This window comes from Sporosarcina sp. OR05 (assembly GCF_041414805.1).
Lineage (GTDB): Bacteria > Bacillota > Bacilli > Bacillales_A > Planococcaceae > Sporosarcina > Sporosarcina saromensis.
Genome location: NZ_JANKJL010000005.1, coordinates 57,672 through 173,014, shown reverse-complemented (window position 1 = coordinate 173,014; position 115,343 = coordinate 57,672). Strand labels below are relative to the sequence as shown.

At 40.6% G+C, this 115,343-nt stretch carries 113 protein-coding genes, 1 pseudogene and 3 riboswitches (2 of these 117 cut by a window edge); of the genes and pseudogenes, 47 read left to right on the top strand and 67 right to left on the bottom strand.

The window, feature by feature from the left end:
* The 5 genes from NRI27_RS10445 to opp4C form a co-directional block, all read left to right on the top strand.
* On the top strand, window positions 1-184 hold the 3' end of the coding sequence (locus tag NRI27_RS10445) for an ABC transporter ATP-binding protein (protein WP_371390632.1). It extends 806 nt beyond the left edge of the window; 184 of the gene's 990 nt are visible here — the last part of the coding sequence; its start codon lies off the left edge, out of view; its stop codon occupies window positions 182-184.
* 2 nt (window positions 185-186) lie between these two features.
* Window positions 187-1,218: an ABC transporter ATP-binding protein gene (locus tag NRI27_RS10440; protein ID WP_317946256.1), complete on the top strand. Its 1,032-nt coding sequence runs from the start codon at window positions 187-189 to the stop codon at window positions 1,216-1,218.
* A 137-nt stretch (window positions 1,219-1,355) separates the two neighbouring features.
* Window positions 1,356-3,185, top strand: a complete 1,830-nt coding sequence (locus NRI27_RS10435; RefSeq protein WP_371390631.1) for a peptide-binding protein — start codon at window positions 1,356-1,358, stop codon at window positions 3,183-3,185.
* Between the two features lie 63 nt (window positions 3,186-3,248).
* The gene (locus tag NRI27_RS10430; RefSeq protein ID WP_371390630.1) at window positions 3,249-4,214 is read left to right on the top strand and encodes an ABC transporter permease; all 966 of its coding nucleotides are present in this window, start codon (window positions 3,249-3,251) and stop codon (window positions 4,212-4,214) included.
* Window positions 4,215-4,228: 14 nt separating this feature from the next.
* Window positions 4,229-5,131, top strand: coding sequence for an oligopeptide ABC transporter permease (gene opp4C, locus NRI27_RS10425; protein WP_371390629.1), 903 nt, complete (start codon window positions 4,229-4,231; stop codon window positions 5,129-5,131).
* Window positions 5,132-5,530: 399 nt separating this feature from the next.
* Here opp4C and NRI27_RS10420 read toward each other — a convergent pair whose 3' ends face one another.
* Window positions 5,531-6,718 (bottom strand): M20 metallopeptidase family protein, encoded by a 1,188-nt coding sequence (locus tag NRI27_RS10420; RefSeq protein ID WP_371390628.1) that lies wholly within the window; start codon window positions 6,716-6,718, stop codon window positions 5,531-5,533.
* A 178-nt stretch (window positions 6,719-6,896) separates the two neighbouring features.
* On the opposite strand from NRI27_RS10420, the gene NRI27_RS10415 reads away from it, so the two are divergent.
* Window positions 6,897-7,247 carry a winged helix-turn-helix transcriptional regulator gene (locus NRI27_RS10415; protein ID WP_317946206.1) on the top strand — a complete coding sequence of 117 codons (351 nt, stop codon included), beginning with the start codon at window positions 6,897-6,899 and terminating at the stop codon, window positions 7,245-7,247.
* A 34-nt stretch (window positions 7,248-7,281) separates the two neighbouring features.
* On the opposite strand, the gene NRI27_RS10410 is transcribed toward NRI27_RS10415, so the two are convergent.
* From NRI27_RS10410 to NRI27_RS10400, 3 genes are all read right to left on the bottom strand, one after another.
* A complete protein-coding gene (locus NRI27_RS10410; protein ID WP_371390627.1) occupies window positions 7,282-7,839 on the bottom strand; it encodes an NADPH-dependent FMN reductase in 558 nt (185 codons plus the stop codon).
* 139 nt (window positions 7,840-7,978) lie between these two features.
* On the bottom strand, window positions 7,979-8,500 hold the full coding sequence (locus NRI27_RS10405; protein ID WP_371390626.1) for a methylated-DNA--[protein]-cysteine S-methyltransferase: 522 nt from the start codon (window positions 8,498-8,500) through the stop codon (window positions 7,979-7,981).
* Window positions 8,501-8,712: 212 nt separating this feature from the next.
* Window positions 8,713-8,868 (bottom strand): hypothetical protein, encoded by a 156-nt coding sequence (locus tag NRI27_RS10400; protein WP_371390625.1) that lies wholly within the window; start codon window positions 8,866-8,868, stop codon window positions 8,713-8,715.
* A gap of 866 nt (window positions 8,869-9,734) precedes the next feature.
* Here NRI27_RS10400 and NRI27_RS10395 point away from each other — a divergent pair.
* Window positions 9,735-10,553 (top strand): squalene/phytoene synthase family protein, encoded by an 819-nt coding sequence (locus NRI27_RS10395; protein ID WP_317946214.1) that lies wholly within the window; start codon window positions 9,735-9,737, stop codon window positions 10,551-10,553.
* A gap of 663 nt (window positions 10,554-11,216) precedes the next feature.
* Here NRI27_RS10395 and NRI27_RS10390 read toward each other — a convergent pair.
* The 8 genes from NRI27_RS10390 to NRI27_RS10355 all read right to left on the bottom strand — a co-directional run bounded on the left by NRI27_RS10390 (window position 11,217) and on the right by NRI27_RS10355 (window position 19,157).
* Window positions 11,217-12,521: an MFS transporter gene (locus NRI27_RS10390; protein ID WP_371390624.1), complete on the bottom strand. Its 1,305-nt coding sequence runs from the start codon at window positions 12,519-12,521 to the stop codon at window positions 11,217-11,219.
* 35 nt (window positions 12,522-12,556) lie between these two features.
* A complete protein-coding gene (locus NRI27_RS10385; protein WP_371390622.1) occupies window positions 12,557-12,991 on the bottom strand; it encodes a DUF6526 family protein in 435 nt (144 codons plus the stop codon).
* Window positions 12,992-13,319: 328 nt separating this feature from the next.
* Window positions 13,320-14,876, bottom strand: a complete 1,557-nt coding sequence (locus tag NRI27_RS10380) for an ABC-F family ATP-binding cassette domain-containing protein (protein ID WP_371390621.1) — start codon at window positions 14,874-14,876, stop codon at window positions 13,320-13,322.
* Window positions 14,877-14,968: 92 nt separating this feature from the next.
* Window positions 14,969-15,484 (bottom strand): hypothetical protein, encoded by a 516-nt coding sequence (locus NRI27_RS10375; RefSeq protein ID WP_371390619.1) that lies wholly within the window; start codon window positions 15,482-15,484, stop codon window positions 14,969-14,971.
* Window positions 15,485-15,583: 99 nt separating this feature from the next.
* The gene (locus NRI27_RS10370; protein ID WP_371390618.1) at window positions 15,584-16,405 is read right to left on the bottom strand and encodes a DUF2935 domain-containing protein; all 822 of its coding nucleotides are present in this window, start codon (window positions 16,403-16,405) and stop codon (window positions 15,584-15,586) included.
* Between the two features lie 233 nt (window positions 16,406-16,638).
* Window positions 16,639-18,351, bottom strand: a complete 1,713-nt coding sequence (locus tag NRI27_RS10365) for a sulfate adenylyltransferase (RefSeq protein ID WP_371390617.1) — start codon at window positions 18,349-18,351, stop codon at window positions 16,639-16,641.
* 123 nt (window positions 18,352-18,474) lie between these two features.
* Window positions 18,475-18,840, bottom strand: a complete 366-nt coding sequence (locus NRI27_RS10360) for a hypothetical protein (RefSeq protein ID WP_371390616.1) — start codon at window positions 18,838-18,840, stop codon at window positions 18,475-18,477.
* A gap of 197 nt (window positions 18,841-19,037) precedes the next feature.
* Entirely contained in the window at window positions 19,038-19,157 is a 120-nt protein-coding gene (locus NRI27_RS10355) for a YjcZ family sporulation protein (RefSeq protein ID WP_317946233.1), read from the bottom strand.
* A 309-nt stretch (window positions 19,158-19,466) separates the two neighbouring features.
* Between NRI27_RS10355 and brnQ the strand changes: the two genes are divergently transcribed.
* Window positions 19,467-20,780 carry a branched-chain amino acid transport system II carrier protein gene (gene brnQ / locus NRI27_RS10350; protein WP_371390615.1) on the top strand — a complete coding sequence of 438 codons (1,314 nt, stop codon included), beginning with the start codon at window positions 19,467-19,469 and terminating at the stop codon, window positions 20,778-20,780.
* 27 nt (window positions 20,781-20,807) lie between these two features.
* Here brnQ and yfmH read toward each other — a convergent pair whose 3' ends face one another.
* The 4 genes from yfmH to NRI27_RS10330 all read right to left on the bottom strand — a co-directional run bounded on the left by yfmH (window position 20,808) and on the right by NRI27_RS10330 (window position 25,878).
* Window positions 20,808-22,097: an EF-P 5-aminopentanol modification-associated protein YfmH gene (gene yfmH / locus NRI27_RS10345; RefSeq protein WP_371390614.1), complete on the bottom strand. Its 1,290-nt coding sequence runs from the start codon at window positions 22,095-22,097 to the stop codon at window positions 20,808-20,810.
* Window positions 22,097-23,392 (bottom strand): EF-P 5-aminopentanol modification-associated protein YfmF, encoded by a 1,296-nt coding sequence (gene yfmF / locus NRI27_RS10340; protein WP_371390613.1) that lies wholly within the window; start codon window positions 23,390-23,392, stop codon window positions 22,097-22,099. Before yfmF ends, yfmH begins: the two co-directional genes overlap by 1 nt.
* A 247-nt stretch (window positions 23,393-23,639) precedes the next feature.
* Window positions 23,640-25,043, bottom strand: coding sequence for a serine hydrolase domain-containing protein (locus NRI27_RS10335; RefSeq protein ID WP_371390612.1), 1,404 nt, complete (start codon window positions 25,041-25,043; stop codon window positions 23,640-23,642).
* A gap of 160 nt (window positions 25,044-25,203) precedes the next feature.
* Window positions 25,204-25,878 carry a DNA alkylation repair protein gene (locus tag NRI27_RS10330; protein WP_371390611.1) on the bottom strand — a complete coding sequence of 225 codons (675 nt, stop codon included), beginning with the start codon at window positions 25,876-25,878 and terminating at the stop codon, window positions 25,204-25,206.
* A 163-nt stretch (window positions 25,879-26,041) separates the two neighbouring features.
* On the opposite strand from NRI27_RS10330, the gene guaD reads away from it, so the two are divergent.
* Both guaD and NRI27_RS10320 read left to right on the top strand, forming a co-directional pair.
* The gene (gene guaD, locus NRI27_RS10325) at window positions 26,042-27,409 is read left to right on the top strand and encodes a guanine deaminase (RefSeq protein ID WP_371390610.1); all 1,368 of its coding nucleotides are present in this window, start codon (window positions 26,042-26,044) and stop codon (window positions 27,407-27,409) included.
* Window positions 27,410-27,453: 44 nt separating this feature from the next.
* Window positions 27,454-28,008, top strand: a complete 555-nt coding sequence (locus tag NRI27_RS10320; RefSeq protein ID WP_371390609.1) for an MEDS domain-containing protein — start codon at window positions 27,454-27,456, stop codon at window positions 28,006-28,008.
* A 13-nt stretch (window positions 28,009-28,021) separates the two neighbouring features.
* Here the strand turns inward: NRI27_RS10320 and NRI27_RS10315 are convergent, their stop codons facing one another.
* The 7 genes from NRI27_RS10315 to NRI27_RS10285 all read right to left on the bottom strand — a co-directional run bounded on the left by NRI27_RS10315 (window position 28,022) and on the right by NRI27_RS10285 (window position 34,611).
* Window positions 28,022-28,420, bottom strand: a complete 399-nt coding sequence (locus tag NRI27_RS10315; RefSeq protein WP_371390608.1) for a YbgA family protein — start codon at window positions 28,418-28,420, stop codon at window positions 28,022-28,024.
* 51 nt (window positions 28,421-28,471) lie between these two features.
* The gene (locus tag NRI27_RS10310) at window positions 28,472-28,831 is read right to left on the bottom strand and encodes a glyoxalase superfamily protein (protein ID WP_371390607.1); all 360 of its coding nucleotides are present in this window, start codon (window positions 28,829-28,831) and stop codon (window positions 28,472-28,474) included.
* A 183-nt stretch (window positions 28,832-29,014) separates the two neighbouring features.
* The gene (locus NRI27_RS10305; RefSeq protein ID WP_371390606.1) at window positions 29,015-30,160 is read right to left on the bottom strand and encodes a Ger(x)C family spore germination protein; all 1,146 of its coding nucleotides are present in this window, start codon (window positions 30,158-30,160) and stop codon (window positions 29,015-29,017) included.
* 53 nt (window positions 30,161-30,213) lie between these two features.
* Entirely contained in the window at window positions 30,214-31,377 is a 1,164-nt protein-coding gene (locus NRI27_RS10300) for a Ger(x)C family spore germination protein (RefSeq protein ID WP_371390605.1), read from the bottom strand.
* On the bottom strand, window positions 31,355-32,818 hold the full coding sequence (locus NRI27_RS10295) for a spore germination protein (RefSeq protein WP_371390604.1): 1,464 nt from the start codon (window positions 32,816-32,818) through the stop codon (window positions 31,355-31,357). The genes NRI27_RS10300 and NRI27_RS10295 overlap by 23 nt, the downstream gene beginning before the upstream one ends.
* Before the next feature lie 16 nt (window positions 32,819-32,834).
* Window positions 32,835-33,938, bottom strand: a complete 1,104-nt coding sequence (locus tag NRI27_RS10290; RefSeq protein WP_371390603.1) for an endospore germination permease — start codon at window positions 33,936-33,938, stop codon at window positions 32,835-32,837.
* A 337-nt stretch (window positions 33,939-34,275) separates the two neighbouring features.
* On the bottom strand, window positions 34,276-34,611 hold the full coding sequence (locus NRI27_RS10285) for a winged helix-turn-helix transcriptional regulator (protein WP_371390602.1): 336 nt from the start codon (window positions 34,609-34,611) through the stop codon (window positions 34,276-34,278).
* 128 nt (window positions 34,612-34,739) lie between these two features.
* Between NRI27_RS10285 and NRI27_RS10280 the strand changes: the two genes are divergently transcribed.
* Window positions 34,740-35,366, top strand: coding sequence for a nitroreductase family protein (locus NRI27_RS10280; protein ID WP_371390600.1), 627 nt, complete (start codon window positions 34,740-34,742; stop codon window positions 35,364-35,366).
* A gap of 270 nt (window positions 35,367-35,636) precedes the next feature.
* Here the strand turns inward: NRI27_RS10280 and NRI27_RS10275 are convergent, their stop codons facing one another.
* Window positions 35,637-36,092 (bottom strand): DIP1984 family protein, encoded by a 456-nt coding sequence (locus tag NRI27_RS10275; RefSeq protein ID WP_371390599.1) that lies wholly within the window; start codon window positions 36,090-36,092, stop codon window positions 35,637-35,639.
* 195 nt (window positions 36,093-36,287) lie between these two features.
* Window positions 36,288-36,387, top strand: a riboswitch (purine riboswitch).
* Between the two features lie 150 nt (window positions 36,388-36,537).
* Between NRI27_RS10275 and NRI27_RS10270 the strand changes: the two genes are divergently transcribed.
* From NRI27_RS10270 to NRI27_RS10240, 7 genes are all read left to right on the top strand, one after another.
* Window positions 36,538-37,737 carry a NupC/NupG family nucleoside CNT transporter gene (locus NRI27_RS10270; protein WP_317945511.1) on the top strand — a complete coding sequence of 400 codons (1,200 nt, stop codon included), beginning with the start codon at window positions 36,538-36,540 and terminating at the stop codon, window positions 37,735-37,737.
* 19 nt (window positions 37,738-37,756) lie between these two features.
* Complete coding sequence (locus tag NRI27_RS10265; protein WP_371390598.1) at window positions 37,757-38,278, top strand: cupin domain-containing protein; 522 nt, start codon at window positions 37,757-37,759, stop codon at window positions 38,276-38,278.
* 821 nt (window positions 38,279-39,099) lie between these two features.
* Window positions 39,100-40,044, top strand: a complete 945-nt coding sequence (locus tag NRI27_RS10260) for an ABC transporter ATP-binding protein (RefSeq protein WP_371390597.1) — start codon at window positions 39,100-39,102, stop codon at window positions 40,042-40,044.
* A complete protein-coding gene (gene opuFB / locus NRI27_RS10255) occupies window positions 40,044-41,561 on the top strand; it encodes an osmoprotectant update ABC transporter permease/substrate-binding subunit OpuFB (RefSeq protein ID WP_371390596.1) in 1,518 nt (505 codons plus the stop codon). The genes NRI27_RS10260 and opuFB overlap by 1 nt, the downstream gene beginning before the upstream one ends.
* A gap of 353 nt (window positions 41,562-41,914) precedes the next feature.
* Window positions 41,915-43,204, top strand: coding sequence for a diguanylate cyclase domain-containing protein (locus NRI27_RS10250; RefSeq protein WP_371390595.1), 1,290 nt, complete (start codon window positions 41,915-41,917; stop codon window positions 43,202-43,204).
* A complete protein-coding gene (locus NRI27_RS10245) occupies window positions 43,173-44,471 on the top strand; it encodes an EAL domain-containing protein (RefSeq protein WP_371390654.1) in 1,299 nt (432 codons plus the stop codon). Before NRI27_RS10250 ends, NRI27_RS10245 begins: the two co-directional genes overlap by 32 nt.
* Before the next feature lie 167 nt (window positions 44,472-44,638).
* Window positions 44,639-46,462, top strand: coding sequence for a sulfatase family protein (locus tag NRI27_RS10240; RefSeq protein WP_371390593.1), 1,824 nt, complete (start codon window positions 44,639-44,641; stop codon window positions 46,460-46,462).
* Between the two features lie 69 nt (window positions 46,463-46,531).
* Here the strand turns inward: NRI27_RS10240 and NRI27_RS10235 are convergent, their stop codons facing one another.
* The 8 genes from NRI27_RS10235 to NRI27_RS10200 all read right to left on the bottom strand — a co-directional run bounded on the left by NRI27_RS10235 (window position 46,532) and on the right by NRI27_RS10200 (window position 55,904).
* On the bottom strand, window positions 46,532-47,299 hold the full coding sequence (locus tag NRI27_RS10235) for a 3-hydroxybutyrate dehydrogenase (protein ID WP_371390592.1): 768 nt from the start codon (window positions 47,297-47,299) through the stop codon (window positions 46,532-46,534).
* 44 nt (window positions 47,300-47,343) lie between these two features.
* On the bottom strand, window positions 47,344-48,672 hold the full coding sequence (locus NRI27_RS10230) for a GntP family permease (RefSeq protein ID WP_317945521.1): 1,329 nt from the start codon (window positions 48,670-48,672) through the stop codon (window positions 47,344-47,346).
* Between the two features lie 25 nt (window positions 48,673-48,697).
* Window positions 48,698-49,363 (bottom strand): 3-oxoacid CoA-transferase subunit B, encoded by a 666-nt coding sequence (locus NRI27_RS10225; protein WP_371390591.1) that lies wholly within the window; start codon window positions 49,361-49,363, stop codon window positions 48,698-48,700.
* 17 nt (window positions 49,364-49,380) lie between these two features.
* Window positions 49,381-50,073, bottom strand: coding sequence for a CoA transferase subunit A (locus tag NRI27_RS10220; protein WP_371390590.1), 693 nt, complete (start codon window positions 50,071-50,073; stop codon window positions 49,381-49,383).
* A 222-nt stretch (window positions 50,074-50,295) separates the two neighbouring features.
* A complete protein-coding gene (locus tag NRI27_RS10215) occupies window positions 50,296-51,639 on the bottom strand; it encodes a sigma-54 interaction domain-containing protein (RefSeq protein ID WP_371390589.1) in 1,344 nt (447 codons plus the stop codon).
* Between the two features lie 240 nt (window positions 51,640-51,879).
* Window positions 51,880-53,625 (bottom strand): ABC transporter ATP-binding protein, encoded by a 1,746-nt coding sequence (locus NRI27_RS10210; protein WP_371390588.1) that lies wholly within the window; start codon window positions 53,623-53,625, stop codon window positions 51,880-51,882.
* Between the two features lie 27 nt (window positions 53,626-53,652).
* Window positions 53,653-55,422, bottom strand: a complete 1,770-nt coding sequence (locus NRI27_RS10205) for an ABC transporter ATP-binding protein (RefSeq protein WP_371390587.1) — start codon at window positions 55,420-55,422, stop codon at window positions 53,653-53,655.
* A gap of 137 nt (window positions 55,423-55,559) precedes the next feature.
* On the bottom strand, window positions 55,560-55,904 hold the full coding sequence (locus tag NRI27_RS10200; RefSeq protein ID WP_371390586.1) for a thioredoxin family protein: 345 nt from the start codon (window positions 55,902-55,904) through the stop codon (window positions 55,560-55,562).
* Between the two features lie 516 nt (window positions 55,905-56,420).
* Between NRI27_RS10200 and NRI27_RS10195 the strand changes: the two genes are divergently transcribed.
* Complete coding sequence (locus NRI27_RS10195) at window positions 56,421-57,341, top strand: S-layer homology domain-containing protein (protein WP_371390585.1); 921 nt, start codon at window positions 56,421-56,423, stop codon at window positions 57,339-57,341.
* 135 nt (window positions 57,342-57,476) lie between these two features.
* On the opposite strand, the gene NRI27_RS10190 is transcribed toward NRI27_RS10195, so the two are convergent.
* Both NRI27_RS10190 and NRI27_RS10185 read right to left on the bottom strand, forming a co-directional pair.
* Window positions 57,477-58,274, bottom strand: coding sequence for a YqhG family protein (locus NRI27_RS10190; protein ID WP_371390584.1), 798 nt, complete (start codon window positions 58,272-58,274; stop codon window positions 57,477-57,479).
* 14 nt (window positions 58,275-58,288) lie between these two features.
* Entirely contained in the window at window positions 58,289-59,827 is a 1,539-nt protein-coding gene (locus NRI27_RS10185; protein WP_371390653.1) for a DEAD/DEAH box helicase, read from the bottom strand.
* Window positions 59,828-60,009: 182 nt separating this feature from the next.
* Between NRI27_RS10185 and NRI27_RS10180 the strand changes: the two genes are divergently transcribed.
* The 5 genes and pseudogenes from NRI27_RS10180 (at window position 60,010) to NRI27_RS10160 (ending at window position 63,467) form a co-directional block, all read left to right on the top strand.
* The gene (locus NRI27_RS10180; protein WP_317945540.1) at window positions 60,010-60,192 is read left to right on the top strand and encodes a small, acid-soluble spore protein tlp; all 183 of its coding nucleotides are present in this window, start codon (window positions 60,010-60,012) and stop codon (window positions 60,190-60,192) included.
* Between the two features lie 276 nt (window positions 60,193-60,468).
* On the top strand, window positions 60,469-60,786 hold the full coding sequence (locus NRI27_RS10175) for a general stress protein (protein WP_371390583.1): 318 nt from the start codon (window positions 60,469-60,471) through the stop codon (window positions 60,784-60,786).
* A gap of 219 nt (window positions 60,787-61,005) precedes the next feature.
* The gene (locus NRI27_RS10170) at window positions 61,006-61,563 is read left to right on the top strand and encodes a TetR/AcrR family transcriptional regulator (protein ID WP_371390582.1); all 558 of its coding nucleotides are present in this window, start codon (window positions 61,006-61,008) and stop codon (window positions 61,561-61,563) included.
* Between the two features lie 103 nt (window positions 61,564-61,666).
* Window positions 61,667-62,133, top strand: a pseudogene (locus NRI27_RS10165) (GNAT family N-acetyltransferase).
* Window positions 62,130-63,467, top strand: coding sequence for an MATE family efflux transporter (locus tag NRI27_RS10160; RefSeq protein WP_371390581.1), 1,338 nt, complete (start codon window positions 62,130-62,132; stop codon window positions 63,465-63,467). Before NRI27_RS10165 ends, NRI27_RS10160 begins: the two are co-directional and overlap by 4 nt.
* Window positions 63,468-63,498: 31 nt before the next feature.
* Here NRI27_RS10160 and nagB read toward each other — a convergent pair whose 3' ends face one another.
* From nagB to NRI27_RS10115, 9 genes are all read right to left on the bottom strand, one after another.
* A complete protein-coding gene (gene nagB, locus NRI27_RS10155; protein ID WP_371390580.1) occupies window positions 63,499-64,221 on the bottom strand; it encodes a glucosamine-6-phosphate deaminase in 723 nt (240 codons plus the stop codon).
* Window positions 64,208-65,416, bottom strand: a complete 1,209-nt coding sequence (nagA, locus tag NRI27_RS10150; protein WP_371390579.1) for an N-acetylglucosamine-6-phosphate deacetylase — start codon at window positions 65,414-65,416, stop codon at window positions 64,208-64,210. Before nagA ends, nagB begins: the two co-directional genes overlap by 14 nt.
* Window positions 65,417-65,551: 135 nt before the next feature.
* On the bottom strand, window positions 65,552-66,418 hold the full coding sequence (locus tag NRI27_RS10145) for an N-acetylneuraminate lyase (RefSeq protein ID WP_371390578.1): 867 nt from the start codon (window positions 66,416-66,418) through the stop codon (window positions 65,552-65,554).
* Window positions 66,419-66,431: 13 nt separating this feature from the next.
* The gene (locus NRI27_RS10140) at window positions 66,432-67,136 is read right to left on the bottom strand and encodes an N-acetylmannosamine-6-phosphate 2-epimerase (protein WP_371390577.1); all 705 of its coding nucleotides are present in this window, start codon (window positions 67,134-67,136) and stop codon (window positions 66,432-66,434) included.
* A gap of 38 nt (window positions 67,137-67,174) precedes the next feature.
* Window positions 67,175-68,023: a MurR/RpiR family transcriptional regulator gene (locus tag NRI27_RS10135; RefSeq protein ID WP_371390576.1), complete on the bottom strand. Its 849-nt coding sequence runs from the start codon at window positions 68,021-68,023 to the stop codon at window positions 67,175-67,177.
* A 15-nt stretch (window positions 68,024-68,038) separates the two neighbouring features.
* The gene (locus tag NRI27_RS10130) at window positions 68,039-68,941 is read right to left on the bottom strand and encodes an ROK family protein (RefSeq protein ID WP_371390575.1); all 903 of its coding nucleotides are present in this window, start codon (window positions 68,939-68,941) and stop codon (window positions 68,039-68,041) included.
* Between the two features lie 25 nt (window positions 68,942-68,966).
* Window positions 68,967-70,247 carry a TRAP transporter large permease gene (locus NRI27_RS10125; protein WP_317945559.1) on the bottom strand — a complete coding sequence of 427 codons (1,281 nt, stop codon included), beginning with the start codon at window positions 70,245-70,247 and terminating at the stop codon, window positions 68,967-68,969.
* Window positions 70,248-70,715 carry a TRAP transporter small permease gene (locus tag NRI27_RS10120; RefSeq protein WP_371390574.1) on the bottom strand — a complete coding sequence of 156 codons (468 nt, stop codon included), beginning with the start codon at window positions 70,713-70,715 and terminating at the stop codon, window positions 70,248-70,250.
* Window positions 70,716-70,732: 17 nt separating this feature from the next.
* Window positions 70,733-71,761 carry a sialic acid TRAP transporter substrate-binding protein SiaP gene (locus tag NRI27_RS10115; RefSeq protein ID WP_371390573.1) on the bottom strand — a complete coding sequence of 343 codons (1,029 nt, stop codon included), beginning with the start codon at window positions 71,759-71,761 and terminating at the stop codon, window positions 70,733-70,735.
* A 329-nt stretch (window positions 71,762-72,090) separates the two neighbouring features.
* On the opposite strand from NRI27_RS10115, the gene NRI27_RS10110 reads away from it, so the two are divergent.
* Window positions 72,091-73,122: an ABC transporter permease gene (locus tag NRI27_RS10110; RefSeq protein WP_371390572.1), complete on the top strand. Its 1,032-nt coding sequence runs from the start codon at window positions 72,091-72,093 to the stop codon at window positions 73,120-73,122.
* Window position 73,123: 1 nt separating this feature from the next.
* Window positions 73,124-73,798 (top strand): ABC transporter ATP-binding protein, encoded by a 675-nt coding sequence (locus NRI27_RS10105; RefSeq protein WP_371390571.1) that lies wholly within the window; start codon window positions 73,124-73,126, stop codon window positions 73,796-73,798.
* A gap of 68 nt (window positions 73,799-73,866) precedes the next feature.
* Here the strand turns inward: NRI27_RS10105 and NRI27_RS10100 are convergent, their stop codons facing one another.
* Together NRI27_RS10100 and NRI27_RS10095 are read right to left on the bottom strand one after the other, a co-directional pair.
* Window positions 73,867-74,262, bottom strand: coding sequence for a VOC family protein (locus NRI27_RS10100; protein ID WP_317945567.1), 396 nt, complete (start codon window positions 74,260-74,262; stop codon window positions 73,867-73,869).
* Window positions 74,263-74,333: 71 nt separating this feature from the next.
* On the bottom strand, window positions 74,334-75,158 hold the full coding sequence (locus NRI27_RS10095; RefSeq protein WP_371390570.1) for a hypothetical protein: 825 nt from the start codon (window positions 75,156-75,158) through the stop codon (window positions 74,334-74,336).
* 166 nt (window positions 75,159-75,324) lie between these two features.
* Here NRI27_RS10095 and NRI27_RS10090 point away from each other — a divergent pair, with 166 nt between their 5' ends.
* From NRI27_RS10090 to NRI27_RS10055, 8 genes are all read left to right on the top strand, one after another.
* Window positions 75,325-75,696 carry a VOC family protein gene (locus NRI27_RS10090; RefSeq protein WP_371390569.1) on the top strand — a complete coding sequence of 124 codons (372 nt, stop codon included), beginning with the start codon at window positions 75,325-75,327 and terminating at the stop codon, window positions 75,694-75,696.
* 107 nt (window positions 75,697-75,803) lie between these two features.
* On the top strand, window positions 75,804-76,451 hold the full coding sequence (locus NRI27_RS10085; RefSeq protein WP_371390568.1) for a GntR family transcriptional regulator: 648 nt from the start codon (window positions 75,804-75,806) through the stop codon (window positions 76,449-76,451).
* 144 nt (window positions 76,452-76,595) lie between these two features.
* Window positions 76,596-77,714 (top strand): M20 metallopeptidase family protein, encoded by a 1,119-nt coding sequence (locus tag NRI27_RS10080; RefSeq protein ID WP_371390567.1) that lies wholly within the window; start codon window positions 76,596-76,598, stop codon window positions 77,712-77,714.
* A 40-nt stretch (window positions 77,715-77,754) separates the two neighbouring features.
* Window positions 77,755-79,167, top strand: coding sequence for a YfcC family protein (locus NRI27_RS10075; RefSeq protein ID WP_371390566.1), 1,413 nt, complete (start codon window positions 77,755-77,757; stop codon window positions 79,165-79,167).
* 126 nt (window positions 79,168-79,293) lie between these two features.
* A complete protein-coding gene (locus NRI27_RS10070; protein WP_371390565.1) occupies window positions 79,294-80,520 on the top strand; it encodes a M20 metallopeptidase family protein in 1,227 nt (408 codons plus the stop codon).
* A gap of 685 nt (window positions 80,521-81,205) precedes the next feature.
* The gene (locus NRI27_RS10065) at window positions 81,206-82,216 is read left to right on the top strand and encodes an LLM class flavin-dependent oxidoreductase (protein WP_371390652.1); all 1,011 of its coding nucleotides are present in this window, start codon (window positions 81,206-81,208) and stop codon (window positions 82,214-82,216) included.
* Window positions 82,217-82,340: 124 nt separating this feature from the next.
* Entirely contained in the window at window positions 82,341-83,558 is a 1,218-nt protein-coding gene (locus NRI27_RS10060) for a dicarboxylate/amino acid:cation symporter (protein ID WP_371390564.1), read from the top strand.
* 520 nt (window positions 83,559-84,078) lie between these two features.
* A riboswitch (purine riboswitch) is annotated at window positions 84,079-84,178 on the top strand.
* A 57-nt stretch (window positions 84,179-84,235) separates the two neighbouring features.
* Window positions 84,236-85,423, top strand: coding sequence for an MFS transporter (locus NRI27_RS10055; RefSeq protein ID WP_371390563.1), 1,188 nt, complete (start codon window positions 84,236-84,238; stop codon window positions 85,421-85,423).
* A 392-nt stretch (window positions 85,424-85,815) separates the two neighbouring features.
* Here the strand turns inward: NRI27_RS10055 and NRI27_RS10050 are convergent, their stop codons facing one another.
* The 3 genes from NRI27_RS10050 to NRI27_RS10040 form a co-directional block, all read right to left on the bottom strand.
* Window positions 85,816-86,643 carry a DUF817 domain-containing protein gene (locus tag NRI27_RS10050; protein WP_371390651.1) on the bottom strand — a complete coding sequence of 276 codons (828 nt, stop codon included), beginning with the start codon at window positions 86,641-86,643 and terminating at the stop codon, window positions 85,816-85,818.
* Between the two features lie 76 nt (window positions 86,644-86,719).
* Window positions 86,720-86,932, bottom strand: a complete 213-nt coding sequence (locus tag NRI27_RS10045) for a helix-turn-helix domain-containing protein (RefSeq protein WP_371390562.1) — start codon at window positions 86,930-86,932, stop codon at window positions 86,720-86,722.
* 10 nt (window positions 86,933-86,942) lie between these two features.
* Window positions 86,943-87,422 (bottom strand): DUF2975 domain-containing protein, encoded by a 480-nt coding sequence (locus NRI27_RS10040; RefSeq protein ID WP_371390561.1) that lies wholly within the window; start codon window positions 87,420-87,422, stop codon window positions 86,943-86,945.
* A 245-nt stretch (window positions 87,423-87,667) separates the two neighbouring features.
* Here NRI27_RS10040 and NRI27_RS10035 point away from each other — a divergent pair, with 245 nt between their 5' ends.
* Entirely contained in the window at window positions 87,668-87,859 is a 192-nt protein-coding gene (locus NRI27_RS10035) for a cysteine-rich CWC family protein (protein ID WP_371390560.1), read from the top strand.
* 55 nt (window positions 87,860-87,914) lie between these two features.
* Here NRI27_RS10035 and NRI27_RS10030 read toward each other — a convergent pair whose 3' ends face one another.
* Window positions 87,915-88,037 carry a hypothetical protein gene (locus NRI27_RS10030; RefSeq protein ID WP_317945591.1) on the bottom strand — a complete coding sequence of 41 codons (123 nt, stop codon included), beginning with the start codon at window positions 88,035-88,037 and terminating at the stop codon, window positions 87,915-87,917.
* Between the two features lie 142 nt (window positions 88,038-88,179).
* Window positions 88,180-88,566, bottom strand: a complete 387-nt coding sequence (locus NRI27_RS10025) for an SET domain-containing protein (RefSeq protein ID WP_317945593.1) — start codon at window positions 88,564-88,566, stop codon at window positions 88,180-88,182.
* A gap of 459 nt (window positions 88,567-89,025) precedes the next feature.
* On the opposite strand from NRI27_RS10025, the gene yiaA reads away from it, so the two are divergent.
* Both yiaA and NRI27_RS10015 read left to right on the top strand, forming a co-directional pair.
* Entirely contained in the window at window positions 89,026-89,496 is a 471-nt protein-coding gene (gene yiaA / locus NRI27_RS10020) for an inner membrane protein YiaA (RefSeq protein WP_317945595.1), read from the top strand.
* A 237-nt stretch (window positions 89,497-89,733) separates the two neighbouring features.
* Window positions 89,734-89,955 carry a hypothetical protein gene (locus NRI27_RS10015; RefSeq protein ID WP_317945606.1) on the top strand — a complete coding sequence of 74 codons (222 nt, stop codon included), beginning with the start codon at window positions 89,734-89,736 and terminating at the stop codon, window positions 89,953-89,955.
* Window positions 89,956-90,122: 167 nt separating this feature from the next.
* Here the strand turns inward: NRI27_RS10015 and NRI27_RS10010 are convergent, their stop codons facing one another.
* The 4 genes from NRI27_RS10010 to NRI27_RS09995 all read right to left on the bottom strand — a co-directional run bounded on the left by NRI27_RS10010 (window position 90,123) and on the right by NRI27_RS09995 (window position 91,874).
* Window positions 90,123-90,620 (bottom strand): antibiotic biosynthesis monooxygenase family protein, encoded by a 498-nt coding sequence (locus NRI27_RS10010; RefSeq protein ID WP_371390559.1) that lies wholly within the window; start codon window positions 90,618-90,620, stop codon window positions 90,123-90,125.
* Between the two features lie 73 nt (window positions 90,621-90,693).
* Entirely contained in the window at window positions 90,694-90,918 is a 225-nt protein-coding gene (locus NRI27_RS10005) for a hypothetical protein (RefSeq protein WP_317945609.1), read from the bottom strand.
* Window positions 90,919-90,974: 56 nt separating this feature from the next.
* Window positions 90,975-91,382: a hypothetical protein gene (locus NRI27_RS10000; protein WP_371390558.1), complete on the bottom strand. Its 408-nt coding sequence runs from the start codon at window positions 91,380-91,382 to the stop codon at window positions 90,975-90,977.
* A 78-nt stretch (window positions 91,383-91,460) separates the two neighbouring features.
* Entirely contained in the window at window positions 91,461-91,874 is a 414-nt protein-coding gene (locus tag NRI27_RS09995) for a universal stress protein (RefSeq protein WP_317944045.1), read from the bottom strand.
* A gap of 259 nt (window positions 91,875-92,133) precedes the next feature.
* Here NRI27_RS09995 and NRI27_RS09990 point away from each other — a divergent pair, with 259 nt between their 5' ends.
* Together NRI27_RS09990 and NRI27_RS09985 are read left to right on the top strand one after the other, a co-directional pair.
* On the top strand, window positions 92,134-93,255 hold the full coding sequence (locus NRI27_RS09990) for a YibE/F family protein (protein ID WP_371390557.1): 1,122 nt from the start codon (window positions 92,134-92,136) through the stop codon (window positions 93,253-93,255).
* Window positions 93,252-94,013 (top strand): YibE/F family protein, encoded by a 762-nt coding sequence (locus NRI27_RS09985; protein WP_371390556.1) that lies wholly within the window; start codon window positions 93,252-93,254, stop codon window positions 94,011-94,013. Before NRI27_RS09990 ends, NRI27_RS09985 begins: the two co-directional genes overlap by 4 nt.
* A 76-nt stretch (window positions 94,014-94,089) precedes the next feature.
* Here the strand turns inward: NRI27_RS09985 and NRI27_RS09980 are convergent, their stop codons facing one another.
* Window positions 94,090-94,344 (bottom strand): hypothetical protein, encoded by a 255-nt coding sequence (locus NRI27_RS09980; protein ID WP_317944051.1) that lies wholly within the window; start codon window positions 94,342-94,344, stop codon window positions 94,090-94,092.
* Between the two features lie 329 nt (window positions 94,345-94,673).
* On the opposite strand from NRI27_RS09980, the gene NRI27_RS09975 reads away from it, so the two are divergent.
* Entirely contained in the window at window positions 94,674-95,708 is a 1,035-nt protein-coding gene (locus tag NRI27_RS09975; protein WP_317944052.1) for an EAL domain-containing protein, read from the top strand.
* 293 nt (window positions 95,709-96,001) lie between these two features.
* Here NRI27_RS09975 and NRI27_RS09970 read toward each other — a convergent pair whose 3' ends face one another.
* Window positions 96,002-96,319 (bottom strand): YuzC family spore coat inner layer protein, encoded by a 318-nt coding sequence (locus NRI27_RS09970; protein ID WP_483316077.1) that lies wholly within the window; start codon window positions 96,317-96,319, stop codon window positions 96,002-96,004.
* Window positions 96,320-96,604: 285 nt separating this feature from the next.
* Window positions 96,605-97,288, bottom strand: coding sequence for a thiaminase II (tenA, locus tag NRI27_RS09965; RefSeq protein ID WP_371390554.1), 684 nt, complete (start codon window positions 97,286-97,288; stop codon window positions 96,605-96,607).
* A 98-nt stretch (window positions 97,289-97,386) separates the two neighbouring features.
* A riboswitch (TPP riboswitch) is annotated at window positions 97,387-97,494 on the bottom strand.
* A 221-nt stretch (window positions 97,495-97,715) separates the two neighbouring features.
* On the opposite strand from tenA, the gene NRI27_RS09960 reads away from it, so the two are divergent.
* Window positions 97,716-98,600 (top strand): DMT family transporter, encoded by an 885-nt coding sequence (locus tag NRI27_RS09960; RefSeq protein WP_371390553.1) that lies wholly within the window; start codon window positions 97,716-97,718, stop codon window positions 98,598-98,600.
* A gap of 67 nt (window positions 98,601-98,667) precedes the next feature.
* Here NRI27_RS09960 and NRI27_RS09955 read toward each other — a convergent pair whose 3' ends face one another.
* Together NRI27_RS09955 and NRI27_RS09950 are read right to left on the bottom strand one after the other, a co-directional pair.
* On the bottom strand, window positions 98,668-99,036 hold the full coding sequence (locus tag NRI27_RS09955; RefSeq protein WP_371390551.1) for a nuclear transport factor 2 family protein: 369 nt from the start codon (window positions 99,034-99,036) through the stop codon (window positions 98,668-98,670).
* 171 nt (window positions 99,037-99,207) lie between these two features.
* Window positions 99,208-99,732: a D-glycero-alpha-D-manno-heptose-1,7-bisphosphate 7-phosphatase gene (locus tag NRI27_RS09950; RefSeq protein WP_371390550.1), complete on the bottom strand. Its 525-nt coding sequence runs from the start codon at window positions 99,730-99,732 to the stop codon at window positions 99,208-99,210.
* Window positions 99,733-99,928: 196 nt separating this feature from the next.
* Here NRI27_RS09950 and NRI27_RS09945 point away from each other — a divergent pair, with 196 nt between their 5' ends.
* The 4 genes from NRI27_RS09945 (at window position 99,929) to NRI27_RS09930 (ending at window position 103,575) form a co-directional block, all read left to right on the top strand.
* A complete protein-coding gene (locus tag NRI27_RS09945) occupies window positions 99,929-101,314 on the top strand; it encodes an MDR family MFS transporter (protein ID WP_371390549.1) in 1,386 nt (461 codons plus the stop codon).
* A 111-nt stretch (window positions 101,315-101,425) separates the two neighbouring features.
* Window positions 101,426-102,043, top strand: coding sequence for an NAD(P)-dependent oxidoreductase (locus NRI27_RS09940; protein WP_371390548.1), 618 nt, complete (start codon window positions 101,426-101,428; stop codon window positions 102,041-102,043).
* 87 nt (window positions 102,044-102,130) lie between these two features.
* On the top strand, window positions 102,131-103,048 hold the full coding sequence (locus NRI27_RS09935) for an MBL fold metallo-hydrolase (protein ID WP_371390547.1): 918 nt from the start codon (window positions 102,131-102,133) through the stop codon (window positions 103,046-103,048).
* A gap of 182 nt (window positions 103,049-103,230) precedes the next feature.
* Entirely contained in the window at window positions 103,231-103,575 is a 345-nt protein-coding gene (locus NRI27_RS09930) for a hypothetical protein (protein WP_371390546.1), read from the top strand.
* Between the two features lie 119 nt (window positions 103,576-103,694).
* Here NRI27_RS09930 and NRI27_RS09925 read toward each other — a convergent pair whose 3' ends face one another.
* The 8 genes from NRI27_RS09925 to NRI27_RS09890 all read right to left on the bottom strand — a co-directional run bounded on the left by NRI27_RS09925 (window position 103,695) and on the right by NRI27_RS09890 (window position 113,782).
* Window positions 103,695-105,134, bottom strand: a complete 1,440-nt coding sequence (locus NRI27_RS09925) for an NAD(P)H-binding protein (protein ID WP_371390545.1) — start codon at window positions 105,132-105,134, stop codon at window positions 103,695-103,697.
* 195 nt (window positions 105,135-105,329) lie between these two features.
* A complete protein-coding gene (locus tag NRI27_RS09920; RefSeq protein WP_371390544.1) occupies window positions 105,330-105,680 on the bottom strand; it encodes a DUF2200 domain-containing protein in 351 nt (116 codons plus the stop codon).
* A 48-nt stretch (window positions 105,681-105,728) separates the two neighbouring features.
* Window positions 105,729-108,917 (bottom strand): hypothetical protein, encoded by a 3,189-nt coding sequence (locus NRI27_RS09915; RefSeq protein ID WP_371390543.1) that lies wholly within the window; start codon window positions 108,915-108,917, stop codon window positions 105,729-105,731.
* Entirely contained in the window at window positions 108,914-110,338 is a 1,425-nt protein-coding gene (locus tag NRI27_RS09910; protein ID WP_371390542.1) for a glycosyltransferase family 2 protein, read from the bottom strand. Before NRI27_RS09910 ends, NRI27_RS09915 begins: the two co-directional genes overlap by 4 nt.
* 2 nt (window positions 110,339-110,340) lie before the next feature.
* A complete protein-coding gene (locus tag NRI27_RS09905; protein WP_371390540.1) occupies window positions 110,341-111,432 on the bottom strand; it encodes a HEAT repeat domain-containing protein in 1,092 nt (363 codons plus the stop codon).
* On the bottom strand, window positions 111,429-112,301 hold the full coding sequence (locus NRI27_RS09900) for a response regulator transcription factor (RefSeq protein WP_371390539.1): 873 nt from the start codon (window positions 112,299-112,301) through the stop codon (window positions 111,429-111,431). Before NRI27_RS09900 ends, NRI27_RS09905 begins: the two co-directional genes overlap by 4 nt.
* Window positions 112,302-112,886: 585 nt before the next feature.
* Window positions 112,887-113,324 (bottom strand): cell wall hydrolase, encoded by a 438-nt coding sequence (locus NRI27_RS09895; RefSeq protein ID WP_317944070.1) that lies wholly within the window; start codon window positions 113,322-113,324, stop codon window positions 112,887-112,889.
* 80 nt (window positions 113,325-113,404) lie between these two features.
* On the bottom strand, window positions 113,405-113,782 hold the full coding sequence (locus tag NRI27_RS09890) for a hypothetical protein (RefSeq protein ID WP_371390538.1): 378 nt from the start codon (window positions 113,780-113,782) through the stop codon (window positions 113,405-113,407).
* A 402-nt stretch (window positions 113,783-114,184) separates the two neighbouring features.
* On the opposite strand from NRI27_RS09890, the gene NRI27_RS09885 reads away from it, so the two are divergent.
* Together NRI27_RS09885 and NRI27_RS09880 are read left to right on the top strand one after the other, a co-directional pair.
* Window positions 114,185-114,985, top strand: coding sequence for an alpha/beta fold hydrolase (locus NRI27_RS09885; protein WP_371390537.1), 801 nt, complete (start codon window positions 114,185-114,187; stop codon window positions 114,983-114,985).
* Between the two features lie 18 nt (window positions 114,986-115,003).
* Window positions 115,004-115,343, top strand: the 5' portion of a protein-coding gene (locus tag NRI27_RS09880) for a GGDEF domain-containing protein (protein ID WP_371390536.1). It continues 602 nt past the right edge of the window; only the first 340 of its 942 coding nucleotides appear in the window; the start codon lies at window positions 115,004-115,006; the stop codon falls past the right edge of the window.

Genomic DNA, 115,343 nt, shown 5'->3' with positions numbered 1-115,343 from the left:
ACGATTAGGAACAATAAAAGGCACCGTCCCTGCAGCCTATAACTTTCCTGTCGGCTGTCGTTTTTCTACCCGATGTCCATTTGTAATGGATAAATGCAGGCAGACAAACCCAGAGTTGCTGGAATATGCGAAAGATCATTATGTCCGATGCCATCTTTACGAAGAAGAGGTGAACAGCAAATGACAATGGTGACAAAACAGCATTCGGTTGGAGATGGACAGCAATTACTTTCTGAAGACAATTTGGTGGAAGTACACAATGTGAAAAAATATTTTCCGATCAAGGGTGGTGTAATAAAGAAGACCATTGGTCAGTTGAAGGCAGTGGATGATGTATCCTTCACAATTCGTAAAGGAGAAACACTCGGGATCGTTGGCGAATCTGGTTCAGGTAAGTCTACGCTTGGTCGTGTTCTTATCAGGTTGCTGGATCCAACAGAGGGACAAATTATTTTTAATCAAACTGATATTACTACGTTAAGTCAACGACAAATACGACCGTTTCGGGAAGATATGCAAATGGTGTTTCAAGATCCTTTTGCGTCATTGAATTCCAAAATGAGTGTAGAACAACTCATTGAAGAACCTTTGATTGTACAAGGAAAGTTAGCCAAGTCTGCAAGGAAACAAAAAGTTGTTGAGGTCATCCAGAAGGTAGGATTGCGGAAAGATGATTTACAAAAGTATCCGCATGAATTTTCTGGTGGACAACGTCAACGAATCAGTATTGCTCGAGCGCTTGTGTTAAATCCGAAGTTTGTCATTTGTGACGAACCGGTATCCGCATTGGATGTATCCATTCAAGCCCAAGTACTGAACTTGATGAAAGATTTACAAGACGACTTAGGTCTCACGTATTTGTTTATTGCCCATGACTTGAGTGTAGTCAAGCATATTAGTGATCGGGTCGCTGTCATGTATTTAGGGCGTTTCACTGAAATTGCGCCCAAAAAGCAACTATACGAAAACGCATTGCATCCTTACACACAAGCTCTACTATCTTCCATTCCGGTTATCGACTTGCATGCAGATCCATCATCCGTACGGGAGAAAATAAAACTATCCGGGGATTTACCGAGTCCAGCAAACCCGCCTTCGGGCTGCACGTTCAGAACAAGATGCCCAAAAGCGCATGACCGATGTGCCATTGACAGGCCAGAACTAATGGAAGTGGAAAAGGACCATTTTGTCGCTTGTCATTTATATAGTGAGCAATAAATATACTGAAGCATCTGTGTCTTTGTGGAGAAGCAATATTTCATTAACATCTTGAAAATTTAGGGGGGTGATGGCCGCGACAAAGTTGCAAGGTTTCATTCGTTTTACAACTATTGAAAACAAAGGGGGATACTAATTTGTTGAAACATTTTAAACACAGATTTGCGCTACTCATTTTAGTGTTGATGGTAGGAATGATTCTTGCTGCATGTAACAAAGACGGTGATGCCAAACCAACTGATAATAGTGAGCCAGATTCAACGGAAGTGGATGAGAACAAGGATGGAGATGAAGCAACGGATGACGGTCCTAAAAAAGGTGGAACAATTACCGGGGCTATGTACTCGGCACCTACGGGCATGTTCAATCCAATTTTCTATGAAGAAGCTTATGAAGCAAACATTCTAGATTTCACACACGAAGGATTAGTAACACAAAACGATAAACTTGAGTTCATTCCAAGTCTTGCAGAGAAATGGGAATTAAATGATGACCAAACAGAAATTACGTTCTTCTTAAAAGAAGGCGTTAAATGGCACGATGGTGAGGATTTCACAGCTGATGATGTCGTCTACACATACAAAGCGATGTCCGATCCTGAATATGAGGCTGCTGGCGGAGTACGTGTTAACTACGTCGCACCATTACTTGGCTATGAAGCGTATCAATCTGGTCAAACAGATGTATTTGAAGGGGTCGTAGCAGATGGAGACTATAAAGTGACTTTCAAGTTTGCAGAGCCAAACGTGTCACCACTTTACTATGCAAGTTTCCCAATCATCCCTGAGCACATTTTCGGTTCCATGGCTGTAAAAGATATCCCAGAAGCAGCAGAGTCTAAAGATCCTGGTAAAGTCATCGGCACTGGACCATTTAAATTCACAGATATGGTAGAACGTGAACAATATGTACTTGACCGTAATGATGACTACTGGCAAGGTGCTCCTCATCTTGATAGCATCGTTTGGAAAGTCATTGCACAGTCCGTCATGATTGGATTGCTTGAAAAAGGTGAAATTGATTTTGTTGCAAGTCCAGGAGGAATTGCTCCAGCTGACCATGATATCGTTGCTGATTTCGGGAACATTGAAATCATTGAACAAGCCGATTTTGGTTATCAACTAATGGGCTTCAAGTTGAATCATAGAACGACTGCTGATGTTGAGTCTGGTGAGTTGAACCCAGACAATTGGGTGCCGAACAAAAAGTTAGCGGATCCTAAAGTACGTCAAGCAATCGCTCATGCTGTAAATCGTCAAGGACTTGTTGGAAGCGGGCATGGCGAAGGTTTATTACACGGACGTGGGCAACCGATCAACTCCCCGATTGCGCAACAAATGTGGGCGTATGATGAATCCGCAGCAACGTCTTATGACTACGATGTTGAAAAAGCAAAATCTATCCTTGATGAGCTTGGTTATGTAGATGCGAACGGAGACGGTTTCCGTGAAGATCCGGATGGTAACGAGTGGGTGTTAAACCTTGACTATCCAACAGGTAACGAACTACGTGAGCGTTCTGCACCGATTATTCAATCTGATTTAGAGAAAGCTGGTATTAAAGTGAACTTGCGTCAACCAGCAGAAATGTCCGTATATGTCCCTGGGTTAACAAACGACAATACGGATTGGGATCTATACCTCATTGGATGGAGCTTGAGCAGTACAGATCCAGATCCATCAGGTCTATGGGCTACACGTGCTGGCTATAACTTCTCCCGTTGGAACAGTCCAACATCCGAGGAACTTATGCAAAAAGCTGTTAAAGCACCAGAAGCTTTTGACCAAAAATACCGAGAAGAAGTCTATGCTGAATGGCAAAAACATTTCTCTGAAGAATTGCCTGCGTTGCTCCTATACGCTCAAAACAGCCTATGGGCTTACAATGATCGTATCCAAGGCATTAAGGTCCTGCCACAATCCATGTATCAGGATTCACATGAATGGTGGGTAAACGACGCGGAATAACATGAATGGATTTGGAGAGTATACACAAATTGTATACTCTCCTCCTTCCTAGGGGGAGATCGAATGTATCAATATATCATTAGACGTTTCTTACAATTCATCCCGATGTTACTTGCATTGTCCATCATCGTTTTCGGATTAGCGAAAGCTGCCCCTGGAGATCCTTTCTCAGGTAAAATTTTAGACCCTGAAGTCGGTATGGAGGTATATGAAAAACAGCGGGCAGAGCTTGGTCTGGACAAACCTATACCCGTACAATACGTAAGATGGGCAGGAAAAATCTTGCAAGGCAGTTTTGGTGAATCGATCGCCTATAAAGGCCGTTCTGTCGAGAGCCTTATACAAGAACGCTTTCTTAATACCGTATACTTAGGGCTATTCGCTCTTTTCATTACGCTATTAGTGGCAATACCTATTGGGATTTACTCAGCACGTCATCCATACTCGCTTTTGGATTATGGTTCGACTACATTCGGCTTTTTTGGACTAGCAGTACCTAACTTCTTCTTTGGTCTCGTCGTCATCTACTTGTTTTCAATCAAACTGGGATGGTTTCCTGCACAAGGAACAATATCCTCCAATAAGTTAACAGGATTTGCTGAATTCAAAGATCGTATCCATCATATGATTTTACCCGGATTGACACTTGGGTTAGCAAGTACAGCAAGTTATATGCGTTATATGCGTTCTGAAGTGATGGATGTCCTCGGTAGCGATTTTATTCGGACGGCGAAAGCGAAAGGGATGTCAAATAATAACGTCTTGTATAAACACACACTTCGCAATGCGCTCATTCCTGTCATTACATTACTTGGTATGGAGTTGGGTCCGTTGCTTGGTGGCGCGATTATAACGGAACAAGTCTTCAACTTCCCTGGCATCGGCACGCTTTTCATCGGCTCTGTCATTAACCGAGATTATCCTGTCGTGATGGCAATTACGTTATTGCTTGGGGTTGCCATATTAGTCGGGAATTTGTTAGCAGATATCTTTTATAGCATCGTAGATCCGAGGATTCGCTATGACTGAGGTGGTGAGAGAATATGCAATCAGTAAATGAACAGGAAGTCATTGTTGGAAATACACGAAAACATCGAAGCCCTTTCCAATTATCCTTACAACGATTTTTAAAAAATAAACTGGCGATCGCTGGCATGATTGTTCTAACGATTATTATTGGATCTGCAGTATTCGCCCCTTTGTTAACCGACCATGATCCAAAAGAACATAATTTGCTGAAAGTAGAGCAAAAGCCAAGTAAAGAGCATATTCTCGGGACAGACAGCTCTGGGCGTGATAATTTTGCTAGATTATTGTACGGCGCACGCGTTTCTCTGACAATCGGCATCAGCACAATGGTGTTCACTGTATTACTTGGAATGATTTTTGGCACATTAAGCGGTTACTATGGCGGAAAAATCGATAGTATCATTATGCGGATTACCGATTTGTTCCTTGCATTGCCGTTTCTTGTGTTAGCATTGACGATCATAGCCCTTCTTAAAAAGGTGACCATCGGTTTATTCGTTGTCATTATTGCCGTTACAAGTTGGCCGACGTTATCCAGAATTATTCGGGGAACATTCCTCTCGTTACGCGAACAGGAATTTGTTCTTGGGGCTAGAGCGATTGGTGCAAGTGATTTCCGTATTATCTTCAGACACTTCTTACCAAACGCAATCGGTCCAATCATCGTAAATGCCACCTTATTAATGGCTGCTATGATTATCGTCGAATCGGGTTTAAGCTTCATCGGAATGGGAATTCCTCAACCGACCCCGACTTGGGGAAATATGATTTCAGAAGCACAAGGATTACGTATACTACGTTATCACCCTGAAGCTTGGATTCCACCAGGTCTAGCCATTCTTCTTACCGTTCTTAGCATTAACTTTATCGGGGATGGATTAAGGGATGCATTCGACCCGAAGAGCGATCGACGGTAAACGAATTCGTCTTCATGGTTGAAAGATTGAACAGAAAAAGCCGCATGGATTAAGTGATGTAACTTGATCCATGCGGTTTTTTGTGTTTTTTTGGAATGTGTCTAGTTATATAGGAGAAAGAATACTGTTCGATTTCCACTTGTTGTGTTCCAGCCTTATGATTCTGTTTCTACATGAATCAGTTTTATGATTTTATTCATCACTTCGGTCGTTCTATCGATCATTTTTGAAGTTCTATCAATCACTTTAAAAGTTCTATCGATCACTTCGAGAGTTCTATCAATCACTTTCACAATTCTAATGAACATTTCAGGATTTTAGAATCACGAAATATGTTCTGAATGCTCTTCAAACAAAACCGAACGTTGGATAAAAATGCAATTTAAACGAATCTATCGTTCAACCATTGAGGTCGTCATTCATAAAATTTAGAACCATTCCGATGAATACTTTTCCAATATACGCCATTGACCGCTCATCCACGTCAAACATCGGATGATGGTGAGGATAGGTTGCATGTAGCTCTGCGTTCCGTCCGCCAACTAAAAAATAACTTCCTTTTACAACCTTTTGGTAGTAAGCAAAATCTTCGCTCCCCATCATCGGTTCTCCATAGCTGACATGGTCTTCACCAAACAATTCCTTAGCTACTTGTGCGACACGCTTCGTTTCAGATGGATCGTTCCAAATGGAAGGGCAATCTTTTTCATAGTGAATGGAATACGTGGCACCAGCAGCTTCACAAGTTGTTTTCGTAATAAGTTTCATTGCCTCTTCAATCATTTCACGCACTTGCTCGTCATACGTCCGAACTGTCCCTTTTATTACCGCTCGGTCAGGGATGACATTGTTTGCATGTCCACTTTGGAATGAACCGACTGTAACAGCTGCCGCCCTTTGAGGATTCACCCTTCGACTGACAATTTGCTGAAGGTTAACGACTAATTGACTGCCTGTCACTAATGGATCAATCGTTTCATGTGGCGAAGAGCCATGTCCTCCTTTACCAAAAATCTCAATTGTAAAATCATCTTGTGCTGATGAAGCATAGCCTTCCATTACTTCTACTTTACCAACCGGGATTGTGGACATGACATGCGCTCCGTAAATCACATCCACTCCGTCAAGACACCCATCTTCAATCATAAATTGAGCGCCACCAGGTGTCGTTTCTTCTGCGAATTGGTGTAGGAAAACAATTGTTCCTCGTAGTTGTTCTCTTACCTCCGACAACACTTTTGCAACTCCTAGTAACGCTGCTGTATGTAAATCGTGTCCGCACGCATGCATGACCCCAGGTACTGTTGATTTATAGCTGACGTTTTTTTCATCTTGAATCGGCAATGCGTCAAAGTCTGCCCTTAGCGCTACAGTCTTTCCCGGTTTTGCACCTTTTAGGATTCCGACGACGCCCCTTCCACCTACTTCTGTTCGAACTTCCATACCGAGGTTCCGTAAAAACTCTGCCACTTTTTTAGGTGTCTCCACTTCCTCATTTGACAACTCCGGATGCATGTGGAAATGTCTGCGGATTTGAACCAACTCATCATATAATTCATCGTATCTTGCGTTTAATAAATTGATCATCTGAATGCCTCCTTTTTCACATTGTCCCACACAGTCTAATTTGGTACAGTTATTTTTCAAGATGGAAAAATCCGCTCCAATCGCGGTTTCACCCATTTCCATCCATAGCAAAAATGTATATAGCGCATTATAATAGGAGTACAGATTAAAAAGATACTACAACATAGGAGGGGATACGATGTCTGCAGAACAGTGCAAAGTGGAAGAAGCATTAGGCATCCTCGTTGGAAAGTGGAAACCGGTTATTCTTCTACATTTGTTTTCGGAAGGCACTTTACGTTTTAGTGAACTGAAGCGATTAATGCCTGGCATTACACAAAAAATGTTAACGAAGCAACTGAGGGAACTGGAAGAGGAAGATATCATTGAACGTGTCGTCTATCCACAAGTACCACCTAAAGTGGAATATTCCATTTCCGAATACGGAAAAAGCTTACAGTCCGTATTGTTGACAATGAATGAATGGGGTACTGCCCATGCACTTCGAAAAGAACAATTAGCGAAAAGCCAACAAAAGGCTACCTCTTAATCGATGAGGTAGCCTTTCCTTTTGTTTCATAGCATTATGCAGAAACAGTTGTTTTATTATAAAAAGCCAAGAAATTGTTAACGACTAGATCAAGGAAATCAATCGTTGGTTGGTCTGTCAATTCACCTTCTGCGTTCATCTTCTCGTGAACCGATCCAATATATACTTCATTATTCGGTAAAATATTTGGAGAAAGCATTGGATTAGAAAGAATTTCACGCAAATGAATTTGTGCGCGGACACTGCCTAATACCCCCATTGAAGAACCTATGATGAATGTCGGTTTGTCTTTGATCGCAAAATTACTGCGAGAAAGCCAGTCTACTGCATTTTTTAATGCACCTGGAATAGAGAAGTTGTATTCAGGTACGGCAAATAATAATGCGTCTGCGTCTCTCACGTTCTCCATGAATTGCTTAACATTAGCTGGAGGATTTTGTTCACTATCCACTGAAAACATTTCCACATCGTTAATGAAAACCGGAATGATATCCATTTCCCCCGCGTATTTCTTACGTAAGTATTCAACTAACTTCAAGTTGTATGATGTCGAGCTTGTGCTCCCGATAATTGCTTTAACTGTAATTGTCATGATGACACTCTCCTTTAATTTTACGTGTACCTCTCCTTAGCATCTCCGCTTTCTCTAGAGGTATACTCTTATTATGGAGTATGTCGATTAGATTTTGAAGTACGCACTTTAAAGTGCCATAGTATACAAAAAGATACTATCACATGTAAGAAGAGTATTGTACAATTCCTTCTAGACGAAGTAACTGCTCTTTCATTGGTAAACCGCCACGAAACCCTGTTAAACTTCCGTTCTTCGCGAGAATTCGATGACAAGGTACGATGAAAAGGACAGGATTTGCTCCAATTGCTCTCCCGACAGCTCGAACAGCAGACGGTCGACCTAATCGCTGTGCAATGTCGGAGTACGAAACAATCTCACCAAACGGTACATCTTGTACAACTTTCCAAACTTGCTGTTGGAATGTAGTTCCTTTTAAGTCAATCGGTAGGTCAAACGTTGTTCTTTGACCATCTAAATACTCCATCACTTCACTCGTATGACATGCAGCTTCATCCTCAACCCACTTCACGCCCTCAAAATGTCGTTTTGACCAATTGGCCAATTCATCAAACGTAGCCCCTTGAGAACCGATGTAACAAAGTCCTTGATCGGTGGCAGCCATATATAACGCCCATTGCTTATGTTGTAAAAGCGTCCAATACAATGTAGTTTGCCCCATCCAATACACCTCTTTCTGTCTACTTCCTTGTCTTTCTATATTCTCATAAATGGTTCGCTAGCGGAAGTGATTGCTTAAGGAAATAGACTTCCGATTAGGGCGTTGGCTGGTTTGCTTTGGACATTGAATAGCGTAAAACAGAAAAAAGTGAATTGAGCATGCTCAATTTCACTTTTTCCATAATTGCCGCTAGTGGTGTTCTAGCTCTTTATTCAATTCATAAAACTAAAAAATAGTGTCCAGAAAGGAACTTTTCTTCGTTCCTTCTTTTTCTTTTCAACTGAACGTTTTTCTAAACGATATTGTTCGATTTCAGTTTTCATCTCTTCAATATGTCTATGAATGACTTCTTTATCTATTGTATGCATATTCAATTTCTCCTCAATTGTGAGAAATCAAAGAACGTGATTACAGCCTGAATACCACCTGTCGTGCATGTCTCTCAAACCTCATCATTGTTATCGATTCCCACTGGTTATTAGTTTTTGTGGTCCTGTTCTCTACTGCTTGCAAAATTGTAAAAATCATTTTTCGCTTCCTCCTTATCGTTAATTTTTCGTACATTGTTAGGGAATTCCTTCACCTATCCGCCTTCTAGAGACTCTTTCGTCAAAATCTTCCTTTGTTGTTCAATCATAATTGAACGCTCCTTTCAAATCGTATTTATGTTACACGCGATTTGCGTGAGAACATCGAATATTCATTAAAATAAAGACACAAAAAAGCACACGCCTTTTGCATAAGCGTGTGCTCATATAAAAGAACGGCATACCATGCCATTCTATGCAGTCTTTACATTATCAAGAGGATGCTTTGCGGCACGGATTATCTATGATGTTTTGTTTGCTTGTAATGAAGTTCAACATGTTCCGTACCTCCTCTTCCTCAATTAGAATATCTATCTTCTAGAGGATACCATTACCATATCGTACATGTCAATGGTTTTTTTACTATTTTCTAAATCGACTCAACATATAATGTTATTTAAATTGTATGTCACAGGCGAACACTTTTAGACTAGAGGATCTAGCGATGGATGAGCACATGTACGTTTCCATCAATCGTTGCTTAAGTTGCCACCACTCAAATTTGAGTTTAGCGAACAAAACGGTATTTTCATTGTTCTGTAACGAAAAAATGGCACGTCATTCTGTGTTTAGTGTATGATTATACTAATAACACTCGGTTCTGTACTTTATTACTTGCACTTCGAGAAAGTGAAGGAGGATCTCCATTGACGAACGAAGCTAAATTACAAAAAGAAGCCATGCATGTTTTGAAATTAACGAGTCGTACCTTTTACATTCCCATAAAATTATTGAATCCTACGTTACGGAAGTCCGTCGGATCAGCCTATCTTTGTATGCGAGCAATTGACGAAATTGAGGACCATGAAGAACTGCACCCTGACGCGAAACAACATTTGCTTGAATCGACGAGTAAACTGTTAGAGGGACCTTTTAACGAAGAAGCTTACCAAAAACTGTTGCAACCCTACCGTTCCCTCTTGCCTGAAGTAACAGTACGACTCGGTGACTGGTTGACAGTCTGTCCCGCAGAAGTGCTCGAAAAAGTGAAAGAGTCTACACGAATTATGGCAGATGGCATGGCGCAGTGGGTCGGTAAAGGATTTGACATTAAAACAAAAGAAGACTTGGACGACTATACATATTATGTTGCAGGTCTAGTAGGTGTTATGCTTTCTGACATATGGGAAGCTTTTGACGGAACAAAAACGGATCGTGAGTTGGCAATTGGCTATGGGCGCGGTCTACAAGCGGTCAATATGTTGCGCAATCAGGAGGAAGATGCGGATCGAGGTGTGCGTTTTATCCCTGACGGATGGACGCGTGATGATATGTTTGCTTACGCAGAGACAAACTTGGCTAAAGCTGACGAATATATTAAGTCGATTAACACGAAGAATATTTTAGTGTTCTGTAAGATTCCGTTAGCGCTTGCAAAGAGCACGTTAACCGCATTACAGAGCGGTCGGGAAAAGATGAACCGGACAGAAGTTGAATCTACGGTTGCTGCAATTCTTGAAGATTGAGTACGGGATTAAACTGAATCGTATACGCTTGTTGAAATCGCGTGAAACGAGTTCGCTGTTGAACTTGTTTTTACGCGGTTTTTCAGTTGATGAGGAAGTCTTGGAGATTATTAGTTAGGTCGAGAAAATGGAGGAAAGCTGAATTGAACACCGTCAATCCAGCTTTCCTTATCTCTTTCTTCAGGTGTGTTAATTAACCAATTATTCACAAGTAGATTTCTTCGAACCCGTTGGCTTGCGTTCCGGCGCACGCTTTCCGCGGGGCACGGGTGAGCCTCCTCGTCCGCTTTGCTCCCTGCGGGGTCTCACCATTCGTGCTATTCCCCCGCAGGAGTCGGCGCCTGCACTCCAGCCAACTAGCTTATGCGGGACAACTTATTTGTCTTTCAACTTAAAAAGCGTTCATCAGGATTGGAGCAGAAGGCGGCGAGAGCTGTCACACAGAACAGCTTTTGCGAGTAAAAGCGTAGCGTTAGAGCAGCTGTTCACCGAGGCTGAAGCAGAAATCCGGTGTTTATCAAGGATTACAGGGAAAATTCGATATTCTTATAGCCCACAAATTGGTTAATCAACACGCCTGCTCTTTCTTACAATTGTATCGGCAATTCAATTCATTGCCAAACCAATTGTTGAAAACTGCAAACTTCACTAAAACTGTATGCTTTACGAAGCAAGTACCTTTTTGCGGACCTGGCTTTTATAGCGTGCCCATAACACGAGCGGAATAAGTAATATTGATAGATACATGCCGATTAATCCTAACACTGCGTAGCTGGAGTAGGCGACAACGATACCCGATAATACACTTCCCGCTGAACCGCCTAAAGCAACGTATACATCGACGGAGCCTTGTGTCTTGGCGCGTGTTTTTAGATTAGTTGAGTCGATGATGATGGCAGTTCCACTAATTAAACCAAAGTTCCATCCTAACCCAAGCAAAATGAGGGCAATGGCTAACCAAACAAATGAATCGCCTGGGGCATATGCTGCTGTAAGTCCTGCAATGGATAACGTAATCGCTGAAGCAACGGCCATGAACGTTCGGCCGACTTTATCGACAAGCATGCCAGTCCCTAGTGACGGCAAATACATTGCTGCAATGTGCATGCCAATGATCATACCAACTGCCGATAATCCACTTCCATGATTCTGCATATGGATAGGCGTCATTGTCATAATCGCTACCATAATCATATGTGATAGAACGAGAATGATAGCCCCTACAACAACGCCGAGTCGATTTACGTTGTTTTGCATTGCTTTGAGCCCTTCATTCGCGACACTTGCTGCCTGTTTCTCTTGCTCTGCGGCGATTGCTTTAGCAACTAAAAAAGGATCAGGTCGTAAATAAAGCAAGAATGTTAAGCCTGCTAACAAATAGGCTGTTGCAGCAAGCATGAACGGTCCCGCTAATGGAGGAATCCCAAAAATTTGTGCAAACTCACCAAGTGGCGTTACTAAGTTTGGACCAGCTACCGCACCAAGAGTAGTGGAAACCATGGCGATGCTGATTGCTGTCGCGCGTTGTTTCTCGCTAGCTAAATCAGTACCTGCGTAACGTGCTTGTAGATTGGTCGCTGTACCTGCTCCATAGATAAATAATGAAAGAAATAATAACACTATGCTATTCATTGTCGTGGCAACAATGACACCGATTGCACCAACTCCTCCGGCAATAAACCCGAGTGACAATCCGTATCTTCTACCAAACCGTTGCGATATGCGGCCGACGAGTAATGCGGCTAGGGCAGAACCTAACGTGAACAATGCAGACGGGACACCCGCAAAACCTGCAGATCCGAGCATGTCTTTCGCAATGAGAGCCCCTACCGTAATCCCTGCTGCGAGTCCTGCGCCGCCAAATATTTGCGACATTACAACTACAAACAATGATTGCTTATACAGCTTGCGTTGTGCTTCTGCAGAGTTCACATAATAGGATAGGTCAACTGAACTTCTTTTTCTCAACGCCACTTCCCCCCTTTATGTTGAATATAGCACACTTACACACGAAAATGGTCGGCGCGCCAAGTTTGTACTTCCCTTTTTATCGTTGCAGGTGAAAGGTTTTCTGCAATTGTTCTTTCCGCCAATTCTACAAACTGATCATCTTGTGCAAATCGAAGAGCAATGAGTTGTTGCATCGTTATGCGAGAGTCAAGTCGCTTATTCGTCAACATGAAATACCTCAATTGCTCTTCTGTTCGTATGAGTCGGTCTTGTAAGCGTATTGCGTACATGCGAGCAAGCATGCCTGGAATGATTGCAAGAACGACAATCCCGAGCAACAGCAAATTTTCGATCATAAAGCCACTTTTCATCGTGCTATAAATGAAGTATGTAAGCGTCCCAAGCAACAGCATCACACTTAGCGGTAACCAGACAAAATGTTGAAGAGGCTGGTATTTCGTATGTTTCGCATAAGATTGTTCCTTCATTTTCCTCACCTCCATATACCTATACGGGTATTATACTAGAGGATGACTAGAATAGCGACAAAAAAATGAGGCTGGGACAAAACTCAAATAGACCGTTACTCTGCGCTCCAAAAGGCACGCTTTCCGCGGGGCGCGCTTGAGCCTCCTCGTCCGCTGCGCTTCCTGCGGGGTCTCAACATTCGCGCTACAATCCCGCAGGAGTCGGCCTTTTTCCGCTCCGATTCACTGATGAATTTGAAAAGAAACATTGGAAAAATAAAAAAAACTGCATGACGGCGAATTAGCCATAATGCAGTTTTTTATGTTATGTCCCAGCCTCGATCCATTATTAAAACATTTTAGTCGTCCACTGCTCACCGTTCCAAATGTCGGTGACGACGCCGTCATAGAAATCCGGTTCATGTGAGATCAATAAAATACTACCTTTGTATTCTTTTAGTGCACGTTTTAATTCTGTTTTCGCATCAACGTCAAGGTGATTGGTCGGTTCGTCCAACACGAGCAAGTTTGTTTCGCGGTTCATTAATTTACATAACCGGACTTTCGCTCGTTCTCCACCACTTAATACCTTCACTTTACTCTCAATATGTTTCGTCGTCAGCCCGCATCGAGCCAACGCTGCACGTACTTCATATTGCGTGTAATGCGGAAATTCCTCCCACACTTCCTCTAGACATGTATGGTTATTGTCCGCATTGCTTTCCTGTTCAAAATACCCGATTTCCAAGTGCTCACCGAGCTCGACAGAACCCGCCAGTGATGGAATTTCGCCAAGTATACTTTTGAGTAGTGTCGTTTTTCCGATTCCATTCGCACCAGATAACGCAATCTTTTGTCCGCGTTCCATCGTGAGATCCAATTCTTTGGACAATGGTTCATCGTAGCCAATAACAAGCCCTTTCGTTTGGAATAAATATCTGCCTGGCGTCCGCGCTTGCTTAAAATCGAATTGTGGTTTCGGCTTTTCCGCATCGAGTTCAATAATCTCCATCTTATCAAGCTTCTTCTGACGAGACATCGCCATCCGGCTCGTTGCAGCGTTTGCTTTGTTACGCGCAACAAAGTCTTTTAAATTGGCGATTTCCTTTTGTTGCTTTTTAAATGCCGCTTCCACTTGTTGCTTTTTCATCTCATGCACACGTAAAAATTCGTCATAATCACCCGGATAACGTGTAATTTGCTGATTTTCCATATGATAAATTAAGTTAATGACACTATTTAAAAACGGAATATCATGCGAGATCAGAATGAACGCATTATCATAGTTCAATAAATAATTACGAAGCCACTCGATATGCTCGACATCCAAGTAGTTTGTAGGCTCGTCCAGTAAAAGGATGTCCGGCTTTTCTAGTAACAATTTACCGAGCAACACTTTCGTACGTTGTCCACCGCTTAAATCGTTTACGTCACGATCTAGACCGAATTCATCTAGACCTAGCCCGTTCGCTACTTCATCCACTTTGGAATCGATAATATAAAAATCATTGTTTGTCAGCTCATCTTGCATTTGGCCTGTTTCTTCAAGCAGTTTTTCCAATTCGTCAGCGTCTACTTCGGCCATTTTTGCAAAAAGGTTGTTCATTTCCGCTTCAACATCGTACAAGTACTGGAATGCTGTCCGTAATACATCACGGATACTCAATCCTTGCTTCAACACGACATGCTGGTCCAAATAGCCGACACGCACACGTTTTGCCCAAGTAACAGTCCCGGCATCTGGCTCTAGTTTCCGTGTAATGATATTCATGAACGTGGACTTCCCTTCCCCGTTCGCACCAATTAACCCAATGTGTTCGCCTTGTAACAACCGAAAAGACACATCGTCAAATATTGCACGATCACCAAAACCGTGACTTAAATTTTTCACTGTTAATAAACCCATAGTGGTACACCTTTACCTTCAGTATAGGTCAAACCTATACATGTTTTTTCTATATTATATAGTGTTAAGCCCAATCATCATAGAAAATACTTTTATTGATCCAATAGCACTTGCATTGTACCTAATACATGATCGAGAAAATCATCTAGTGCATTCATATGTTCTTCAGTAATTTTCGTTTTGAACGTCAATTCTATTTGATTTGCATAAGTCGTTGCCTCATCCTTATAGGAAAAACTTAGCGTTTGATGTAGCAGGACATCCTCTTCCCAAATCGCTTGAATCGTCTCTTCAATCGCTCGGCACTGTCGATCCACCTGTTCAATCGTTTTTAAAAAGCGCACCTTGAGTACACAACCCGGATTTCCACCCGGTGTTTCCAAGATTTCAGTGGCCAATTCAGCTAATGAAGCCTCCAATACAACTTCTGCCATCAACTCCGGCTCCTGCACGAGACTAAATTGAATTGCAAAATGTCTTGCCAACACGGCAAAATCCATCTGATCTTTTCGGTTAACAATCCTTATTTTCCGATCCAAATTATCCAAATCATACACTCGATTTTCAATCGCCACTTTCAAATTATCAAAAACCGTCGGATCATACACGTTACCACCTCCATAATTCTCTGCTGCCTTGCACCTACTGTATCGAAAATAACAGAAACAACATAAAAAAACGACTATCCAGTAGCCGTTTTTTACGTTTTATTTATACTCTTCATGCTTAACAGCCATTAGGTGCTCGTCAAATGCATCGATGATTTCCAAGAAATGATCCGCTTCTCGGTAAACATGATCAGCAAGGAGTGCTGGAATATTACTTTTTATCCTACAGGCTTCAATTAAATCTCTTGCCGTCTTTTTAAAATCCCTTAGTGAAACGACAGAAACACGATTTTGATCCAGGAACTGATCTAGTAAAGGAACAGTTTCCGACTGTGGTCTCATGTGATCGAGGTCTTGTGCTTGAAATAGCAATTGATCAAAATCATGACTAAATTCTCTCGCTTGGTCAACAAGTTTTCTTTCTGATGGGTCCATTAAGTGACCAATAAATTTCGAGTGATCTGCCATGATTTTTAGGAAAAAAACATTTTCTTTTATAATTGCCTCAGGTAAAGGTCTTAACTTTCCTTCATTTAGTTCCTTTAATCGCTTAGCAAAGTATGCAGCTTCACGACTCGTATGATCAACAAGTAAGGGTAAGTTGTTCGTTACAATTTCACATCGCAATTGTAAACCTAACACTTTACGTTTGTATGCCCATATTGACGCTGCGGCCTGATACACTTGACGGTTAAGTTCTCTAATCACTGCTGGATCTGTTTTTTCATTATAATCAGCAATCTGCTCCTCAATTCGTTCAAAAACCCCAATGAAGTGTTTTGCCTCTTGAATAAGCTGTGTCTGATCAGCAGTAAATCCGAGACTCAAAAAGAAAGCATGCTCTTTCATTATTCTTGACCAAAAACGAATTTCCTCTAATGAACGCATCACGAAAGCTGAAATGGCTATCTCACTCCTCATTATTCATTCACCATTTCAGCATATGTCCGATTAGCAGCCTATATGTATCCGCAGGGGCTAATTCTGTAGTTATTTATGAATTAATTCCTGGGAAGCAATTCGAGAAAAAGTTGCAGGACCGAATTGATGCGTTTTTGAATGAATGACAAACGCCGCCATTAAACTGAATAAAGTTTAATGACGGCTTTTTTCATATATATCTCCTGCACCGAGTCCCCCGGCACACCAATCCCTTACTCTTCGTCGCTGCCTCGGTAGCGTTTATAAGGTAGGACGTTCCAAGTACGATAGTCAAAATCATGAGGACGTAACACTTTGGGAATGTCTTCAAGGATTTTCGTCGCGACGTTCAATTCCTTTTCAGCTTCTTCCTTGTCTTGGTACATGAATTCGTCCGATGCAACTGTCGGCGCTTGCTGTACTTTCTCTTTCAAGTCCTGGACGACCATTTGTTGTTGGTTGTGTAGCGATTCACGTGCATCCATGACCCATTCAGGTTGCAAGTTGCGGTTTGTGTCCCCTACACTTGTATACTCGTTAAAAATGTCTTGATAAATCCGATTTGCATTCGCTCGTACATCGAGATTAACCGCTTCCAAATCACGATTCGTCAGTTCTTCGACCGTTAGCGGTTCTAGTCGTTTCGGACCACCGAGTCTTGTCCTTTCCAAATAGAACGGGAACATGCTTTTTATCGTTTTACCTACTGGCGAAATGGCAACTTCACTTTCATCCAGCCCCTTTGGTTGAACACCTTGCATTGCGATTCGTGCCGATTCAGGGCGGACAATCTCTTTCGGGGGCATAATTCCATGACGCAACATCTCACGAATACCTGTCCCCGAAATGTTAATGCGGTATTTTGCATCATGAGGACAGGACTGTTCAGTTGCCTGTGCATCACACCTTGTACAATAAAACACTTCATGGAACAATCGAATATCAATACCGAGTTCTTCCGGCTTGAACTGATCAAAAATGCTATGGCTCGCATATTTATCGTAATAATCCCCAATGCCCGCATGATCACGACCAATTAGCGCATGTGTACACCCATAGTTTTTCATGATCAATGCATGGAGCACCGTTTCCCGCGGTCCTGCAAAAATATACGTTACGCGCAATGGTGCAAGGATTGACCTTCCCTTTGGATAATATGTTTCCAAAACACTGCGGTAGGACAACATCCGAAATTCATGTCGCGTATACTCCCGCTTCGCCATTTCGACTAATGGCTGTAAGAGCAAACCATCAATTTCTTCCAAGGCATTTTTATGAATATATTCATGGCCACGATGCAATGGATTAGCCCCCGTGATGAATCCAGCAGCCGAACGGAACTTCTTTTCTTCGTAAAACTCATGCCACGTATCTTTCGGTTCTAGCCTCAATTTCTCAAAAGGTCCCCAATCAACACGTTGCAATAACCGAATCGGCCCCCCTAAAGCCGTGTTCCCCATTCTTCTATAAATCGCATCTACCCCAGGATGATTGCGATCTGTCGTTCCGAATAGATGAGATGCGCGGTATGCTTTATCGTATTCAAAAATATCGCTAATTGACAAAATCGCGACAGGTTCGTTGTTTTCATTTGCAAGTGTCACTTCATCCCCAACTGAAAGTGTTGCAATGATTTCACTGTTTCTAGATCCTGTTGGTGCAAAACTTAACGGCACTGGCCAAACTGTCCCGTTCGCCAAACGGCCTTTTTCCAACACAGACTTATAATCCTCTTCATTCATAAACCCTTCATTTGGTGACAATACCCCAGTCGCAATCATCTCAAGTGTAATGACCGCCTCCATGTCCACCATAATTGTTGGTAACTGCTTAGCCCGCACCATTTCTTCATCGCGTTCTGTACCCGTTACAACCTTGTCTACCAATTTCCCCCCATGCGGTTGTTGCGGATAATTCGCAAATCTGTTCTCCGTGACATTTAACATTCCCATTCCCCTTCCGTTTAAAATAGCATGTTTCAAAAAGCACTTCTATTCTGAATCTTATCATAGATAACTAAGATAAAAAAGTACAATTTTCAGAAATAAAACACAAAAACACGTATCTTACTAGCTGTTATTTCTTTTCACCAAATAGAAAAAGCCCATTGCTACAATGGTACTTAAGAGAATTATAGTCGGACGCTTCGTCGATTTATACCGGACATCATCTGGCGTTATTTCAAAGACACCAATTGGATCAATCGAAATCGCTCCACCCCCTCCTTCTCCTCCAGATCCATCTCCGCCTCCTCCGACTGCATATTTCACTTTGGCAACCGGTAAGACTTTCTTTAAACCCATTTCAATGGGCTCGCCATAAGCAAGCGACACATCTCGATTTCTTGCAAACTTTGTAAAAATTGTTTTGATTGGTGTTTCAATATACGTTCTCTCGTCCGTTACCTCAGTCAATTGTTCCTGTTCAGCTCCCACAATAACTTCACCCCTTTAGTATTTTCATAATAATTCTAACAATATTTCAGCAGTAAATAAAGGTCTGCAGTATATGTAAGTCAGTTCATAAGAAGTCTGCTTATCAAACCAATAAAAAACCACATACAACAAGGACCTTCCTTGTTTGCATGTGGTCATCACTAAAGCTATCCCCTAATCCAGAACTTTAATAAACATTAACAGTAGCCGTCACCTAAATAAGATGCGCCAACGATAATTAATAAAATGAATAATACTACGATTAACGTAAATCCGTTACCGTAGTGGCCACATTTGCCCCCCACATTTCCTGACATCACTTAACACCTCCATTGAACTTTATGATGCTATTCTATGTTCCATTCGCAGCTTCACACATGACAAATCCCTAGAGAAGAGCGTGAGTAGACAATCTCTTCATAGGTTGTAGCAAACTATAATGATTAGAAAGCCTTCCTGATCTACCCTCTTACTCCACAGTGGTGGACAGAACATGTTATAGTTGATAGAGTGCATACTGCCTGTTAATTCTTACAGTTTCGCATACTCACAACGTTCCGAGCTCTTGTTACTATGAAAAGGTAAGACTCGCACACGAATTGTGTTGAATTATTGGAGGTTCCTATATGAATGATTTCTCACGGAGAGATACCGTTAAACTCGGTTTGTTAATGTTTGCATTGTTTTTCGGTGCTGGTAATATGATTTTCCCTCCGTTAGTTGGTCAACAAGCTGGGACGAATACTTGGTTAACGATAGCGGGTTTTCTCATTACAGGTGTCGGACTTCCGTTTCTTGGGGTAGTAGCTGTAGCGAGGAGCGGCAACCAGTTGAGGGATTTAGCAGGAAAAGCTGTGTTTGGTATCGTGTTTACGATACTTGTTTATTTAGCGATAGGTCCTTTTTTTGGTGTACCGCGTACGGCAACAGTTGCATTTGAAATTGGGGCATCCCCATTTGTGCCAACTTCTAGCACAGGACTAGCCTTGTTGCTTTTCACACTACTTTTTTTCGCTGTGACTGCTTGGCTCGCGTTAAAGCCGAACAAAATTATGGATCGATTTGGCAATGTGTTAACACCGATTCTATTGTTGATTGTCGCGACAATCGTTATTGTCGGATTCGTTAACCCTTCAGGAGAGAATGGCCAACCACAGGAAGCTTACGCACAGCATCCATTTACGAGCGGTTTTATTGAAGGGTATTTGACATTAGATGCAATCGCAGCACTCGTATTTGGCATCATCGTCATTAACGCCATTAAAGCAAAAGGCATCACCAATCAGAAGATTCTTACGAAAGTTACAATCAAATCAGGGATGATTGCTGTCATCGGGCTTTGTCTCGTTTATGTCGGTCTTGCATACCTCGGAACGACTAGCCGCACAGTTGCGCCAAATGCCGAAAATGGCGGAGTCATACTAACTGCACTGGCTTACAAGCTTATGGGAACATGGGGGCAACTATTGCTTGGCATTGCGGTTTTGTTAGCATGTCTTACAACGTCTGTCGGCCTCGTTTCTGCATGTGCCACCTTCTTTTCCAATACGTTTAAACGATTTTCCTATCAAGCAGTTGTACTCGTCATCTGCATATTCAGTATTGGGATTGCAAATATTGGACTCACTCAACTAATAGCGATCACCTTGCCAATCCTTATTGGGATTTACCCTTTGGCAATTGTGTTAATAACGATTAGCTTTTTTCATCGTCTCTTTAAAGGCTATCGGGCAGTCTACCTATTTGCGCTCGTTGCAGCAGGCGTTATCGGATTTTTTGATATGTTAAAGGCATTCGGCATTATAATTGGACCCATTACAAGTGTGCTAAATTACTTGCCATTATATGAAGAAGGGATCGGTTGGTTAGTTCCCTCGTTCATCGCCGCCATTATTGGCTATTTTTACGCAAAAAGGTGCCAGGCACCCGAACAATTTTGAATTGTGTCGGTGCCTGGCACTGTCTTTTTATCCTTCAGGTAGTATGTTGCATACTGCAATGCGTTCTTCTTTGATCCACGATTGAAGGAATGTTGACCAGTCATTGACCGTTAATGATTGGATCGTCGGGATGATGTCGAAGTATTCGATGCCTCTATTGGCATGCCATACATATTCTTCTGCGTTCGCTTCGATCGAATTCATCTTCCGCAAAGTACGTCCAATTGTCCGTTTCTTCAATCGTTCAAACTGTTCCTCATCTACTTCGTATGCTTGTAAGGAATGTAGCTGTGCTTTTACCTTGTTTGCAAATGCTTCAGGGTTGTCTGTATTGCTCGTAATCATTGTAAAGCCGAAGTCCTTATCAAGTGTATAAGAGTAGTTGTACGTACTATCAATCAGTTCCGCATCATACAATTCTTTGTAAAACTCTCCGCTCAAACCGAAGAAGTATTCGAGTGTCATTTCAGTTAATCGCGTTCGCTTGGACAAGACTTCTGGGGCGATTGCAGATTCATATTCTTTAATTCCGATACTGCATTTCGGTGTTCCAATCGGCATGGTAATTGTCGTTTCTATGCTTGCAACTTCCCCTGGCTCCTCCGTATGAATACGGACAATTGGTTCAGGTTGTGCGAATGTACGATTTTCTTGATCCGTTTTAATCACGTCCAACATCTTTTCCAAATCGAAGTTCCCTGTCACGCATAGTTTCATATTGGAGGGATGATAGAATGTGCGGAAAGACGTATACAAATCTTCTTTCGTCATACTATTAATCGATTCGATGGAACCAAGCACTTCATTTTTCACCGGGTGCTGACTAAACAATGATTTTAACATAAGGAAATACATCCGTTGTGCGGGCTCGTCGGCATACATCTGTGACTCTTGAACAATGATTCCTTTTTCACTTTCCACTGTTTCATCAGTAAAAAATGAATCTTGTACGAAATCGATTAAAAGCTTCACGTTGTCATACGCATGGTCTGTTGCTGAGAAATAATAAGCGGTCTCTGTTGCATTCGTATAAGCATTCGACTGCGCACCAAGCCTGCTAAATTCTGCAACGATGTCCCGTCCTTCCCCTTTGTCGAACAACTTGTGTTCAAGGAAATGCGCAACGCCGTCAGGAGCTTCAATCGGATCCTTTTCACCTAATGGCACAAAACGGAGATCTGCAGCGCCAAAATCAGTTGTAAATGTCGCAAACACATTGTTCATCGCCGGTTTTGGGATGAGGATCACTTCTAACCCATTGGCTAACGTCTCTTTGTAAACAGTTTCATCTATATTCTCAAATTGAATGGCCTTCATCAGTTTGCCTCCTTGTTCGTCAAGAAGAAGATCGTATCTTTCTCCAATTTACTTGCCGCTTGCATGACGGCAGCCTTATCGACTGCTGCTACTTCTTCAATGTAATCGATCGAAGACTTCGACGTGCCTGTTAAGATCTGCTTGTACACGTCATCAATCAGACCAATTGCACTATCTTGAGAACCTTTCAAGTCATTGATCAGCAAGGACTTCGCCTCTTCCAATGCATTGTCACTAAATTCGCCAGTTTGTAAGGCAATGATTTGCTCATCAACAATTTGCATCGTCTTTTCATAATTCTCTCCAGCAATTCCACTGTAGATGAATAATTTATCACTAAACGCATCCAAACTCGCACTTACATAATATGCTAAACTATGTTTTTCACGCACATTCATGAACAACAAAGAACCCATATAGCCGCCTAACAGCATCGAACCGACTAACATTGGCACACAATCAGCTTTGCTAAGGTTTGTATGCGTGCGGTAGCCGATATGTAGTTTTGCTTGTTGAATGTCTTCGTGTTCAATGACTTCCTTTACAGCGGATACACTTTTAAAGTCCTCAAATATCGTCATTTCATCGTGCAGTTCTACCGCATTTCTTTCCGATAAACCAACGAGTGATGTACGAATTGTCTCCTCCATTAGAGTAGGATTGAAATCTCCTGTGATGAAAACGTCAACCCTTGCTGAATTTACCACCTGCTCGTATGCTTCATACAAATTCTGTCCATTGATCGCTTGTAAATCTTCAGCATAGCCTTGTCCATGGATTGCGTATACTTCACCTTTCGCCATCTCATCGATTAAACGGACATTAGCATAGGACATCTTATTATCTTTCATCGCTTCCAAATGACGACGGAGCGTTTCTTTTTCTTGTTTTACAACAGCTTCATCAAAAGCACCATTATGTACATTCGGATGGAAGATCATTTCATTTAAAAATGCGAACACATCTGCCGCTAATGTATTTTCATTTGGAATGAATTTCTCATTCGCCATATCCATTTGGAAGTTTAAAATATGACTCGTTCCGGACTTCCATCCACCAATCCCAATTGCCGCACCATACAAGTCATCAAGACGTTCTTGGATAGCCGCTTTTGTTGGATAAGTCAAACATCCTCTTCTTAGCACAGTTGGCAAGAGTGCTAATCGAGTGATCGTCTCCCGATCTACTTTTGTTTGAAACTTCACTTCTACTGTATTTGTCTTAAACTTTTTACTCGGCATAATATGAACATGCATGCCATTTATCAATAACGTGTTCTTACCGTTTGCTTCCATGTTACATTCCTCCCTCTTGAACTTTCCGCACGTCTTCATCGTGGCGCGTTTCGTGCAGACCCCTCCATCGCGTGCTCATTCCAACATTCTGAATCTACTCACAGTGTACTGTCTCGCTATTTTCAATACAACATTTTCAGCACACCTAGACCCCGTTTCTACTCATTTTGTACAAATCCTTGTTCATTCAGGAGACAAAAAATAAGCAACATCGGCCAATGCATATAGCCAATGTTGCTGAAAAGGATTATGATTTATTTTTTAGAATGTGTCGACCACCATACACAATCCGGTCGATAGCTCCATTTTCATTTCCAATAAACTGCAATACATCCCCGTTGTCTGGATTGTCCACATAATGATTGTCTCCAATCGACCAAAGCTGCTTGAATTGACCGTTCGAAACAATCCCAAACAAACCATCCTGGAGCTCTACGGTAACATGCATTCCTTCACTTGACGTATAGACACCAAGCAACTGTTCAACAGCAGTACTGTCTACCTCCATGATTTCATAGGTTCCAGCAGAAGCGTCATATGGTCGTCCTTCCACAACATTCATTGCCGCCATGAGTACGTCCCCTGCTGAGACATCCGCTACATTCGTCAAAATGACACCCGCAAGTTTCTTTTCAGGGATGGCACACATAAAGGATGAAACCCCTTTTAGCCCGCCTCCGTGGCTGATTAGCTTGGAGCCAAAGTAGTCTGGAATGATGCGCAAGCCATACCCATAACATTTCCCTGGTTCATACTCAATATGAGGCGTCATCATCTGCTCGACACTTTCTTTGGATAAAATCCTCGTCCCCTCAATGACCCCTTCATTCCAATATAGTTCTAAATAACGGATGATATCGTTCACAGTTGACTTCAAATAGCCGACTGCACGCATGGATGGGGCATCCCACCAAAGCGGTGCTTCATACACTTGCGTTCCATCTTTCGCTTTCATATATAACGTCGTAACATTTTCAAACTGTTCCAAGACTTCCATTTCAAAGAAGCTTCTCGTCAACCTTGCGGGTTTTAAGACATTCGCTTCCATAAACGACTCGTAAGGCTCCCCGCTCACTCGACTAATAATGACACCAAGCAAACCATAGGAGTCATTAGAGTAACTGTAATACTCGCCCGGTTCCCCTAACCAAGCCACGTCCTCGTTCGCCATAAATGCGAGCATCTCATCATACGTTTCAATATGCGGACCAGGGTTGTTCAATAAATCCAATCCATAATCTTTCGCAGAAGGATCTTGTTCAATACTATTTTTCCGTGCATAGACATGCGTCGCTAACGGCGGATACCCAGCCGTATGGGTCATCAAATGATGAATCGTAATGTTCTCGACATGCGCATTTGTCCGTAACTCCGGCAAATACTGTACGATTGGATCACTGACGGACAACTTTCCTGCCTCTTGTAGTTTCATAATCCCCACGCATGTAAAGGACTTTGTCATCGATGCAATGCCAAACACTGTATCCCCGTCAATGGGCAGCTGCTGTGCCACTTGTCGATAACCAAAAACCTTCTCATACACCCTATTTCCATTTTCAGAGATGCCGACCATTGCCCCTGGAATCATCTGTTGTTCCATAAAATCAGCTGCATATTGCTCATAAGCTTTCACTGCTATTGTCTCACTCATGTACCCATCCCCTTTGCAAGTCGAAAGTTTTCCTTTCCGCCTACCCAACTCTCAGTTCTCTAGCTATATTCGTCAAAAACGTGGCTTTTCCCTTCCGACACTGCAATTTTTGTCGAAGAGGTCCCTGCTAGAAGAAAGCAGAATTCTTTTTGTCTTCCTATTATCCAATATGCTTCAACGCTTCCCGTCGACTTAACGGCTTCAATGGCGTGTCTTCTACAAACTGCTTCACAATTGCCGCGTCCGTCTTGGCATACTCCCTTAACGCCCATCCAATCGCTTTCTGGATGAAAAACTCTTTCGAATCCACATGTTGTTGAATGATGCGAAAAAGTAAATCGACATCGGTCTCTTTCTTGAATTTTAATTGATGCAAAATGGCAGAACGGTTTGTCCACATATTGTTTGATTGTGACCATTCAAGCATGACTTTCTCACCGTAGGGGCGATCTTGCTTGACAATATGTCCGACAAAATGCGGAGCGATCGCGTCAATCGTATCCCACCACGACTTTGCTTCAATTAATTGAAGGAGCTGATCATAGTCCTCAACCGTCAACTGTTTCTTCATTTTTTCAATCAATGCAATTGCTGCGTACTGATACTCTCGCTCAGGTAATGTATAAAGCTTTGCTACTTCTTTAAAGAGCTGTTCCGGTTTTGGAAGTGCAAACGTAAGAAATTGTTCACGTATTAACGTTTTACGCAATGGACTCCTAATGCCTATAAACGTAAAATGCCCTTTCATATATGCTGCCATCTGTTCTGCTTGCACCTCATCCCGGTTCGCTTCAAACTTTTCAACAATCCCTGCTATCGTCCATTCCTTCTTCACTGCCACCATCTCCTTTTGTCGTTCAACTGATTTTTTTACCGTGTAAGATTTACCCAACGTCCATTTATTGTTACTATTAATAAAAGGATCCGTACATACTTATTTGTAGAAATTGAATCGATTTCTAACAATTATAACAATATTCCATAGAGGAGAACATACGATGAATTCATTTACAAAAGTTTTTCAAGGAACAGCATTTACAAGCGCTTCCCCTAAAGAAGTGACCGTTTTACAAGACTGCCTCTTCTGCATTGATGAAGCGGGCATTATTGCGAAAATCGTTCATCCAGAAGACGACGCTTATAACGAAATCCTACAGGAATACAAAAACACAGACGCTTTCCACCGTTTCGAGAAAGGCACATACATTCTTCCTGGCTTCGTCGACTTGCATGTACATGCCCCGCAATGGATTCAAGCAGGAACTGCACTCGATATCCCTTTAAATGATTGGCTAAACACGTATACTTTCCCAACCGAAGCGAAATTTGCTGATACAACGTTCGCAAAGACGGTCTATAGTGATGTCGTCGATACACTACTAGCAAACGGCACAACAACAGCTCTATACTTTGCGACTATCCATAAAGAAGCGAGTATCATCTTGGCCGAATTATGTGCCGAGAAAGGGCAACGTGGATTAGTCGGGAAAGTCGTCATGGATGACCCTGAACAGACACCCTCATTTTATAAAGATGAAAACACAGCAACTGCTCTCGCAGAAACAGAGGAATTTATCGTTGCCGTTAAAGAACTAGCGAAGAAGACGAAACAAGGTGTCTATCCAGTTGTCACCCCTCGGTTCATCCCTAGTTGTACAGACGAAGCATTACAAGGACTCGGTGAATTGGCTGCTAAATATGATACACATATTCAATCACATTGTAGTGAAAGCGATTGGGCGCATGGTTATGTACAAGAACGGTTCGGTAAAAATGATGCACAAGCGCTACATGACTTTGGTTTATTGCAAGAGAAATCGGTCATGGCTCATTCGAATTTTTTGAATGATGAAGATGCACAATTATTTGCGGAAACAGGCAGCGCAATTGCTCACTGTCCCGTTTCAAATGCTTATTTTGCCAATAGCGTCATACCGATTGCCCGTTTCATGGCGATGGGCGTGGAAATCGGTTTAGGTTCGGACATTTCCGGGGGCTTCTCTCCTAGCTTATACGACAATACGAGACAAGCCGTCATCTCTTCAAGAATGTTGGAAGATGGCGTAGACACAAGTCTTCCAGCAGATCAGCGCGGTGTACCAAATTCCCGGATTACGATAAATGAAGCATTCTATCTTGTAACAGCAGGAGGTGGAGAAAGTTTAAGTCTTCCAATTGGTCGAATTGAAGAAGGATATGCATGGGATGCACAAATGATTGATACGACAATTGCCACTGCTCGCTTACCGATTTATGGAGATGAAGGTAGTTTAATGGATACGTTTGAGAAGATCATTTATTTGACACGTCCGGAAAACATCCGTCAAGTTTGGGTACAAGGTGAGAAAGTGCATAATCGCAACTAACATCACTTTTAGCAGTACGGATAATTGTAAGGGGGATTTAACAGATGACTCAAGACATGAATGAATTATTCATCGAACATCGAAAGGTCCACGTTCTTTATTCTTATCAGACGATGCAAAACTATTTGAAACAAGTTCTAAGCTTTATTGAAGAGGGAATTGTTCAAGAAGAGTATGTATTACTTGTAGAAAACGAACGTCTTTCACTAAGCATCATGAACGAATTACGCAAACGATTTTCTGCAGAACAATTGGAGTTTGTCCATCTCATTAACAGCTTGCATTTTTACCGTTCGAGCGGGAGCTACCATCCCCCAGCCATTGCAGAATACTTTACGAAGACGGTTGAACCTTACGTCACAAACGGTGTAAAGTTTCGCTCATGGGCTCATGTCGAGTGGGCAACTATGACGGAGCCTCATTATCTTATCAAGGACTTCGAGAAGATTGTGGATGGAGCGGTAAACGACTATGCTTTTCCGTTGATTTGTGCATATGCTTCAGATAAAATGCCCGATCACCTTCTGCAAATTCTACTTGAAACGCATCCATATGTATTAGTGGAAAATGAACTTGTGCAATCTGTACAATATCAATAAACAAAAACGGGCCTTATGGTAGGGGCCCGTTTTCCGTTTCATTTAATTGCAAAATTGTACTTTGTAGCAAATAATCTACTTCATATTTCAAAGCGAGCTCTCGAATAAGCATCAGCAGTTCTCTCACTTCCACTTCACCTGTACTGAATGCATTTGCCTTTAATACATATGTTTGTCTTTCTTGAGCAGACGCGTACTTCTTAAAATAGCCCCACATATGCTGATAGGCATTCAACACTGAACCGATAGAAGGGCGTAGCGTAAAAGCATCATCTATGAGTGTTTTCACTCGCTCGACATCTACCCCACTTTTAAGGACAGAACGAATCTCATTGTAATGCTTTTGGCTGTAAAACATCACTTTGTATTTTTCTAGACTCCATAGCTTATCGATTTCCTTACGATTGTTCACGTGATTCCTCCCCAGACACATGACATTCTCATCTCCCCAACTCGATTCAAATCATACAGAATAAAACACAAGTCGATTACTAAATGGATCAATGACCGTCAGTTCCTTTTTTTCTGGAGTCCCCCATGGTACAACTTCTAAGTTTGGATTTGCAAAAACGTATTTCTTTTTCGTTAAACTGGCATGGTAGCTACTCACATCATCTACCCTGATTCTAATTGCAGCACCTGGAGACGCGTCCCCATGATGCTCTGACAAATGGAGGATAACGTCTTGTCCTAGAGACACTTGCAAATACAAAGGGAAGCCTTCTTCAAATCGATGTTCCCAGTCGACCTCAAATCCTAAATACGTTTGATAAAATTCCAATGCTTTTTCACGATTATAGATTCGTAATATCGGAATAACCATCTTCCCATCCCCCATTATTTATCATTCATTGCCATGAAAACGGACAATCTACTCACTATTGTAGGTGAAATGCATACCAGTTTCATATCGTAAAGTCATTTCCCTTACATATACAATCATTTATATGTAAAAAAGCAGCTACAAACAACATGTTTGGCATGTCTTAGTAACCGCCTCTCCTCATTATTCAATTGTCTCTTTAAAAGATTTTCTGACGGACTGTAATTTTGTTAGTTTCACGTTTAAATTACGAATGGAATCTTCATGAAGTTCGACTTTACCATCAATATGATGTTGCTTCCATGCTTTAAGGTTTTTCCGGTATACTTGCTCAGACAAACGATAAATGTCAATATCCTTTTTCAATGCCGTTTCATACGTTTTCGTTATTTCTTTTTTAACCTTTTTGATGATTCCTTCCCTAATTTCATCAATCGTCACCTGTCCTTCAATAACACTAATTGTCGCTTCCAATTCTACATCAACATCAAAGAAAAAATCTTCTCCACGAACGACAGGCTCCACTTTTAATTTCACCTTTTCGATATTGACCGTTATCGCCTTGTCACTGTCATCTTTAAAGGTAATCTGTCCCCTTTCAGTATCATTGGACATCCATTGCATACCACGAACATCATCACCTTCTATGAAACCTTTAAATCCGTTTGGAGTTGCTACGCCTACCCCTGCTAAAACGGGAGCTTTAATGGCTTCATTAATAGATGTCCAATTCTCATCAATCCTTATTAAAGGTATCATTGCTTCGTGACTCGGCTCGTTCATATCGATAATTACTTTTCGAATGTTCATCGGATCGATAAATGATTCCTGTTTAAAAGAATTTTCCGGATCACCAAGTTTAGATAATGTAATCGCTCGGTTAATAACTGGACGTAATAGTAAGACTTCTTCTACGGAATCCTTCGTTGCATACACCCAAATTTGATAACGTGTTTCCCTGTACCGTATAAACAAATCAATAATCGGACTTAATTCATCATTTTTCATTACTTCTTCAGAAACGACAATATAACTCATATGCCCCCAAAATACCTTTTGATCGATGGAATGATACAATTGAAAGATTGCTTCATCGACTGTTCTCCCGGTAGCATGACCTACTTCCACTTGTGGTAGATCAGATAAGGGTTCTTCACTTTTCGCCACATTTGTGAAATCGATAATTTGTGCATACAATTGATATTGCCCATCTTTAAAATCAACTCCGATACCGTTTATATAGAGCATCCGTTCAGGTTCATTCGAATCCCAACAACCAGAGAGTACGGCCATCGTCAATAGTAATAGAAATATGAGTTTTCTTTTCATTGGACCCCTCTCTCCATCTTGATTGTTCGATGCAATGTTTAACTACAATCCCCTTATTGCTCAATCGTTTCTCGGAATGTCTTTCTCTCCGAATCCAATTTTTCAATACTAACAGTCACTTTGCGTATCGTATCATCCGATAACTCCACCCTCCCTTCTTTCTGCACTTTCTTCCACGCTTTCAAATCTTTCCGGTACAATTTTTCTGAAAACCGATAAACATCTATCCCTTTTTCTAATGCCGCTTCATACGTATCTTGAATTTCCTTCTTAATTTCTTTTTTAATGCCGTCTTGAATTTCAAATATAGATGGATTTCCTTCCATTACATAGACCGTGGCATTCAATTTTAATTCAATATCCACTTGCACTTTATCTGCTTGTACGATTGGGTGAACTTGCACATTCAAGTTCTCAATAACAACTGTAATAAAATCTCCACCATTTGCTCGAAAAGTCACTTCCCCTCTTTTCATCTCTTTTGACATCCACTGTATCCCTCTTGCATTTTCTGTTTCAATAAACCCTTTAAATCCAGTTGGCGTCACTGCTCCGACTCCAGATAGGACTGGTGCTTTTATTGGCTCCTTGCTCGAGCGCCAATTTTCTTCAACGGCTATTAACGGAATTAATGCTTCATGACTAGGTTCATTCAAGTTTATAATTAATTTACGAACATTTAGCGGTTGTATGAAGGACTCTTGTTTAAAAGAATTTTCTGGATCGCCAAGCTTTGACAAGGTAACTGCTCGATTAATAACAGGTCTTACTAATAACACTTCTTGCACCGGATCCTTCGTTGTGTATACCCATATTTGATAACGTGTTTCTCTGTCTCTGATAAAACTATCAATAATCGGACTTAACCTCTCCTTTTTTAAAACTTCTTCTGACACAACAATATACGAAAAATGCCCCCAGAAAACTTTTTGGTCGACGGAATGGTATAATTCGTAAATTGCTTCATCCATTGTGGCACCTTTTGCATGTCCAACTTCCACCTGCGGTTGATCTCCTGGAGGCTGATCTGATTTAGCTATATTGGCAAAACTCATAATTTGCGCATATACTTCATATTGTCCATCTTTAAAATCTACACCAATTCCATTAATGTAAAGCATTCGTTCAGGTTGGTCATCATCCCAACATCCAGAAAGTACGAACATTGCCATTAACAGTAACAAAGTAAGTAATTTATTGTTTATTTTTATTTGCATTCGTTTGACCTCTTGTTTTGTCAATGGGGTCCAAGTCATTCGGACGTGTTTTGTATTGGTTAGGGGATAATCGGAATAATGTTCTCTTAATCGTTATCCAGCTTAAATCTGCTGAAACGTTCATGTATGGAACACCAAAAATACGGATGCCAGCCAAAAAGAAAATAGTATAGAAAGCGGACATGAAAAATCCGAATAAGCCCAGAAAAGCTGTTAAGAGTATAAAGCATAAACGTAAAATACTTACTGTTGAGACGAGTGATTGATTGACGAGTGTAAATGTCGCTATGGTGGACGTAGCAATTATGACAATCATAGCGGGGCTCGTTATCCCAGCACGAATAGCTGCATCCCCAATAATCAGTCCTCCAACAACTCCAATTGTGCCTCCAAGTGCAGACGGCAGCCGTAAGCCTGCCTCTCTAAACAACTCGAACATGAGCAGCATGAGCAACATTTCAAGCGAAGATGGGAACGGAAGACCCGTATTTGACTGAACAACAGTCGCAAGTAGTTGAAGAGGCAATTGATCCTGATGGAAAGTTGTTAAAGCAAGCCAGAATGCCGGAAGTATTATACCTATTGTCATGCCAAATACACGTAGTAATCTCGTCAACGAGCTAAATAGACTCGGGTACTCATTATCTTCACCTGTTTTCACGAGTAAAAATAAGTTCACTGGGGTTATAATTCCATAGGAAACTCCGTCAATAAAAATTAGAAAACGGCCTCTCACGAGTGCTTGAATTGCTTTATCCGCTCTTCCTGTATAATCGGTTTTAGGGAACAATTTCGTATTTTTATTCACTGTTTCCATTAACAAATCAGCACTAAACACAACATCTGTATCCACTTTTTTTAATTGCTTTTTTATACTGTAAAGCGTCTCTTTACTCGCGATATCATCAAAATATAGTAAGGCTACAGACGTTTTAGATCTTTTTCCTAACTCAAATTTCTCAACGCATAGTGAATTCGTTGGCAGCCGTTTACGAACTAAGGCAATGTTAACTGCAATATCTTCAATGAAGTTATCTCTTGGACCTTTTACAGGCACCTCTAATTTCGTCTCTTCAGGATTCCGATTCGGTTTTTTGGCGATATTACTTGCAAAAATACATCCATTCCCAAAATATAAAAGAACATTTCCTGTATAAATAAGTGAAATCATCTCTTCTTTCTGCGTCACTTTCGTTAAGCTAGGAACATGTAGTTTATTTACAATTATTTTTTCAATTGGTTCATCTTCACGTTGTGTTAGTACTTGTTGTACGCGTGGAACGACGACCTCGTTTAAAAGCTGCTGGTCAATCATTGCCTCACAAGTGATGAATACAACTGGTTGCTCTTTAAAAGTATACGTTTGGAACAGTACATCCGCAGATTTCTCAAATAGTTGTTGTAGTGTCTGGAGATCCGCATTCTTTTCACCCGACTGCATTGTACCTCACCATTTTCTATTTAAGTTTGGTTTGACGGTTCTTCAATGATTTACTCGAAATGGTCGCAATAACTGCTAATATCAATGAGAGTAAGAACAGGAACGAAAATGTAGCGAGAAGCAAATAATCCCCTTTAACCTTCAAAAAAGTATGTTCATTCATCAAAAATAAAAATGCGCACATGAAGAAAAAAGGTGGCGCAATCACTTTCCAAATACGCGGTCGATCACCTGTCATCTTCAACATGTCAATCGCCACATATAAAATAAACCCAACACGAACAAAAGCACCTGTCAGCCATTGATAAATTGATAAGAAATCGATATGTTCGATAAAACGTCCAATGGATACAAGTCCCCACTCTTCATAAGCCGGGTAGCGTTGTTTGGCAGCTTCATCAGGGCCAAATTCAGTAATCGCACCAATAAGTGGTCCTAACGTCAAGCCCATCAGAATAAAGAGCATAATTGCAAAATGGTACCACTTAAATGGGGTTTTTACTTTATGTTGAAGAAAAAGCAGTAAGAGTAACTCAATGAAACCAGATGCAGGATAAACAAGTGCGAATAGTATTGGCGACACGCCATGCTCAAGAAATGGTAATAGTAATTCATAATCCTTAACTTGTATATTTGTAATCGCAACAAAAAAACCAAGGACAACTACCCAAAAGAGGACGAGAGCATTAACAATTACAATGGTTTGTAAGTTTGTTGAAGCGAGTAAAATACAAAGAATCGTGTAAATAATTAACATAAGCAGTAGCGGGGTTTCCGGTAAAAAAGTTCCCGTTATCCATTGCAATGTTTCAGCTAATGTAAATGCCGCTAAAATAAGCAAGAAAATAGCAGTTACATATCTGATAAATGTCGTCGTACGCTTACCAACGGTCACAAGTAACCATTCCATAATTGATTCTTGCTTTGATTTTTTATGAATATACATTAAGAGAAAAATCCATGGAAAAATGACAATCGTAGCAAGAATAACTGTCATCCATCCATCCCTTCCAGCATCTTGTAGCAAAGGCGGGATGATGGTCACGTGGTTCTTTAAACCAATCACTGTCATGGACAGGAATATGACATGCAACACACTAATAGATCCGATTTTATTCACTGGAAAACCCTCTTACGTTTTTATATAGCTAAAGCTTTGACAAAAACAGAGAATTTTATAAGTTAGAACGGATAGAATAAGTGCTCGAGTAATCTCCTAATTAGAGTGTGCTGTACGAAGTTGTTTATCCGTTTTTCCTCATGAAAAAAGCGTCAAGCCTTTAAAGACCTGACACTTTTCCCCATATCCTTATTTTATATATAGAAAACGTTAAAGTTTTAATTAGAACCAATGATTTCTTCAAATTATGCTTTTAGTATGCTACCACCTAAAGATGCAATGGTTTTAAGATAGATTTCACTTTTCCAGTACGGCTCTAATTGACCTTTATGCTGATTCAGCCGTTTGCTTGCACCCATTTCAAGATAGCATTGATAATTCCTTCGAGTTCTTTACCAATTTCCGTCAGTTCATATTCGACTTTCCTAGAACCCGGCTCCGATACATTTTTAATAATTAGACCACGTGTTTCCAATTCACGCAAACGCTCAGTCAATAAGCGATCTGAAATTCCTTGAATATCTGCTAGAAGCTCGTGATACCGTTTTGGTCCGTTTAATAAACGATAGACAATAATACCTGTCCATCTCTTCCCGATGAATTCAATCATTTCATGAAAGCAATCACAGTCATTCTGATAAGTTGTAGGATTACACTCTTCACTATTTCTCATGATCAAAACTCCAATCGTTTAATAATTTCACTTTACCATACTCATTGTTGACAAACAAGCTTACTAATAGTAACCTTATCATCGTACTTACTATTAGTAAGTACATTACAAACAAGGAGTGTTCATTGATGACAGATAAATATGCAATACTTTCCGAAGTAATCCACGAACGTAAATCCGTACGTAATTACGATCCAACTTATACAATTGCAAAAGAAGAAATCGAAGCGATGTTGGTGGAAGCCACACAAGCCCCTTCCTCAAGCAATCTCCAACCATGGCGCTTCATCGTTATCCAAGACCAAGAGACGAAAATGAAAATTAAAGGCTTCGGTTTCAATCAACAACAATTGGAGACAGCTTCTGCCATCATCGCAGTGATTGGTGATACCGAAGCCTATCACAATATCGATGAAATTTATCAATCTAACTATGAGGCAGGCAATATGGACAAAGAAAGTATGGAGAGACTCGCATATAACGCGAAAGCTTTATATCCGAACGCTCCATATGACGCAAGACTGAACATCGCAGCATTCGACGCAGGACTCATCTCCATGCAACTGATGTTGATCGCAAAAGCGAAAGGTTACGACACAGTTCCGATGGGTGGATTCGATAAAGGCCAATTCGCAGAAGCGTTTAATTTGGACAACCGGTATGTTCCACTCGTCCTCATCGCTTTAGGAAAGGCCGCTTCCCCTGCTTATGGTTCCACGCGGTTACCTTTGGAGAAGATTGCGACGTTTGTGTAAGGTAGAAATGGCAAAAAGGAACGTGTGCAATTGAATGCATACGTTCCTTTTTTAGTCCCCGAACCCACCCTCACTGTTTCAGCAAATTAGTACACGGTCGTTACAATTACAATCTATTTGTACACATGTTACAGTACTGGGCGTCATTTGTAACGGCTTTGAACCGCTCGGTATTGCCCCAATACCACCATTGACCCAACTTGCCCTGTTGGCGGGTTTGCACTCACCTTTGCTAAAAACAGCTACCGACTAAATTGTTTACATTTCGTTTTATTGTAGATCAGTTGTCCAATTCAACCCTTGGATGGTCGAATCCATTTCACGAAAAGCTTTCGACAGTTGATCGACCTGTTTTTGGATAGTCGCGACATCCACCGTACTGATCATCTTAATTTCAGTTCTGCTATACCGATCATTCCGCACAGAAGCTTCTTCCGCAACCCTCGCGAGAATTAAGCGTTTCTCCCAAATTTGATCACGTTCGGTTAGCGCATCCGCAAGTGTCCGGTTTTCATCAAATTGGATTGCACAATTGGTCTTATTAATCCGCTTAATAAGATCAGTCAATTCACTCATAATCTCACTTAGCTCTGTTAACAAGGCATTTGGATTTTCTGCAGGCTCTTCCCCTTCCTGCGTTTTCACGTTCACACTAATCCTCTTTTTCAATTGCTGAATTCTCTTTTGATAATCTGCACGTGCAATTAATGCTTCAGCTAGCTTCATAGGGGCTCCTCCTCTATTCAACTCTATTTTTACAGCTATTTTTTAAGAAAGTAATAGTTCGCAAACTCTCTCATTTATTTTACAATACTACAGGATTACATTTTTTACAAAAGAATTCATTTTCCAACCAGTTAGCTCTCTTAAATTTCCTCTTTTCATTCACTCGTATAGTTGTTATACTCGTAAAGTGATTTTTTTCGAAAATAATATTCCACTCATATAATCGCAAGAATATGGCTTGCAAGTTTCTACCGGTCCCCGTAAAGGATTGACTATGAGTGAACCAATACAAATTGGCGTTTAACTTCCTATCCACTTGTGATAGGAGGACCTTTTGACGACCCAAGAAGCATTGTTCACTCATTACTGGTGTGCAATTCTTCTTGGGTTTTTATTATTTTCAAACAAATATTTCACAGACAGTTGTATAAAGGAGAATAAGTAAATGTATGTATTGATTAATAGTATCGGAATTTTAGTAGTACTTGGTTTAGCCTATTTCCTATCTTTCAACAAACGGGAAATTGCTTTCAAACCAATACTCATTCTACTTGTCTTACAGGCAATCACGACTTGGTTCATGTTGTCGACCTCTATCGGCGGCAAAGTGATTACGCTCGTTTCAGATTTCTTTCTTTGGCTAATAAGCAGTTCCATGTCCGGCATCAATTTTGTATTTGGTGATTTTGCACCGCTTGATGGCTCAACGTTTACATTTTTCATGAATGTGCTCATGCCGATCATTTTCGTCGTTACGTTCTTTGACATTTTAACGTATTTCGGCATCTTGCCAATGATTATCAACGGCTTTGGATGGGTCTTTTCCAAAATTACTAAAATGCCTCGTTTTGAGAGTTTTTATGCTGTACAAGTGATGTTTTTAGGGAATAACGAAGCGTTGGCAGTAACACGCGAGCAACTGAACAAAATGGATGACAAACGGCTCTTAACGATTGCGATGATTAGCATGTCTTGTGTGAGTGCGGGAATGCTCGGTGGCTATTTGCAATTGTTGGATCCTAAATACGTTTTAACAGCCATTCCTTTAAATGCGTTAGGGACACTAATCATTACTTCGTTAATTAATCCATACAAAGTAACGAAAGAAGAGGATATTGTTTACAAGCCAGCGAAAGAAGAGCGCGGCAACTTTTTCGATATGATTTCCACGAGTATGATGACAGGTGGAAGACTTGCGTTAATTATTGCGGTCATGCTCATTGGTTTTGTGTCATTAATAACTGCTGCAAACAGCTTCTTAGGGTTACTACACGATGACCTTGCACTTGAAAATATCTTCGGCATTCTCTTCTCACCACTTAGTCTGTTAATGGGTGTTGAGTTTTCTCAAATCCTTGCAGTCGGCCAGTTGATGGGTGTGAAAATCGTATTAAATGAATTTGTTGCGATGACAAATTTGAGTGAATTACTGTCCGGTTTTAATCCGCATACAGAAGCAGTAGCAACAACATTCCTCGTATCGTTCTGTAATTTCGCGACAATCGGTATTATTTTAGGTAGCGTACAGTCCCTATTTGGTGACATGAAAGCTAAATTCATCGCAAAATATACATGGCTGTTGCTGCTAAGTGGTATACTTGTTTCGAGTTTAACAGCAATGATTGTAGGATTATTTGTTTGGTAATGAAAAGGAGTGTTACGAATTGAAAAATGGAACTGCACAATATTGGGTAGAAAAACTCGGACTCCTTCCTCACCCGGAAGGCGGTTTTTATAAAAACACATTCAAATCGGAAGAACAGACAACCGACAAGGAGTTATCGGTCAATTTTGAAGGAACACGCAAACTGTACACGAGCATTTATTTCCTTTTGACGTCAGATAACGTCTCTCACTTCCATCGACTAAAATCGGATGAACTATGGTACTATCATGCCGGCAGTTCATTAACCGTTCATGTAATTGAAGAAGACGGCACTTATAGTGAAATTAAACTCGGAATGGACTTAGAGAACGGCGAAGTGCCACAAGCACTAGTCCCAAAGAACTCGATTTTCGGTTCATCCGTTATGGAAGAAGACACATGCTCCCTCGTTGGTTGCATGGTATCCCCCGGCTTTGAATTCACCGACTTCGAACTGTTCACACAAGCTGAACTGTTAGCGAAATATCCTCAGCATGAAGAAATTATTATGAAATTAGCTTACGAAACGCTTCCTGAGTGAATAAAACATAGGATCTTTATCTTACGGTGTGCAAACTCAAAATACGTTGAGCTTGCACACTTTTTTTGGTTAACCCGTAATACGACGTTTATGCTTTGCATCGATACGATCGAGGCGTATCACAACGTAAACCCTTCGCATCACAACATAAACGCCTCGCATCACAACGCTACCCTCTCGTATCAAAACGCTCGTGCCGTATCACAACGTAAACCCTTTGCATCACAACATAAACGCATCGCATCGCATCACAACGTTACCCTCTCGTATCACAACGCTCGCGGCGTATCACAACGTAAACCCTTTGCATCACAACGTAAACCCATCGTATCACAACGTTACCCTCTCGTATCACAACGTAAACCCTTCGCATCACAACATAAACGCCTCGTATCACAACGTAAAACCTGCGCATCGCAACATAAACGTCTCGTATCACAACGTTACCCTCTCGTATCGCAACGCTCACGCCGTATCACAACGTAAACCCTGCGCATCGCAACATAAACGCCTCGCATCACAACGCTACCCTCTCGTATCGCAACGCTCACGCCGTATCACAACGTAAAACCTGCGCATCGCAACATAAACGCTTCGCATCGCAACGTTACCCTCTCGTATCGAAACGCTCTCGCTACGTCATAATAAACATAAACTACCTTACTCGGAACATAACCTATTCTCATCCAAGAAAAGAAGCAATCTAAATTTAAGATAAGAGGTTTTCCACCTAGTTATTTAGGCTAAAGAAGATTACTAGCATACATTTCCTTTCATTAAGGATTTCTGTAAGTTTGTATCATATAAGGGGGAGAAAATGCGTGATCCGTTTTGAGAATGTATCCAAGTCTTATGATGGCAATACACTTGTCGTTGACGCATTAAATTTAGAAATTTCGCGAGGTGAGTTTTTCGTTTTAATTGGACCGAGTGGATGTGGGAAAACGACGACGTTGAAAATGATTAATCGATTAATTCCGTTGACAGAAGGATTCATTACGATCGATGGGAAAAAAATTAGTGACTATCCAATCCATGAACTCCGATGGCGCATTGGTTATGTACTCCAACAGATTGCACTATTTCCACATATGTCGATCGAGGAAAATATTGCAATTGTGCCGGAGTTAAAGCAATGGAAGAAAGAACGAATTCAAGCACGTGTAGGAGAATTGCTCGAAATGGTTGGTTTGGAGCCTGAAACATACAGGCACCGCAAACCGAGTGAATTGTCTGGTGGGCAACAACAAAGAGTTGGCGTAATCCGAGCGCTTGCAGCAGATCCAGATATTATCTTGATGGATGAACCATTTAGTGCACTTGACCCGATTAGTCGATCCAAGTTTCAAGAAGATTTACTCCATCTTCAGAAAACGATTCAAAAAACGATTGTGTTCGTTACACACGATATCCAAGAAGCCTTGAAGCTAGGTGACCGTATTTGCGTGTTGAATGAGGGTGGAATTGAGCAAATTGGAACGCCTGAAGAAATTGTCAATTCACCTGCGACGCCATTCGTCCAACAATTTATAGAAAGTGGAAGCTCACCTTCTTTTGACATCGCCAAGCACCTTGAATCTATCCCCAATGAGGGCACACAATTACCGCATCTATCAATTGATGCTGCATGGAGTGAAGTGTTGGACTCAATGGTCACCTCTGACCGTGTCGCCGTTCAACAAGGAAATCAAATCGTCGGAACACTTACTAGAGAAGCGGTACTCCAATTTTTAGCGACAGAAGCTAAAGAAAAGGTGGGCCTATGATGAATACACTAATTACCGTGTTTCAGGATCGAAAAGAAGACTTATTAACGGCTTTCATTGAGCACATTCAAATCTCCTTAATTGCGCTTTTTTTTGCGGTACTGCTTTCAATTCCGATTGGCATTTATTTGACGCATAAAGAGCGAATCGCTGAAGCAGTCATTGGGGCAAGCGCGGTGTTGCAAACCATTCCATCACTTGCTTTGCTCGGCTTATTAATCCCTCTTTTCGGAATCGGGAAAGTCCCTGCAATTATTGCACTTGTGGCGTACGCACTCCTGCCAATCTTGCGCAATACATACACAGGTATAAAAGAAGTCGACCCATCCTTGAAGGAAGCTGCCACCGCAATGGGCATGAATCAGTGGAAACGTTTAGTAAAAGTTGAGCTTCCACTTGCATCACCTGTCATAATGGCGGGTATCCGCACGTCGATGGTGCTAATCGTTGGAACGACGACGCTTGCTGCACTCATCGGGGCTGGTGGGCTTGGTGATCTGATACTACTAGGGATTGACCGAAATAATACATCCTTAATTGTACTAGGAGCAGTTCCAGCTGCATTGCTAGCCCTTGCGTTTGATTTTTTATTGAAGAAGTTTGAAGGGATGTCCTTTAAGCGTGTTGCTGTTGCAGTGGCTACATTTTCCGCAGCTGCTTTGCTCATTCTTTTATTCCCGTTACTTTCAGGAAAATCAAACAATCACCTTGTCATAGGTGCAAAGTTAGGCGCAGAACCTGAAATTCTCATTAATATGTACAAACTACTTATTGAAGAGGAGTCAGATTTAACGGTTGAATTAAAACCTGGACTCGGAAAGACATCATTTGTTTTTAACGCATTGCAATCAAAAAGCATCGATATCTACCCTGAATTTACCGGAACAGCAATCGCTGAATTTCTAAAAGAAGAGGCCGTTAGCAATGATCGCAAGGAAGTTTATGAACAAGCACGTTCAGGGTTGGAAGATCAATTCAATCTACGCCTTCTAGAACCCATGGAATTTAACAATACGTATACACTCGCTGTCTCCAAGGCATTCCATGAGCAGTATGGCGTAACAAGCATTTCTGACTTACAAGCCGTACAAAATGCTGTCAAAGCTGGCTTTACGCTCGAGTTCAACGACCGGGAAGATGGCTACAGAGGCATTAAGAAATTGTACGGTTTCGATTTTCCATCCATTCAAACAATGGAACCAAAACTTCGCTACCAAGCAATTGAAACGGGTGCTATCAACGTCATGGATGCCTATTCAACGGATAGCGAATTACAAGAATATGAAATGGTCGTCCTCGAAGACGATAAAGAATTGTTCCCGCCTTATCAAGGGGCCCCTCTTCTACGTAAAGATACGCTCGAACAGCATCCAGAGTTGGAAGGCATCTTAAACAAATTGGCTGGAGTCGTTACAGATGATGAAATGAGAGAGATGAATTACAAAGTGAACGTCGAAGGGGCAAGTGCGGAAGAAGTAGCACGAAAGTTTCTCCATGCAAAAGGTTTATTAAAATAATAGAATTCGTTAATCAGTAATTGACAATATACTCGTGTAAACCGTATGAAATCTACGCCAGTTTCATACGGTTTTTTGCATTGATATCGTTGTTTGCCGTATCCTTCCCACCTTCTCGATTATAGATAGAGTTTATCCAAACAAAAATTTCAAAGTAATCCAGTAAAATAAGCCACTTCAAAAATTTTATTACCATTCCATAAACTTGCACCAAAAGTACTTGTTTATCTGTTACTTCTAAACCCGAAATAAGAAAAAAGTACTTGTTTAAAAAACAATTACTAATGTACTATTAAAAAAGCAACTAATATAGTCTTTATTAATATACAGAAATAGGAAGTAGGTAAGAGGTCATGTTAAGGAACTTTTTAAAGAAAAAGAATTCGAACTACTTATCAAGTACTGCCAGCATAGTCGATTTGTTAGTCGGCGCACCTTCCGATTCCCTAGTCATAGAAATAAATGAAAGTGGAGAGATCAACTCCGTCAAAGGAATATTAAAAGCAAATCCGTCTTATGATTATCACACTTTAATCGGTAAGTCTTTTAAAGATTTTATTCATCATGATGATATTGATCGTTTTGAAAATGTGTTTAAGCAAGTTCTTAACGGGCACATCCAACTTGCTGAAAATTTCTCACTCGTTTACGCAGATGTCATGCAATTGAACTTATCTTTTTTTCCAATTACCTCGGACGATCAAACGATTCAAGGTGTATGTTGTGTAGTGAAACAAATCGCTGTACCTAAAGCTACACCTCTCATTTCATACAATAAAATTAGTCCTTTTAACAGTAATTCTAAAGAGATTATCGGATTGCTGGACGAAGAGGGTGTCATTATGTATGAAAGCCAATCCACTCAACATTTACTTGGTTACGAAGTAGAACATGTAATTGGGGAGGAATTCGTTCAGTTTATACATGAAAATAACCGTAATGACTTTGCAAAAGTATTGAAGGATGTCCTGCAAAAACCGGAATGCCCAACGACTTTAGAACTTCTTTTTGTAGACAATAAAGGAGACTGGCATGACTACGAAGTCACGTTTACTAATTTCTTACATAATGAGGAAGTAGCCGGTATCCTCTATAACTGCCGGGAAATTACGGAGTATAAAAAACAGCAAGCGAAAATTCAGTACTTGTCGGCACACGATACGAATACAGGACTTCCAAACAGAAGAGCATTTGAAGAGCGCGTCGATTTAGAGATTAAACTCGCGACTACATTTAATACTTCATTTGCCGTTTTGTCTCTTAACCTTGAAGGTCATGAGTTTATAACAAATGTGGTCGATCATCGTCTTGGTGAAACATTTATCCAAGAAGTTGCTGTGCGTTTAAAGAACGAATTTAATCGTCATATTGAACTACTATCAGTGGCCAATGAAAATGGGTTCTTCATTCTTACTAAAAACTTATCAAATCCTGCTTCCATAGCAGATCTAGCGGAAAAGATCATTCAATTTTTAAAACGTCCCTTTGAATTTAATACCTATTGTCTCTACCTTACGCCTAAAGTTGGCATTAGCGTCTTCCCTCATACTGGACAAAATACGAACGAACTGATCATGAATGCAAAATCCGCGCTATTCTTAGCCGACAAAACTGGGACAGTATCGCATTTCTTCGACAGCTGATCTCAATGCGTTACATAAGCTATATGCGTTACGCAATGACTTACAATTCGCGCTTAAGAGAGACCAATTTAAAGTGTTTTATCAACCGATTTATCATACAAATACAAATCTCATCGAATGTGTGGAAGCCCTCATCCGGTGGGAACATCCCGAGCATGGTTACATAACGCCCAATGAGTTCATATACTTAGCAGAGCATTATGAACTTATTGATGAGATTGGCGCTTGGACGATACAAACAGTGATTCGTGATTTGGCTCGTTGGCACAATAAAGGATTCTTCGTAAGAGCTTCGATTAATGTTTCACTCAAGCAATTGAAAAATCCTGCTTTTCTCCAGGCAATTCATTCACAACTTCAAGAAGCAGATTTGGATGCAAAGTGGATTGATATTGAAATAACAGAAAACTACAAGCTAGATGATGAAGAAACACTTCAACGATTAATTGAATTACAAAGAAACGGTTTCTCGTTGTCCCTTGATGATTTCGGAACGGGGTATAATTCGTTAAGTAACCTGCAAGCGATTAAACCGAACAAAATTAAACTTGACCAACTATTCATTAAAGAGCTGCTTACGAATAAAGGTTCAAAAAGCATTATCTCTTCAGTCATGCAAATGGCCAAAGAGCTAGACGTTGTTGTTATTGCAGAAGGTATTGAAAAAGAGGAACAAAAGGATATCCTAATTGACTTACATTGTGATTATTTACAAGGCTTCCTATTCAGCAGACCTGTTACAAGCAGTAACGTAGAAAAATTATTGGAGCGGCAATGGAAACCTGAAGAAACCCAACATTCAGGCCGTGAAAATAGAAAATATTTCAGATTAGATTTTGCATATCCTTTAGAAGCCCAAATGACAATATCGGAAATGAACGGCAAAAAAGTTGAAGTAAGTAAGGCGACAATATTAGTAAAAAATATCGGAGCTGGCGGATTGTTATTCGTATCAGACATTAAGTTGCCGACAGAAGTAGATTTTGTCTTCCAATTTGATGTAAAGATTTTGGATGAAATCCACTCACTTCGAGGAACGATTGCGCATCATACTTTCAATAACGACCTGCACTATTACGGTGTACAGTTCATCATGACGGAAATCCAGCGCAATAAATGTATTAGTGTTCTAAATAAAATGCAAGTCATGCTCCAAAAGTCAAACTCGCTTCCAAATCATCCGTTCGTATTTGATCAAATGCAGACGTTCTTTAATGGAAGACGTAAAAAGATGAGCGCTGCATCGCCATCCAAAGTATCGATGTAACGCTAGATTGAACACTCTCGCTGACAGGCAGAGTGTTCTTTTTCATTTCATTGATAAGTAGGTATTACCTCCAGTCACTTCATCAATTTTTCCATACGTTACAATAAGGGTTTACAAATTAACATAGCGTACACCAACTATACAGATTTTCAACAGGAGGTTAAGAAATGGACAAGAACACGAATAGAAAAAGCAAGCCCAATTTTCTCATATTGATGGTGGACCAACAAAGGTTTCCTTCTGCCTATGACAACAACGAACTAAAGAGATGGAGAAGAGAGAATTTACGAACTGAACGGCTACTGCTTCGTAATGGAATGGAATTTCTGAATCATTATGCTGGTAGTTCAGCTTGTTCACCGAGCCGGACGACCCTTTACACGGGACAATATCCTTCTCTTCACGGTGTATCACAAACGAGTGGAGCTGCAAAAACAAGTTTTGACCCTGACATGTTTTGGTTGGATCAAAACAGTGTGCCGACAATGGGAGACTATTTCAAGGCAGCAGGCTATCAAACATTTTGGAAAGGTAAATGGCATGCTTCAGAAGAAGATATTCTTATTCCCGGTACAAAAAACTCTTTGCCTAGCTACACGTCAACAGGGTTGCCCGATAAAGAGAACGTCAACTACTATCTTCAAGCGAATCGCTTAGGCGCATACGGTTTCGACGGGTGGGTCGGGCCTGAACCACATGGATCTGCTCCGCGCAACTCCGCATCCTCAGCTGCAATCGGTCTAAGCGGTCGGGATGTTGTCTATGCAGCAGAAACTGTTCAACTTATCCAGTCACTAGAAAAACAATCGCACGAAGATGCGTCTGATGCATCACCATGGTTCATCATGTCTTCATTTGTAAATCCACACGACATTGCGTTGTTTGGTGCATTTACCGAACAAAGTCCGTTATTTAAGTTTACCGTCGATCCTTCCGTCCCTTTTATCCCCCCTGCTCCAACAGCTACAGAATCTCTTGACACAAAACCATCAGCCCAAGCGAGCTACCGTATTGTTTACCAACAAGCATTCCAACCTTTACGCGATACATTATTTTATCGCCAATTGTATTATTCACTTCAAAAGCAAGTCGACCAAGAAATGTTGAAAGTTTTTAATGCATTGCGGAGATCTTCGTTCTACGAAAACACGATTGTACTATTTTTGTCCGATCATGGAGAATTATTAGGCACGCATGGTGGCCTCTTTCAGAAATGGTACAACACATATGAAGAATCCATTCATGTCCCGTTCATCATCCATTCTCCACAGTTGTTCAACCAACGGAAAACCACCGATATGCTGACGAGTCATGTCGATGTGTTACCGACAATGTTAGGACTTGCGGGCATTCATGCAGAAGAAGTCCAAAAGCAATTGCGTTCTAGTTTCACTGAAGTACACCCTTTCGTTGGAAGGGATCTATCTCCTCTATTACGAGGTGAGGAAGAATTCTTTCGTGCAAATGAACCCCTATACTTCATGACAGATGATGACGTCACAAAAGGACTGAACCAAGTTACAGTTTCAGGGCAACCCTACGAAGCAGTCATTCAACCTAATCATATCGAAGCCATCATTACGCGATTGCCTACTGGTAAGGATAAGGCAGACGAGATATGGAAGTTTTCAAGGTACTACGATAATCCACAATTTTGGAGTAATCCCGGCTGTGAAGATACTGTAACTGTACAAAGTTCGCCTGTTCAATCAGGAACAAAGACAGAAAGTGCAGTCTGTGTGACAACGACAAAACGGTGTCCGCTGCCTGATGAATTTGAAATGTATAACCTAACGAGAGACCCATTTGAAGAAAAGAATCTTGCCAATCCCGCCTTTCAAACTCCTGAATCGTTGGTGTTACAACCACTTCTTCTTGCTGCACTTCAAGAACAATGCCGTCAAAAACGGTTATCTCCTACAAGCGGTGACGTACCCGGCATGCCGTCATGCAACTGCAGTGTAGAAGGCAGTCCATGTTGTCATGACTAATTAAGAATTCCAATATAAAAAGCATGATCCCGTCAAAAAGAAACGGTCTCATGCTTTTTCATCCCTTATTTATTGCACCGTATACCCACCATCCAACACAACCGCTTGCCCTGTTATTCCTTTTGCACTGTCACTCGCTAAATACAATGCAAGATCGGCAATTTCACTTACGTCGAGCAAACGCTTTTGAGGCACTAACGGATAAATGACTTCTTCTAATACAGACGCCAATGGTACATTCCTGACACTTGCTAAGTCTTCCAACTGATTACGAACGAGAGGCGTATCCACATATCCTGGACAGATCGCATTCACCGTAATTCCGTCAGCTGCTGTTTCCAATGCCGCCACTTTCGTTAAACCAATTACCCCATGTTTGGATGAATTATACGCTGCTTTGCCTGCGAATCCGACAAGGCCGTTAATAGATGCCATGTTCAAGATCCGTCCAAATTGCTGCTTCTTCATATGCGGTAACACCAATTTCGTTGCAACAAACGGAGCAGTTAGCATAATCTTCACGAGCAACTCGAATTTTTCTGTTGGGAAATCTTCCAGCATCGCTACGTGCTGTAAACCTGCGTTATTTATGAGAATATCGATTCTACCAAAATGCTCAATCGCTTCATTTATTGCTTGCTGGATCTCCTCTTCTTTCGTAACATCACACTTTATGCCAATTGCATGTTCACCTAACATCGATGCAGACGCCTTTACCTTTTCCTCATTCAAATCAGTCAATACGACATGTGCACCCGCTTCAGAAAATGCTTTCGAAATTTCAAATCCTATCCCTTGTGCAGCGCCCGTTATAAAAAGCACTTTATCTTTTACCAATGTAATTCCTCCTCAACCAAACGACCGTGTCCCAACAAGTTTTATTAGATTCCTAATCCGAGTGAAAATAGAACGATTGCGATGATAACACCAATCACCGGAACTATCACTGTCACCGCACCCATTGCACCATATGCAGCACGATGTGTCTCTCCCGCAATCGATTGAATGGTCGTAACGACATACCCATTATGCGGCAATGAATCAAGCGCACCTGATGATATCGCAACAACGCGGTGAAGGGCTTCTGTATTTACACCCATATCCATGTAATGTGGAGCGATTAACGGCAAGGCGATAACTTGGCCGCCTGAAGCCGAACCTGTCATCCCTGCAATGACCGATACCGCAATTGCAGCACCTATTAGAGGAGACCCAGGAATATTTGTCATAATATCAACTGCACTTTGGAAAGCAGGAACCGCTTTCGCTACACCACCAAACCCTACAACTGCAGCTGTATTCCCAATTGCAACGATTGCGCCGAGAGTACCTGCAGAAATGGCTGCTCCATAGTTTTTCGAGTATTTTCTTCCTACGAAATACGTTGAGATAATTCCGCCTAGCAATGCGACTATTAAAGCAGACTGCGCCAACTTATCGTGGAAAATGAACGAAATGATTAATACAATCCCTAGAGGAATCATAGACAAAAAAGGATTCGGTAATGCTCGTTCTGTATCAAATGCAGGATCCGTCTTTCTGTCTTCGAAACGCTCTCCCTTATTCACAGCTTTTGTAATCATTCTTTTCAGCCACCAATACCCGAAGAACGCCATGAACAATCCAACGATAATACTTACTTCCCACCCTGCATACGCAGTTGTTCCTAAGTATTCAATTGGAATCCAGTTTTGAATTTCAGGTGAACCTGCAGAAGTCATTGTAAATGTAACCGATCCTAAAGCCAATGTAGCGGGAATAAATCGCCTTGGTAGGTTTGCTTGTTTAAACAAGGAAATTGCCATTGGATACACGGAAAATGCTACGACAAATAGACTCACGCCACCATACGTCAAAATTGCACATGCCATCACAATTGCCAGTACTGCGTATTTCATCCCTAACTTACTAACAGTCCATTTGGCAACCGCATCCGCTGCACCACTATCTTCCATCACTTTACCAAACACTGCTCCTAATAGGAACATTAAATACCACGATGCAATGAAACTCGTAAACCCCGTCATATAACTAGTTACAAAATTCGCTTCCCCTTCTGCCGCCAATTGAGGAAATAATGACATCCCGCTCATTAATGCCACGAAGAGTGCAGAGATGGGACCCGCAATTAGTATATTCATTCCTCTCATTGTCAACACAATGAGTAAAGCCAAACCTCCAACTAAACCAATCATTCCTAAAACGCCCATACCTCTTATCCCCCAGTCATTTATCTTACTTTACGTGCACGCTGTCTTTCACACCGTTGACGATCAATTCCGCTTCAGTTGAATCAATGACGTCTTGTACAGAAAATCCTTCGAATACTTCTCTTAAAACCAATCCTCGTTCCGTCACCTCAATGAAAGCTCGTTCCGTGATAATGACATCCACCACTCCTTTTCCAGTTAAAGGTAGTTCGCAAGCTTTTTTAATTTTAGGTGATCCGTCTTTCGCTACGTGATCCATAATAACGATGATTTTTTTGGCACCGTGAACAAGATCCATTGCCCCTCCCATTCCTTTAATCATCTTTCCTGGAATCATCCAATTCGCAAGATCACCCGTTTGAGACACTTCCATTGCGCCTAAAATCGCGACATCGATATGTCCTCCCCGAATCATCGCAAATGACTCTGCACTTGAAAAAAATGCTGAACCTGGAATCGTTGTAATGGTTTCTTTTCCTGCATTGATCAACTCAGGATCCACTTCATCCTTCTCTGGATAAGGGCCGATTCCTAATAAGCCGTTTTCAGACTGCAGGATGACCGTTTTATCTTCTGCGATGAAATTGGCAACGAGCGTCGGCATGCCGATGCCTAAATTGACATAGTCGCCATGTTGAATCTCTTTTTCCGCTCGTTTTGCAATTCGTTCTCTATGTGTAAGTTCTCTCAATGATTTCACTCGCTTTCTTATGACGATGTTGTAACGAGACGCTCAATACGCTTTTCTTGTTTTGCCTGAAGGAGTCCTTGCACATAAATGCTTGGCGTATGGATGTGCGCTGGATTTAAAGAGCCTACCTCCACGATGTCTTCAACTTCTGCAATTGTGAATGTCCCTGCCGCTGCCATCATTGGATTAAAATTTTGAGCGGTTTTGTTGTACAGTAAATTGCCTATATGGTCTGCAGTAGCCGCTCTCACTAGCGCGTAGTCAGCAGTGAGTGCTTCCTCCAAGATATACTGCTTACCATTAAATGTACGCACTTCTTTGCCTTCAGCAATTGGCGTCCCAACTCCAGCCGGCGTGTAGAATGCTGGAATTCCTGCACCACCCGCCCGTATTTTTTCAGCCAAAGTACCTTGTGGCGTCAATTCAACTTCAATCTCACCTGCTAACACTTGACGTTCAAACTCTTTATTTTCACCTACATATGAACCAATCATCTTTTTGATTTGCTTATTCTTTAATAACAGGCCTAAACCCCAATCATCAACGCCGCAGTTGTTTGAAATGATCGTCAAATCTTTTACACCCGTTTCTACTAACGCAAGAATCAGTTGTTCAGGAATTCCGACCAAACCAAATCCACCAACCATGACGGAAGAACCATCTTTTATTTGTTGTACAGCTTCTCTTGCAGATGGATACACGATTTTCATATCTTCTTCTCCTATCATTTATGTCCAATTTATTAACGGTAAAGCGCTTTCATTCATTAAATCAGATAACAAAAAAACTTGCAAACCTTGTTTTAATAAGGTTTACAAGCTTTACCGACTGTCATTTGTCCGATTTGTCGGAATTAGAATCTACAAATCAATTACAATCAACACTATTTTTTCCGGATAATCGGACAACTTTCCGAAATAGCGGAAAATAGGTCATAACTCATATTTTTTTAATTTCTCATAAAATGTACTTTTACTTAAACCTAGGACGGCCGCTGCCTCTCTCTTATTTGTACAAACTTGGAGTGTTTCGCTTAAAATTTTCTTCTCCACTTCTTCTAGTGACTCCGCTAATGTTCTTGAACTTGGTGAATAATAATGAATTTGTTGTTTCACTTGAGGGGGAAGGGCGTCCGGATAGATGGTTTCACCGTTTGTTAAGTAAACAGCTGCTTGAATGACATTTTGCAGTTCACGAATATTGCCTGGCCAGTGATAGGAATGAAGAACACGTAATGTCTCTTCAGCAAACACCATATTTCTTTTTCCAGCTTTACTAATTGCCTCATGAAACATGAAACTCGTAATTTCAGAGAAGTCTTCCATTCGTTCTCGTAACGGTGGAATACGCAGTGTAATCGCTTGAATTCGATAATACAAATCTTTTCGGAATTGGCCTACTTCTATTAACTCGGTTAACGGCTGATTCGTCGAGCAGATAAGACGGATGTTCACCTTTTCTGTTTTATGTGAATGGACCGATTCCACTTCACCATCATTCAACAAGCGTAATAATTTCACTTGTACAGGCAGTGGCAAGCTCCCGATATCATCCAAAAACAACGTTCCACCATTCACAAGATGGATTCTTCCCTGTCTCTCAGTAGACGTTGCTGATCTCCCTTGTCCAAATAATTCAACTTCCAACAAGTCAGCTGGAATGGCAGCACAATTCACTTTAATAAGTGGTTTATCTGAACGGTCCGACAAATAATGGATGCTTTGTGCAAACATTTCTTTCCCAGTACCGCTTTCACCTTGCAATAATACCGGCAAATCGCTTGGCGCAATCATTTGTATCGTTTCTTTTATCGACCGTATCGCTTGTGATGATCCTTTAATGTCACCTAACCGATATTGGTTCTCCTCTGTTGGCATTGCATGGACATTAATCTTTTCCAATGTTTGTTTGACATGCGAACTGAGATGATGCCAATCGTGCAAGTCGCGGAAAACAACACTGCCGAATGCCCCAACGATTTCACCATTCACTTTGATAGGGATTCGGTTGGCTAACATATACGTGCCCTTTATGTAATGAGCTGATGCAATGTGTTCTTCGCCGGATTGTACAACCTCATGCATTCGCGTGTTTTCAATTACTTCATTGACTGGTTTCCCCATCGCATCCTCTCTTTTAATTTCTAAAAACTTGCAGTAATCCTCGTTTATATAAGTGATGTTAGACTCTTTATCCACAACGACAAACCATTGAAAAGCAGTTTCTAATATTTGTGCTAACACGTATTCTGGTAGATTGATCTTTTCAAGTTTCAAGAAAAACCCTCCATTCCCAAGAGCTATTGTCTACTTTTAGTCGACCCAAATATGCTTCACTCATATCATACACGATAGAGACTCTCTTTTTACAATCCGAACTTAGATGACCTCAAGCCTATACATAGAAAAAGCCATACAAACCAAGTGTTCATTCCTTGAATTTGTATAGCTTTTCCAACATCCTGTATTCAATTAATCACAACGTACATGATTCCCATTGCAGACTTATCTTCGCCGTTAAAATTGCACAGATAGCCTATTCTCTTTTTCATCTTGGATTTCTACTAACTGTTTGTACAATTCATTATGCTTATAGAGCTCTTTATGCGTACCGGCATCAGATACAGCCCCTCGATCAATAACAATTATCTGATCTGCATCCTTAATGAGATCCATGTCATGGGCAACGATGACAGTCGTTCGATCTTTCATTAATTGTTTTAATGCCTTCACGACTGCATGTTCTGAACGCGCGTCCAAGCTAGCTGTTGCTTCATCAAGTAAAAGAATGGGTGCATTTTTGATGAACGCGCGTGCAATGGCAATCCGTTGTCTTTGGCCACCTGAAAGTTTCGTGCCAAATTCCCCGACTTCTGTTTCAAATCCATCTGGAAACTGTTCGATGAAATCCAATGCGTTTGCTTGAACGGCTGCTTGACGGATATCTTCCTCACTTGCTTCAAATGGCAAACCATACGTGATATTGTCTCGTATCGTCCCAGACAACAATGGACTTGCTTGAGAGACATAAGCAATCGCTTCACGCCACTCATCTACGTGAATGTTCTCCGCTGGCGTATTGCCTATCATAATCCGACCCACACGCGGCTCATAAAAGCGCTCCAGTAAATTAAGAATTGTCGACTTCCCACATCCACTCGGCCCCACTAATGCAGTCACTTTACCTGCCGGAATGGTTACATTCAAGTTGTTCAGGATTGTTCGCTCACTGTACCCGAAAGAGACATTTTGCAGACTCAGATCATTGTGTACGTCATTTGCCATTGACTGTTGCCTTTTCAGCTCTTCGTCTTCACCTTCTACAATGTGAGCAATGTTTTCTGTGGCCCCTCTTGCTTGTTTAAGTGATTGCCACAAAATCCCGTATTTTAAAACGTTGTTATGAATGAAATTTACATACATATAAAAGCCAATTAAACTACTTACGCGTAATTCACCGTTTTGTACGAGTATTCCTCCGTAAATTAGAACGGTACCGACAACACTCGCTTGCGTGCTTTGCATGAGCGGTTCTGCAAACAAGTCGACAATCGCTCGTTTCTTTTCCGCTGTATAATGTTTTAATAAAACTTCTTCGCCTTGCTCAATTTCTTCCTCTTCTTTTCCGAATGATTTCACAAGACGCATTCTTTGTAGTCTTTCCGCAAAAAATGCTGTAATTCCTGCGAATCTTGCTTGCACACCGAGTTGCGTTTTTTGCGTGTAATGCCCGACGACAGCAGTAACAATTAACATATATGGGACAACAAGAAGTAGAGCTAGCGTCAATTTAACGTTCATGTTATACATAATGACAATTGATGAAATCAATGTAAATGTCGCGAGAATCGCCGTTTTCAAGTTACGAACCACAACATCTATACACCCCGGGTCAACGGTAATTCGACTAATTAATTGTTGTGACGGTTGTTTATGATAACGAGGTATTGTCATATGCATGAGCTTTGTCCAAACGGTTTTCTGGATATTTCTTTTAGCGATTGGTCCTGCTATCGCACCCATCAATGCCGATCCTGCTGCGAGGATAACACCCGCTACCCCAATTAGGATATAAGTCGTTACAATTTTATTATCAAAGATGTTTCCATCGATAATTTCCATTGTGTATTGAGGTAGGATGAGGCCAATTCCTGCTCCTCCAAACCCGATGACTAAACCGATAATATAGAGTCCCCATGGCAATTTCGACTTTTTAACAAGTCTAAAAAACGGTTTCCATCCGCGCTGATTCTGTTCGTCCATGAAATTTCCTCCTTCTCTTTTACATGATTATTGCGCAGATGGCTTTTGATGCAAGCGGACAAATTCTTGATACAGCTCATTCGTTTGCAAAAGTTGTTCATGCGTTCCTGTTCCATTTACTTTTCCTTCATTAATGAGAATGATTTGATCAGCATCTTTTACATTGGACAAATCATGCGAAATGATAACAGCAGTGCATTGCGACGCTAATTTATCAATCGCTTCTTTTACGAATTTTTCTGCTTTACTATCTAAACTCGCGGTCGCTTCATCCAATAGAAGAATTTCAGCATCCCGCAAAAATGCTCTCGCAATCGCGATTCGTTGCCGTTGTCCTCCAGACAAGTTGGAACCCGCTTCTCCTACATACGTATCAAAACCAAACTCCAATTCTTCAATGAATTGCAGGGCATTTGCTTTCTCAGCCGCTTCAACAATTTCTTGGTCGCTCACTTTACGTTTGACACCATACAACATATTTTCTCGCACAGTTCCTGAAATCATCGAACTGTCTTGGTCAACAACAGAAAACAGATTACGCCAGCTATGAAGTGTGTATTCTGAAACAGGCGTTTCACCAACTTGTATGGAACCTTTTTGAGGGGAGTAAAATTGTTGCAACAATGCCAACACTGTTGATTTACCACTACCACTCGGTCCAACAATTGCCGTCTTTTTACCTTTAGGAATGGTAAAATTCAGTTCAGTAAAAACCTCTTTTTCCCCATAGCCAAACGCGACGTCAGTAAATGTGATATCACCTGTAAGCTTATCCGTTGGAATACCATGGTCGTACTCTTCCAGCTCATTATCCATAAGTTGTGCAATTCGTGTCGTAGCCCCTTGGCTATTTTTCAGTTCAATATACACCATGAAGTAGACACCAATCGTTCCGGAAAGCATGCCGACATACAAGAAAAATCCAACCCATTCTGTCATTTCAATCATGCCAGCTTTTAGTAGATAGACACCATAGCCAATCACAATTAAGTTTTGAAGAATCCCTAAAACTCCATTTACCGGGTTTTCAATCCAATTGACAATTGAGCGTTTTAAGTTTGCTTTATAGTAATACTGTAAATTTTGTTGTCCACGCAAATCCTCTTTTGATTCTGTGACAAATGTTTTAATTAACGGTACACTCATTAGCAATTCTGATAAAAACGATGTTAGCTTCGAAAGTCTGTTAAATGTCATTCGATTGACGCGATAGCTCCACTTTCCGTAATAAACCGTAAACAGGATATTAATCGGTATGTAAAGTAAAACTGCAACGGACAATCGCCAATCATATGTAAACAAAACTGCAATGACGCCAACTGTCGTGTAAACGGTTGCCAAAGTGGACGGCAACCATGTGCCAAGCACTGAACTGATTGTCGCTGAATCTGTTGTTATTCGGCTAATCATCTCAGTCGGTTTTACATTGTCGAACATGCCCATTGGGGATTTCATGAGACGTCTCCAAATTAACGAACGGTAACGGACGTCAATTTTGAAGTTCAGCAAGTTATTCATGTACCGGACGACTCCCCCCATGATCGTCCCTAATACGATAACTGCTACTGCCCCATAAACGACATTTGGTTCAATAACCCCAGTCATTATTTTTGATGAATACCCTGGTAGCATAAGCGTTAGTTGTGCTTGCCCGATCCAAACGGCAATGACGATTAGCATCCATACCCATGGAATTTTCGCTTTAAAGATTAGTTTAAAATAAGATTTCCAAATTCCACGTTCTTCATCTTGACCTTTCGCAAAGATTGCATCTGTTTTATCAGATTTCGATACCATTTCGGTCCCTCCTTAAAGTACATTCCTATGTATAAAAACGTTTTGTCGCATCCACTTATTTTACTTTTCTGTCAATTTATCAGATAAAGAACTGGAAAGAACTCGTAAAGGGGAGCACGAGTCCCTTCCTTGCTAAGCTAGCATTCAATTTTTGAAATGAATGCGACGAATAATTCGCGGTCCATGTTCCCTAAACTTGCGATTGGCGGTTTACCTGGAACAAATAGCATGGTCGTCGGAAATCCGATGACATCATATTTTTTTAATAGCTCGTTCGTTCCACTAAACACATCTTCTATCTCTACATGATAGTTTTTAAAGGCGATTTTTCCCTTATACTCCTCGGCCAATTTCAAACAAACTGGCTCCATGACCGTCCAAGGTTCACAGTCGTCAATTGAGAAGAGTAGAACAACAGGCAAATCGCACTGAAGTACCTCTTTTTCAAAGTTCTCAGGTGTCACATTTGTAAACACTGTCATGAGGACCCTCCATTTAGTAATGACTTATATTCGCTCAATTTCATATGTCGATGTACTAATTTTTAGATTATAGGCAATTAGGCGATTCTACAATAGCAGTTGCACATATCATCCAATCTTGTGCACATACGGTACATTTTTATGTTTATTGCAATTTGAATAAATGGCGTACGAAAAAATTGTTTACTTCACTACATAATGCGGGCGCATCGCAACGTTACACTCTTTAACAGTTTTCTCTTTCTCGTCTCATTTCGCAACATAGAAATCTTGGACCGCTTCTCCATTTCAGTCATCAAGCCAACCAATAGCATGTCCTTTTTAGGGCAAGTACATAGAAATTGGAGCAAAAATACCAAAATGCAAATAAGGCCACTATCTACATACGGTAGCGACTTTTCCATACTTCTCCACCTTATTTTTTCCCCACTTTTTACTTGTATTTTCAAAAAAACATTCGTGATAAATTGAGATGTACTAAATTATAAGTTTGATTAGTAACAGGAGGAAAAGTAAATGTTTAAGAGTTTTAAGAAGTTTTTTGTTACTAGCTTAGTAGCAATTTTGGCTTTATCTGCCATTGCCCCCTCCGCATCAGCCGCGGAACACCAATTTATCGATGTAAATTCAAATTATGATGAGGCCGTAAGTTTCTTATTTGAATTTGATTTAATCAAAGGGAAAACAACTACTTCGTTTGGTACAGATTTAAACCTAACTAGAGGAGATGCTGCGGTCATCTTAGCAAACGTGCTTGGACTAGATGTGGAAAATGCACCTTCCGCTGGTTTTAAAGATTTAAACTCACGTGTCAAAGGTGCAGTAAACGCACTAACAGAAGCAAAAATTATTTCTGGAGTTACGAAAGACGAGTTCCGTCCGGATCTTCTACTAAGCCGTGGAGCGATGGCCAAATTCTTGAACCTTGGATTCGGTTTAGAAAATTATGCTGAAACAACACCTTTTACAGATGCAGTAGGGGTATTCACACCTCATATTGAAGCTTTATATGGTACAGGAATTACAAACGGGAAGACGCCAACTACATTTGGTACGAATGATAATATCAAACGTGGTGAGTTCGCTAACCTTCTTTACAACACCATCTTGTTTTCCATCTATTTGCCATTTGCTGAATCAGCAACTATTTTGAGTCCAACAACTTTAGAGATTAAAATGGAAGAAGCGGCACCTAAAGAATTAACTGCTGCTGACATTGCTGATATGTTCTACATCGAAGCGTATTTTAAAGATGGTTCAGTAAAGGAATTAGAAAAAGTTGATAGCTCTCTATCTGCAGATCGTATTACATTGACGATTGAATTTTCTGTTAACAGTTCTTTGGAAGGGAAAAAAGGCAAAATTGAAATTGATGGAATAAATGAAATCGATTTTGACTTTACAACACCAGCTGTGCAACCAGTAGAAACTGAATAAAAATGAAACTCATCCTCCGATAGATCTGGGGGATGAGTTTTCTTGTTTTCGGTCATGAAATTCATGACAAGATGTACGATTTGAACGCCAATGTACATCGCCTCACAAATTTTTTCACCTTTCATAATCTAACCGTTAGTTAGCATGAATAGCTGTCACATAAAAGAGCCCGCCATTTATAATTTCAATTACTATTTTCGGACTATATTGCTCCTCCATTGCTTTTTTCTCTACTTCGTAGCTTTCAGGGCGATGTTCTAAACCTTCATAAAAATACTCAAGCACCCGTTGATCCTTCTTCCAACGATTAGTTGCTTCGTCAATCCATTGATGATCATCCTGCTTGATTAAATCAATAATCATTCCTTCGAGACGGCCTAATGCACGAAGTGGCTTAATCGTATACGGCAAGTTGAATGTATGCGCAGACATTTCTACATCGAATTCCCTGTTCTCTACACTTTCTTGAAAACCATCAATTATTTGCCCTGTCATTAAGTTCATTCCTAACGAAAAAAGGGTTTCTTTCGTTTGGTCGCTGGCGTATGTAACTTTAAAATTCACGCCTAGCCATGGTGTTAAAATTGTTTTTGTCCTGTCGTTAACCCGAACTTTCTCAAAGAGATGTACAATCGAACCTTGCTGCTTAGTCACATTGAATACTTGATTGAGCCGATAGGAACCGAAATGAACAACTTCCCCTCGTACATCTTCACGTACATTTGTCGTATCCGTAATGAATGTGAGTTGTGCTGGACAAGGGACTGCACCCGTTGTCTCAACATATTGCCAGTAAAATGGACGATTCATCATTTTTTTATCCATTTCAATTGTCAATTGAACACGCATAAAATTCCCCGCATCCTCGGTAATCACACATTGGTTTTCTTGGAAAAATCGATGCAAGTATGCATGGATTTGCTGAGGGTACATGGAGAGCCTCCGTTTCAAATGGATAGTTTGTATGAAGTAAGAATTGCATCTAATTCTCCTACAACTTTTTCGAACACGTCAATTTTCGTATGCAATAAGTCTACAATATGATCATCAATTGTATCCTGAATTGCTAAGTTATAAATATGGACATCATTCGCCTGTCCCAACCGATGAACACGGCCAATACGTTGTTCCAATTTCATCGGATTCCATGGCAAGTCGTAGTTAATGACGTATCGGCAAAATTGCAAGTTGATGCCTTCACTTCCTGATTCCGTAGCAATCAACACTTGGGCATTCTGTTGAAACAGCTGTTTCATCCAGTCCCGTTTACTTTTACTGAACTTCCCGTTGAATAAAACACTCGTAATCCCTTTTTCATATAAATAAGCTTGCAAGAAATTTTGCGTCGCTCGGTATTCAGTAAAAATGATCACTTTATCATTTGCTTGTTGAATGAGTTCAAACGTCTTTTCTGCTTTCGCATGTAATTGAAGAGCTGCTAGCTTTTCAACAATTTGATCGATTGCTTGCAAGTCTTCATGGCGTGTACATTTTTCACGCATTTTCATTAACGTGTATTGAACGGCTTCCTTACTACTACACATTTCTCGTTGGAGTGTAATAATTGAAAAGGCGTCAGAGAACAAAGATGAATTCGTCTTTAAGTGCGTAATCATACTGTAAATGTCTTTTTCGATGTCCGAAAACGTTATTGGAATAATGGCAACATGTCGGTCTGGCCACGCAATCCCTGTTGCCTCTCTTGTATTTCGCACCATCACCTGATTGACCAATTCTTTTAAGAACTCTTCATGCTCTACATCATGTTTGCTTGCTGAAAAAGCGGTTCGAAATGTTTCATAATTCCCAAGGTGGCCAGGTTTCAATAACGTGATTAAATAGAACAGTTCAAACACATCATTTTGAATAGGCGTAGCTGTTAATAGCAAGCAAAACTTTTTCTTTAATTGTTGAACAAATTCATAGTTCTTTGTTTGATGATTTTTTAATTTATGTGCTTCATCAACAATGATTAAATCAAAGTTTTGTTCATAAATCTTTTCTTTATGTGGACTCCTTTTTGCCATATCAATACTAGTGACAACAATATCACATAAGCTTAAGTCATATTTTTTATTGTATTGCATAGCTGGGATATGAAATTTCCGATTCAATTCATCAATCCATTGGTTTACAAGTGACGCAGGCGCTAATATAAGTGCTTTTTTCACAAGTCCCCGCACTAAGTACTCTTTTAAAATGAGACCGGCTTCAATGGTCTTCCCAAGTCCGACTTCATCTGCCAAAATCGCTTTTCCATTCATCCGTTCGATAACGGTTTCAGCTACTTCCAATTGATGTTTAAACGGTTGTAGATGTGGCAAGAATTTTGGACATTGCAAACCATGAAAGTCCTTTATTAGCGATGTTTTAACAACATTATATGCCATTTTGTATAGGGTCCAGCTATCTGATTTTGCTCCATTCACCAACCGTTCACTAAACTGATCTTTCCATTCAGACGATCGTACAATTAACATAAACATCCCCTCAGCAATTGTTATCATTTGTCCACTAACGATTTCACTTAGAATGTCCACAAATACTGTTCCTATGTTTTATTTTTAAAATCGCTATAAGAAATTGTTGAATTTATGCATAAATAATTACCTACCACTCGCACACACTACAACGTGTACCCATTACAGTAGAAAGGTGGCGCAAAACATTGTCTAGAATTTTACCGACACCCGACGACTCCGCAAATGACGTGGAACGGTTGAAGAAAACCATTGATAATAAGCGGAAAGCGGAAGAGGCGATGAAATACGCAGAAGGTGCTGAGCTTGCTGCGATTCAAGAAAAGAACGAGCGTAGAGAAGAAGCAATGAAGAACTTCGGTAAATATTAGGTATGTTGCAACAGTGAATTCACACCTTCCATTATGTAGAAATGGAAGGTTTTTTTACTTAAATTAATAAAAATGTTGAGAATAATTATGTATTTATGCATTATATTTATTCCTTAAATAGGAATTAAAAAATATTTTCAAACCGCTAAACACTATTAAATCAACGTTTTTAATTATCTTTGATGAAAATAAATATTTATAGATGTTTTAAAAAATGTCTAGCGGCTATACAGTGGATGTAAGATCAAAACTACTAAACAAGGAGAGATTTGTATTATGGCACAAAACAACAACAATCAAAACAACCGTAGCAAAATGTCCCTTGAAGAAGCAGGTCGCAAAGGTGGAGAAGTAACAGCTCAAAACCATGATCGCGGATTTTACGAAGAGATCGGCCGCAAAGGCGGAGAAGCAACTGCACAAAATCATGACAGTAGTTTTTACGAAGAAATCGGTAAAAAAGGTGGCGAGGCAACTGCCCAAAACCATGATCGTTCGTTCTATGAAGAGATTGGTCAAAAAGGCGGAGAAGCTCGCGCGGAACAGAACAATAACTATAATTCCAATAACAACAACTCTAACAGAAATTCCTAAAACAGTTTAGCTAATCCCCCTACTAAACTGAATATTGGAGACAGGTAAAAGCGACAGTATTGTAGCTTTCACCTGTCTCTTTTTAGTCTATTGTTAGCCACTTGTGAATTTTTGTACTAAGTGATACCTATTGCATTTCAACAAGAAAGTCATTATACTACAATTATACTTTGAAAACCAAAACTGTTTATTTAGTTTTATTGCATAGGAGGAGGATACATGAAAGCTCGAATTATGAAAGCTTTCCTGGAGGAAATTCATGAGAAAAGCATGAAGTTCACAATGGATGATTTGGCAAAACGGCTCGGGATTAGTAAACGGACATTATACGAGCATTTTTCGTCTAAAACTGAAATTCTTGACGCGATTATTGATTCAACACTACAGGAATTTGACGAGAAAACAGCTGCAATCGTTCAGAACCCCCACTTGACGCTCATTGAGAAGATAAAATGCGCCATTACAGTTGTTCCAAAATACAATGACTTTTACAATTGGCAAATTCTTGAGCAAATGAAAAAGTCACATCCCGCCCAATGGCAACGCGTCCATACCGCAATTAATGAATGGGATGCATTACGGGAGTTAATTGAAGAAGGCATTCGACAAGGAGAAATTGTCGACCAAAATGTGCCTCTCCTCATGAAATTGATCATTGACGCCACGAATTCGACGCTTGACCGACAATTTTTCTTTGAAAATCGTATTACTGTTTCAGAAGCTTTGGATGCTATAGTGGATGTGCTGCTAAACGGTATCATTAGAAAGAACGTGTAGTAAAAGACCGACGAAATGAGCGGTTTTTTTTGCCGCCATAGGAAACCAATAAAACAAAATTAGTTTTATCGTTTCACCATTATATAGAAAGTGAGATGGAATTATGGACCTCCGCATATGCGAGGTTACCGCTGAAAATTGGATGCAAATCGCTTCCTTATCAGTGAATGACAATCAGAAAGATTTTATTGAAAGCAATTTATTTTCATTGGCACAATCAAAGTTTGAACCTGAATGGCAGTCTGTCGGCTTATATGATGGGCAAAACTTGTTGGGTATGCAATGCATGGAAGGGATCGGGTAAATGGTGAGGTTTGGTTAGACCGTTTCATGATTGACCAGTCGTGCCAAGGTCAAGGCTACGCAAAACGATTCCTTATGCTTCTTCTTGAGGAAATGAAAAGAAATTATCAACCAGATGTGATTTTTCTTAGCGTCTCTCCTGGAAACGAAAAGGCGAAACATGTATATGAGCAACTAGGCTTTACGTTAAACGGAAAAATTGACGATGTCGGGGAATTCCCTTGTCTCATCATGGAACTAGTTATACAAAGGAGCACGACAACATGAGCACGACCTCAAACAAACTGAATCGACTGGATACTGAACCAGTTGGTCGGATATTTTTACGCTATTTAATTCCTTCCATGATTGGAATGGCGTTAATGGCGGCGAATATTGTCGCGGATGGCATTATGGTTGGGAATCGATTAGGTGCAGAAGCACTTGCAGGTGTAGGTATCGCATCCCCCGTCTACACGCTCTTTTTTGCCATTTCGTTATGGATTGGGATTGGCGCTGCGACAAAATATTCTCATGCAATGGGTGAAAAGAAAATTCGAGAAAGCCGTATTGTCTTTACACATGCTCTGCTCTCCATTTTTGTCTTTACAATTGTTATTGGGTTGTTAGCATTTACTTTCCGAAATCCCCTTGCATTTGCACTTGGGGCAAATGCTTCAACGCTTCCGTATGTCGCCGATTATTTACACGTCATTTTGCTGTTCGGTTTTATATTCACGGTTGAAAACACTTTTAGCGTGTTCGTCAGAAACGATGGTGCACCAACTCTGGCCATGACAGGGTTAGTCGTAACTTCTGTCGTCAACATCGTGCTGAATTACATCTTTTTATATGTATTCGATTTTGGTGTCAGTGGAGCTGCATTTGCAACAATTCTTGCATCGTTTTTAGGAATGCTCGTTTTGGCTACGCACTTTTTCAGAAAATCGAATAACTTGAAACTCGTACGATGTGCGTTCAATAAAAAGCTATTTGTAGCTATTATCGTAATTGGTTTTCCAAGCTTTCTAGCCGAAGTCGGCATCTCGGTTTTCACCATTTCTCATAATATCGCCTTTGAACGGGCGGCCGGAACAGAAGGTGTCGCCGCCTTCTCCATATTGAACTACGTCCATGGCGTCATGCTTATGCTCTTTCTTGGAATGGGCGGAGCAATTCAGCCACTCATCAGTTATTACCATGGAGCTGAAAACGCCAAACGAATGCGTTCGACAGTCCTCTATGCTACAGCAACTGTCGTTGTTGCAGGCATTGTATTTTTCTCTATTGGTCAATTTGCCGCAGAACCAATCGTTTCGATTTTTGGTGACTTCCCTGAAGCAGTTACTTCTCTTGCTGTCACGGGCATCCAATTATTTTTCATTGCCTATCTATTTACGGGCACAAACTTCGTTATGATGACTTATTACCAATCCGTCGGCAATGTCCGTATTGCAACCATGATGACCGCATCACGAGAAATCATCGTTATGCTCATCTTCCTTCTCATATTGCCGCCCCTCTTCGGACTCAACGGCATATGGCTAGCTATCCCTGCATCAGAATTCCTCGTTTTTGCGAGTGTATTCATCTATCAAATGACCACAGGCAGGAAGAAATAACTAATTTTAAGGTGCCAGCCCCCAAAACAATTCAGAATTGTTTTGGGGACTGGCACCGTATTACTGTAACTTTAGGGTGACTTTTTAGGATGGATGCTGGAAATTGTTCGTCGATTGCACCGTGTAAGAGACGTTTGTATGCATCGTTTTTGGATGGACCTGAGATAAGCAAGAGGATTTCCTTGCTTTCCATAATGGTTGCAATGCCCATTGATATCGCCTTTTTTGGAACTTCGTCAAGTGAATTGAAGAAAAGTTGATTGGCTTCCCTTGTCGATGGGGTCAAGTCAACAACATGTGTTCTGGAAGAAAAAGAAGTTCCAGGCTCATTAAAACCAATATGCCCATTTTTCCCTATCCCAAGAACTTGCAAATCAATACCCCCAGCTTGTTGTATGCGTTCTTCGTATTTTTGAGCTTCTATAAGATGATCAACGGCATCTCCTTTTGGGATATGTGTTTGTTCTTTTCGTAGATTAATCTTACTAAACAAGTTTTTGTCCATATATGTGTTGTAGCTTTGTTCATGCGTCTCAGCTAAGCCGATGTATTCATCCAAATTAAATGTGGTCACTTCCTTATAAGAAGTCCTGTTATGAACATGATCTTGAACGAGCTTTTCGTATAATCCACTTGGTGTACTTCCCGTCGCAAGTCCGAGCACTGTAGTAGGATGCTCTCGTACCTTTTGAATAATGATTTGCGCTGCCAATTGACTCATTTCTTCGTATGTTTCTAGCTCAATGATTTTCATGGCACTCTCCTTTTGCAGTATAAGCAAGCAGTCCCCGACAAAACGTCATAACTACCTGATTGCTTTCATTTAGTATGACAATATCTGCATCCTTCCCAATCGCAAGGCTTCCTTTTCGATCAAAAACATTCACTTGTCTCGCAGGGTTTTCTGAAGCCATCATAATAGCATCCGCTAAGCTACAACCTGTATACGTCATCATATTCTTCACAGCGTTCACCATTTTGAGTACACTTCCTGCTAACGCACCATCTTCTAACATAGCTGTTTCACCAGTCACTGTTACTTGCTGTCCGCCCAAGTCGTATACGCCATCCCCTAAATATTTTGCACGCATCGCATCCGTTATTAAGATTAGCCCTTCTTTCCCTTTCTGTTTGAAAGTGAATTGCACCATTTCAGGTCTTACATGAATACCATCTACGATGATTTCCGCTCGCATTTCATCGAATAAGAATGCTGCTCCAACTGTTCCGGGTTCCCGATGATGCAGTCCCCTCATTTGGTTAAAGAGATGTGTTACACATGTCGCACCTACCTCCACAGCAGCACGAACTACTTCAAAAGTTGCATCCGAATGACCGATGGAAGTGATCACACCATGGCGAGTTAATAGCTCTACGACAGGCAGCCCATCTGTTTGTTCGGGTGCTAATGTCACTTGCTTAATATGACCACCGGCAAGCGATAACCACTCCTTCAGTTGATGCCGATCATGAGGGCGTATGTGTGCCAGCGGTTGGGCTCCAGCTCGCACAGGATTAATGAATGGACCTTCCAAATGTATACCTACTATTTCAGCTTGACCTTCTGGTTGAGTACCCTCTATAAAATCCTTTACATTGACCAACGCTTTTTCAATATGTTCGTTTGATGAAGTGATTGTTGTCGCCAAAAAGCTTGTCGTTCCTTCTGACGGTAGTACATTTGCAATCGTTTCTAACGCTTCTACCGTGGCATCCATCGTATCTGCATCTGCCGCCCCGTGAATATGAATATCTATAAATCCAGGTATAATTTTATCATTCGACATAAGTTCAAACACTTGGTAACGGTTATCGTGAAAACTTTCATCCCATATACCTAAATCAACAATTTTATCCCCTTCAACCTTTACGTAGCCATTTGCTTCAAATTTTCCGTTTACATATAGCTGCGCACCCTTCAACAAGATCTTATTGTCTTTTACAGTCATCTTTTCTATCCTTTCTCATCTCACAGTCTACAAAAAAACACAGTCGTCAAATGGATAATGACCTGTGTCTGGATGAAATCGATTCGTGCAAATGTTAACGGATTCAGCTGACTCACATTACACCTTCAACGATTCTTATAAAAATTGATTGGAAATCTCTTTCGCAACAGCTATTTTTTCACTCGATAACTCTTTCATCGGTTGACGGCAATACCCAGCGTCCACACCTTTATCTTTTAAGATTTCTTTTAATGTCTGATACAACCCGTTGTCTAGAACAGCTGTTATCAAATCATTTGTAACATGTTGAATTGCTCTCGCTTCCTCAATTTTCCCTTGCTGGGCAAGTTCAAAAATTTGCCTAGCTCTCTTTCCATTCACATTGAATGTGCTTCCGATCGCTCCGTCTACACCAAGGACTGTCGCAGATAAAAGCATTTCATCAAAACCTGCATAAATCAGTTTATCGGGGAATGTCTTGCGCATTCTTTCCAATAAATAAAAGTCGCCTGCTGTAAATTTCACACCGATGATTTTTTCATTTTCAAATAGTTCTTCAAACTGACTCAAACTCATATTGACGCCTGTCAAAAACGGGATGGAGTAGATGATCATTTTATTATCAACGGCATTGATAATACTGTTGTAATACTGCTTAATCTCTTCAAAATCAAATTTATAGTAAAACGGCGTAACAGCCGACAGCGCAGCATACCCTAAATCGGTTGCATATTTTGCAAGTTCAATTGCTTCCTTTACATTCACGGAACCAACTTGGGCAATCAATTGCACTTGATCCTTTACTTCATCTTTTGTGATGCGGAAAATCTCTTTTTTCTCTTCTGTAGAGATCATGAAATTTTCTCCGGTACTCCCGTTAACATACAATCCGTCGACTTTATTGACATCGACATTATAGCGGATGATTTCACGTAACCCTTTTTCGTTAATGTTGCCATCTTGGTCGTAAGATACCATTAGCGCAGTAAATAAGCCCTTCAAGATGCCTCTCCCCCTACTCCATTAATTTCAGTTCTGCTATTTTTCCGACAAAACGTTTTGTAATCTCCATTGGTCGTGTAATGGCCGATCCAATAATACAACCGTGTGCACCTGCCATCATTGCTTGTTCAACATCCTCAAGCGTCCAATATCCACCTTCTGCCATAACGGGTGTAGGCAATTGATCACTTAGGGACTTAACTAGTTCAGTATTTGGCAAGGCGACGTTTTTCGTGTAATCGGTGTAGCCACAAAGTGTCGTAGCGATTAAATCAACCCCTAGTTCACTTGCTTTTTTTCCTTCTTCAAATGTAGATATGTCCGCCATGATTAACACGTTAGGATACGTATTTCTAATTTCTACATAAAATTCTTCAAGCGATTGGCCATTTGGTCTTTCCCGATTTGTTCCGTCAATTGCAACAATCTCTGCACCTGCCTCCACAACTTCTTGCACTTCCTTCATCGTGGCAGTAATATAGATTGGACTATCCGGGTAATCCTTTTTCACGATTCCAATGACCGGAAGTTCAACTTCTTGTCGAATGGCAGTAATATCTTCAAATCCATTTGCCCTTATACCAACAGCCCCACCACGTTTTGCTGCAAGAGCCATTTTGGACATGATAAATGAACTGTGTAACGGCTCGTCTGCTAAAGCTTGACAAGAAACAACCAGGCCTCCTCTAAGTTCTTCTATCAGTTTGTAATTGTCCATCTGCTAACTCCCTTACAACGAATATTTCACTCCATTTGTTAATACAGTTTGCTGGAGGTATTTTCTGAAATCTTCATCTTAATTGATTTTGCTTCTTCCACATTTTTCATTGCCAATCCTGTACATACAAGGTCAATTAGATATAACTGCGATATTTTCGATACGAGCGACCCGCTATCTAACGGACTTTCCTTTGCGGAAGATAACAGTACGACATCTGCAAATTTTGTTAACGGTGATTTTGCATAACTTGTCAATGCAATAATTGTCGCGCCATTTTCTTTTGCTGCTCTTACTGCATCTACGATATCTTTTGTACTCCCTGTCAAACTAATTGCCACAACAACCGTATTGTCGGTCATCGAAGCTGCACGCATCACTTGGAAATGAGAATCCGTAATGACCTCAACATTTTTCCCAATACGCATTAGACGATTGTGCATGTCCAAGCCAGCAATGCCCGAAGAGCCAATACCAAACAACACAACATCCTTTGAACTTGCAATCCGTTCAATCGCTTCATCCAACGATTTTTTACTTACAATCTCCGATGAATCAGAAATTGCTTGGATTGCACTGTTTTTAATCTTACCAATATACGTCTCTCCACTGTTGTCTTGAGAAGCGGAAGACACTTCTTGTGCAAACAGTAATTTAAACTCCTGAAACCCTTTTAACTGCAGCTTGCGAAAGAATCTTAAAATTGTCGCCTCTGCCACTTCACAAGCCTCTGATAACTCCGTCAATGAGCAATAAAGAACTTGATCGGGATGCTCTTGTATATAGTCATAAATCTTCAATTCAGACTTCGTAAAAGTAGGTTTATATTGTTCCATCAGAATAGAAGGTTTGCGTGCATTTCCATTCTCAAAATAACTTGTAGACATGTTCAATACTCCCCCTCATTCGAATTTGAACTGAAAGAAATTTTGTGCCGCCCCTAATAACTGGGCACGATTTCCTTGTTCTGCAAGCTTTATCTGTACATTCCTCGCATGACTCATCATGAGTTTAGGATAAAGTGCATCCTTAATCGCTTCTAGAAAACGATCCCCTTGTTCAGAGATGCCACCGCCGATAACGACCAACTGTGGATCTAAAAAGTGAATAATTGATTTCAAACCGATGGTCAGATCGTCTAACCATCTCTCATATACTTGTAAACTTTGTGCATCTTTTGCATGAACCCTTTGAAAAAATTCCGTTAAGGAGAGAGGTTCATTCAACCTATCAGATACAAGCATTTGTAGTGCCCGACTCGAAGCATATTGTTCATAGCATCCATTCATTCCACAAGAACAGGGCTTGCCATTCGGATAGAGGTTCATGTGTCCAATTTCACCAGCAGAGTATGCACTTCCTGTATAGACTTTACCGTTTAATGAAATCGCTCCGCCAATACCAGTACCTAACGTGATGCAAATAAAATTATCAATCCCTTGAGCGGCTCCTTTCCAATGCTCTCCAATCGCTGCACAATTTGCATCGTTTTCAACAACTACTGGCAAATTCAAGTGTTCGGCAATCATTTCTTGCACGTGTAAACCTGTGTACGCTGGTATATTATCGGAGGCATAAATTACCCTGCCTCGGTCATCGACTTGTCCAGCAGTACTGACAGATACACCAACAATCGGCCAATCCCTCTGTAGCTCTTTAGCAGTCGCGATGACATTTCGAACAACTTGTAAGCCGCCTAAATGAGCATGTGTATGTAAAGAGGAGGAAAATAGGATTTCCCCCTGTTCATCTACTACACCATATTTTATTGATGTGCCTCCAATATCGAAAACAGCTATCAGCATATAACTTCTCCTCTACATGTTTCCTTTATTTACTCAGTAAGTTTGGTAGAAATAGAACGATTTGCGGAAACAGTGTAATGAGTACCAAACAGACTAGTAATGGAACGATAAACGGAATTACACCACGCGTAATGACCGAAACGGGTATGTTTCCTACTCTCGACACCACAAACAGAGCCATCCCCATCGGAGGGGTTAGGATGCCGATCATTAAGTTTAAGATGACGATAATGCCAAAATGTATTGGATCAATACCCGCTGTCAGTATGACGGGTATTAATATAGGGACGAGCAAGATTAATAATGCTAACGATTCGATGAACATCCCTAAAAAGATTAGCAACAGATTAATGAGCAACAAAAGCATGAGCGGATTGTCTGATATAGATAAGAAGAAATTCGCAACCGTTATTGCCACTTGTTCATGCACAATCATTTGGCCAAAAAATTCAACACCTATAATCATTAATACGGCAACACCTGTTAGCTTCATGGAATCTACTACGTTAAGGAAGAACTTCTTTAATGTCAGTTCTTTATACACAAAAAACCCTAAGAACATTGCATACAATGTCGCAATAACTGCTGCTTCAGTCGGTGTGAATTGCCCTGAAAAAATACCACCAATAATAATAACTGGTGTCAGCAACGCCCAAATGGCCCGTTTAAAATAAAACCATCTTTCTTTCGCTGTCGCTTTAGGCGCTTTTGCATAGCCTCTCTTTTTTGCAAAGGTATACGCAACAACCATCAACGAAAATGTCATGAGCAGTCCGGGCAAAACACCTGCTAAAAACAACTTTGTAATGGATTGATCGGAAATAACCCCATAAATAATTAGCGGGATACTCGGTGGAATAATCGGTCCGATAATGGCTGAAGCTGCTGTCAAACCACCGGAATAGTCATCATCATATTTCTCATCTCTCATCGACTTGATTTCTAATTGACCTAATCCTCCAGCGTCCGCTAGCGCCGAACCAGACATTCCTGAAAACATCAAACTTGCTAAAATGTTTACATGCCCAAGTCCACCGGTAAAATGACCAACGAGGGATTTTGCAAAAGCAAAAATGCGTTGTGTAATGCCTGAAGAATTCATTAGTGTACCTGTTAGGATAAAAAACGGAACCGCTAATAACGCAAAACTATCGATACTGTCAATAAGTCTAGCTCCAGAAAAGAACACTAACGACCAATCCGTGACGACGAAATAAGCGAGTGCAGCAACGATTAGTGTGAATCCTACCGGCATTCCTAAAAACAATAGGAGGAGCCAGCCAATGAATATGAATAATACACTCACTTACTTCACCTCGTTTTTGTTTCTGATTTCTTGGATATTCCGTTCAAGTAAACGATATAACATCAAGACGGACAATAACGGTAATGCCATATACATATACGCATAGGATATACCGAGCGAAACAATTTTGACAGGTACTTTACGCATTGCCATTTCGTATCCGATGTAGCCCATTGCGATTATGACAATCGCAATGGTCGCTTGAAATAAATAGTTAATAATCGTTTGGATACGTTTTGGGAATTTCTTCACAAAATAATCAATTAACACATGACCATTTTCTTTAATACCAATGGAAACGGATAAGTAACCGACATACACAAAGATAAATTTTGCAAGTCCTTCTGACCAAGTTAGTGGGTTGTCTACTACTTGACGAGAGAAGATTTGTAATGCCAAAACGACTAACATAATGATGAAAAGAATTCCGCCAACGATCTCTTCCAAGTTACGCATAAACTTTTTCATTCTTTTCACCTAATTTTTTATTTATTTGCATCCTGGATTTGTTGTAAGTACTGTTCTCCCTCATCACCGATGGCTTTTAAGTAATTCGGGTATGCTTCTGCAACAGCTTTTTTGAATGGCTCTAAATCCGGTTTCGTTACAGTAACGCCTGCATCTTCAAACTTCGAGACCAATGTTTCTTCTTCATCCATGAAAAGGCTTGTGTGATATTCCGCTGCTTCTTCAATGCCTTTTTCTAAAATGCTTTGTAAATCTTCCGGTAGACTTTCCCATTTTTTATTGCTCATCACATAGTTTGCATCGTTCACTGCATGGTTCGTCAACGCTAAATATTCCTGCACTTCGTAGAACTTCTGGGCATTAATTGTTGATAATGGATTTTCCTGTGCATCTACCGCATTCGTTTGTAAAGCTAAATACACTTCCGTGAAAGCCATTGGTGTTGGAGAGGCTCCCGTGTATTTTGCATAGTCCAGCAATGTATCCACTTCAGGTACGCGCAATTTTAGCCCTTTCATATCTTCCAACGATTCAATTGCACGGTTAGAAGTCGTTTGGCGCGTTCCATTATATGCAGTCTTCATAATTTTCCAGTTGTAATCTGTAAGGATTTCTTCTTGCAAATCTTTTCCGTACTCTGTTTCATAAACTGCTTGAAGTGCATGGTCAAAATCATCAACAATATACGGTAAATTCATTAACGACGCGCGTGGTACCCATGTTCCGAATCGTCCAGTTTCAGCAAAAGTAAGATCCAGGCTACCTGCTTGAACTTGCTCCAGCATCGCTCGATCATCCCCTAACTGAGAATTCGGGAACAACTTAATCGTCAAACGTCCATCACTTTCTTTGTCAACATACTCTGCTAATTTTTCAGCAGCTTTGTACTCATTTTGCTGATTGCCTGCTACCATTCCAAACTTCAACTCATAAGATTCCTTGGCATCCCCTTTACTTGTGCTACCCGAATCCCCTTCATCCGAACAAGCAGCGAGTCCTAACAGCAGTACGAGTGATGCCCCAAATTTTGCAAGTCCCTTTTTCATCTTCTCTTCCCCTCACCTTTACATGTATTGTTTGTTACGTGAAACAACAAGTCTAGTCTTACGAATGAAACAAGTAGCTCGCCTCGTCATCCCCCTTTATTGAAAACGTTTTCAAATTTCATTAATCTGATTCTACTAAACTGATAGTTTACTGTCAATATTATTTTAATTTATGACGTTCAACTTTCAAAAAGAACGGTGCCAGTCCCCAAAACAATTCCGAATTGTTTTGGGGACTGGCACCTTTTTCATCTGTAACCTGCTGTTCATTCTCCGTTCATGTTGGAGGATTACTATAAAGACAACAAAAAGTTACGGAGGTGATGTTCATGAAGTTAGCTTGGAAGGAAATGAAAAAAAGTAAATCAAAATTCCTTATTCTCGGCTCAATTATTTTCTTAGTAAGTTTTTTAACATTCATCATCTCAGGACTTGCGAACGGGCTATCGCAAGACAACGCAGCGCTCATTAAAGACCTACCGAGCGGCCACTTTTACTTAGATGAAGCTGCCGATAGTACGTATAATTTATCTAAAATTGATGAAGACGTGCAGGCAAGTGTACTTAAAGAACATCCAGAGGCAACTGCATTCTCCATTCAAATGGGATTTGTCAACGATGCGGAAGATAAACAACATAGTGTCGCTTTCGTTACATCGACTGATTCGGATTTGTTTGAGGGCGTGAAAGACGGAGAAATTGTCCTCGATCGCTCACTTGAAAAAGAAGGTATTCAAGTTGGAGATGTATTGACGAATAATCAATTTAGCGGCTCATTTACTGTTGCTGGGTTTGTCGATCAAAAGAAATATAGTCATGCCCCTGTCGCTTATATTCATATGTCAAACTATCAAGAAATGTATCGTGTCATGGAGATGCAGACGTTGTTTATTCCCGGTCAAGATGCACCAGTAATAGGTGGCCTTGATTCATTTACGAATAAAGGGTTCTTGAACACGATTCCAAGCTATAACGCAGAGCAAATGTCATTGAACATGATTATTTGGTTTCTTGTCATCATTAGCGGAATGCTCTTTGCAATTTTCTTCTATATGATGAATGTCCAAAAGATTGGTCTATACGGGATACTAAAAGCAATCGGCATGAAAACCATCTCACTGTTTCAAATGATCTGGTATCAAATGCTTGCGATTACAGCCGTTGCGTTGCTACTTTCCATTCTCTTTAGTCAAGGATTCAACTTGTTAGCACCGGAAGGGATGCCTTTTGCGTTGACTGTGGACACCATACTCATCTTGTCAGCTGTATTTTTAGTTGTCGGGTTCATAGGCGCGACAATATCAGGCTTGCAAATTAAAAAGATCGAACCGCTTCAAGCGATTCAACAAGGAGAGATGTAAAATGTCAGCATTCAAAATTGAAGACGTTACGAAGTCCTTTCCAAACGGTGAAATTGAAGAGAAAGTTTTAAAAGGGGTCAGTTTAGCATTGCAGGAAGGTGAAATTACAGCTCTTGTCGGTCCTTCTGGTTCTGGCAAGTCCACGATTTTGACAATTGCAGCTGGCTTGCAAAAAGCGTCAGGCGGCCAAATTTTGTTTGAAGGCAAAGATCTGACAACGATGAGCCAAGAGGACATCCGTAAAATACGGTCCAGCGAATTCGGTTTCGTCTTTCAAGCATCACACCTCGTGCCTTTCTTGACTGTCGAAGAACAATTGGAACTGATGCTCGACGTGTCTGAAATGAAGATGGAGAGAAAACAACAAAAGGAAGAGATTGTTAACATTCTTAAACTCGTTGGCATGGAGCATCGAAAAGATGCATATCCCCCTTCATTATCCGGTGGAGAAAAACAACGCGTTGCCATCGCACGTGCCATCATCCATAAACCAAAAATCTTGTTTGCCGATGAACCGACTGCAAGCTTAGATACGAAGCGTAAAAAAGAAGTGATGGAGCTAATCAAGCAACTCACTACATCACTCGGCTTAACAACACTCATGGTCACACACGACGACGAAATGCTCCCATACGCAAACCGTATTATTACAATGCGAGACGGCAAAATCGAATAATAAATGTGGTGCCAGTCCCCCAAACAATTCCGAATTGTTCGGGGGACTAGCACCTTTTTTCTGTTTGCTTATTTAGCGTTTTCGTCAGGTTGATGGATACCGAAAATATTGCCTTCCGTGTCTACATAATAGCCTTGCCACGCCATACCAGGCAATGCCCCTTTCGGTTTCGCCACTTTCCCGCCATTTTGGAGAATTTTTTCTTCTGTCTCATCATAATGATCGATTCCAATTGTACAGGCGTAAGCATGGAATCCATTACTCAAATCTGGCTCCCCGCTTAATCGAAGCATCAATGCGCCATTTATGCCTGGTTCACTATCGTCGCCTGTGACGACACCGAAATACGGCATTCCAGCGTAATCGCTCCAGTCTTGAAATTCCCACCCAAAGACTTCTCCATAAAAAGCTTTTGCACGCTCCATGTCCGAAACATGGATTTCAAAATGAATGACTCTACCCATTTTCTACGCCTCCCTTGTTTTTTTAGGTGCCAGTCCCCAACACAATTCTGAATTGCGCCGGGGACTGGCACTCAATTATTTCTGAACTCGAGTCTTTTGAATTCATCTTCCAGTTGCAGTGTGTGCAATATTTCGCGGATGAGTTGTAAGATTTTATCGTCATAATCTGGTGCGAGGATGTACCAGTAGGATGCATCACGGACGAAAGCTAGTTTTTCTGTCACATTGGCCCCTTCAAGAAAAATCCGCATGTTTGCAAGTTCTTGCTCATCTTGACTCCGATTCGGATTGAACGTGTAGCGCTTTTCTGCTACTTCATCCTGATAAGCAACAACGCCTAACCCATCTAAAGTTGGCAATGCAATTACTTGTTGCCGCTCGTCCATTGCTTGTCTAATGCATGACGCAACGTCGACAGATTCCTTTTGAAACGTCTCTCTTAACCGACTTCTTATCGGTTCCCGTACTCGATCAAATTCATCAGTAAGAAACTCTTCCATCTCGTTTGTGATTTTTTCTTCATCGGTACCTGGCCAAAAACGTTCAAGTAGTTCTACATGCGGAACAGAAGTCGCCATTTGTAAAAATTCATCCAGCGAACGCGCCATTAAGCGAATGGGTGGATCATCAGTAGGCGTGACGCATACGATTGGTGCTTCTGCTAAATTGGAAATCCTTCCAAAGTCAGTTAGAAAGCCAAAATGTATACCATCCCCACCTGTATTGGCAAATGGAATAACGTCAATCGGTGTAATTGCATACGCATATTGCGTCTCGATTGGGATCAAACCAATTAAATCTAATGTCATATTCTTCTTTCGCAATTCTTGTTCCAAACGCACGAGTTTTGCTACATCCTCAGGAATTTTTAGAGCACCATATTCATTCGCGAGCATCTTCCATATCCCCCTTCTTCCCGTCTACATTACAATTCTCCAACCGTTCTTCAAAATCCTTCTATGCTTTGATAAAACAAATTAGTATATCTGGATTGCGAGTAAAGACTTTTGTATACTAAAAACGAGAAATAATTTAATTATCAAATAAAAAGGAGTGACATCCATGGAACTTGGTGCCTTTTCAATTAGTTTAACTGTAAAAGACCTCAACAAATCAATCGCTTTTTACGAAAAATTAGGATTTCAAGCTATGGGAGGAGACGCTACAGGTGGTTGGATTATCTTAAAGAACGGCAGTTGCATCATTGGTTTGTTTCAAGGAATGTTTGAAAAGAATATGCTCACCTTCAATCCAGGTTGGAATGAAAATGCAGAAAATCTTGATACGTTTACAGACATAAGAGCATTACAAAATGATCTTAAATCTAAAGGCATTACCTTCATCGCAGAAGCCGACGAATCCACTTCCGGCCCTGCACACTTCATGATTGAAGACCCAGACGGAAACCCCATACTCGTCGACCAACATCGATAAAACGGGTGCCAGTCCCCGACACAATTCAGAATTGTGTCGGGGACTGGCACCGTTGTAGTATTAAAATATATTATATATAATGGAGAAAAAGAGATGGGAGTATTTGTATGACGACTTATCTTTCGTTGACGGATCATGTATACAATTACATTGTGGAGCAAATAAACAGCGGTACGCTGCAGTCTAACAAGAAAATTAATGAGAACGTCGTGAGTGAGGCTCTGAATGTCAGTAGGACACCTGTGAGAGAAGCACTCATACAACTTGCCTCGGAAGGTTTGCTAGAGAATGTTCCGAGAAAAGGTTTTTTCATTAAAAATCTTTCGAAAGAAGAAGCAATGGAAACGTATTTTATTATTGGTGCATTAGATGGATTGGCTGCTTCCCTTTCAACCCCATTGCTAAAGGAGAAGCACCTGAAAGAGATGGAATTTTATATTGAAAGCATTGATTTAGCAATTAACACAGGCAACTTTGCAATGTATCACAAAATGCAGGAGGCCTTTCATCATGTGTATTTATCCCTCTGTCCCAATCAGAGTCTCGTGAATCTATTACTGAAATTAGAAAAGAAATTCTTGAAAAACTTTGAGTGGATGGAAGACCATGAGTGGACTGCAAGTAAACTAACTGAAACGAACAATGAACACCGCCACATGTTAGAATTGTTTCGCACGGGCAAGACATCCGAGTTGGAAGTGTTTATGAAAGAAGTACATTGGAATCCTGAAAAAGCGGCACTTTTACCTTTATAAAATAGGCAATCACCAAAAAATTCTGTTCTGAACAGAATTTTTTTATTGAAATCAATCAAATATAATGTACAATATACAATATATTTAAAAGCAAGTATTATTATGCGATACAAAATGATTTGGATTGTATGGAGGTTCTCTATCTTGAATTGTCAAAATTATGAATCAGCACAACGTTTACGTCACGACTTGCATCAGCACCCTGAACTTTCTAACGAAGAAGTATGGACCAAACAGTATTTAATAGACTTTTTGAAAACGCATACATCAAACCTTGAGATCGTCGACAGAGGAAATTGGTTTTACACGATTTACCGTGCAGGTGAAAACAAGCCGAATATCGCATTTCGCGCGGATTTTGATGCGCTTCCAATGGACGAAGTAATTGATCTCCCTTGGGCTTCTAAATTCCCGGGAAAAGCTCATAAATGTGGACATGATGGACACTCTGCAACTTTGGCAGCGTTTGCACTTGAAGTCGACCAAAACGGAGCAGACAAAAATATCTTTTGTCTCTTCCAACCTGCTGAAGAAACAGGAGATGGCGCAATCCAGTGTGTAGATTTCATTCATGAACATAGCATCGATGAAATTTTTGCTTATCATAATATGAGTGGGCTTCCTTACAAATCAGTTGCCATTATTGACGGCACAGCATTGTGTGCATCTAAAGGGATGACGATCCATATGGAAGGTTCTCCAGCACATGCCAGTCAACCTGAACATGGAGTAAATCCTTCTCTCGCTATTGCCAATATTGTTCGAGAAATCCCTTCGTTCATTTCACCGGCAAACAATGAAGGCCTCGTGCTCTGTACGGTTGTTCAAATTGACGTTGGTGAACATGCTTTTGGACTCTCCGCTTCTAAAGGTACACTTCGCATGACGATTCGTGCGCTTTACGAGAAGGAATTAAACCAACTACAAGACAACTTGGAAAACTTTGCAAAAACACAAGCAGAAGAATTTGGTCTTACTGTACGGTTCGACTATAACGATGAATTCCCAGAAACAGTTAACCATAAAGAAAATGCAGACAAAATTCGCACCGTTGCGACTAACAAAGGGATGGATGTTGTGGAACTACAAGAAGCTTTCCGCGGATCGGAAGACTTTGGCCACTTTACGAAATTAACAAAAGGTGCCTATTGCTTCATCGGAAACGGAGAAGAGTACCCGAATGTCCATACGAGCGAGTATGATTTCCGTGATGAACTAATTGAATCTGGTGTTGAACTTTTTAAAGGATTAGCAGAAATGTAAGGGATCGACCAATACGAAAATGGTTTAGGGGGAATTTTGAATGAAGCAAGAGAAAAAACGTAAAGGATTTAACTTTCCACACGTGTATATTATGTTTCTAATCGTTATGCTTCTTGTTGTCGCTTTATCTTGGATTGTACCGAGCGGACAATATGAGCGTGTAGAAGATCCTGTGACAGGAGCAGTAAAATTGAACACGGACGTGTTTAATTACGTCGAGAAAACAGATCCTATTGGATTTATGGACTTCTTTACAGCGCTCCATAACGGTGTCGTCCAATCCGCTGATATTATCGTCATGCTGTTGTTTGCAAGTGGTGCACTTTACATTCTAGAGAAGTCGGGTGCCATTGCAGCGGGTATTCATAAATTATTGCGAGTAGCTGATGGTAAAGAGAAACTAATTATTTTTGTCTTACTAACAGTGTTTGCAATTATGGGTACGATTGGATTTGGTGAAGGTGGAATTCCTTTCATCCCCCTCGCTATGGCGGTTGTCATGGGAATGGGCTATGACCGAATTACCGCCTTTGCTACGTCAACAGTCGGTTTAGCGATCGGTTTCACTGCTGGAGCCGTTAACTTTTACACGACGGGCGTCAGCCAATCTATCGTTGGTTTGCCGATTTACTCGGGTTTAATTTTCAGAATAATCGCATTGGTCATTTTTATCGCCATATCGGTTGTGTACATTCTTCGTTATGCGAATAAAACAAAAGCCGATCCAACAAAGAGTATTGTTGCAGAAGAATATAGCGAGCAATTAGAAAATGCAAAATCTGCCGAGTATGAAGAGGAAGCTTTTACCCTCCCTCGCAAAATTGCATTGTTAGGACTAGTAGGCGTCTTAGTCGGTAGTGCCTTCGGTGCAATCCAACTTGATTGGGGCATGCCTCAATTATCTGCTGTCTATGCAATTTACGCCGTATTCTTAGTCATCATTTTGCGTATTAATCCGAGTGAAGCTGCGACGACTTTCGGGACAGGCGCTGCTAGACTTCTCCCTACTGCACTTGCAATTGGTTTTGCACGTTCGGTCATGATATTAATGACACAAGCACAAATCATTGATACAGCTGTCCATGCATTATCAGGATTATTGAGCAATACAGGCTCTGTTATTACGTTACTTGTACTTTTCCTAGTCGTCATCTTCTTTAATTTCTTTGTCGTCTCAGGAAGCGGAAAAGCCGTCATTCTTATGCCGATTATGGGGCCATTAGGAAAGATTTTAGGTATCAATCAACAAGTAATGGTTGTCGTTTATCAGTTCGGAGATGGTTTTACAAACTACTTATGGCCGACATCTGGTGGATTAATGGCTGCTCTAGGAATGTCCAACGTAAGTTATTCAGCATGGGTTAAGTTTTCAATGAAGTTATTCCTGTTACTACATTTCGCTGCATTTTTATTAATTGTCATTGCAAATTATCTTGGATTAGGACCACACTAATCGGTGCGATTATTCATTGTAATGTCGTAATTTGAGAAAGGCGAACGTGCTAGAATGTGAGCACGACGCCTCTCACTATTTCTACTAGATCCTCAATTATTTTACGAATAAAGGAGAGAACGATAGATGACTACTATTCTTGAAGAAGCAAAGCGCTATGAAGAGCAGATTATTAATGACCGCCGTTATTTGCATCAACATCCCGAGTTAGGTTTCGACCTTCCAAATACGCAAAAGTTCATTCAACAACGTCTTGATGAAATGGAGATTGTACACAAAACGTGCGGTGTTGTTCCTCCTGAAGTGCGTGAAAAATATGCCCGTGCTGGATTTGCGGAACAAGCAAATTGTACAGGTGTAATCGCAACAATCGGTCAAGGCACTCCTTGCATTCTACTTCGTGCCGATATGGATGCATTACCGATTGAAGAAGAAGTAGAAACGACGTTTAAGTCGACAAAACCTGGTCTCATGCATGCATGCGGACATGATTCGCATGTCGCCATGTTGTTAGGCGCTGCTCAAATTTTGAAGAATCGTGAAAATGAATTACAAGGAACTGTAAAATTATTTTTCCAACCCGGTGAAGAATGGGGATACGGTTCAAAACTAATGATTGACGATGGCGCTCTTGAAAATCCAAAAGTGGATGCTGCGTTCGGGATACACATTATGCCTGACCAGGAAGCGGGCACATTATCCGTGACAAAAGGTACACTGACACAAGCGATGGACACGTACATTGTGGATATTAAAGGTTCTGGCGGTCATAGTTCGCAACCCCATAAGACAATTGACGCCAATATGATCATGAATCAGCTGTACACGAGTTTAAATCTTTTATTCACACGTGAAGTTCCTCCCAATCATAATGTGACGTTTTCAATTGGTTCAATGAACGGGGGGACAGTGACGAATGTCATTCCCGATAAAGCTGTATTGAGTGGAAATATGCGGAGTTATGATCAAACAACACGTGATCATCTATGTAATCGCATTCCTGAAATGATAGACCACACGGTGAAAGCTTGGCGTGGTGAGTATAGCACAACAGAATTCCACACTCCGACAACGTACAACGATCCTGGGTTCATTGATGAGATTAGCGCAGCTTTACAAGATGTGGTGGGTCTAGATAATCTGATAGACAACGGGCCAATGAGCGGATCAGAAGATTTTTCGTATATTTCTCAGCTTGTCCCTTCTGCATTTGTCGTTTTAGGCACTGGAAAAGAAGGCGATGCGCCTGTCCACAATCCACGCATGAAGCAAGACGAAAGCATCTTTAAATACGGGGCTGCTTTACATGCAAGTGTTGCAATTGAATGGTTGAAAGGACAGCACAAGGCATAATGACAGCATAGGTGACGTTGATTAGATAAATTTGTTTACTATTTTGTACTGTGCCGTTTTGAAACTGCTTGGAATCAAGGTTTGTTACCTTGGTTTTATGCAGTTTTTTTGTTTTTGAATGTGAAGGGGTTATATATATTGTGAAGTGAAGTGAAGTGAAGCGAAGCGTAGCGAACGTTGTGTTACGAGCGCGTTATGTTGTGATACGAACGGGTTACGTTGCGATGCGCAGCGAGCGTTGTGTTACGAACGCGTTATGTTGCGATACGACCGGGTTACGTTGTGATGCGACGTGGTTACGTTGTGATGCGCAGCGAGCGTTGTGTTGCGAACGCTTTATGTTGTGATACGAACGGGTTACGTTGCGATGCGACGGGGTTATGTTGCGATGCGTTGCGAGCGTTGTGTTGCGAACGCGTTATGTTGCGATACGACCGGGTTACGTTGTGATGCGACGTGGTTACGTTGTGATGCGCAGCGAGCGTTGTGTTGCGAGCGCGTTATGTTGTGATACGAACGGGTTACGTTGTGTTGCGAAACAAAACACTTTTCAACGAGACTCCCCTTCTCCCAGCCTCCTCAAGCAACAAGATTGATTTCCACACCAAACAATAGTAGTTTAAGAAACAAGGTTACTAATAGTAAGCTTGTTTCATTTTCATATACAAAGGAGTGAACACGTTTGATGGCAACGACAAAACGATTTAATGGCATCCCTCTTTCTGTTCTTGACCTGGCACCCATTAATGAAGGCGGTAATCCGACACAAACGTTTAAAAATAGTGTCCAACTTGCACAGTATGTAGAAAAGTTAGGTTTTAACCGTTATTGGTTGGCCGAGCACCATAACATGCCTGGCGTGGCGAGTTCAGCTACTTCAGTTCTAATTGGGCATATCGCAGGTGTAACTGAACATATTCGCGTTGGTGCAGGTGGTGTCATGTTACCGAATCATGCGCCGCTTGTGATTGCCGAGCAATTCGGCACACTTGAGGCACTGTATCCAGGTCGAATTGACCTTGGATTAGGTCGTGCACCAGGAAGTGATCAAGCGACAGCTTACGCATTACGCCGAACTCTTCAAAGTACAGGTGAAGACTTTCCGCAACAAGTAGCTGAGCTCAGATCTTATTTTCATCCAGAACCAGGTGCGCGAGTTCGTGCATTTCCAGGTGAAGGGCAAGATATTCCAATTTGGCTGTTAGGTTCAAGTGGCTTCAGCGCTCAACTTGCAGCACAACTCGGTTTGCCATTTTCATTTGCAAGCCATTTTGCGCCTGCCTATGCGATGCAAGCATTGCAACTGTATCACCAAAACTTTAGACCATCAAAAGACTTGCAACAACCCTATGCAATGATGGGAGTAAGCATCGTTGCAGCAGATACGGATGAACGCGCGCATTGGTTAGCCACTTCACTTCAGCAACAATTTATTAGTTTAGGAAAAGGCATGCCAACACAATTCAAGCCACCCATTGATAATCCGACTGCTGTATGGACGCCTCACGAACAAGCATCAGCGGCTAAGATGATTGAGTCCCCTGCAACGATTATCGGAAGTCCTGATACTGTAAAGAAAAAGTTGGAAGCCTTTTTAAATCAGACCAAAGCGAATGAATTCATTCTAAGTTCGCCAGTCTATTATCAAGAAGATCGACTTCGTTCGTTTGAAATCATTGCTGAAATGATGAATTAATTGAATACCTAACACCTTTGATGAATGTCAAAGGTGTTGTACTTTGAATTAAACGGTTATAGTATGTGATTCGAAAGTTTTAAGTATTAAAATAAATAATTCCCTATATCAAGGAGGTGAAATTTTGAAAAGAATACTCCATTCCTACCTTCGTATTTCATTAATTACCAAAATTAGTGTAGCGTTAATTTTAGGGATTCTCGTTGGTATCCTTTTCGGAGAACAAGCAAGTGTCCTTGCGCCACTTGGTGATTTACTACTGCGGTTACTCACTTTTATTATGATCCCGCTCATTTTATTAACACTTATCGTTGGAGTCAATCAAACAAACGTCACAAACCTTGGTCGAATGGGCAGCAAGGTCTTCATTTACTACACAGTAAGCTCGGCATTGGCAATCGTCGTCGGACTGGTTGTTGGAAGTATTTTTAAACCCGGCTCCGGTATGCAGCTCACTGAAAATGCAGTGTTTGACACACCTGAACACCCTGGGATTATCAGCGTTTTTCTTAACATCGTCCCTTCCAATCTTGTACAAGCTTTCACCGAAATGAACTTATTGGGAATTATTTTTATCGCTTTAACGTTCGGTATTGCCATTTCTGTCATGCGTTCATCAGAAGAACTTCGGGATGCTGGCGAATCGCTATTAGGTACGATTTCAGCATTAAATGAGGCCACATTAGTAATTTTGAAAGCCATTCTGCAATATATTCCGATTGGGATTTTCGCGATTATTGCTCAAACTGTCGGTAATCAAGGACTGGATACCCTTTTCTCACTCGGGGGTATGATTGGCGTGTTTTATATTGCATTGTTTGTTCACATCATTCTCTATGTCATTGTTCTCATTCTCTTCCGTGTAAAACCACTTCACTTTTTTAAGTTTGCACGTACACCCATACTGACGGCATTTGTTACACAAAGTAGTACAGGTACGCTGCCGCTTACATTGGATGCAGCAAAAAACATGGGTATTCGGAAAAGTTTGTACGGTTTCAGCTTGCCTCTCGGTGCAACGATTAATATGGATGGCGCTGCGATACGCATTGCGGTTTCTGCCATTTTCGCAGCAAATATCGTTGGTAAGCCGTTAGATTTAACAGATATGATGCTAATTGTCTTGATTGGTACGCTTTCTTCTATTGGTACAGCAGGTGTGCCTGGGGCAGGTATTGTCATGATTTCAACGGTTTTTATCCAGCTAGGTTTACCAATGGAAGCGGTCGCTCTGCTGACAGCTATTGACGCGCTGATTGGTATGGGTGCAACCGCATTAAATGTAACAGGTGATTTAGTTGGAACGGTATTGGTCGACAAGCAGGAGAAGAGGCGGCGCTGAGTTATGCGGCGTTTTGCTTGGTTATGCGGAGTTCTGCTTGGTTATGCGGCGTTTGGACGAAGTTTGCCGCTTTCGGCTTGATTATGCCCCGTTTGGACGAAGTTTGCCGCGTTCACCTTGATTATGCCGCGTTTGGAGAAAGTTTGCCGCGTTCGGCTCGGTTATGCGGAGTTTGAACGAAGTTTGTGTACTTAAGACTATCATGAGCAGTTACAGAGAAATTTTCCTGCTTTAATTCTTGTGAGCGCGGGATTTTTTTGTTGGTGGAGTTGGTGTCGCGCTAAATGCATTTGACAAACTAAGGGTTTTATTTAACGAGACTGGCTATGCGGCGTTTATGCCGCGTTTTGTAGAAGTTTGCTGTGTTTGAAGGAATTATGCGGCGTTTGGATAAAGTTTGCCGCGTTTGGCCCGGTTATGCGGCGTTTGGATAAAGTTTGCTGCGTTTCGCTTGATTATGCGGTGGTTGGATGAATAGCCTCTTGTTATTTTTCTTTATTCATGTTAAATTGGTCAATAGAAAATTTTAATAGCATTTGCATGTATAACCTCGATAAGATGGTTCGAGGGTCTCTACCAGGAACCGATATCTCCTGATTACAAAATTTATTTTTTGTAATCAGGGGATTTTTTATTGCCAAAATATAGGTTTATATGTGTAGTTGGAGGAGATATTTTTGGATATTCGCGTATTCTTGCTGGCGATTGCTGCGATTACGGTTGGCTTAGTCGAGTTGGTTGTAGGCGGTATTTTACCAGTGATTGCAGATGATTTACATGTTTCCATTGCGACAGCAGGTCAACTGATTACGATTTTTGCGCTCGTTTATGCAGTTGCGGGTCCCGTATTACTGTCGCTTACTGCCAAAATGGAACGAAAAAAACTTTATTTGATTGCCTTGTCGGTGTTCTTTATCGGCAATGTCTTTACCTATTTCAGCCCTACTTTCACATTGATGATGGTGGCTCGGGTACTTACAGCTGCGAGTGCGGCTCTTGTTATAGTTTTATCCTTAACAATTACTGCGCGCATTTCACTGCCTGAAAAACGGGCGAAAGCGTTAGGGTATATTTATATGGGGATCAGTTCGTCTTTAGTTCTTGGTGTACCTATTGGAATTGTTTTAACGAATGCTTTTGGTTGGCGTTCTGTCTTTTTAGGCATCGCTATCCTGTCACTTGGAACGATTGCTTTAATCAGCAAGTTTCTTGACGAAATTCCTACTGGGCATGTCCAACCGCTTTCTGAGCAAGTAAAAGCTCTTGGCAATAAAAAGATCATCTTTGCACATTTGGCAACGATGTTCATGCTTGCGGGGCATTATACAGTATATGCCTATTTTACGCCTTTTTTAGAAGAAACAATGCAACTTAGTCCGTACTGGATTAGCATTTTCTACTTTATCTTTGGGTTAGCCGCAGTGAGTGGCGGAGCATTCGGTGGCAGTTTAGCTTCTCGAATTGGATCAACGAAGAGTATTTTGTTCATCCTTGGAGCATTTGCACTTAGCCTGTTCATTCTACCTTACATGACGTTCTCAACTCCTGTCTTTCTCATCATCATGGTCATTTGGGGCGCGTTAAGTTGGAGTTTAGCTCCACCACAACAAGATTACATTATCCAAAGTGATCCTGCTTCATCCGATATCCATCAAAGCTTTAACAATTCAGCGCTTCAAGTAGGTATTGCTATCGGTTCGGGTGTGGGTGGTGTCGTATATAATCAGACAGGCAGTGTGACTGTTATGCCTTCTGTCGGTGGAGTTATTGTGCTCATCGCGTTCGTTTGTGCTGCGATTTCGTTGTCCATTGCAGTGGAAAAAACACGCAGCAGAAAAGCCCAAAAGCAAACGGTTTATGAATAAAATAAAAACAACGGCTGTCTTAAGGTGTAGTTCCTTCAGACAGTCGTTGAATTTTATCGCCTATTATTTTTCCTAAACCATTTGTCCCACAACTCATGAAACGTCATGTTGTGCGTTACAATTACACACCAAAGAAACATCAGAATACAGAGTGTTAGAATTCTTGGCTTTCCTTCTACGAAGACCTGCATCGGAACGATATATACAATCCCTACTATCCCAAAGGAAAGGGCAAGCAACTCGATATACAATTTCATTTTCAAGAAATTCATCATCCATTGCCCCCCGAAAATAGAATAAGCAGCCTCATCGTTTATTCTCAAAAAGCTTTATGTAGTTCCCTATTAGAACAATTCCTCTTATAGTATACTGAAAAATCAATCTAAACTCTACTATCTAATTGGATTTTTCCCTTTTATTCGCTTTAATGTCGCTACAATTAGGAAACTGACGATGACTAATAAGAGCCACGAGCTCACTTTGCCAACATGGACTAAACGCCATACCTCTGCTTGATTTGGGTATTTCCATGCTCCGAAGAACGTTGCAATATTTTCTGCAATCCAGATAAAGAACCCGATGAGTACAAAGGAGATGGAGAGAGGCATGCGGTAACGAATCCCCCATACTTCATAGCTCACCCAACTTCGCCAAAAGACCATTAACACGAAACTTGCTAACCACCATCTAACATCCAACCAATAGTGATGAGTGAAAAAATTCAAGTAAATTGCGAGAGCAAGAGGCGCAACGAAATAGAACTTCGGCCAATTAATAAGATCTACTTTCATCCTCCGCCAAGCTTGACAGAGATAACTGGCTACACTTGCATACATGAAACCACTGTATAGTGGGACACCTAATAGTTTAGAGTAGCCTTCTTCTGGATATGCCCACGACCCCATATGGACTTTGAAAATTTCTAAACAGAGTCCGATGACATGAAAAAGTGTGATAACTTTTAACTCATCTCTCGTTTCGAGTCCCGCACGCACCATCCACCATTGCATGAGAAGAAATAGGATGAGCAGCCAATCGTAACGAGGCAGTAACGGAAGTGGTAGAAACTTTGTAATTGCTAAAGAAGCGAATATAACAACCGGAAATAGACAGGATTGCGCTTGAATCCAACCAAAGCGGACAAGTTGTTCCCACGAATGTTTGATGGTCAGTTTAGGAGGTTGTTCACTTAATTTCCCGTAATTCGTTAAGATTTTCATTACAATCACCGTTCTTTCCTAATCCTTATCTACTAAAGGGATTACAGTCTTTTAATCCGCATCAATCTATTTTCTGTTACTCCTCATCCGCTTGGTACACCAAAATATCTCCAGGCTGGCAGCCCAAAGCTTTGCATATCCCTTCCAACGTAGAAAATCGGATGGCCTTTGCCTTGCCATTTTTTAAAATTGAAAGGTTTGCCATTGTAATGCCGACTTTCTCTGATAGTTCGGTTACACTCATTTTACGTTTAGCTAGCATTACATCTATTGAAATCATAATCGCCAATGTAGTCACCTCAAACCGTCAAATCATTTTCGGATTTCATTTCAATCGCACTCGTTACTAGTTTCTCTAACACTGCTGCAAAAACTGCAATGACAAGTGCGCCAAATAATATAAGTAAGCCAATTAAAATAATGCCTGGCGCGTCGTCCAATTCTCCCATTACGTAAAAGAGAGGCATGCCAAGTACATAGAAACCGCTAATTGACAATGCACAGTGTTTAATGTTGCGCAAAGCTTTAGCAGATTTGTCGGAAAACGCTTCATTGTTATCAATGAAGTTGAGCAACTTAAACGTTTGATACAGCGCGAGGAAAAATGGAATGGCAGCAGCATACATGACAATAAGCACGAGTAATTTTATAACTGGCATAGATGGAACTAACTCTGCCGCAAAGCTACCGATTTTTGGGACAACGAATATGCATAGTGCAAGCACTGGAAGTCCCATTAAAATTACTATTAATTTAAGAAAGAGCGTTTCACGTTTCATTTAAGCACCTCATCTAGTTAATGTCACTTGAATTTACCATACGTTTTATCGAATAACAATAAATAATTATCGATAAATGACATTACAATTTTGTAAGTGAAGAATGTTGGCAACCAACTTGCGCAAGAAGATGTTTCGCATTGTTAGAAATCAGGAAGCTCGAATGACAGCTGAGTCCGAAAAGAAATGCAAAGCAAGCTTACGTCCAGACTGCTATAATATAAGAAAAATGAGGTGCATTTTTCATGACGAACGAACATTGTCCGATATGTGGTCAAGGAAATAATTGTTGTTACGGTAGAGAGAAGTCGTTGGGAGAGTGCTGGTGCACCGAAGAGGCTTTTCCACAAGCGATTTTTGAAGCAATTGAAGAGGAGGATTTATACAAAAAGTGTATTTGCAAAGGGTGTCTTGATCAGTTCAAAGAAAAATTATGAATGCCAGCATAATTCCAAAGAAAAATACACCAGCCCTTTGGTTGGCCGGTGCATGTTAGGAGGCATTTTGTTTTAATTCTTCGTAAATCTTACGGGCTTCTTCTTCAGCCATTTTCTTATTAATGCCTGAAACGGTAATAAGCTTATTATCCATAATAAAGTTCCATAGTTTCGTCATATCCATCACCTACTTTCTGTTTCACACTACCTTCTATCTATTCCCTATCCTCTAGAAAGTAAACATATGATCTCCTACTGAAAAACGCTATGGACAGGCATCTTTGCCTATCCATAGCGTTTAGTTGTACCCTTCATGCTGCTTAGTCTGGCTGCTCTTTATCAAACCAAAGCAACTCTTTGTCATCCTCATCGCCATTATAATTAATAAGGATCTCTTCTCCTGCAGCAATGTCTTTATAGGCAAAAAAGTCAAAAGTGTGTTTCTCAAAACTGATTGAATATGTTGCGTTGGGCTCATAGGAATGATTGAACAACATGCCATAACCAAGCAAAAGTGCGGAATGATTCACACCATACTCAAAGGCATAATCAGCCAACAATGTTTTTTCAATATGTTCATGCTCAGCATTTGGATACGCTAGCACCGGTGCTTCGTGTAACAACGTACCTTTTTTAATGTCGCATGTTGCAAATACGCCTCTATTGAATTCCCCATCACTTACCGAGGATGATTTTATCTCGATCATGCTGTCACCTGCTCACTTGTAGAATTTACTTTCTAACTATAACATCTATACGTAAATTTAGCGCAATATTTTACTTTTTGATGAATTCCGTTCATTATACTAGTGCTTTTCCACGCGGGCGACGGCTCTGTTTTGCGCTTTACAAATATAGCTTTGAGCATGAGGACATAGTGTGTAGGCAGCATCTGCTTTTGCCGAAAGTAGCCCTGCTTTAGACGGAACCTCTGTTTAAGGAGTCGAAGGTCATGCTTTTAGTGTGATCGGAAAGATTCGCAGTAGCAATGATTCTACAGCAACTTTTTAATTCATAAACTCAAGATAGCGTTTTATACGTACGTACTAGCGATCAGTCACTTTATATAATCATAGTCTTGTCCTAATGATAAAAGACGAATAATTATGAAAAGGTTGCCGATAGCGAATCGTTTGGATATGATATTTTTAAAGGGAGGGAGTCACGTGACGAATTTAAAAGAAGAAGCCGTCGCAAAAGAAAAAGACGCTGATTTGAAAATAAAAGTTGAAAAAAGAGAAGGCGAGCCAACTGCAGCGTTTAAGGGCGCATCCATTGCTGCATTGTTAATTGGGGTACTGGCTTACTTCATCGGCTTGTTTAACGCAACGATGGAGCTGAATGAAAAAGGCTATTACTTTGTTGTATTGATTTTTGGTCTTTATGCGTCAGTCTCTTTACAAAAGGCAGTTCGAGATAAAGAGGAAGGTGTCCCTGTGACCAACATCTATTATGGACTCAGCTGGTTCGCACTCCTTATCGCGATTTTGTTAATGGGGATTGGCTTATATAATGCAGGCAGTATCGTCTTAAGTGAAAAAGGTTTTTATGGTATGGCTTTTGTGTTGAGTATTTTTGCTGCAATCACTGTTCAAAAGAATGTACGAGATACACAGAAAGCTAGAAATATGGATTGATTGTTTTAAAATAAAATTTTATAACTGTACACACCGCGTCAACAATCCTGAAAACCAACGTTGACGCGTATTTTATTTAGTAATCGTTTATTCAATTTTTTTCAGCTTTTCCGATGGGAATAGATGATAAATCAATGTGATTGCAACTTTTTCTTACTTCATATCAAATGTTCTAAATCGTCGCCACCATCATAAGATGAGTGTATACCAACATTCATACTTAAAGGGGACGAGTCTATGTTTGCTATTCATTTTCTTGAAAATAACATCGCTGTTCTGAACCAAGTTTTACGAAGAATACCTGAAGTGAACGAAGCGATAAGGATTAAAGGGCGAAATGGAAAAGTGTTAAGTATTGAACAAGTGTCTGATAGTAAGTATTTTGTACATGTAGAATTTGAAAAAATCGTGGAAAAAAGCAAGGTACCAGGGAAAGATGATCGAAAGAAAAGAAGATAATGTTTGCATGAGAAAGAGCCGATCAGATAGGCGTTTGATCAGCTCTTTTTCTATATTCTGTTTTAACTAGACGTTTTAGTAACGTTGTTCAAGTTAGACTGTTTCTTTAGCATACACTTTTCGTTCAAGCGGCCAATTCGTTGATGGCCATCATTCTTTTGAGAGAATTATTGATAGGTCGTGACGAATGAAGGGCGTGGAAATAGATTGGGACGCTTATCGATCCCTTGCTCAGTCCCCCGTTTCGCATGTGCCTTTGAATAGGCTTTCGATTGCTGCCAGTTCGCAAACGATTCTTCATTTTCCCATAGGGTTAAGATGACATACGTATCTGACTGCAATGGACGAAGGACACGAATCGCAATAAAGCCCGGTTCCTCCTCAATCAAACCCGCTCGGTTGCGGAATCGTTCTTCAAACTGTGCCCTTCCTTCTTCCGTGACAGGGATATTGTTTAACACTGCAAAACAGTTATTTTGCAAAGCTCCTGTACGATCCAATATCTCATAGGTTTCAGTAACAGGAATACTCGCCTCCATTGTTTCTTGTAAAAGCAGCATTTCTTCGTTATTTCGTAAGCAAACGACCTCTTCCTCTTGCGTACGTGAATCCTTCAAAATCGTATGTGCCTCTTGCTTAGATCCAATCCACTTAAATAGCTTCATTCCAAATTCCTCCTCGTACTATTTTGTGGCGTCTCTCGTTATTTTGCCGCCATACTTCTTTTCACTCCACCTACTACAGTTCACTTATAAACCAAAAAATAAATAGTAAAGAGAGTAAAATAATGCCTACAATCGCTTTTATTTTTACAATTTTTATCGATTCATCCGAAAAGTCAGGTTCCGTATCGTACTTCCAACGCTCTGCCCAAATCATCATATCTTTTGGATAGTTGAATTGAAGGATCAAAAACAAATAGAGTGGACTTAGTAATATAAATGCTAGAATGACAGTGAACACCGTGCCGCCTCCTCACTGATCTTTTCCCTCTATACGTCAATTACGTGGAAAAGGTTTCAGTGATTCTCCTGCATGGATACTGCTGATAGCCAGTCCTGCATCTTTTCTGTGGCATAAAGTTGTTCAAAATCATACCATTGTTGATCAATTCCAATGTTATTTACAGCATCCTTGAAACGTCTAAAAGGTTTGCTTCCGTCTAATGCTGTGAATAACAATTCAGCAATACGTTCAGGTTGTTGCTTCGTAAACACAACCATGACTTCGAACATTTCCGCAGAAGAAGCGGTCGGAATCTCAACTAAAAAGCAAGACTCTTCGTCATCCCAATCAATTGGAGGCTCACCTGTTAGCGACTCTGGTGCGTCCAATAAAATATCTCCAGTGCGAGTATCCAATACGGACATCATTTCCACCTGCGGCCCTTGCAAATAAATGTCTACTAATTCATCTAGTAATTTCATCTAGTTCAGTCACTCCATAATATTGTTTTTGAGTATCGAAAATACTGTTGCACTTCATCAGTCGAGCCACATACAGCTTTACTTTACAATCGTCACTGGACATTTCATACGCTTTACTGCTTTTTGGTTAAAGTCTCCAAAAACAGAGCCTTTAAAAGCATGTAAACTGTTGCTTCCGATAACAAGCTGATCCACTTCATGTGCGTTGACGTACTTGATGATTGTTGGACCTGTTTGGCCTTTCAACAAGGTAACGGTCGGTTCAACGCCTGCTTCTTGAGCAACTTTCACAATCGGATTTACATTTTTTCGTTGATAAGCCGCTAAATTCTCAGGGCTTTGTGTCAACAGACGTTCGTCTTCGACTTTATTAAAGTCTGTCACAAAAATGATTTCTAACTTTGTATCCGGCAAATGCTTGACGAGCATAAGCGCATGATACGTTGCCCGAATAGCACTTTCAGAACCATCTACCGCTACCGCAATATTCATCCTCAACCACCTCATCACTTGTTTGTTTATGAATAATATCACCGATTTTACCAAACTTCCATAAGATTAATGAAAGCGATTGGCAAATCTCCTTTCTTTCTATACCCGTTCTACTCGCATTAATCCCTACTATTATCCTTTGCATAACTGCTTCGCTTTCTGTAAAGTGATACTAGCTTATTGTCCGTTTTTGGCGGTCATACAATCAATATGCGATCCATCCCTTACGATCTATTTACTCTGTCGAGGTGATTAATTTATGTTTAAAAAATTCACACGTAAACAAATGGTTTACTATACCCTCCTTGCTTTTTGTTTTATCACCTCAGTACTATTCGTCAATCATAATTATTCTTTATACAATCGTTCCATTGCTGAAATTACCGCTATATCGATTGAAGAAGAGACACCGATGACAGATCGGCATGGCAATGAAGATTTGCTCGTTGTGCAACAGATTGAGGCTATCGTAAAAAACGGCATTGAGAAAGGACAACATGTCCAATTGACCAATGAATATTCTTATTCAGGCGCATTTGACCAAGCGTATCGAGTGGGACACGATGTATTCATTCAGTTCGAAACAACCACACGAGATGTCCCAACGTTAACAGGTACAATTACTGACTTGAAACGGGACAAGCACGTATTACTCATTGCTTGGATTTTCATTTTTGCCTTACTCCTTATCGGCAGGCGGAGTGGATTCTTTGCAATTTGTAGTTTTGTCATCAATGTACTCATTTTATCTTTTGCATTAGATGTTTACATCAAACATTCTTCTATTAACTTATTGCTCATTTGCGGTGTCTGCATACTTTTGTTTACATGTATTTCGTTAGTATTTGTAAGTGGGTTTACAGATAAGACGTATGCAGCGATCGTAGCCACATTACTAAGCACGTTCTTATCACTAGCAATTACGTACGTCGTCATTTCAGTGACATCTGGGAATGGTTTACGATATGAAGAAATGCAATTTCTGACGCGTCCCTATGAACTTGTTTTCATGGGTGGTTTATTCATCGGTTCTTTAGGTGCAATCATGGATATTGCCATTACAATGTCATCGTCCATTTTCGCATTGTATGATAAAAACCCAACTATATCATTGAAAACGTTACGAAGTTCAGGCATGGCGATTGGTCGGGAGATTATGGGAACGATTACAAACATTTTGTTTTTCGCGTATATTAGTGGTGCTCTCCCTATGCTCATCTTATCTTTTAAAAATGCAACACCGTTAGGATTTACCTTTTCCATGAACCTTTCACTAGAAATTGCTCGAGCATTAGCTGGTGGCATCGGCATCGTTATTACCATACCAATCGGTGTGTATACGACATTATTTTTCATTACACGAAAGAAGGCTCGCTTATGAATGTGCTCATTTTGCTTGCTTTAATTTTATTAGTTTTAATGGTTTGGATTGGCGGCAAACAAGGATTGCGTTCCTTTCTATCATTATTCATGAACTTCGGCGTTTTCTTTTTTACATTAGCCTTAATGCTAAATCCGGACTTTGACCCAATTATCCTAACGTTCATTGCGAGTGCATTAATAGGCTGTATCAGTTTGTTTTTCATTAATGAAGTGAACCGGACAACGGTCATCGCTTTCATCTCAACGATGATTACGATTAGTTTGCTGCTTGTATTCATCGTATTTGTATCTAACACATTAATGATACAAGGTTTTGGGGAGGAAGAAACAGAAGCGATTAGTGGCTACTCACTTTACATTGGTATCGACTTTATGAAAATCGGTGTGTCTGTCATCATCATGAGCACAATCGGCGCGATCATGGATGTCGCAATTTCGATTGCAGCTTCGATGCAAGAGATGCGCAAACAATATCCTTTGATCAAAAAAACTGAGCTCTATCACTCAGGTATCGATATTGGAAGAGATCTTTTAAGCACAGACACGAATACGTTATTTTTCGCATTTTTTGGTGGGTACTTAGCGTTACTAATCTGGTTCAAGGATTTATCGTATTCCGTTGGTGAAATTGTAAACTCCAAAATCTTTAGTTCAGAGATGATGCTTATCTTTTGCGCTGGGACGGGCATCGCTGTCGTCATCCCGATTACTTCATGGATAAGCGCAAACTATTTGCTGAAAGAAGACGTGAATTGACACATAAAAGGAATCCAATCCTCATTATGCGGGACTGGATTCCTTTTTTATTGCGGGGCGGTTACATGTGCCCATTTTATTTTGAATCGCTTTCACCATCATCTTCAGCGTTTTCGTCTGCTTCACTGTCGGTTGCATCATCGTCCTGTTTTTCGGTTGCATCTTCATCTGTTGTATCTTCTACTTTATCTTCATCTTGTTGACCTGGCTCTTTCAATATTTCCGGGGATTTATCAACGCCGCCCATTTGGTTTCGATTGTCTTTAACATTACACGCTGCCAAACCTACGAGTAGTAAAAGTGATAAAAATACAGAACTGATTTTCTTCATCGTACCATCCTTCCATTCTTGTTTTGTTGTTAGAATACCCTACTTTTCAAAATTCACGCATGGCTCATTAACGATTAGCGAATTACATAACTTGCATCTACACGCCTTCACACAAATCTTTCTCCATCTGCTACAAATCTTGTCTTATTAATAGAATCTTAACTGGCATACACGTATACTGAAACACATGGCTTGTACATATTAGCAACGTCATACAAGCACATTTAGCTATTCACAATTTGAGTACTTTGATGAGCTTGAAACAAAAAAAGCCACGTTTCGTAACAAACGACACAGTGGCAAGTCGGTAACTAAAAAGGAGATCTCGAATGACATGTGAACTTTGCAATCCCAAGACCATTGGCTATACCATCTATTTTTCAAATGAACAACGCATGGATTTGTTAGTAAAGTATTTTACTGACTATCCGAAAACTACGTGGCAAAAGCTGAATGAACGGATGTTTTGGGCGCTTGAACCTGTTTTATTTGACTTAATGGATTATGTTCAAACTCACATGGATGCCGAGGCAATTTATGCAGTAAAAGCAGACAAAGAAGATCCGATGCGAGACTTAAACAAATTAAAACCAATCAAGTCATTTCAATCTGAACGTGAGGCCAGTTGGATTGATGCAATCATTCAGAAAAAATCAATTCGTACACATTACCAACCGATCGTCAAGATGCTCGATCATGAAGTTCATATTGTTGGAAATGAGCTGTTGAGTAGAGGGATTGATGACCAAGGTCAATTGATTGCTCCGTTCCACCTTTTTGAAGCCGCGAGAAAACGCAATCGCTTGTTTGCACTTGATCGACTATGTAGATTGGAGTCCATCAAAAATGCAGCACCTGTTGCAGACAGACTAATTTTCATCAATTTCATACCAACTTCCATTTATGTGCCTGAACATTGTTTGGCGACGACGTTTGCAGCAATTCAACGAGCAGGCATTCGTCCTGAGCATGTCGTATTTGAAGTTGTGGAGACAGATAAAGTCGATGATATGGCACACTTGCTGTCCATCTTGGATTATTATCGTACGCACGGAGTAAAATATGCACTAGATGATGTAGGAACTGGTTTCAATGATTTGGAGTTGTTAGCTCGCATGCAACCCGATTTCGTCAAACTTGCAAGAGAGTTTGCTGATGGCGTAAGTGTAGATGCCGAGAAGCAAAAAGTCGCTAGAAATGTGATGCGGTTAGCACATAAGGTTGGCGCACTTGCACTTGCTGAAGGAATTGAGCAAGCTAGCGATTTACGCTATTTGCAAGAAATGGGCTATGATCTTTTTCAAGGGTACTTATTCGGAAAACCTGATGCAACACCTATCAAACAGGTTCATGCAATACAGTAAATTGAAGCAACAAAAAAGCGAGGCTGGGACATATCATAAAAAAGCTGCATTATGGCTAATTCACCGTCATGCAGTTTTTTTATATTTTCCCAATGTTTCTTTTCGAATTCTTGAGTGAATCGGAGCGGAAAAAGGCCGACTCCTGCGGGATTGTAGCGCGAATGTTGAGACCCCGCAGGAAGCGCAGCGGACGAGGAGGCTCAAGCGCGCCCCGCGGAAAGCGTGCCTTTTGGAGCGCAGAGGAACGGTCTATTTAGAGTTTTGTCCCAGCCTCCTTATTCTTTTTCATATGCCTACCAATTAAGAATCATTGATACTTCGCAACAAACAGCGCCATCGACTTCTTTATGGAGTACGAATCGGATTCCACTCGGCGTGTACTTTGTAGTCACTTTCGAAGGAATTCCAACTGACGCAATCATTTCGTCAACTTTACGCTGATCAGATTTTTGTGCAGCCGTCATGAGTTCCTTTGCAAATGTGGTTGACTGAGAAATTTTAGTAACAAGTTGGTTTGCGTGCTTTGTTAACTCCATGGAATACGTTGCCGACTGGTGCAATCGTGTAGGATCGACAGGCGGATAAGGATTTGAATCGTTCGGGATTCCCATCAAGTTGTTTGCCTCTAAGGTCGAATGGGCAACTTGTTGCAGTTGGGGATAAGCGATATGAACGAAATAAGGATGATACCAATAATACAGCTTCCTTTCCTCCTTTTCGCGGTTCTTACAGTATATGTAGCGCAAATTCCATTGTGCTGATTCGTAGAGAATGAAAGGGAGAAGATCCAGTCGTATCGTCTCTCCCTTTCATTACCTATCTAAGTAAGTGTACAAGGACTAAAAGTTTTCCAGCTAGTGAACAATCGTCCGAAAAGGATTGGCAAAATCGACTGTCTACACTTGCAATTCCACTTTCTCTAAATCCCAATTTTGCTTTGTATAGGCCATCTCCCAAAACTGTAATTCATAGTGACAGCTTTTTATGAAATGTGCTTTAATTTCCGCACGACGTTTTTGAGTTAAATCTTTTGTGAGTTCGTTTAGTCGTTCAATCTGTTCGTTCGTGGATTGTTCAAACCACTCAGAGCTATACATCGCAATCCATTTGTCGTAAATCGGATGATTCGGAGTTGCCTCTTTTAACCGTTCGCCAATCTCATAATAGACCCAATAGCATGGTAATAATGCGGCTAATGTTGCAGCTAAATCCCCTTCCATTGCAGCTCTATAGAGGTGGGAAGTATAGGCATAAGCAGTTGGTGCTGGTTTGAATTGTGCTAAATCCTGTTCTGTCACGCGCAATAAGCTGAAATAACTTTCATGTAGATCGATTTCAGCTCCACATGTCCCTTCTGCATGCTGTGCAAACCGTCTTACGGTGTGCATATCTGTTGCTTGTGCGGCTGCTAATGCATGTACCTTTGCGTAATGCTGTAAATAATAGGAATCTTGAAGGATGTACTCTTTGAAAATATCTTCCGATAATGTGCCTGTAGCAAGCTCCTCAATAAACGGATGATTGAAATTGGCTTCAAAAATTGCGTCACACTCTACTCGTAACTCTTTACACAACGTCATCTTACCCACTCCTCTAGTTTTTGTAGAAAACCAAAAAACCGCTCCCTCAACACATACGTTGAAAAAGCGGCTCGCAAATCGGCGTAGAATAACCATGGAAGACGTGCGGTCCACTTCCCTACGCTGGTATGAGCCAGATCAGGTTCTAAGGGTCCGCATATTCATACACGTCTCAGTCTTTCACAAAGACTCCCCCAGTGGTTAACTCTTTTTAGTTTTCAACTTCACTATAACATAGATAAAGAGTTTGACAAGTCAGGGGAATGGTCTGACTTTTTTTTCAACAATCACTGAGTTCCTCTTCCCTTTACATTCACGTTGGTGTGATGAAATCGTCAACTCGAAGCAAATGAAGCATGTACCTGCTCTTGAAGAATGGATTGTGGTAACATACAATTCGTATGTATTCAAATACCGGAGGCTTCTTATGACAAACCAAAACAAAGGTATTCTACTATTATTGGCATCCGCATTCGGCTTTTCTCTTATGACATTGTTCGTCAAGCTGTCAGGTGATGTACCAACTTTACAAAAAACCATTTTCAGAAATGGCGTATCAATGTTCATATCGCTATTCTTCGTCCTACATTTTAAAGAAAGACTAATAGGGAAACGTGAGAACCAACCATTGCTATTATTACGTTCAGTTTTAGGTGCAATTGGGATTATCTTACTCTTTTATGCAATCGATCATCTTGTGTTAGCGGATGCAGATATGTTGAACAAAATGAGCCCATTTTTCACGATCGTTTTTGCCGCTATCTTCTTACAAGAACGCGTGAAACCATTTCAAGTGTATAGCATACTTGTCGCCTTTCTCGGTACGTTGTTTATTATTAAGCCCTCATTCTCGCTTGATATCGTGCCCTATGCAGCGGGCATTCTTTCCGCTATATTCGCCGGAGGAGCGTACACCGTATTACGAGCACTAGGCAATCGAGAGCAGTTTTACACGGTCGTATTTTACTTCTCAGGTTTCACGACAATCATCTTGTTGCCTTTCGTAATTTATCATTATGAGCCCATGACCTGGCAGCAGACTGCATATCTATTACTCGCTGGACTAGCCGCTACAATCGGCCAATTTGGCATTACATTAGCTTACAAATTTGCCCCAGCAAAAGAAATTTCCGTATTCAACTATTTTACTGTCGTTTTCACCGCTTTATTTGGTTTTGCTTTTCTCGGACAACTACCGGATGTCTATAGCATCATCGGATATATCATCATTTTCGGTGCGTCTTTCTATATGTTTCTAAGAGGTAAAGAAGGTGACGCTGCGAGAGAAAAACTAGTGACGCCTAAAGATTAAATGAGGTGTAAACAAAAGCAAAAGGAATCGAGCAACTGTTATCGCTTGATTCCTTTTCTAATTACAATTAAAACATGCCCTGTTCATTCGGTGAATTACTTACAACGGATTGGCCGACATCCCACGTTTCGATAATCTTTCCTTCTTGAAATCGGAAAATATGTACTACAGCTACACCAAGATCATCGGTATTCTGTTGTATATGTGAATGAATCACGACTCGATCTTCTTCTTCAATTACTTGGACAACCGTCCATTGTTTGTTTGGACTTAACTCAGCATTGTCCATCATTGCTTTCATTAATGACTGCGCGCCGGCCTCAAAATAGGCATTATGATGAATAAACTCGGTGTGAATTGCATCGTCAAATGCTTCTTTAATCTTTCCGCTAACAATTTGTTGGAGAAAGGTCACTGCTAGCTCTTTTTGTGACATAATATACATCCTCTCTATACACGTCATGATTTGTGTACCACACATGTATAAACATTCAACAACAACTGCGAAACTCCTCCCTTTACTGTTAAATAGTCAGTAGGAGTTTAACTCCACCCAATAGGCATTTTATCAGTACCCATACTTTTATGTTTGCGTAATGATACGTTATTAAGTAGCATCGTCAACAATCCAGTGAGCTGCTTGTAATAAATCCGGGTATACTGCGTCTGCCAAAGGATCGCTTTTACCAATGAACACCGTTTTAGTCCCGGCTTTCTTTCCAGCAATAATATCTGTATCCGTATCACCTACCATGTAAGAGGACTTTACATCCACATCATATTTTCGAGCTAAGTCCTCAATGAGCTTACTGTTCGGTTTTCTACATGCACAACCTGATTTTGGTTTATGTGGACAATAGACTACCTCTTGAATGAGTGCCCCTTCTTTTTGCAATGACGTAATCATATCGCTATGAATTGCCTGCAATTGTGCCTCTTTCATAAAACCAAGACCAACGCCTCCTTGATTGGTGACAACAAACACATAGTCAAATGTTTGATTGAAAAGTCGTATAGCCTCGGCTACACCTGGCAAAAAATACATTTTGTCTGAGCGATTCACGAATTTCACACGATCTGTCAACACTTCATTGATAACCCCATCACGGTCCAGGAATACAGCTTTGTTCACCCTATCACTCACCTTCATTTGTATTACTTCAAGCATGCCCAATACTTGGTTCGAAAAACGTATTTAGACTCAAAGGTGTTTATAGTACCTGTAGTGACTAAACTGCCACATAAATAGACAACCACATGGAGGTCTAGTAAAATTACGTCTACTACGGAAGAAGCAAAAGAAAAAATTGTTAGGTGGCTTATCAATTATGGAGAACACTCAAGCATTCGATTTCAAAAAGAGCATTCCTTTGTTAGCCGTCTTATTATCGGGTGCATTCATTACGATATTAAATCAAACGCTTTTGGCAACTGCATTGCCGCCGATTATGAGAGATCTTAACGTGTCAGAAAGTACTGTCCAATGGTTACAATCTATTTTCATGCTCGTCAATGGCATTATGATTCCTGTGACTGCTTTTTTAATCGGAAAGTTTACGACACGTAAGCTATTTTTAACAGCGATGAGTATCTTTGCTGCAGGTACCGTTATCGCTGCCATTGCACCGAGCTTCCAATTTTTATTAATTGGTCGGATTTTTCAAGGTGCAGGCGCCGGTATTATGATGCCACTTCTACAAACAATCATGTTCCTTCTATTCCCGATTGAACAACGCGGAAAGGCAATGGGGATGTATGGGCTTGTCATTGCTTTTGCACCTGCGATTGGACCTAGTTTGTCTGGGTATCTTGTTGATCATTTCGCTTGGAGAAGTGTTTTCTATGTCGTCATCCCCATTACGCTTCTCATTATTATTGCTGCCTATTTCTTATTAAAGAATGTTACAAAATTAACGAACCCCAAGATGGATAGCTTGTCGATCTTGCTCTCTACACTCGGTTTCGGTGGGTTGTTATACGGATTTAGTGTTGCTGGGAATACGGGTTGGCTACATTTGAACGTCGGTATCTCCCTTGCAGTAGGAACAATCGCACTCGTTGTATTCATCCGACGGCAATTACACTTGGAACAACCCATTTTAGAATTTCGCGTATTTAAATATCCGATTTTCAGCTTGGCGACAGCACTTGGTATGATTGTATTTGCTTCCATGATTGCCGCTACCGTAATTTTACCGATATTCATGCAAAACTTACTTGGATTTAACGCGTTCCATTCAGGCTTAATGCTATTACCCGGCGCTATTGTTATGGGGATCATGAATCCTGTATCAGGTTCGTTGTTTGACAAATTCGGTGCAAAGTGGTTATTGCGTATAGGTTTCGCCATTTTAGCTGTGACAACGTTCATGTTTGGGAACTTATCGGCAGACACAACCTTTACCTATTTAGCTGTGTTAAATGCAATCCGTATGATTGGTATCTCCATGGTAATGATGCCTTCTACAACGCTTGGCTTAAATCAGTTGCCGAATCATTTAATAGCACACGGAACGGCTATGAACAATACGTTCCGTCAGATTGCAGGAGCAGTTGGGACTGCTGTCCTTGTAGCCATCACCATAACAGCAGCTACAGGCGATTCAATTTCAGGAGCCATTCAAGGCGTTAATGTTGCGTTTCATGTAGCCGGATATATCGCTGTTTTTGGCTTGTTATTGTCTTTTGTTATAAGGAACCCTAAAACAATTTAGCTAATCGTGTAAACATTTCCCGGGAAATGTAAGACGGTGTCATATTTCCGAAAAAGTTGTCGTGGAGATCTATCTTTAATAACTTATTATAAATAAACAGGGGGAAATGCAATGAAAATTGCTTTATTCGGAGCTACGGGGAGAGTCGGTCAACAAATTTTACAATTAGCAATCCATAATGGCCATACGATAACCGCACTTGTTCGCAATCCAAGTAAGTTGGATAAACACGAACAATTGACAACTATTCAAGGCGATGCAAGGGATTCCCAAGCAGTTGAACAAACTATAAAGGGAGCAGATGTAGTCGTTAGTGCACTCTCCACGGATAAGACAACAACATTAACAGATGCATTGCCGCACATAATTCAAACAATGGAACATGCAGCTATTCGACGAATCGTGACAATTGGGACCGCTGGTATCTTAACTAGTCGCACCGAGCCTGGAAAATTCCGCTATGAGACGAGTGAATCGAAACGTCGTTTAACGTTCGCTGCGGATCAGCACCGGCAAGTATATGAGATGCTACGTGCTTCTGGACTTGACTGGACGATCGTCTGCCCCACTTATTTACCTGATGGTGCCGCCAGAGGAAACTATCGTGTTGAAGAAAATCTGTTGCCTATAGGAGGCAAGGAGATAACTGTTGGGGATACAGCTCATTTCGCATATGATGTAGTTACTCAAGATAAGTGGATAATGTGTCGAGTCGGCATTGCCTATTAAAACGAATACTGCACAAGACCCCATACTCATACGACTATATTTTCCTACTCTAGTAATCTCCATTGTTTGACCATAGGAGGTATTTACATGTTTCGTAAGCATCGCTATACAAATTTAGATGAAGTAAAAACGACAAAAACGTTTAATGACTTTCGGCGTTGGCAAAAGGAACGGAGACAAAAGAAGAAAGATTTAAGTATTCATATCGAACATGTTCCAGTGCAGCTTGAAGAACTCCATGCCAATCAATCAGAAACATCCATTACGTGGATTGGCCATTCAACATTTTTAATTCAAATGAACGGTTTGAATTTCTTAACGGATCCGGTTTGGGCAAATCGCATGGGGTTTCAAAAACGTTTAACTGCGCCAGGGATGGATATAAAAGATTTACCCAACATAGATTGCGTGTTCATTTCCCATGGCCATTATGATCATTTAGATTTTCATACAATCAAACAATTGAAAGGAAATCCGATTTTCTATGTACCAATTGGACTCGGACATGCTTTTTCCAAACGCGGTTATGATCATTTCATTGAAGGAAATTGGTATAATGCATTTCAGTATCATGGACTAACGTTTTCGTTTGTCCCTGCACAACATTGGACGAAAAGAACTTTGACAGACACGAACACCTCTCATTGGGGTGGCTGGATCATTGAAAACGAAACTCAATCGATCTATTTCGTTGGGGATACAGGGTATTTTAAAGGTTTCTCCGACATTGCTCAAAAATTTTCAATCCAAACCGTATTAATGCCGATTGGAGCTTACGAGCCCGAATGGTTTATGAAAGAAAGTCATATGAATCCAGAAGAAGCAGTGAAAGCTTTCTTACAAGTAGAAGCTAAAACTTTCATCCCTATGCATTACGGAACCTACCATTTAGCAGACGACACCGGTCCAGAAGCGCTTGAACGGCTAAAAGCAGAGTGGGAGAGATTGAAACTGGATGATAAAGATTTATTGACATTACGAATTGGAGAAACATACTGGTTGTAACGAACAACTCGAGTTTTATGTATTAATTCACGCCAACAATGATCACATATGAAAGATGTTAAACTTAATCGTTTAGAAGACCGCTCTCTACGTTTGTAACTTACAACAATTGACTTCGAACTTTCTTGTCGAACTGTGGTATGCTATTCAAAGAACCATTCATTGTAAAAGAGGTGAAAAAATTGAATCAATCTATTAGCAATGAAGTCATTCTTCAAGCCATTACGGAATTGTCATATCTTGTAAAGGAAAACCAATCCGACTTGAAAGAATTACGGACTGTCGTTGAGTCGAATCACAACGAATTGAAAGAGTTGCGCTCTGTCGTTGAGACGAATCATAACGAATTAAAAGAGTTGCGCTCTGTCGTCGAGTCGAATCACCTTGAAGTTATGGGACGCATTGACACCGTGGAAGATCATCTAAGTGAAAAGATTCGTAAAGTAGACGGCAAAGTGACCATCCTATCGAATGAACTGTTAGAGACAAAAGCCGACGTCCTTCGGTTACAACAAGCTCGATATTGAAAGAAGCCGATGACCAAGCCTTTTCACTTGTTTGGTCATCGGCTTCTATTTTTAGGGTTAGACTCGATAATGCATTTTACTATCTATCACATTATGAATTTGCATTTCCACGCTATCCGTTATTCAATCATCAATACATCTTTGGTCCCTTCAATGGCACGTTGATTGTTGCACAATGCATGCATATGACGTTGAAAACGCCACATAACAAAAGCGTGCATGTTTGCTTGCGTAATATAATAAATAAACCAAGGCAATGATGGTAAATAATCATGAATGGCAATGATTACTTCTTGAGCACCTGGAATTTTCCGAAATTCCATTCGTCCTCTTTGGTTGACATTGGGATCCATTAGAAAGCCACCCGTTATATAGTACAATGCGCGTTCTTCCGTACTCCGCTCTTGTGAATAATTCAGTTCAAGTAATGTCCGATTGCCAATAAATCCAATTTTGCAATTCAAATTCTCGTCTACAGAAGTCAATACCCACGGGTTTAGAAACGTTTCCAACCATCTTACGTAGTAGCGTGCAACACGGTCAGCTGACCATCCATCAGGCATCTCAATCCGCTGTACAGAACGGACATCTTGTTTCAAAGGACCAAAGCTCGGTGATTTCATACTATGTTTCCCTTCGGACGCTTCACCTTGTAAAGCAGCTGCTGCCGCTTCCATAAATGTGATGTCCCCTTCACTGATGCCGTCAACTTTATTTCTCGGACTCACAACCATCGGATGTTTTAAACTTTCAACTAACGGATATACCATTTCCTTTGACGACTGTGTAATAAGCGTGAGCCATAAGCGAGAAAGATTTAACGAAAAGAAAGGGACATCAACAAATTTACGCTTCACTCCTAGTACTGCAGCTGTTTGTTCCATCATCGACTTATACGTCATCACTTCTGGACCACCAATGTCAATTGTTCTTTCCTTCGGTTCAAAGTCAAGAAGTATTGAACGTAACGCTCTGAGGACATCATCCAATGCAACAGGTTGTGTTTGTGACCTTGTCCATTTCGGCAGAATCATTAACGGTAAGCGCTTGACTAATTTTAAAAGGATGGGGAATGAAGATCCTTTTGGACCGATTATTAATCCTGCTCGCAAAGCTGTTACGGGAACACCATATGCGCGTAATATCCTTTCGCATTCTAGCCTACTTTTCAAATGCCTCGACAGATGCTTCTCATCTTCATTTGGAATGATGCCACTTAAGTAAACAATCTCCTGAATACCTTGTCTCTTTGCCGCTTGTGCAAAGTTATCAGCTAAAATGACATCCATATCTTCAAATGACCCTTGTGTGAGTCGGGCAGACTTCAACATCGAATGTACAAGATAGACAGCAATATCCGCTCCCGCTAAACCTTTCTCCGCATCTTTCATCGAAAACAAATCGCAACAACGCCATTCCACATCTTCTGTATTTTTATGGTGATTGTCAGTACGAGACAATGCAATGACCTTTGCATGACCTTTTAATTGTTTTACTAAATTCCTGCCAATGTATCCGCTAGCTCCCGCAATGGCAATGACCAATTTTCGTTCTCCCATTAACGCTCCCCCGTTCTTATCAATTAACTATTCATCTACCCTGCGGATCATGTCGTAAAACTTATGCATCCATTTATATAGCTCATTAACTATACCTCCTATCCGGAGAATAAGTCTTGATTGATAGTAACAAAAAAACAATCACTATCCTCGGGCGTAACAAGGAAAGTGATTGTTGTTGAATCGGTTATTCCATTAACTACGTAAAATCTTCTCCATCTTCTTCCCTTTCGCCAACTCATCAATCAGTTTGTCCAAGTACCGGATTTCCCGCATCGTCGGCTCTTCTACTTCTTCTACACGTATGCCACAAACAACACCTTTTATCAATTCACGAGATGGGTTCATTTGTGTAGCTTCCGCAAAGAACGTCTCAAAGTCCGTTCTGTTCTCCAGATGTTCATTCATTTCTTTATGCTGGTAGCCCGTTAACCAACAGATAATTTCATCCACTTCAGCCTTTGTCCGCCCTTTTCTCTCCGCTTTTGCAATGTAATGCGGATAGACATCAGCAAATGGCATTGTGTAGATTTTGTGTTTGGTCATGATAGCCTCCTTCAATCATAATTCATATAAGGTAAATGTTAAGCTTCATTACTCCTTAAAAACTTCCTGCATAATATAGTAGGATTGTTTTAAACGTTCTTTATAAAGCGGAGTTTCCCAATTGTCCCATGTAAACCGCTTGAACTGTCCAATCCTATTGCCCGTTTTTTGTGGAAACGAATCTATCACCCGATTCGAAGCATCTACCATAATAGCTCCAATTCCTATATCCTCCACAATAATGCTTGCTTGTTCACCTTGTGCAGCAATGTTTCCGAAAAACTCTTTTTGGCTCGGATCTTTTGATTGGATAAGTAACCATGGAATTCTTAACTCCAGTTTGCCTTCCACAAACGAATAGTCCGACAAAGAATTGTATTCTTTTGACTCCGGATTACCGTTCCCCTCTTTTAATTTCCCTGCTTCATAAGATGAGTAAGGAACAGTCCGGTTTTCATTTGGAATAAAATACGGTTTGTTAAGGACATATTCAATCTGAATAAATTCACCTGTATCATTCCTTCGGACAACATCCTCTATCAATTCAAGTTTCTTACCATATAAGTAATGGTACAGATCATAAAAAGGATCAATCATAAGTCTAGACTGATTTCCATTTATTTTAGCAATGAACTCCATCCCATTCTCAAAGCTTATGTCTTGGATACTTGTAATTTTATGATTCCCTTGAGCTGGGACGGTATCAAGTGTAATGATTGGATAATCTCCATTGGCCACTTGACTTTCATCTAGATCAAGACGAATATACAAATAGCGTTCATCAAAGTCGACAAACATTTTTTTCATAATCCCGTCGTTCTTGTCATAAAAAGCCTCTGTTTTCCAATCATCAATCGTGCCATCTACTTTGATCTTCAGCCTATCAAAACTAAGCAATCCAAATTGTTGTTCATTTGTTTGAGCATTTGACCAATACGGTCTACGGTCTGGATTGTCATATTCCATCGTATTCCATGTCCGTTTAAACCATTCATCCTGCCAAGTAAAGACTAATCCTCCCATTAAGCCTTCGTGAAGGATATCTTCATAAAGATGTTTTAAAGCTTCACCCTGTTCCGTTTCAGACATGAATCCTTGATTGAACCCAAACGGATTTTCGTGCGTTTTCCCACGAGAGGCTGGGATGCCAAACTCAGCAATTAAGATTGGAAGACGGTGGGCATTATGAAGCTCATTCAAATAAGCCGCATAGCTGTTTTTCTCGCCTCTAAAATCCGTATATTCCAAGTACTTTTTTTCGTAATTCAGAAAATCAGGATAGTAGGGATACACATGGTAGGATGCAAACTGACCCGCTTTCTCCATTTCATTTTTCACATAGATATTGTTCGGATCGACCGTTACTAAGTCTTCTCCTTCTGAAGAATCAGCAGGATGCTCTAATAAATCTGTTGTTACCCAGTTCGTGAAACTCATCGGCCGTATCGACTGGTAGGTTTCCAGTTCATAGGTCACGAGGTAATCCATCTGTTCTGCAAGCCAGTATTCAAATGGATTTGCATTTTTCGTCTCAAAATACGTACCAGTATACTCACCAATGCCAGCATGTGTGTTATTCGTTCCTTCAACCATAAATGGATACCATTCCACACCAATCATCCAAGCACTTACCCATTGGGAAATGTCTGCATCGTATACACCTGATGCATGCCCAGGACGAGCTTCCAAGTCTGCATTCCCATGAATAACGTCTGTCAATCGTTTCATTTCATTACGGAAATCCTCTAGGTTAGTTTCCTCAAAAGCATCGAGTGATTCGACAAGCGATTCTTCATTTATCCATACGCCATGCATGACATGAATAGGTTGCTCCTGCGTTTCATTGTACGCTTTAAGTGCTCGATAAAATGCTGGTGGATGTAACGTGTATACTCGAATCGTATTTGCATTCATCTTCCCAATATGTTCAAACCACCTGTAGTATTCCCCTTCTTCAATACCAGCTTCCCCAGGGAATGTTCCAGGTTTCGCCATTCCAATATTAACGCCTTTCACAGTGATTGGCTGCCAAGTACCGTCTACTTTTATTTCCATCCGTTCATTGTTAATGCGTGAAGTCATTTGAATCGTATTTTCATTATCCATTTTAACAGTCAAATCCTTATTCATACCAAATCCATCTAAAGCACCTTTCATCATAGGGACATATGCAGACCAAAAAAATGATTCATTTGAAAATGCATATAAAGCTTTATATAGTTGAGGCAAACCTTTCAACTGATAGACTTTCGGAACAGTTGGCACATCGTTATAATCACCTGCAAAATAGATACTTTCAGATGATCCCTCTGCTTTTCTGACAACAGCTGCAAATTCATTTGGAATCCCATGTTCAATTAACACGCGCTTTCCTTCATCCGTTAAGGACCAATCATAGGTCGCAAGCACGTCTGCTCCAGGTCTAGCAGTAACAATATCAAACCAATACGTATACTTGTGTGATCCTTTTACACCTAACCGTTGCTCACCTTTTTCCGTAAATGTCATAGTGACGCTATCTTCATTTAAATGCTTGTCATCCTCAAGGACAACGACTGAACCATCCAAGTCATTGACGAGCAAGAAACCACCGCCAGTATATGCCCATTCTCCCTCGTATTCATCAATTACCCACTGTGGTATTTCCTTATTTTCTCGATAATCAAGATTGTCAAAATACCTTCCATTCCAACCTTTCCATTCGATTCCTAAATGCTTAGTCACCTGTTTACGAACGTTCTCATTTGTAGGAGAGGCAAATGTATTATACTCTGCTAGTAGAAGAGATGGCTTTTTTGAAGTTGTTCGTTCTACAATATTTGCCCACTCATCCTCTTCTAGTCCACCAATAATTTTTGCAGATCGTGCGCCATATCTATCCCCAACGTCTTTCCCTATATCATCTTCAAATACGCCGTATGTATCCGCTATATAGATAACATCCGTTGAATCGTAACTTTCGGGCAACTGCTTTTTGCTTACCTCGCTCCCCTCATTGTCAGGCGGAATCACTCCATAATAATCCCTCGAAGCACGAAAAGGTTTCCCGTTATCGTTTTTCACTTTGTAATGATTCAATACCCATGTAACACCAAGATGTTCACGATACGAATCATCTGCTACCGTTTTGTCAATGATAGCAACCGTCAAATCTTTTTCCTTCTCAACAATCCATAACAAGAATGGTAGTAAAAGGAGGACGAGGAAAGTAAAAATTAGTAGGTACACTTTTTTCATTTTCGAACCTCCTTCGAAACTGTCGCTCCAACACGCTCCATTTCTCCCCATGATGAAATGCGCATAAGAGAACGGATCAAGCCTTCAACACGCCAAATCAATGTCAATGGTCTATACCAAAAGACTTCAGTTAACGTTAGCACCATCATTTTAAAAACGTCGCGCATTTTTGGAAAGGTCCTCAAGCTCCAAGACTCCAACAAAACCGCTCCCATTGAAAACACAGTGCCATACAGCACTAGTAAAAGCATAAGTGAAACTGCATATTCATAGTAAATACCTCCAAGGAAAAAAGCGGTGACAACATAAGCGTAACCAGCAAGTTCAATAACAGGTCCGAGGCATTCTATTATCCAAAAATAAGGAACAGATATCATGCCTACAGCACCATATTTAGGATTAAGTGTCATTTTACGATGAGTCCATAAACTCTCAAGCAAACCTTGATGCCAACGTCGGCGTTGCTTTCGTAACACCGATAGTGTCTGAGGTGCTTCTGTCCAACAAACGGGATCAGGAACAAATTCAATTCGATGATCAAGCTTTTCTTCCTTTAACATACGTTGGAGCTTTACAACAATCTCCATATCTTCTCCAATTGTCGTTGTACTGAAACCACCAGCTCGTATTACCATCTTTTTTGAAAAAACACTGAATGCACCCGAGATAATAAGTACGAGATTGTACTTACTAAGCGCAATTCTGCCCATCAGGAATGCCCGTAAATACTCAACAATTTGCATCACGACAAATGGTCGTCCTGATAGTTTGACTGCCGAAACGGCACCATATTCTACGTCTAATCCATTAACAATCCGAACATTACCTCCAGCGGCAATCACTTTGCCATCTGACATGATAATAGGTTTCATCACCCGAAGTAATGAACTATTATCAAGGATAGAATCTCCATCTATCGTACAAAAGTAGGGATATCTCGCATAGTTAATTCCAACGTTCAGCGCATCTCCTTTACCGCCATTTTCTTTGCGAATTAGCCAAAGATTTGGATGGATTTCAGATTGATACATCTCTATTACGTTTTTTGTTTTTAATTTTGGATCAATATGTTTTTCAGCTTTTCTCATACGAAATTGTTGAATGACAACTGCAGCCGTGCGATCTTTTGAGCCATCATCAATAATAAGCAGTTCAGTTTGTGGATAATCAAGGCTTAGCAATGAATGGATTGTCGCCAAAATTCCCGTTTCTTCATTGTATGCAGGGACAAGTATCGTCACAGGTTTGGAATAGAAAGCATTAATGAAGCGGCTATCCAACTCTCTGCGATCCAGACTTCGTTCCTTTCGCAGTGTTCGAAATGCCAATATAAACATGATGCTGTAAGAAATGATGACAGTAGCCATGTATAGAAATATAATATTTCCGAAAAAGTGCATCCCTGCCTCAATAATCGGCATAATCAATCGCCCCCCTTCCAATGTGACGACATCGAGCCATCTGACTGATCGTTTATCCGAGTTTGAGTGTTCACGTGTGATAGGCTCTCACTTTCTACTACACTAGCGGCAACTTGCTTATATATGTCTAAATTAGGTTGTTGGAAGCTTGTTTTATTCCCCAGAAATGATTGTGCACTCTCACGAACAAGAAATACGTTGTCGTTTATGAGTTGCTTTACGTATTGGTTCGCTTGATCTTTTGGCATATTTCGAAGCATTTGTGCCACTTGATAGCGTTCCTGCCATTGTTTGGATGTGATTGCTTTAGCAAGAATGCCTATTTCCGGCACTGCAGCGAGCGTATTGAAGGCTCTAATTACTCGAATACGCAATTCATCATCTTCACTTTTGTATAAGTCTTCTAATGCTTGTGTATGGAGTCGATCCATTTTCATCCCGATTACATCAGCTAGCGCGTATCGAACATTTGGATGTAGGTGTTCTTTTAATGATAATATCTCATTGAAGACCTCTTCTGGCATACTGTAAAAAAGTTCTTTTAAGTCATTTGTGGATAATCGCTGAAGCCTCTGTTGATGGTTGTCTAAGAACTTTTCAGGCGCAAATTTCAATTCAATGACTAACAACAAAAATAATTCTTCGCTGCTAACTTTATTAGTAAGTCGGGACCTGCATTCTTGATCTAATGAATAGATATTAAAGTCATAGATTCTGTTTAATGCATTTATTCGTTCTCCCCAATTACGACTTTTGAGCTTTTGTTTATAAAACTCTGCCAAGCGTCGATTCGCAAATCGGCTTATTCTTTTGTCCAAATCTTTGCCTTTTAAATTATTTGCTACTGAGCGGAATAACTCCTCAATTGCTGTTATTTCCGCAACGTTTTTGGGAATTAACTGATTATCACATATGTCATCTTCTCGTAGGTATTCATACCATCTCTCTCTATTGACCGTTAGATAGTTGGCAGAAAGTTCTTTCCTGTTACTGTCTCGGTAGCTCACAATCGACAAATAGAATATAAAGACGACAAGCACACAGGACATTGCAACAATAAGCAGGATAATCCATTCGATTGGTAAACCGATCATGACCAAATCCCACCTAACAACCGCTTTACCTGCGCTTCAAACAATCGGAGATTAAAAGGTTTTACTAGGTATCCGTCTGTTCCACTTTCATATGCGTAGATCATATCTTCTTCAGTATTTCGACGCGTCATCATTAAAATTGTGAATTTTTCTTCATTCGGCATTGCCCTTAATGTATGTAACACGTCAAGTCCGTTCTTTTTAGGTAAAATATCGCTCATGATGACGAGGTGTGGATGCCAAGAGTTCACCCAATCTGTTTGAAGCAGCGATAATCCATCTTCAAAATCCCGAATTTGTAAGTTGACCTCTTTCAGTTCAACACGTTCAATCGCCATTGTTAAAAAATCCCTGAACAACTTATCCTCGTCTAAGATACTTACTTTCACAGTTGTGACTGGTTTATCAAAACCGGAATGTGCATGAATTACGTGAATACAGTCATTTTTCATTCCATTAGTTTCTACCATTTCATTCCTGCATATTGCAAGAGCTCCTTCCAGTGTCAGCTCCGGGTGAAAAATCTCTACAATAACCGCCTGAAATACACTTTCGTTCTCCACAATTTTAAAGTGCTTACAATTCTCTTCAAGTCGTTGGAGAAAACCAGAAGCTTCTACTGCACCACTATGCGGTAGCAGTATACCAATCTCGTTTGGTTGAGCCGTTGCAAACAATACGTCCTGATCCCTCATAAACTCTTGTAATTTAACTTTCACATCTTTTATAAAAGATAAATTCTTGGTTTCTTCTTTCAAAAGTACAAGTGACATTGTCTGTCGATCCCTAAGAACATTGGCTCTTAGTAAATCAAAGACATACTGAAGGAAAGGACCTTCTAGCACATTTGAAAATTTATTGACTTCCATTGCAATACCCCCCATAAAAATTAAAAAGCGCTAATACCTCTCCATACCCTTTAGTATGACGATTCAGTGTTTTTTAATAAAAAAATAGTAATCTAAGCTATGCATTCTAGTTATTTAATCTTCTTATTACTGATATGCGCAAACTGTACTATCACTATAGCATGCATGAATACCGTACTCTAACAAAAATTACATGCGTTCAACCTATAAGTATTCCGCAAACACTAATCCTGTCTTATTCCATACATCCAAAAAAGCTCACGCAAGACTACATACGTGAGTAATGCTTTAACTATATTCAATAAATTGATCTACTCAGCAACCTTTTCTGCGAGAACCTGACTTCTTATCCTTCTTGGCTAGAGTTAATTCTCCACCCACCAAGTCACCATTAGAGGCATAAGGTTCTTGCAATGCTATGCCCAGTTCTTGATAAGTATCCTCGGTAGGGAAGACTACTATTAAAAAGTAATTCCCCCGCTCGGACATAAACAAGCAAGGGGAATCACTTCTCTTTAGAAATCATTAGAACTCTTAGATGTTTACTTACACTTATTTAATCGGAACTGGATAACTAGCTACTCATCAGCTATAGACACTTGCGCAAGTTCCGGCTGCTGGTTCGTAAAAACAGTGATTTTTATACTGTCCAGTAAAGGGTTGCCCGTACCAAGTTGGCGGGCATGGTGCGTAAGGATTAAAATACCAAAGTGCATATTTAGCCGGCTGCACTCTCCAATAATCCAAGTTCTGCTTTGCTAATTTCTTCTCAACATTTCTTGCGCGTTGGTAAAATAGATTCCCTTTTTGAACAGCTTCAAAAGAATAGTTGCCGCCTTGTATTTGAAAAATGACGTCGTTAATGGTCCGAACATCATTAAAATCTAGACAGTTGGCGACAGCTCGGTTCACAATGACATTTCCTACATATAACATACCTTGCTTTCCTTCGCCTTCAGCTTCCGCTCGCATCATCCTCGCCATGACATCGACATCCGCATCTCGGTATTTGACTCTAGGCATTTTGCCACCTCCAACTATAGCATATGAAAGGAGGTGCAAATCGATGCTGATCGTACTCCTGGAAGAGCGTCCATTTACACTCAGATTTTAACAATGAACTTGAAAATGACAGTCATCGTGATGATAAAAGCTAGCATAATTACGCCAGCACCCACCGCTAAATATTTTATGCGCAAACGGAACAAAACTTTGTGATCCAAAACAGAATTCGTTTGTTCAAACCAACGCTTCTCTCCACATTCCTCACAAAATAATCGGTAGTGTACGCGGTGAGTCGTTTTGGAAAATGGTCCTGCTGCCACCGTAACGCTCTTCTCTTTCTTCATTGTAAACGCAAATTTCCAGTCAATTTCAGTCAACTTTATTTGCTTTTCATGTCGGCAATCAGCAGACCGAAATTCATATTGAAACGTCTCATACCAGTCCTGGCTCGTTAACTCCTTCTTATATTTCTTCATCAATAAAACAATTCCAGTTATAACAATAAAAAGCACAACCCCTATCACAATAAATATACTTACTAACACCTACACTCCCAACCTTTCATACCAACTAAACTCTTATATTTTTAATTTTCTTAATTATTTAAGGGACAGGCACCAAAACAATTTAGATTATTCCGATTACTACACGAAAAATATAATTTCTTGTATTTTTTCTTTCGACAGTTTTCTACACACTCCTTGTAATTCGTTAAAAACGTTACTTCCTTCTTAGAAATTGCAAGGTTTCTATAATTTTTTTAGACATTAGATACATTGATTCCTAAACTTTTTACCTGATTGCCGATATATGCAGTAAATAGATTGTAATTATTCAGCAGGGATTGTTAAAATCCTTACAAAGGAAGGGTGATCGATTTGAAATCGACTATTATAAAACGCAACAATGTTCGGATCAGTGGAGCTGGTCGACAGACTATTCTTTTTGCACACGGGTTTGGGTGTGATCAATCCGTTTGGGATAGAATTGTTCCCGCTTTTGAAACTGACTATCAAGTCGTGGTATTTGACTACGTTGGCTCAGGTAGAAGTGATAAATCGGCCTATGATGCAACTCGCTACAGCAACTTGCATGGCTATGCACAAGATGTAATTGACGTCTGTGATGCACTTGAATTGGAAAAGATCTTGTACGTCGGCCATTCTGTCAGCGGTATGATTGGAGGATTAGTCTCCATTAAACGTCCAGACTTAATCGGTAAACTTGTTATGATCGGACCTTCTCCCCATTATTTAAATGAACCAAATTACATTGGCGGATTCGACGAATCGGATATCCACGAACTATTGGACATGATGGAAACGAATTACAAAGAATGGACTAAATACTTAGCACCTGTTGCTATGGATACACCAGATCAACCTGAATTAGTGGCAGAGTTTGAGGAACTGCTCTATTCAAATGACCATCAAATTGCTCGTCAATTTGCAGAAGCCACTTTCTATTCGGATCACCGCCAAGATGTGCACAATATTCCTGTGAAAACACTGATCTTGCAAACGACGTTAGATGCCATTGTTCCACTAGAAGTAGCAGAATTTCTACAGAAGGAAATTCCAGATAGTGAATTGGTCATTATGGAAAAAGCGAAAGGCCATAATCCACACATTAGCGAACCTGAAGAGACAATCGAAGAAATTCGTCGTTTCATTCGCTAAGCTAGGAGGGGACGTTCAATGGATGAACAACTTAATCTTGCTCCTTGTGGTTTTTTTGTGCTCAATAAAGACTTAGAAATTATTGAAATGAACGAGACACTTCGTACCGTTTTAAAGCTAGAGCACACAGTCCATTTCCAATATTTTCTTACCTTGCCTTCTCGTGTCTATTTTCAAACGTATTTCTTACCCGCCATATCCATCCATCACCAAGTACGGGAAATGTATTTGAATTTTAAAGTTGAAGGTCATACAATTCCTGTGCTCGTAAATGTTAACGAGCGGAATGGCGTATATGAAGGAATTGTTGTGAAAATCAATACGCGAAATGAATACGAAGCGCAAATGCTTGCTGCAC

Excerpts from the sequence above, each read along its gene's own strand:
- NRI27_RS10370 (WP_371390618.1), bottom strand. The coding sequence starts at position 16,405 with ATGAGGAGTGAGATAGCCATTTCAGCTTTCGTGATGCGTTCATTAGAG.
- NRI27_RS09900 (WP_371390539.1), bottom strand. The coding sequence starts at position 112,301 with ATGGAAGTCAATAAATTTTCAAATGTGCTAGAAGGTCCTTTCCTTCAG.
- NRI27_RS10140 (WP_371390577.1), bottom strand. The coding sequence starts at position 67,136 with ATGGACAATTACAAACTGATAGAAGAACTTAGAGGAGGCCTGGTTGTT.
- NRI27_RS10280 (WP_371390600.1), top strand. The coding sequence starts at position 34,740 with ATGACAGATAAATATGCAATACTTTCCGAAGTAATCCACGAACGTAAA.
- NRI27_RS09980 (WP_317944051.1), bottom strand. The coding sequence starts at position 94,344 with ATGAAGAAAATCAGTTCTGTATTTTTATCACTTTTACTACTCGTAGGT.
- NRI27_RS10335 (WP_371390612.1), bottom strand. The coding sequence starts at position 25,043 with ATGAGTGAGACAATAGCAGTGAAAGCTTATGAGCAATATGCAGCTGAT.
- NRI27_RS09960 (WP_371390553.1), top strand. The coding sequence starts at position 97,716 with ATGACAAACCAAAACAAAGGTATTCTACTATTATTGGCATCCGCATTC.
- nagA (WP_371390579.1), bottom strand. The coding sequence starts at position 65,416 with ATGACTGTAAAAGACAATAAGATCTTGTTGAAGGGTGCGCAGCTATAT.
- NRI27_RS10385 (WP_371390622.1), bottom strand. The coding sequence starts at position 12,991 with ATGAAGGAACAATCTTATGCGAAACATACGAAATACCAGCCTCTTCAA.
- NRI27_RS09985 (WP_371390556.1), top strand. The coding sequence starts at position 93,252 with ATGAATGTGCTCATTTTGCTTGCTTTAATTTTATTAGTTTTAATGGTT.
- NRI27_RS09925 (WP_371390545.1), bottom strand. The coding sequence starts at position 105,134 with ATGGGAGAACGAAAATTGGTCATTGCCATTGCGGGAGCTAGCGGATAC.
- brnQ (WP_371390615.1), top strand. The coding sequence starts at position 19,467 with ATGAATGATTTCTCACGGAGAGATACCGTTAAACTCGGTTTGTTAATG.
- nagB (WP_371390580.1), bottom strand. The coding sequence starts at position 64,221 with ATGAAAATCATTGAGCTAGAAACATACGAAGAAATGAGTCAATTGGCA.
- NRI27_RS10240 (WP_371390593.1), top strand. The coding sequence starts at position 44,639 with ATGGACAAGAACACGAATAGAAAAAGCAAGCCCAATTTTCTCATATTG.
- NRI27_RS10205 (WP_371390587.1), bottom strand. The coding sequence starts at position 55,422 with ATGGTATCGAAATCTGATAAAACAGATGCAATCTTTGCGAAAGGTCAA.
- NRI27_RS10285 (WP_371390602.1), bottom strand. The coding sequence starts at position 34,611 with ATGAGAAATAGTGAAGAGTGTAATCCTACAACTTATCAGAATGACTGT.
- NRI27_RS10085 (WP_371390568.1), top strand. The coding sequence starts at position 75,804 with ATGACGACTTATCTTTCGTTGACGGATCATGTATACAATTACATTGTG.
- NRI27_RS10270 (WP_317945511.1), top strand. The coding sequence starts at position 36,538 with ATGTATGTATTGATTAATAGTATCGGAATTTTAGTAGTACTTGGTTTA.
- NRI27_RS10075 (WP_371390566.1), top strand. The coding sequence starts at position 77,755 with ATGAAGCAAGAGAAAAAACGTAAAGGATTTAACTTTCCACACGTGTAT.
- NRI27_RS09970 (WP_483316077.1), bottom strand. The coding sequence starts at position 96,319 with ATGGGAATCCCGAACGATTCAAATCCTTATCCGCCTGTCGATCCTACA.
- NRI27_RS10200 (WP_371390586.1), bottom strand. The coding sequence starts at position 55,904 with ATGACAGTGTTTACAAATGTGACACCTGAGAACTTTGAAAAAGAGGTA.
- NRI27_RS10065 (WP_371390652.1), top strand. The coding sequence starts at position 81,206 with ATGGCAACGACAAAACGATTTAATGGCATCCCTCTTTCTGTTCTTGAC.
- NRI27_RS10410 (WP_371390627.1), bottom strand. The coding sequence starts at position 7,839 with ATGACAATTACAGTTAAAGCAATTATCGGGAGCACAAGCTCGACATCA.
- NRI27_RS10220 (WP_371390590.1), bottom strand. The coding sequence starts at position 50,073 with ATGAAAATCGTGTATCCATCTGCAAGAGAAGCTGTACAACAAATAAAA.
- NRI27_RS09990 (WP_371390557.1), top strand. The coding sequence starts at position 92,134 with ATGTTTAAAAAATTCACACGTAAACAAATGGTTTACTATACCCTCCTT.
- NRI27_RS10310 (WP_371390607.1), bottom strand. The coding sequence starts at position 28,831 with ATGGTTATTCCGATATTACGAATCTATAATCGTGAAAAAGCATTGGAA.
- NRI27_RS09955 (WP_371390551.1), bottom strand. The coding sequence starts at position 99,036 with ATGTCACAAAAAGAGCTAGCAGTGACCTTTCTCCAACAAATTGTTAGC.
- NRI27_RS10365 (WP_371390617.1), bottom strand. The coding sequence starts at position 18,351 with ATGTTAAATGTCACGGAGAACAGATTTGCGAATTATCCGCAACAACCG.
- NRI27_RS09895 (WP_317944070.1), bottom strand. The coding sequence starts at position 113,324 with ATGCCTAGAGTCAAATACCGAGATGCGGATGTCGATGTCATGGCGAGG.
- NRI27_RS10250 (WP_371390595.1), top strand. The coding sequence starts at position 41,915 with ATGTTAAGGAACTTTTTAAAGAAAAAGAATTCGAACTACTTATCAAGT.
- NRI27_RS10120 (WP_371390574.1), bottom strand. The coding sequence starts at position 70,715 with ATGAAAAAGTTTATGCGTAACTTGGAAGAGATCGTTGGCGGAATTCTT.
- NRI27_RS09890 (WP_371390538.1), bottom strand. The coding sequence starts at position 113,782 with ATGAAGAAATATAAGAAGGAGTTAACGAGCCAGGACTGGTATGAGACG.
- yfmH (WP_371390614.1), bottom strand. The coding sequence starts at position 22,097 with ATGAAGGCCATTCAATTTGAGAATATAGATGAAACTGTTTACAAAGAG.
- NRI27_RS10175 (WP_371390583.1), top strand. The coding sequence starts at position 60,469 with ATGGCACAAAACAACAACAATCAAAACAACCGTAGCAAAATGTCCCTT.
- NRI27_RS10095 (WP_371390570.1), bottom strand. The coding sequence starts at position 75,158 with ATGCTCGCGAATGAATATGGTGCTCTAAAAATTCCTGAGGATGTAGCA.
- NRI27_RS10000 (WP_371390558.1), bottom strand. The coding sequence starts at position 91,382 with ATGAAATTACTAGATGAATTAGTAGACATTTATTTGCAAGGGCCGCAG.
- NRI27_RS09935 (WP_371390547.1), top strand. The coding sequence starts at position 102,131 with ATGTTTCGTAAGCATCGCTATACAAATTTAGATGAAGTAAAAACGACA.
- NRI27_RS10105 (WP_371390571.1), top strand. The coding sequence starts at position 73,124 with ATGTCAGCATTCAAAATTGAAGACGTTACGAAGTCCTTTCCAAACGGT.
- NRI27_RS10440 (WP_317946256.1), top strand. The coding sequence starts at position 187 with ATGGTGACAAAACAGCATTCGGTTGGAGATGGACAGCAATTACTTTCT.
- NRI27_RS10100 (WP_317945567.1), bottom strand. The coding sequence starts at position 74,262 with ATGGGTAGAGTCATTCATTTTGAAATCCATGTTTCGGACATGGAGCGT.
- NRI27_RS10415 (WP_317946206.1), top strand. The coding sequence starts at position 6,897 with ATGTCTGCAGAACAGTGCAAAGTGGAAGAAGCATTAGGCATCCTCGTT.
- NRI27_RS10355 (WP_317946233.1), bottom strand. The coding sequence starts at position 19,157 with ATGTCAGGAAATGTGGGGGGCAAATGTGGCCACTACGGTAACGGATTT.
- NRI27_RS10400 (WP_371390625.1), bottom strand. The coding sequence starts at position 8,868 with ATGCATACAATAGATAAAGAAGTCATTCATAGACATATTGAAGAGATG.
- NRI27_RS09945 (WP_371390549.1), top strand. The coding sequence starts at position 99,929 with ATGGAGAACACTCAAGCATTCGATTTCAAAAAGAGCATTCCTTTGTTA.
- NRI27_RS09910 (WP_371390542.1), bottom strand. The coding sequence starts at position 110,338 with ATGCCGATTATTGAGGCAGGGATGCACTTTTTCGGAAATATTATATTT.
- NRI27_RS10195 (WP_371390585.1), top strand. The coding sequence starts at position 56,421 with ATGTTTAAGAGTTTTAAGAAGTTTTTTGTTACTAGCTTAGTAGCAATT.
- yfmF (WP_371390613.1), bottom strand. The coding sequence starts at position 23,392 with ATGGAAGCAAACGGTAAGAACACGTTATTGATAAATGGCATGCATGTT.
- NRI27_RS10015 (WP_317945606.1), top strand. The coding sequence starts at position 89,734 with ATGTTTGCTATTCATTTTCTTGAAAATAACATCGCTGTTCTGAACCAA.
- NRI27_RS10025 (WP_317945593.1), bottom strand. The coding sequence starts at position 88,566 with ATGATCGAGATAAAATCATCCTCGGTAAGTGATGGGGAATTCAATAGA.
- NRI27_RS10190 (WP_371390584.1), bottom strand. The coding sequence starts at position 58,274 with ATGTACCCTCAGCAAATCCATGCATACTTGCATCGATTTTTCCAAGAA.
- NRI27_RS10010 (WP_371390559.1), bottom strand. The coding sequence starts at position 90,620 with ATGAAGCTATTTAAGTGGATTGGATCTAAGCAAGAGGCACATACGATT.
- NRI27_RS10320 (WP_371390609.1), top strand. The coding sequence starts at position 27,454 with ATGACTCAAGACATGAATGAATTATTCATCGAACATCGAAAGGTCCAC.
- NRI27_RS10030 (WP_317945591.1), bottom strand. The coding sequence starts at position 88,037 with ATGACGAAACTATGGAACTTTATTATGGATAATAAGCTTATTACCGTT.
- NRI27_RS10210 (WP_371390588.1), bottom strand. The coding sequence starts at position 53,625 with ATGGACGAACAGAATCAGCGCGGATGGAAACCGTTTTTTAGACTTGTT.
- NRI27_RS09920 (WP_371390544.1), bottom strand. The coding sequence starts at position 105,680 with ATGACCAAACACAAAATCTACACAATGCCATTTGCTGATGTCTATCCG.
- NRI27_RS10295 (WP_371390604.1), bottom strand. The coding sequence starts at position 32,818 with ATGCAGTCGGGTGAAAAGAATGCGGATCTCCAGACACTACAACAACTA.
- NRI27_RS10130 (WP_371390575.1), bottom strand. The coding sequence starts at position 68,941 with ATGCTGATAGCTGTTTTCGATATTGGAGGCACATCAATAAAATATGGT.
- NRI27_RS10160 (WP_371390581.1), top strand. The coding sequence starts at position 62,130 with ATGAGCACGACCTCAAACAAACTGAATCGACTGGATACTGAACCAGTT.
- guaD (WP_371390610.1), top strand. The coding sequence starts at position 26,042 with ATGAATTCATTTACAAAAGTTTTTCAAGGAACAGCATTTACAAGCGCT.
- opp4C (WP_371390629.1), top strand. The coding sequence starts at position 4,229 with ATGCAATCAGTAAATGAACAGGAAGTCATTGTTGGAAATACACGAAAA.
- NRI27_RS10110 (WP_371390572.1), top strand. The coding sequence starts at position 72,091 with ATGAAGTTAGCTTGGAAGGAAATGAAAAAAAGTAAATCAAAATTCCTT.
- NRI27_RS10040 (WP_371390561.1), bottom strand. The coding sequence starts at position 87,422 with ATGAAACGTGAAACGCTCTTTCTTAAATTAATAGTAATTTTAATGGGA.
- NRI27_RS09940 (WP_371390548.1), top strand. The coding sequence starts at position 101,426 with ATGAAAATTGCTTTATTCGGAGCTACGGGGAGAGTCGGTCAACAAATT.
- NRI27_RS10305 (WP_371390606.1), bottom strand. The coding sequence starts at position 30,160 with ATGAAAAGAAAACTCATATTTCTATTACTATTGACGATGGCCGTACTC.
- NRI27_RS10380 (WP_371390621.1), bottom strand. The coding sequence starts at position 14,876 with ATGGGTTTATTAACAGTGAAAAATTTAAGTCACGGTTTTGGTGATCGT.
- NRI27_RS10275 (WP_371390599.1), bottom strand. The coding sequence starts at position 36,092 with ATGAAGCTAGCTGAAGCATTAATTGCACGTGCAGATTATCAAAAGAGA.
- NRI27_RS10185 (WP_371390653.1), bottom strand. The coding sequence starts at position 59,827 with ATGTTTATGTTAATTGTACGATCGTCTGAATGGAAAGATCAGTTTAGT.
- NRI27_RS09905 (WP_371390540.1), bottom strand. The coding sequence starts at position 111,432 with ATGATCGGTTTACCAATCGAATGGATTATCCTGCTTATTGTTGCAATG.
- NRI27_RS10430 (WP_371390630.1), top strand. The coding sequence starts at position 3,249 with ATGTATCAATATATCATTAGACGTTTCTTACAATTCATCCCGATGTTA.
- NRI27_RS09995 (WP_317944045.1), bottom strand. The coding sequence starts at position 91,874 with ATGAATATTGCGGTAGCGGTAGATGGTTCTGAAAGTGCTATTCGGGCA.
- NRI27_RS10420 (WP_371390628.1), bottom strand. The coding sequence starts at position 6,718 with ATGATCAATTTATTAAACGCAAGATACGATGAATTATATGATGAGTTG.
- opuFB (WP_371390596.1), top strand. The coding sequence starts at position 40,044 with ATGAATACACTAATTACCGTGTTTCAGGATCGAAAAGAAGACTTATTA.
- NRI27_RS10115 (WP_371390573.1), bottom strand. The coding sequence starts at position 71,761 with ATGAAAAAGGGACTTGCAAAATTTGGGGCATCACTCGTACTGCTGTTA.
- NRI27_RS09975 (WP_317944052.1), top strand. The coding sequence starts at position 94,674 with ATGACATGTGAACTTTGCAATCCCAAGACCATTGGCTATACCATCTAT.
- NRI27_RS10135 (WP_371390576.1), bottom strand. The coding sequence starts at position 68,023 with ATGTCTACAAGTTATTTTGAGAATGGAAATGCACGCAAACCTTCTATT.
- NRI27_RS10070 (WP_371390565.1), top strand. The coding sequence starts at position 79,294 with ATGACTACTATTCTTGAAGAAGCAAAGCGCTATGAAGAGCAGATTATT.
- tenA (WP_371390554.1), bottom strand. The coding sequence starts at position 97,288 with ATGACGTTGTGTAAAGAGTTACGAGTAGAGTGTGACGCAATTTTTGAA.
- NRI27_RS10035 (WP_371390560.1), top strand. The coding sequence starts at position 87,668 with ATGACGAACGAACATTGTCCGATATGTGGTCAAGGAAATAATTGTTGT.
- NRI27_RS10405 (WP_371390626.1), bottom strand. The coding sequence starts at position 8,500 with ATGGGGCAAACTACATTGTATTGGACGCTTTTACAACATAAGCAATGG.
- NRI27_RS09915 (WP_371390543.1), bottom strand. The coding sequence starts at position 108,917 with ATGAAAAAAGTGTACCTACTAATTTTTACTTTCCTCGTCCTCCTTTTA.
- NRI27_RS10230 (WP_317945521.1), bottom strand. The coding sequence starts at position 48,672 with ATGGGCGTTTTAGGAATGATTGGTTTAGTTGGAGGTTTGGCTTTACTC.
- NRI27_RS10090 (WP_371390569.1), top strand. The coding sequence starts at position 75,325 with ATGGAACTTGGTGCCTTTTCAATTAGTTTAACTGTAAAAGACCTCAAC.
- NRI27_RS10170 (WP_371390582.1), top strand. The coding sequence starts at position 61,006 with ATGAAAGCTCGAATTATGAAAGCTTTCCTGGAGGAAATTCATGAGAAA.
- NRI27_RS10050 (WP_371390651.1), bottom strand. The coding sequence starts at position 86,643 with ATGAAAATCTTAACGAATTACGGGAAATTAAGTGAACAACCTCCTAAA.
- NRI27_RS10300 (WP_371390605.1), bottom strand. The coding sequence starts at position 31,377 with ATGCAAATAAAAATAAACAATAAATTACTTACTTTGTTACTGTTAATG.